This is a genomic window from Kribbella jiaozuonensis (assembly GCF_005233875.1).
GTDB classification, from domain to species: domain Bacteria; phylum Actinomycetota; class Actinomycetes; order Propionibacteriales; family Kribbellaceae; genus Kribbella; species Kribbella jiaozuonensis.
In genome coordinates, this window is the sequence record NZ_SZPZ01000003.1 from 392,678 (window position 1) to 504,454 (window position 111,777).

Annotated in this window: 113 protein-coding genes and 1 pseudogene (2 of these 114 only partly in view); 56 read left to right on the forward strand and 58 right to left on the reverse strand. The window is 68.0% G+C overall.

Translation table 11 applies throughout. The features are described 5' to 3' along the window. Positions 1–689 carry the 5' portion of a DNA topoisomerase (ATP-hydrolyzing) subunit B gene (gyrB, locus tag FDA38_RS21535; protein ID WP_137255898.1) on the reverse strand. The gene continues 1,372 nt to the left of window position 1, outside the view, so only the first 689 of its 2,061 coding nucleotides appear in the window; its start codon is at positions 687–689; the stop codon falls past the left edge of the window. A 365-nt stretch (positions 690–1,054) separates the two neighbouring features. On the opposite strand from gyrB, the gene FDA38_RS21540 reads away from it, so the two are divergent. Genes FDA38_RS21540 through FDA38_RS21550 form a run of 3 tightly spaced genes read left to right on the forward strand, consistent with a single transcriptional unit; the run spans position 1,055 to position 2,846 of the window. After that, the gene (locus FDA38_RS21540) at positions 1,055–1,690 is read left to right on the forward strand and encodes a hypothetical protein (RefSeq protein ID WP_137255899.1); all 636 of its coding nucleotides are present in this window, start codon (positions 1,055–1,057) and stop codon (positions 1,688–1,690) included. Next, on the forward strand, positions 1,687–2,292 hold the full coding sequence (locus FDA38_RS21545) for a hypothetical protein (RefSeq protein WP_137255900.1): 606 nt from the start codon (positions 1,687–1,689) through the stop codon (positions 2,290–2,292). The genes FDA38_RS21540 and FDA38_RS21545 overlap by 4 nt, the downstream gene beginning before the upstream one ends. Next, complete coding sequence (locus FDA38_RS21550; RefSeq protein ID WP_137255901.1) at positions 2,289–2,846, forward strand: hypothetical protein; 558 nt, start codon at positions 2,289–2,291, stop codon at positions 2,844–2,846. Before FDA38_RS21545 ends, FDA38_RS21550 begins: the two co-directional genes overlap by 4 nt. Positions 2,847–2,852: 6 nt before the next feature. Here the strand turns inward: FDA38_RS21550 and FDA38_RS21555 are convergent, their stop codons facing one another. From FDA38_RS21555 to dnaA, 6 genes are all read right to left on the reverse strand, one after another. Continuing rightward, positions 2,853–4,193, reverse strand: coding sequence for a hypothetical protein (locus FDA38_RS21555; RefSeq protein ID WP_137255902.1), 1,341 nt, complete (start codon positions 4,191–4,193; stop codon positions 2,853–2,855). A gap of 48 nt (positions 4,194–4,241) precedes the next feature. After that, the gene (locus FDA38_RS42315; protein WP_170989826.1) at positions 4,242–4,805 is read right to left on the reverse strand and encodes a DUF721 domain-containing protein; all 564 of its coding nucleotides are present in this window, start codon (positions 4,803–4,805) and stop codon (positions 4,242–4,244) included. Continuing rightward, positions 4,798–5,937: a DNA replication/repair protein RecF gene (gene recF / locus FDA38_RS21565; protein WP_137255903.1), complete on the reverse strand. Its 1,140-nt coding sequence runs from the start codon at positions 5,935–5,937 to the stop codon at positions 4,798–4,800. The genes FDA38_RS42315 and recF overlap by 8 nt, the downstream gene beginning before the upstream one ends. Position 5,938: 1 nt before the next feature. Next, a complete protein-coding gene (gene gnd, locus FDA38_RS21570) occupies positions 5,939–6,862 on the reverse strand; it encodes a phosphogluconate dehydrogenase (NAD(+)-dependent, decarboxylating) (protein ID WP_137255904.1) in 924 nt (307 codons plus the stop codon). 27 nt (positions 6,863–6,889) lie between these two features. After that, a complete protein-coding gene (dnaN, locus tag FDA38_RS21575) occupies positions 6,890–8,035 on the reverse strand; it encodes a DNA polymerase III subunit beta (protein ID WP_137255905.1) in 1,146 nt (381 codons plus the stop codon). 456 nt (positions 8,036–8,491) lie between these two features. After that, on the reverse strand, positions 8,492–10,138 hold the full coding sequence (dnaA, locus tag FDA38_RS21580) for a chromosomal replication initiator protein DnaA (RefSeq protein ID WP_380090969.1): 1,647 nt from the start codon (positions 10,136–10,138) through the stop codon (positions 8,492–8,494). Between the two features lie 1,401 nt (positions 10,139–11,539). Between dnaA and rpmH the strand changes: the two genes are divergently transcribed. The 8 genes and pseudogenes from rpmH to FDA38_RS21620 all read left to right on the forward strand — a co-directional run bounded on the left by rpmH (position 11,540) and on the right by FDA38_RS21620 (position 17,394). After that, on the forward strand, positions 11,540–11,677 hold the full coding sequence (gene rpmH, locus FDA38_RS21585) for a 50S ribosomal protein L34 (protein WP_130386492.1): 138 nt from the start codon (positions 11,540–11,542) through the stop codon (positions 11,675–11,677). A 26-nt stretch (positions 11,678–11,703) separates the two neighbouring features. Then, positions 11,704–12,045 (forward strand): ribonuclease P protein component, encoded by a 342-nt coding sequence (gene rnpA, locus FDA38_RS21590; protein WP_137255906.1) that lies wholly within the window; start codon positions 11,704–11,706, stop codon positions 12,043–12,045. Next, entirely contained in the window at positions 12,045–12,374 is a 330-nt protein-coding gene (gene yidD, locus FDA38_RS21595) for a membrane protein insertion efficiency factor YidD (protein WP_137256702.1), read from the forward strand. Before rnpA ends, yidD begins: the two co-directional genes overlap by 1 nt. A 66-nt stretch (positions 12,375–12,440) precedes the next feature. After that, a pseudogene (yidC, locus tag FDA38_RS21600) lies at positions 12,441–13,361 on the forward strand (membrane protein insertase YidC); the annotation flags it as partial. Positions 13,362–13,687: 326 nt separating this feature from the next. Continuing rightward, a complete protein-coding gene (locus FDA38_RS21605) occupies positions 13,688–14,212 on the forward strand; it encodes a Jag family protein (protein ID WP_456073108.1) in 525 nt (174 codons plus the stop codon). A gap of 10 nt (positions 14,213–14,222) precedes the next feature. Continuing rightward, positions 14,223–14,897, forward strand: coding sequence for a 16S rRNA (guanine(527)-N(7))-methyltransferase RsmG (gene rsmG / locus FDA38_RS21610; protein WP_170989827.1), 675 nt, complete (start codon positions 14,223–14,225; stop codon positions 14,895–14,897). Between the two features lie 521 nt (positions 14,898–15,418). Further along, positions 15,419–16,354: a ParA family protein gene (locus tag FDA38_RS21615; protein WP_170989828.1), complete on the forward strand. Its 936-nt coding sequence runs from the start codon at positions 15,419–15,421 to the stop codon at positions 16,352–16,354. Positions 16,355–16,431: 77 nt separating this feature from the next. Further along, positions 16,432–17,394: a ParB/RepB/Spo0J family partition protein gene (locus tag FDA38_RS21620; protein ID WP_137255908.1), complete on the forward strand. Its 963-nt coding sequence runs from the start codon at positions 16,432–16,434 to the stop codon at positions 17,392–17,394. Between the two features lie 13 nt (positions 17,395–17,407). Here FDA38_RS21620 and FDA38_RS21625 read toward each other — a convergent pair whose 3' ends face one another. The 5 genes from FDA38_RS21625 to FDA38_RS21645 form a co-directional block, all read right to left on the reverse strand. Then, positions 17,408–18,205, reverse strand: coding sequence for a class I SAM-dependent methyltransferase (locus FDA38_RS21625; protein ID WP_170989829.1), 798 nt, complete (start codon positions 18,203–18,205; stop codon positions 17,408–17,410). Positions 18,206–18,246: 41 nt separating this feature from the next. Then, positions 18,247–18,600, reverse strand: coding sequence for a DUF3817 domain-containing protein (locus FDA38_RS21630; protein WP_233714838.1), 354 nt, complete (start codon positions 18,598–18,600; stop codon positions 18,247–18,249). Then, entirely contained in the window at positions 18,597–19,406 is an 810-nt protein-coding gene (locus FDA38_RS21635; protein WP_137255910.1) for an SURF1 family protein, read from the reverse strand. The genes FDA38_RS21630 and FDA38_RS21635 overlap by 4 nt, the downstream gene beginning before the upstream one ends. Before the next feature lie 8 nt (positions 19,407–19,414). After that, complete coding sequence (locus FDA38_RS21640) at positions 19,415–20,362, reverse strand: D-alanine--D-alanine ligase family protein (RefSeq protein WP_137255911.1); 948 nt, start codon at positions 20,360–20,362, stop codon at positions 19,415–19,417. Positions 20,363–20,505: 143 nt separating this feature from the next. Further along, positions 20,506–21,816, reverse strand: coding sequence for an aminotransferase-like domain-containing protein (locus FDA38_RS21645; protein ID WP_137255912.1), 1,311 nt, complete (start codon positions 21,814–21,816; stop codon positions 20,506–20,508). Positions 21,817–22,012: 196 nt separating this feature from the next. Between FDA38_RS21645 and FDA38_RS21650 the strand changes: the two genes are divergently transcribed. The 4 genes from FDA38_RS21650 to FDA38_RS42695 all read left to right on the forward strand — a co-directional run bounded on the left by FDA38_RS21650 (position 22,013) and on the right by FDA38_RS42695 (position 23,985). Continuing rightward, positions 22,013–22,213, forward strand: coding sequence for a hypothetical protein (locus FDA38_RS21650; RefSeq protein ID WP_137255913.1), 201 nt, complete (start codon positions 22,013–22,015; stop codon positions 22,211–22,213). 61 nt (positions 22,214–22,274) lie between these two features. Continuing rightward, positions 22,275–22,928 (forward strand): GNAT family N-acetyltransferase, encoded by a 654-nt coding sequence (locus tag FDA38_RS21655; RefSeq protein ID WP_137255914.1) that lies wholly within the window; start codon positions 22,275–22,277, stop codon positions 22,926–22,928. Further along, entirely contained in the window at positions 22,925–23,317 is a 393-nt protein-coding gene (locus FDA38_RS21660) for a DUF2784 domain-containing protein (RefSeq protein WP_137255915.1), read from the forward strand. The genes FDA38_RS21655 and FDA38_RS21660 overlap by 4 nt, the downstream gene beginning before the upstream one ends. 29 nt (positions 23,318–23,346) lie before the next feature. Then, the gene (locus FDA38_RS42695; protein ID WP_202877781.1) at positions 23,347–23,985 is read left to right on the forward strand and encodes a permease prefix domain 1-containing protein; all 639 of its coding nucleotides are present in this window, start codon (positions 23,347–23,349) and stop codon (positions 23,983–23,985) included. On the opposite strand, the gene FDA38_RS21670 is transcribed toward FDA38_RS42695, so the two are convergent. After that, positions 23,965–24,291, reverse strand: coding sequence for a PadR family transcriptional regulator (locus tag FDA38_RS21670; RefSeq protein ID WP_137255916.1), 327 nt, complete (start codon positions 24,289–24,291; stop codon positions 23,965–23,967). The genes FDA38_RS42695 and FDA38_RS21670 overlap by 21 nt on opposite strands. Before the next feature lie 84 nt (positions 24,292–24,375). Between FDA38_RS21670 and FDA38_RS21675 the strand changes: the two genes are divergently transcribed. Next, positions 24,376–26,511 (forward strand): MMPL family transporter, encoded by a 2,136-nt coding sequence (locus tag FDA38_RS21675; protein WP_137255917.1) that lies wholly within the window; start codon positions 24,376–24,378, stop codon positions 26,509–26,511. Between the two features lie 2 nt (positions 26,512–26,513). Here the strand turns inward: FDA38_RS21675 and FDA38_RS21680 are convergent, their stop codons facing one another. The 9 genes from FDA38_RS21680 to FDA38_RS21720 form a co-directional block, all read right to left on the reverse strand. After that, a complete protein-coding gene (locus FDA38_RS21680) occupies positions 26,514–26,864 on the reverse strand; it encodes a VOC family protein (RefSeq protein ID WP_137255918.1) in 351 nt (116 codons plus the stop codon). A 62-nt stretch (positions 26,865–26,926) separates the two neighbouring features. Beyond that, a complete protein-coding gene (locus FDA38_RS21685; RefSeq protein ID WP_137255919.1) occupies positions 26,927–28,063 on the reverse strand; it encodes an N-acetylmuramoyl-L-alanine amidase in 1,137 nt (378 codons plus the stop codon). Between the two features lie 42 nt (positions 28,064–28,105). Then, a complete protein-coding gene (gene trxA, locus FDA38_RS21690; protein ID WP_137255920.1) occupies positions 28,106–28,435 on the reverse strand; it encodes a thioredoxin in 330 nt (109 codons plus the stop codon). Between the two features lie 33 nt (positions 28,436–28,468). Beyond that, positions 28,469–29,449: a thioredoxin-disulfide reductase gene (gene trxB, locus FDA38_RS21695; RefSeq protein WP_137255921.1), complete on the reverse strand. Its 981-nt coding sequence runs from the start codon at positions 29,447–29,449 to the stop codon at positions 28,469–28,471. A 96-nt stretch (positions 29,450–29,545) separates the two neighbouring features. After that, positions 29,546–30,307 carry a hypothetical protein gene (locus tag FDA38_RS21700; protein WP_137255922.1) on the reverse strand — a complete coding sequence of 254 codons (762 nt, stop codon included), beginning with the start codon at positions 30,305–30,307 and terminating at the stop codon, positions 29,546–29,548. A 117-nt stretch (positions 30,308–30,424) separates the two neighbouring features. Next, positions 30,425–31,141 (reverse strand): RNA polymerase sigma factor SigM, encoded by a 717-nt coding sequence (sigM, locus tag FDA38_RS21705; RefSeq protein WP_233714839.1) that lies wholly within the window; start codon positions 31,139–31,141, stop codon positions 30,425–30,427. Then, positions 31,138–32,805, reverse strand: a complete 1,668-nt coding sequence (locus tag FDA38_RS21710) for a protein kinase family protein (RefSeq protein ID WP_137255923.1) — start codon at positions 32,803–32,805, stop codon at positions 31,138–31,140. Before FDA38_RS21710 ends, sigM begins: the two co-directional genes overlap by 4 nt. A gap of 102 nt (positions 32,806–32,907) precedes the next feature. Next, on the reverse strand, positions 32,908–34,554 hold the full coding sequence (gene murJ, locus FDA38_RS21715) for a murein biosynthesis integral membrane protein MurJ (RefSeq protein WP_137255924.1): 1,647 nt from the start codon (positions 34,552–34,554) through the stop codon (positions 32,908–32,910). Continuing rightward, positions 34,547–36,844, reverse strand: coding sequence for a hypothetical protein (locus FDA38_RS21720; RefSeq protein ID WP_137255925.1), 2,298 nt, complete (start codon positions 36,842–36,844; stop codon positions 34,547–34,549). Before FDA38_RS21720 ends, murJ begins: the two co-directional genes overlap by 8 nt. Positions 36,845–36,907: 63 nt before the next feature. On the opposite strand from FDA38_RS21720, the gene FDA38_RS21725 reads away from it, so the two are divergent. Both FDA38_RS21725 and FDA38_RS21730 read left to right on the forward strand, forming a co-directional pair. Beyond that, entirely contained in the window at positions 36,908–38,329 is a 1,422-nt protein-coding gene (locus FDA38_RS21725) for a CCA tRNA nucleotidyltransferase (RefSeq protein ID WP_137256707.1), read from the forward strand. A 40-nt stretch (positions 38,330–38,369) separates the two neighbouring features. Further along, the gene (locus FDA38_RS21730) at positions 38,370–39,002 is read left to right on the forward strand and encodes a hypothetical protein (protein ID WP_137255926.1); all 633 of its coding nucleotides are present in this window, start codon (positions 38,370–38,372) and stop codon (positions 39,000–39,002) included. On the opposite strand, the gene FDA38_RS21735 is transcribed toward FDA38_RS21730, so the two are convergent. After that, entirely contained in the window at positions 38,999–39,754 is a 756-nt protein-coding gene (locus FDA38_RS21735; protein ID WP_137255927.1) for an aminotransferase class IV, read from the reverse strand. The genes FDA38_RS21730 and FDA38_RS21735 overlap by 4 nt on opposite strands. Positions 39,755–39,938: 184 nt before the next feature. Here FDA38_RS21735 and FDA38_RS21740 point away from each other — a divergent pair, with 184 nt between their 5' ends. Next, on the forward strand, positions 39,939–40,550 hold the full coding sequence (locus FDA38_RS21740; protein WP_137255928.1) for a YgjV family protein: 612 nt from the start codon (positions 39,939–39,941) through the stop codon (positions 40,548–40,550). Here FDA38_RS21740 and FDA38_RS21745 read toward each other — a convergent pair. Next, a complete protein-coding gene (locus FDA38_RS21745) occupies positions 40,547–40,996 on the reverse strand; it encodes a GNAT family N-acetyltransferase (RefSeq protein ID WP_137255929.1) in 450 nt (149 codons plus the stop codon). The two genes, FDA38_RS21740 and FDA38_RS21745, sit on opposite strands and share 4 nt — an antisense overlap. Positions 40,997–41,063: 67 nt before the next feature. On the opposite strand from FDA38_RS21745, the gene FDA38_RS21750 reads away from it, so the two are divergent. Then, positions 41,064–42,305, forward strand: coding sequence for an amidase (locus FDA38_RS21750; protein WP_233714840.1), 1,242 nt, complete (start codon positions 41,064–41,066; stop codon positions 42,303–42,305). Here FDA38_RS21750 and FDA38_RS21755 read toward each other — a convergent pair. Next, positions 42,265–44,160 (reverse strand): discoidin domain-containing protein, encoded by a 1,896-nt coding sequence (locus tag FDA38_RS21755; RefSeq protein ID WP_137255930.1) that lies wholly within the window; start codon positions 44,158–44,160, stop codon positions 42,265–42,267. The genes FDA38_RS21750 and FDA38_RS21755 overlap by 41 nt on opposite strands. 134 nt (positions 44,161–44,294) lie before the next feature. Between FDA38_RS21755 and FDA38_RS21760 the strand changes: the two genes are divergently transcribed. Next, positions 44,295–45,287 (forward strand): LacI family DNA-binding transcriptional regulator, encoded by a 993-nt coding sequence (locus tag FDA38_RS21760; protein WP_233714841.1) that lies wholly within the window; start codon positions 44,295–44,297, stop codon positions 45,285–45,287. Here FDA38_RS21760 and FDA38_RS21765 read toward each other — a convergent pair. From FDA38_RS21765 to FDA38_RS21775, 3 genes are read right to left on the reverse strand one after another with little or no spacing between them, the layout of a single operon-like run. Then, on the reverse strand, positions 45,284–46,474 hold the full coding sequence (locus FDA38_RS21765) for an RNA polymerase sigma factor (protein WP_137255932.1): 1,191 nt from the start codon (positions 46,472–46,474) through the stop codon (positions 45,284–45,286). The genes FDA38_RS21760 and FDA38_RS21765 overlap by 4 nt on opposite strands. A gap of 2 nt (positions 46,475–46,476) precedes the next feature. Continuing rightward, positions 46,477–46,854: a YciI family protein gene (locus FDA38_RS21770; protein ID WP_137255933.1), complete on the reverse strand. Its 378-nt coding sequence runs from the start codon at positions 46,852–46,854 to the stop codon at positions 46,477–46,479. Next, positions 46,851–47,288, reverse strand: a complete 438-nt coding sequence (locus FDA38_RS21775) for a hypothetical protein (protein ID WP_202877782.1) — start codon at positions 47,286–47,288, stop codon at positions 46,851–46,853. The genes FDA38_RS21770 and FDA38_RS21775 overlap by 4 nt, the downstream gene beginning before the upstream one ends. Before the next feature lie 103 nt (positions 47,289–47,391). Between FDA38_RS21775 and FDA38_RS21780 the strand changes: the two genes are divergently transcribed. Continuing rightward, entirely contained in the window at positions 47,392–48,852 is a 1,461-nt protein-coding gene (locus tag FDA38_RS21780) for a M81 family metallopeptidase (RefSeq protein ID WP_170989830.1), read from the forward strand. A gap of 604 nt (positions 48,853–49,456) precedes the next feature. Here FDA38_RS21780 and FDA38_RS21785 read toward each other — a convergent pair. Next, entirely contained in the window at positions 49,457–50,044 is a 588-nt protein-coding gene (locus FDA38_RS21785) for a TetR/AcrR family transcriptional regulator (RefSeq protein WP_233714842.1), read from the reverse strand. 56 nt (positions 50,045–50,100) lie between these two features. Here FDA38_RS21785 and FDA38_RS21790 point away from each other — a divergent pair, with 56 nt between their 5' ends. From FDA38_RS21790 to FDA38_RS21810, 5 genes are read left to right on the forward strand one after another with little or no spacing between them, the layout of a single operon-like run. Next, the gene (locus tag FDA38_RS21790) at positions 50,101–51,342 is read left to right on the forward strand and encodes an acyl-CoA dehydrogenase family protein (RefSeq protein ID WP_137255936.1); all 1,242 of its coding nucleotides are present in this window, start codon (positions 50,101–50,103) and stop codon (positions 51,340–51,342) included. Further along, a complete protein-coding gene (locus tag FDA38_RS21795) occupies positions 51,339–52,118 on the forward strand; it encodes an SDR family NAD(P)-dependent oxidoreductase (RefSeq protein ID WP_137255937.1) in 780 nt (259 codons plus the stop codon). Before FDA38_RS21790 ends, FDA38_RS21795 begins: the two co-directional genes overlap by 4 nt. Continuing rightward, entirely contained in the window at positions 52,111–53,160 is a 1,050-nt protein-coding gene (locus FDA38_RS21800; RefSeq protein ID WP_137255938.1) for a phosphotransferase family protein, read from the forward strand. Before FDA38_RS21795 ends, FDA38_RS21800 begins: the two co-directional genes overlap by 8 nt. Then, the gene (locus FDA38_RS21805) at positions 53,161–53,814 is read left to right on the forward strand and encodes a histidine phosphatase family protein (protein WP_137255939.1); all 654 of its coding nucleotides are present in this window, start codon (positions 53,161–53,163) and stop codon (positions 53,812–53,814) included. A gap of 8 nt (positions 53,815–53,822) precedes the next feature. Next, on the forward strand, positions 53,823–54,599 hold the full coding sequence (locus tag FDA38_RS21810; protein WP_137255940.1) for an SDR family oxidoreductase: 777 nt from the start codon (positions 53,823–53,825) through the stop codon (positions 54,597–54,599). Here FDA38_RS21810 and FDA38_RS21815 read toward each other — a convergent pair. Continuing rightward, positions 54,572–55,222 carry a hemerythrin domain-containing protein gene (locus FDA38_RS21815; RefSeq protein ID WP_137255941.1) on the reverse strand — a complete coding sequence of 217 codons (651 nt, stop codon included), beginning with the start codon at positions 55,220–55,222 and terminating at the stop codon, positions 54,572–54,574. The two genes, FDA38_RS21810 and FDA38_RS21815, sit on opposite strands and share 28 nt — an antisense overlap. Before the next feature lie 137 nt (positions 55,223–55,359). Here FDA38_RS21815 and FDA38_RS21820 point away from each other — a divergent pair, with 137 nt between their 5' ends. Continuing rightward, positions 55,360–56,325, forward strand: coding sequence for an LLM class F420-dependent oxidoreductase (locus FDA38_RS21820; RefSeq protein ID WP_137255942.1), 966 nt, complete (start codon positions 55,360–55,362; stop codon positions 56,323–56,325). A 104-nt stretch (positions 56,326–56,429) separates the two neighbouring features. On the opposite strand, the gene FDA38_RS42320 is transcribed toward FDA38_RS21820, so the two are convergent. Genes FDA38_RS42320 through FDA38_RS21845 form a run of 5 tightly spaced genes read right to left on the reverse strand, consistent with a single transcriptional unit; the run spans position 56,430 to position 60,699 of the window. After that, on the reverse strand, positions 56,430–57,062 hold the full coding sequence (locus FDA38_RS42320; RefSeq protein WP_170989831.1) for a hypothetical protein: 633 nt from the start codon (positions 57,060–57,062) through the stop codon (positions 56,430–56,432). A 21-nt stretch (positions 57,063–57,083) separates the two neighbouring features. Then, entirely contained in the window at positions 57,084–57,485 is a 402-nt protein-coding gene (locus FDA38_RS21830) for an MmcQ/YjbR family DNA-binding protein (RefSeq protein WP_233714843.1), read from the reverse strand. Between the two features lie 31 nt (positions 57,486–57,516). After that, positions 57,517–58,140 (reverse strand): hypothetical protein, encoded by a 624-nt coding sequence (locus FDA38_RS21835; RefSeq protein WP_137255944.1) that lies wholly within the window; start codon positions 58,138–58,140, stop codon positions 57,517–57,519. Next, on the reverse strand, positions 58,137–60,014 hold the full coding sequence (locus FDA38_RS21840; protein ID WP_137255945.1) for a sensor histidine kinase: 1,878 nt from the start codon (positions 60,012–60,014) through the stop codon (positions 58,137–58,139). The genes FDA38_RS21835 and FDA38_RS21840 overlap by 4 nt, the downstream gene beginning before the upstream one ends. Continuing rightward, positions 60,004–60,699 (reverse strand): response regulator transcription factor, encoded by a 696-nt coding sequence (locus FDA38_RS21845; protein ID WP_137255946.1) that lies wholly within the window; start codon positions 60,697–60,699, stop codon positions 60,004–60,006. Before FDA38_RS21845 ends, FDA38_RS21840 begins: the two co-directional genes overlap by 11 nt. Before the next feature lie 113 nt (positions 60,700–60,812). Here FDA38_RS21845 and FDA38_RS21850 point away from each other — a divergent pair, with 113 nt between their 5' ends. The 4 genes from FDA38_RS21850 to FDA38_RS21865 all read left to right on the forward strand — a co-directional run bounded on the left by FDA38_RS21850 (position 60,813) and on the right by FDA38_RS21865 (position 65,246). Continuing rightward, positions 60,813–61,877, forward strand: coding sequence for a hypothetical protein (locus FDA38_RS21850; RefSeq protein WP_137255947.1), 1,065 nt, complete (start codon positions 60,813–60,815; stop codon positions 61,875–61,877). Then, positions 61,874–63,166, forward strand: coding sequence for a peptidoglycan-binding protein (locus tag FDA38_RS21855; protein WP_137255948.1), 1,293 nt, complete (start codon positions 61,874–61,876; stop codon positions 63,164–63,166). The genes FDA38_RS21850 and FDA38_RS21855 overlap by 4 nt, the downstream gene beginning before the upstream one ends. Next, on the forward strand, positions 63,163–63,855 hold the full coding sequence (locus tag FDA38_RS21860; protein ID WP_137255949.1) for an ABC transporter ATP-binding protein: 693 nt from the start codon (positions 63,163–63,165) through the stop codon (positions 63,853–63,855). Before FDA38_RS21855 ends, FDA38_RS21860 begins: the two co-directional genes overlap by 4 nt. Positions 63,856–64,058: 203 nt before the next feature. Next, entirely contained in the window at positions 64,059–65,246 is a 1,188-nt protein-coding gene (locus FDA38_RS21865) for an ABC transporter permease (RefSeq protein WP_233714844.1), read from the forward strand. On the opposite strand, the gene FDA38_RS21870 is transcribed toward FDA38_RS21865, so the two are convergent. Beyond that, positions 65,148–66,485: an MFS transporter gene (locus tag FDA38_RS21870; RefSeq protein WP_137255950.1), complete on the reverse strand. Its 1,338-nt coding sequence runs from the start codon at positions 66,483–66,485 to the stop codon at positions 65,148–65,150. The genes FDA38_RS21865 and FDA38_RS21870 overlap by 99 nt on opposite strands. Positions 66,486–66,521: 36 nt before the next feature. Beyond that, positions 66,522–67,001, reverse strand: coding sequence for a DUF4188 domain-containing protein (locus tag FDA38_RS21875; RefSeq protein WP_137255951.1), 480 nt, complete (start codon positions 66,999–67,001; stop codon positions 66,522–66,524). Positions 67,002–67,187: 186 nt separating this feature from the next. Between FDA38_RS21875 and FDA38_RS21880 the strand changes: the two genes are divergently transcribed. From FDA38_RS21880 to FDA38_RS21890, 3 genes are read left to right on the forward strand one after another with little or no spacing between them, the layout of a single operon-like run. Then, positions 67,188–68,033: an SAM-dependent methyltransferase gene (locus FDA38_RS21880; protein WP_233714845.1), complete on the forward strand. Its 846-nt coding sequence runs from the start codon at positions 67,188–67,190 to the stop codon at positions 68,031–68,033. Between the two features lie 15 nt (positions 68,034–68,048). Further along, positions 68,049–68,465 (forward strand): acyl-CoA thioesterase, encoded by a 417-nt coding sequence (locus FDA38_RS21885; protein WP_137255952.1) that lies wholly within the window; start codon positions 68,049–68,051, stop codon positions 68,463–68,465. Next, on the forward strand, positions 68,462–69,562 hold the full coding sequence (locus FDA38_RS21890) for a zinc-dependent alcohol dehydrogenase family protein (RefSeq protein ID WP_137255953.1): 1,101 nt from the start codon (positions 68,462–68,464) through the stop codon (positions 69,560–69,562). The genes FDA38_RS21885 and FDA38_RS21890 overlap by 4 nt, the downstream gene beginning before the upstream one ends. Here the strand turns inward: FDA38_RS21890 and FDA38_RS21895 are convergent. Next, positions 69,544–69,990: a YciI family protein gene (locus FDA38_RS21895; protein WP_137255954.1), complete on the reverse strand. Its 447-nt coding sequence runs from the start codon at positions 69,988–69,990 to the stop codon at positions 69,544–69,546. The genes FDA38_RS21890 and FDA38_RS21895 overlap by 19 nt on opposite strands. A 138-nt stretch (positions 69,991–70,128) precedes the next feature. On the opposite strand from FDA38_RS21895, the gene FDA38_RS21900 reads away from it, so the two are divergent. Together FDA38_RS21900 and FDA38_RS21905 are read left to right on the forward strand one after the other, a co-directional pair. After that, positions 70,129–71,574, forward strand: coding sequence for a M12 family metallo-peptidase (locus tag FDA38_RS21900; protein WP_137255955.1), 1,446 nt, complete (start codon positions 70,129–70,131; stop codon positions 71,572–71,574). Positions 71,575–71,676: 102 nt separating this feature from the next. Then, positions 71,677–73,107, forward strand: a complete 1,431-nt coding sequence (locus FDA38_RS21905; RefSeq protein WP_137255956.1) for a pre-peptidase C-terminal domain-containing protein — start codon at positions 71,677–71,679, stop codon at positions 73,105–73,107. A gap of 50 nt (positions 73,108–73,157) precedes the next feature. Here FDA38_RS21905 and FDA38_RS21910 read toward each other — a convergent pair whose 3' ends face one another. From FDA38_RS21910 to FDA38_RS21950, 9 genes are all read right to left on the reverse strand, one after another. Beyond that, positions 73,158–74,345, reverse strand: coding sequence for a M20 metallopeptidase family protein (locus FDA38_RS21910; RefSeq protein ID WP_137255957.1), 1,188 nt, complete (start codon positions 74,343–74,345; stop codon positions 73,158–73,160). Positions 74,346–74,700: 355 nt separating this feature from the next. Next, the gene (locus FDA38_RS21915; protein WP_137255958.1) at positions 74,701–75,699 is read right to left on the reverse strand and encodes a hypothetical protein; all 999 of its coding nucleotides are present in this window, start codon (positions 75,697–75,699) and stop codon (positions 74,701–74,703) included. Between the two features lie 15 nt (positions 75,700–75,714). Next, positions 75,715–76,164 carry a hypothetical protein gene (locus tag FDA38_RS21920; RefSeq protein WP_137255959.1) on the reverse strand — a complete coding sequence of 150 codons (450 nt, stop codon included), beginning with the start codon at positions 76,162–76,164 and terminating at the stop codon, positions 75,715–75,717. Between the two features lie 61 nt (positions 76,165–76,225). Then, on the reverse strand, positions 76,226–77,479 hold the full coding sequence (locus tag FDA38_RS21925; RefSeq protein ID WP_137255960.1) for a hypothetical protein: 1,254 nt from the start codon (positions 77,477–77,479) through the stop codon (positions 76,226–76,228). Next, positions 77,476–77,661: a hypothetical protein gene (locus FDA38_RS21930; RefSeq protein ID WP_137255961.1), complete on the reverse strand. Its 186-nt coding sequence runs from the start codon at positions 77,659–77,661 to the stop codon at positions 77,476–77,478. Before FDA38_RS21930 ends, FDA38_RS21925 begins: the two co-directional genes overlap by 4 nt. 86 nt (positions 77,662–77,747) lie before the next feature. Further along, a complete protein-coding gene (locus tag FDA38_RS21935; protein ID WP_137255962.1) occupies positions 77,748–78,578 on the reverse strand; it encodes a DUF72 domain-containing protein in 831 nt (276 codons plus the stop codon). Then, the gene (locus FDA38_RS21940) at positions 78,575–79,117 is read right to left on the reverse strand and encodes a GNAT family N-acetyltransferase (protein ID WP_137255963.1); all 543 of its coding nucleotides are present in this window, start codon (positions 79,115–79,117) and stop codon (positions 78,575–78,577) included. The genes FDA38_RS21935 and FDA38_RS21940 overlap by 4 nt, the downstream gene beginning before the upstream one ends. A gap of 70 nt (positions 79,118–79,187) precedes the next feature. Beyond that, positions 79,188–80,267 carry an inositol-3-phosphate synthase gene (locus FDA38_RS21945; RefSeq protein ID WP_137255964.1) on the reverse strand — a complete coding sequence of 360 codons (1,080 nt, stop codon included), beginning with the start codon at positions 80,265–80,267 and terminating at the stop codon, positions 79,188–79,190. Beyond that, entirely contained in the window at positions 80,264–80,848 is a 585-nt protein-coding gene (locus tag FDA38_RS21950) for a PadR family transcriptional regulator (protein WP_134106506.1), read from the reverse strand. The genes FDA38_RS21945 and FDA38_RS21950 overlap by 4 nt, the downstream gene beginning before the upstream one ends. Before the next feature lie 202 nt (positions 80,849–81,050). On the opposite strand from FDA38_RS21950, the gene FDA38_RS21955 reads away from it, so the two are divergent. The 6 genes from FDA38_RS21955 (at position 81,051) to FDA38_RS21980 (ending at position 88,141) form a co-directional block, all read left to right on the forward strand. After that, positions 81,051–82,538: a short-chain fatty acid transporter gene (locus FDA38_RS21955; protein ID WP_137255965.1), complete on the forward strand. Its 1,488-nt coding sequence runs from the start codon at positions 81,051–81,053 to the stop codon at positions 82,536–82,538. Positions 82,539–82,728: 190 nt separating this feature from the next. Then, positions 82,729–84,975, forward strand: a complete 2,247-nt coding sequence (locus FDA38_RS21960) for a transglycosylase domain-containing protein (protein WP_137255966.1) — start codon at positions 82,729–82,731, stop codon at positions 84,973–84,975. Between the two features lie 113 nt (positions 84,976–85,088). Beyond that, positions 85,089–86,282: a mannosyltransferase family protein gene (locus tag FDA38_RS21965; RefSeq protein WP_233714846.1), complete on the forward strand. Its 1,194-nt coding sequence runs from the start codon at positions 85,089–85,091 to the stop codon at positions 86,280–86,282. 47 nt (positions 86,283–86,329) lie between these two features. Next, positions 86,330–86,644 (forward strand): hypothetical protein, encoded by a 315-nt coding sequence (locus FDA38_RS21970; RefSeq protein WP_137255967.1) that lies wholly within the window; start codon positions 86,330–86,332, stop codon positions 86,642–86,644. Positions 86,645–86,885: 241 nt separating this feature from the next. Beyond that, positions 86,886–87,401 carry a SigE family RNA polymerase sigma factor gene (locus FDA38_RS21975; protein WP_137255968.1) on the forward strand — a complete coding sequence of 172 codons (516 nt, stop codon included), beginning with the start codon at positions 86,886–86,888 and terminating at the stop codon, positions 87,399–87,401. Beyond that, positions 87,398–88,141 (forward strand): hypothetical protein, encoded by a 744-nt coding sequence (locus FDA38_RS21980; RefSeq protein ID WP_137255969.1) that lies wholly within the window; start codon positions 87,398–87,400, stop codon positions 88,139–88,141. Before FDA38_RS21975 ends, FDA38_RS21980 begins: the two co-directional genes overlap by 4 nt. A 19-nt stretch (positions 88,142–88,160) precedes the next feature. On the opposite strand, the gene FDA38_RS21985 is transcribed toward FDA38_RS21980, so the two are convergent. After that, the gene (locus FDA38_RS21985) at positions 88,161–92,108 is read right to left on the reverse strand and encodes a GH92 family glycosyl hydrolase (protein WP_233714847.1); all 3,948 of its coding nucleotides are present in this window, start codon (positions 92,106–92,108) and stop codon (positions 88,161–88,163) included. Between the two features lie 259 nt (positions 92,109–92,367). Between FDA38_RS21985 and FDA38_RS21990 the strand changes: the two genes are divergently transcribed. Then, on the forward strand, positions 92,368–93,267 hold the full coding sequence (locus tag FDA38_RS21990; protein ID WP_137255971.1) for an NAD-dependent epimerase/dehydratase family protein: 900 nt from the start codon (positions 92,368–92,370) through the stop codon (positions 93,265–93,267). Further along, positions 93,264–95,462 (forward strand): glycosyltransferase, encoded by a 2,199-nt coding sequence (locus FDA38_RS21995; protein ID WP_233714848.1) that lies wholly within the window; start codon positions 93,264–93,266, stop codon positions 95,460–95,462. The genes FDA38_RS21990 and FDA38_RS21995 overlap by 4 nt, the downstream gene beginning before the upstream one ends. On the opposite strand, the gene FDA38_RS22000 is transcribed toward FDA38_RS21995, so the two are convergent. Continuing rightward, on the reverse strand, positions 95,368–95,835 hold the full coding sequence (locus tag FDA38_RS22000; protein WP_137255972.1) for a GtrA family protein: 468 nt from the start codon (positions 95,833–95,835) through the stop codon (positions 95,368–95,370). The two genes, FDA38_RS21995 and FDA38_RS22000, sit on opposite strands and share 95 nt — an antisense overlap. Positions 95,836–95,991: 156 nt before the next feature. Between FDA38_RS22000 and FDA38_RS22005 the strand changes: the two genes are divergently transcribed. After that, entirely contained in the window at positions 95,992–97,146 is a 1,155-nt protein-coding gene (locus FDA38_RS22005) for an NAD-dependent epimerase/dehydratase family protein (RefSeq protein ID WP_137255973.1), read from the forward strand. On the opposite strand, the gene FDA38_RS22010 is transcribed toward FDA38_RS22005, so the two are convergent. The 4 genes from FDA38_RS22010 to FDA38_RS22025 are packed head-to-tail and all read right to left on the reverse strand — an operon-like array spanning position 97,136 to position 101,012. Next, positions 97,136–97,858 (reverse strand): methyltransferase domain-containing protein, encoded by a 723-nt coding sequence (locus FDA38_RS22010; RefSeq protein WP_137255974.1) that lies wholly within the window; start codon positions 97,856–97,858, stop codon positions 97,136–97,138. The two genes, FDA38_RS22005 and FDA38_RS22010, sit on opposite strands and share 11 nt — an antisense overlap. A gap of 42 nt (positions 97,859–97,900) precedes the next feature. Beyond that, a complete protein-coding gene (locus tag FDA38_RS22015) occupies positions 97,901–98,902 on the reverse strand; it encodes an alanine racemase (RefSeq protein WP_137255975.1) in 1,002 nt (333 codons plus the stop codon). A 4-nt stretch (positions 98,903–98,906) separates the two neighbouring features. Continuing rightward, positions 98,907–100,037: a lipid II:glycine glycyltransferase FemX gene (locus tag FDA38_RS22020; RefSeq protein ID WP_137255976.1), complete on the reverse strand. Its 1,131-nt coding sequence runs from the start codon at positions 100,035–100,037 to the stop codon at positions 98,907–98,909. Positions 100,038–100,091: 54 nt separating this feature from the next. After that, complete coding sequence (locus tag FDA38_RS22025; protein ID WP_137255977.1) at positions 100,092–101,012, reverse strand: SDR family NAD(P)-dependent oxidoreductase; 921 nt, start codon at positions 101,010–101,012, stop codon at positions 100,092–100,094. A 118-nt stretch (positions 101,013–101,130) separates the two neighbouring features. Here FDA38_RS22025 and FDA38_RS22030 point away from each other — a divergent pair, with 118 nt between their 5' ends. From FDA38_RS22030 to FDA38_RS22040, 3 genes are read left to right on the forward strand one after another with little or no spacing between them, the layout of a single operon-like run. After that, positions 101,131–101,697 (forward strand): TetR/AcrR family transcriptional regulator, encoded by a 567-nt coding sequence (locus tag FDA38_RS22030; RefSeq protein ID WP_137255978.1) that lies wholly within the window; start codon positions 101,131–101,133, stop codon positions 101,695–101,697. Further along, on the forward strand, positions 101,694–102,413 hold the full coding sequence (locus FDA38_RS22035) for an SDR family NAD(P)-dependent oxidoreductase (RefSeq protein ID WP_137255979.1): 720 nt from the start codon (positions 101,694–101,696) through the stop codon (positions 102,411–102,413). Before FDA38_RS22030 ends, FDA38_RS22035 begins: the two co-directional genes overlap by 4 nt. A 31-nt stretch (positions 102,414–102,444) precedes the next feature. Beyond that, complete coding sequence (locus FDA38_RS22040) at positions 102,445–103,653, forward strand: MFS transporter (RefSeq protein ID WP_137255980.1); 1,209 nt, start codon at positions 102,445–102,447, stop codon at positions 103,651–103,653. On the opposite strand, the gene FDA38_RS22045 is transcribed toward FDA38_RS22040, so the two are convergent. Beyond that, positions 103,622–104,155 carry an NUDIX domain-containing protein gene (locus FDA38_RS22045; protein WP_137255981.1) on the reverse strand — a complete coding sequence of 178 codons (534 nt, stop codon included), beginning with the start codon at positions 104,153–104,155 and terminating at the stop codon, positions 103,622–103,624. The genes FDA38_RS22040 and FDA38_RS22045 overlap by 32 nt on opposite strands. 28 nt (positions 104,156–104,183) lie before the next feature. Between FDA38_RS22045 and FDA38_RS22050 the strand changes: the two genes are divergently transcribed. After that, a complete protein-coding gene (locus FDA38_RS22050; RefSeq protein ID WP_137255982.1) occupies positions 104,184–104,678 on the forward strand; it encodes a hypothetical protein in 495 nt (164 codons plus the stop codon). Here FDA38_RS22050 and FDA38_RS22055 read toward each other — a convergent pair. Both FDA38_RS22055 and FDA38_RS22060 read right to left on the reverse strand, forming a co-directional pair. Beyond that, positions 104,671–105,474 (reverse strand): deoxyribonuclease IV, encoded by an 804-nt coding sequence (locus tag FDA38_RS22055; RefSeq protein ID WP_137255983.1) that lies wholly within the window; start codon positions 105,472–105,474, stop codon positions 104,671–104,673. The two genes, FDA38_RS22050 and FDA38_RS22055, sit on opposite strands and share 8 nt — an antisense overlap. Positions 105,475–105,504: 30 nt before the next feature. Continuing rightward, a complete protein-coding gene (locus FDA38_RS22060; RefSeq protein ID WP_137255984.1) occupies positions 105,505–106,005 on the reverse strand; it encodes an Lrp/AsnC family transcriptional regulator in 501 nt (166 codons plus the stop codon). A gap of 94 nt (positions 106,006–106,099) precedes the next feature. Between FDA38_RS22060 and FDA38_RS22065 the strand changes: the two genes are divergently transcribed. The 5 genes from FDA38_RS22065 to rplI all read left to right on the forward strand — a co-directional run bounded on the left by FDA38_RS22065 (position 106,100) and on the right by rplI (position 109,169). Further along, positions 106,100–107,218, forward strand: coding sequence for an MFS transporter (locus FDA38_RS22065; RefSeq protein WP_137255985.1), 1,119 nt, complete (start codon positions 106,100–106,102; stop codon positions 107,216–107,218). A gap of 196 nt (positions 107,219–107,414) precedes the next feature. Further along, positions 107,415–107,705, forward strand: coding sequence for a 30S ribosomal protein S6 (rpsF, locus tag FDA38_RS22070; RefSeq protein WP_130386399.1), 291 nt, complete (start codon positions 107,415–107,417; stop codon positions 107,703–107,705). A gap of 103 nt (positions 107,706–107,808) precedes the next feature. Then, positions 107,809–108,402 (forward strand): single-stranded DNA-binding protein, encoded by a 594-nt coding sequence (locus FDA38_RS22075; protein WP_137255986.1) that lies wholly within the window; start codon positions 107,809–107,811, stop codon positions 108,400–108,402. Positions 108,403–108,474: 72 nt separating this feature from the next. After that, positions 108,475–108,708, forward strand: a complete 234-nt coding sequence (gene rpsR, locus FDA38_RS22080) for a 30S ribosomal protein S18 (RefSeq protein WP_012924539.1) — start codon at positions 108,475–108,477, stop codon at positions 108,706–108,708. Positions 108,709–108,722: 14 nt separating this feature from the next. Beyond that, the gene (gene rplI, locus FDA38_RS22085; protein ID WP_137255987.1) at positions 108,723–109,169 is read left to right on the forward strand and encodes a 50S ribosomal protein L9; all 447 of its coding nucleotides are present in this window, start codon (positions 108,723–108,725) and stop codon (positions 109,167–109,169) included. A 72-nt stretch (positions 109,170–109,241) separates the two neighbouring features. Here rplI and FDA38_RS22090 read toward each other — a convergent pair whose 3' ends face one another. Next, the gene (locus tag FDA38_RS22090; RefSeq protein WP_137255988.1) at positions 109,242–109,505 is read right to left on the reverse strand and encodes a hypothetical protein; all 264 of its coding nucleotides are present in this window, start codon (positions 109,503–109,505) and stop codon (positions 109,242–109,244) included. Further along, positions 109,502–110,929, reverse strand: coding sequence for a PQQ-binding-like beta-propeller repeat protein (locus FDA38_RS22095; RefSeq protein ID WP_137255989.1), 1,428 nt, complete (start codon positions 110,927–110,929; stop codon positions 109,502–109,504). Before FDA38_RS22095 ends, FDA38_RS22090 begins: the two co-directional genes overlap by 4 nt. Positions 110,930–111,177: 248 nt before the next feature. Here FDA38_RS22095 and FDA38_RS22100 point away from each other — a divergent pair, with 248 nt between their 5' ends. Then, on the forward strand, positions 111,178–111,777 hold the 5' portion of the coding sequence (locus FDA38_RS22100; protein WP_137255990.1) for a DUF6668 family protein. 18 nt of this gene lie beyond the right edge of the window; only the first 600 of its 618 coding nucleotides appear in the window; its start codon is at positions 111,178–111,180; its stop codon lies beyond the right edge, outside the window.

Below are 111,777 nucleotides of genomic sequence, written 5' to 3' on the forward strand. Positions count from 1 at the left end.
GCGTACTCGCGGAAGCGGGTGGCCAGCGTCTCGTAGGAGTACGTCGTGGTCTCGAAGACGTCCTCGCTGGCCCAGAACGTGATCGTCGTACCGTTCGAGGTCGACGTACCGATCTCGGCCAGGTCGGCGTCCGGGACGCCGTTGGTGAAGGTCTGGGTGTACAGCTTGCCCTTGAGCTTCACATCGACCTGGAGCTTGGTGGACAGCGCGTTGACCACGGAGACGCCGACGCCGTGCAGACCGCCGGACACCTTGTAACCGCCGCCGCCGAACTTGCCGCCGGCGTGCAGGACGGTCAGTACTACGGTGACGGCCGGTTTGCCCTCGGACTCGACGATGTCGACGGGGATACCGCGGCCGTTGTCCTCGACGCGGACACCGCCGTCGGCCAGCAGCGTCACGACGATGCGGTCGCCGAACCCGGCCATCGCCTCGTCGACCGCGTTGTCGACCACCTCGGTGACGAGGTGGTGCAGGCCACGCTCACCGGTGGACCCGATGTACATACCCGGGCGCTTGCGGACCGCGTCCAGTCCCTCCAGGACCTGGATCGCACTCGCGTCGTACTCACGCTCGACGACGTTCGACGGGATCTGGTCGAGCATCTCCGGGAGCGCCTCGCTGGGTGCGGGGTTGCCGATGGGGTCGGCGGACTGGTTGGCGTCGATCTCGATCGGCTCGTCGGTCACCGGTGGTTGTCCTCCTCGGACCCCGCGTTCGCGAGGCATCGCGGCACAGTAGAGCCGCCCTCTACGGTGGTAGTAGAGGCGCGGCTCGCCCTACGTCGTCCATTCTACCTGTCGACCGAAGCAGAACCTGCCATCAGCCGCCCGAAACTCGCATCAGGGCGTCTTTTCTCCCTCATCTCCATGTCCCCTCTCGCGGGTGGGGGTCAGAAAAGCGCTCACGGCCGCTCAGTGGCCTCCGGGTGTTTCGCGACTGACCGATCCGGCACCGACCGGTCCAGACCGCTTGACCCGCCCCAGACAGAGGCCTCGCGTCCCGTGGACAAGCGGTGCCCGGCGCGCACCCACCGCCCCTTAGGATCGCTGCCGTGGAAAGTCTCGACGAGGTCATCGATGCGATGATCGCCGACCGGGTGATTCACCGGCACCGGCGAATCTGGCTGCTGGTGATCGCCCTCGTCGTAGTGGCCGTCCTGATCATCCTCGCGACCGGCGGCTGGAAAGAGAAGAAGGGCCGCACCGTCCCCACCCTGACCGCCCCGACCACGGTGACGGCCGGCCGGTTCGAGTTCAGCTTCACGAAGGCCGAGATCGTCCGGACGCCGAAGACGGAGTACGACGAGGCCGCGTCGAAGGTCAAGATCTACTTCGACGCCAAGAACATCGACAGCGAGGAACACCAGAGCGTGACTCCTGGCGGCAGCCTGCTCGTGCTGGTTCCCGGCGGCGGCGCCGACACCATCGACAGCGACGGCATCTCGTGCCGCGGCGAGATCAGCTGGGTGCTCGTCTACGGACTTCCACCGGAGAGCTGCTTCACGACCTTCAAGGTGGACCCCGACTTCGCCGCGAAGACCATCGAGATCGGTGTGCTCGGCGAGTCGTACGAAGCCGTCAGCGGCGTGTTCGGCGCCAACGACAACGAGTTCTGGCAGAACGAGGCCCCGGTCGGGGTCGTCCGGCTGGACCCGGCAGTGGTCGTCGACAACGGGGGCAACAAGTGAAGCTCTACCGCCCCGCGACGATCCTCGTCGGCGTTGTCTTCGTGCTGCTCGGCGGCGTGACCCGGCTGGCGGCGCCCGACCAGGTGTACGACGAGCAGAACATCAAGGTCATCCACGGCACGATCGGGCAGGCACTCGACTACACCGGTAGCGGATCGACGATGAAGGTCACCCGGATCAAGTTCGCCCGCTCGGTCATCGACAGCTCCGAGAGTGACGACAAGAAGGCGCTGGAGACCAACGGCATCTACCTCGCGATCGAGTGGGACGCGGTCCGCGGCGCGAAGAAGCCGGACAACATCAACGCCACTCTGCTGGCCGACGGCGGCAGCGTGTACGAGCCGGTCGAAGGACTGTCCAACAGCGGGATCGACTTCCCCGACGCCGGCTTCGCGAAGACCGGCACCGTCGTGTTCGAGCTCAACCCGGCAGACATCACCAACCTCACCCTGAGGCTGAAGCCGACCATGATCTTCAATTACTACAACTCCGACATCGAGGTCGATCTCGGGGTCCCGACCGATGCCATCGCCCAGCAGATGGTCGACACCGCGGCACCGCAGTACATCGTCGGCACCGCGGTCACCCGGGTGGCGTCATGAAGCTCGCGAGCCGGATGTCCCGGCTGACAGTACAGATCGCTCTGCTGGTGGCCCTGCTGGCTGCCGCGACGATCATCCTGCTGCGGCCCTATCTGACCGACACGGAACGGATCTACGAAGAAGGCCGGATCGACCAGGTCATCAACCAGGGGCCGGTGACGATCGCGCATGTCGAATGGAAGCTCGACTCGCTGAAGGCCTACACCTCGATTCTCGACAAGGACGGCGAAGCGATCGACCTCGCCGGGCCGGCCGGATCCACGATCGTCGTTGCCACGCTGACAGTGACTCCGCGCGAGGGGGTGTTCCTCAAGGACAAGGGCTTCACCTGCGACGCGACCCTGCGGGACACTCACGGCAACACATGGGACACCGAGCAGCCGTTCGACTACCCACTGGCGACGTACTGCGGCGACGACGACCACCCCTTCACCATGGACAAGCCGCAACAGATCGCGAAGGTCTACGTGGTGCCGAAGTCCGCCGTACCGAACCTCACCGGTGTGACCGTCGAGGACTTCACCGACCACCGTCGGGTCCTGATCACACCCTGACGGCGGTCAGACCGTGACGGGCGCCGGCTCTTTGGCTTCCGACTCCTTGGGCTGCGCAGCCGCGGCGGCCTCGTTGCGACGCTGGATGCCGACCGAGATGCACAGGTCGAACGCCGCCGCCAGCAGCGCGATCCGCAGCGGCTCGAAGATGAGCCGCTCGATCATGCTCGAGATCTCCTGGTTCATCAGGCCCCAATAGCCGCCGTGGATGCCGATCGTCCGCTGGATCAGGACGAAGGCCCAGTCGTCGGCGAGCACCCAGAGCGTGTAGACCATGCAGACCACGCCGAGGAACACCGGGCCGACCCGGACCAGCAAACGGAACGCGTTGATCGTCGGGTAGAACTTCTCGCGCAGACCCCCGAGCACCAGATCCGGCGCCTTGTAGGTCAGTTCGACCAGTCGGCCGCGCTGCGGTCCTTCCTGCTCTGCCCGACCGCCGAGCCGGCGCTCCAGCCGGGTGCCACGGAAGACTCCGCCGCTGGAGAGAACCCGGTGACCGAAGACGACCGTCGTGATCGCCAGCCAGGTCAGCGGCTCACCGACGCCGAGCTTGAACAGCGGCCAGAGGCTCTCCCAGAAGAAGCCCCACAGGAACTCGATACCTGCCGGCAACGGGATGTGGATGCCTGCGAAGAAGTCCTTCACGCCGTCCCACCAGTCCACCGACCAGTACCAGAAGGTTCGCCGCTGGAACCACAGCTTGCCCTCGGCGATCGCGAACGGCGTGATCACGAACGTGAGCAGCACGAAGAAGGCCTCGGCCCAGACCTGGGCGAACTTCACCGGACGGCTGGGCCAGCGGTCGTCGACCGCCTGAAGCAGCCGACGCAGCACCAGCAGAATCACCAGTGCCGGCAGGTACCCGTGCCAGGTGTGGATGCCGAGCTTGAAGAACCCCGAGCCGGGCTGCGTCCCGTTCTGCACCAGGTACGTCGCGCTGAGCGAGTTGACCTGTTCGTCGAAGAAGCCCCAGGCCGACCACACCGCGACCAGGGGCAGCAGCGTGATGGCCAGCAGTTCCAGCAGACCGCGTTGGGTCGGGTCCGAGGTCTCCTCGGTGTCGCTGCTCGCCGCGTCGCGCCAGCGGTACAGCGACATCGCGCAGGTGCGGATCATGCCGACGGCCGCGGTGATCTGGAGCAGCACGCCGACGGCGAACAGACCGGTCCCGAGACTCGAGTGCGCATGCTTGGCCAGCCAGATCGCGCCTTGTACACAGACCGTGAAGCCGACGAAGCCGGCCACCCACCAGGTGGTCATGGGCAGCAAGTTCTTCCACCAGAGCCGGAAGGTGTCTCCGATCAGGTGGACCATCTCGCGAAAGCCGTCAACGAGCGTGCGCATCGCGCCCGATCCTAGGGGCTGGCCGGGTCGCGGGTACAACCAGACTCGTCAGCCGTAGGTGTCGCGGGGGCCTCGGCCGCCGCGGATGGTTCGGGGGCCCTTGCGCCAGGAGGGAGTGTGCGGGCCTTGGACGTTGACGCGGGTGACGGTGCCTTCGCCCAGTTCGGTGTTGAGGCGGCGGACCAGGTCGGGGGCGAGGAGTTTGAGCTGGGTTGCCCAGGCGGTGGACGACGTACGGACGGTGAGGACCGTGTCCTCGTACGACTCGGGCTTGCAGTGTTCAGCCATTTCGGGGCCGACGATGGACGGCCAGCGGGCCATCACGCCGTGGACGGCGACGTCGACCTCCCAGCCCTGGTCGCGCATCAGGCGGCCGAGGGTGTTGGTCAGCTTCTGCGGGTCGCGGTCGTCCGGGCGGGCGCTGCTGATCTGAGCGCCGTCGATGCGCGGTCGCCGGCGGCGCTTGACCGGCATGATGCCGCCCTTGGCCGCCTGCTGCTTGAGCCGTCCCGCCAGCGACTTCGCCAGCTCGAGGCCCTGCTTGTCGTGCTCCTCCTCGCTCTCGGGACCGCTCTCAGGGCCGCTCTCAGAGGAATCCGGGGGTTCAGACACGCTGAACGACCCCTCCACCAACCTCGAACCGCGCACCACTGAGCTCAACGGGCACGTCAGCGCCGACAGCAGCGGTCACCAGTACCTGCTCGGCGGGCGCGACCAGCTCGGCCAGCCGGTCCCGGCGCTGGGTGTCCAGCTCGGCGAACACATCGTCGAGGATCAGCACCGGTTCACCCCCGTCCGCGCGAAGCAGTTCGTACGACGCCAGTCGCAGCGCGAGCGCGAACGACCACGACTCACCGTGACTCGCGTACCCCTTCGCAGGCAAGTCCCCGAGCCCGAGTACGACGTCGTCCCGATGCGGACCCACCAACGAGACCCCACGCTCGAGCTCGTCCCGCCGCTTCTCCTGCACGGCCGCCAGCAGTACGTCGGCCAACTGCTCGCGCGACGTCACCCCCGGCTCCAGCAGCACCGACGACTTGTACTCCAGCCGCGCATCACCCTTGCCTCGGGCAACAGCGTCGTACGCGCTGGACACCAACGGGCGCAGGGATTCCAGCAGCTCCAACCGCGTCGCGAGCAGCTCGGACCCGACGCGGGCCAGGTTCGAATCCCACACCTCGAGCGTGCGCAGCTGCCCTTCGGCGGCACTGGTCCGGTTCTGCCGGCGGGCCTGCGAGGCGCTCCGCAGCAGTGAGTTCCGCTGCTTCAGCACCCGGTCGTAGTCCTGCCGTACGCCGGCCATCCGCGGCGAGCGCAGCGTGAGCAACTCATCCAGGAATCGGCGCCGCTCCGACGGATCGCCTTTCACGAGCGCGAGATCCTCCGGCGCGAAGAGCACCGTCCGCAGCAGTCCGAGCACTTCCCGCGGTCGTGGGACCGGCGATCGGTTGATCCGGGCCCGATTTGCCTTCCCAGGATTGATTTCCAGCTCGACCACGACGTCCCGGTCGTACTGGCTGCGGATCTCGGTCCGCACGATCGCACGGGTGGCGCCGGCCCGCACCAGCGGTGCATCGTTCGCCACCCGGTGCGAGCCGAGGGTCGCGGTGTAGTGGATCGCCTCGACCAGGTTGGTCTTGCCGTGGCCGTTCGGACCGACGAAGGCCGTCACGCCCGGGGTGAGCTCGACCTCCGCCTGCTGGTAGGACCGGAAATCGAGCAGACCCAGGGCGGTGACGTACACCTCAGTGCTTGATCGGGGGTGTCGCGTACGACGGGTCGGCGGACTCGGCGCCCTTCACCGCGTGACCGCCGAACTGGTTCCGCATCGCGGCGATCGCCTTCATCGCCGGCGAGTCGTCCTGCCGCGAGGAGAACCGGGCGAACAGCGCGGCCGCGATGGCCGGCACCGGTACGGCGAGGTCGATCGCGGCCTCGACGGTCCAGCGGCCCTCGCCGGAGTCATCGGCGTACCCGCGGATCTTCTCCAGGTGGTTGTCGTCCTCCAGCGCGTTCACCAGCAGGTCGAGCAGCCAGGAGCGGATCACGGTGCCCTCGCGCCAGGACTGGAACGCCTCCGGCACGTTCTCCACGATGTCCGACGCCTCGAGCAGCTCGTACCCCTCGGCGTACGCCTGCATGATGCCGTACTCGATGCCGTTGTGGACCATCTTCGAGAAGTGGCCCGCGCCGACCTTGCCGGCGTGCACGAAACCGAACTCGCCCTCGGGCTTCAGCGCCTCGAAGATCGGCATCACGACGTCGACGGTGTCCTTGTCGCCGCCGCACATCAGCGCGTAGCCGTTCTCCAGGCCCCAGACTCCGCCGGAGACACCGCAGTCGACAAAGCGGATGTTCTTCTCGGCGAGCTGCGCGGCACGGCGGGTGTCATCGGTCCAGCGGCTGTTGCCGCCGTCGATGACGATGTCGCCGGGGGAGAGCAGTTCGGCCAGCTCGGTGACGACCGGATCGATGGCCTGGACCGGCACCATCACCCAGACGACCTTCGGCTGGCCGCTGTCGGTGAGCTTGCCGACCATGTCGGCCAGGTCCTTGGCATCGGAGATGTTCTGGTTGTGGTCGAACCCGACCACGGTGTGGCCCGCGTTGCGGATCCGCTGGCGCATGTTGCCGCCCATCTTGCCGAGACCGACAAGGCCGAGCTCCATCTGAATCCCCTTGTTCTATTGGCTTTCTCAGCTGTTCAGGCGGACCGGCATCAGCACGTACCGGAACTCGCTGATCGGTTCGCCGTCGAAGTCCCGCACACCGGTCAGTTCGGCCGGCTTCGTCGCCTGCGTGAAGGCCAGGTGCGCGACCGGGGTACCGATCGCGCCGAGGCCGTCGAGCAGGTACGTCGGATTGAAGCCTACGGTCACCGGCTCGCCGACGACCCGGGCCTCGAGCGACTCCGACGCCTGCGCCTCGTCGCCACTGCCGGCGTCGAGCGTCACGGTGTCTTCCTCGAACGTCAGCCGGACCGGGGCGTTCCGCTCGGCGACCAGCGCGACCCGCTTGACCGCCTCGACCAGGGTCGCGGTGTCGATCCGCACCCGGGTCGCGATCGCGGCGTCGGTCGGGATGATGCCGCGGACCTTCGGGAACTCGCCGTCGAGCAGCCGGGTGGTGGCGCGCCGGTTGCCACCGGACACCTCACCCTCGAAGCCGACGATGCCGTCGCCGCTGCCCGGGGCGGCCAGCGACACGATCACGTCGGAGCCGGTCATCGCCTTCGCGGTCTCGGACAGCACCCGGGCCGGCACCAGCGCGGCCGCGGACGCGTCGGGGGACTGCGGATTCCACTCGAGCTCACGGATCGCGAGCCGGTAGCGGTCGGTGGCGAGCAGCGAGATCGTGGAGCCCTCGATCTCGACCCGGACACCGGTCAGCACCGGCAGCGTGTCCTCACGCCCGGCCGCGGTCACCACCTGGGAGACGGCCTGGGCGAAGACGTCGGCCTTGACCGTCCCGCTGGCGGCCGGAAGCTCCGGCAGGGCCGGATATTCCTCTGTGGGAAGCGTCTGGAGCGTGAACCGCGAACTGCCACAGGTGACCTGGGCCTTCGCTCCGTCCACGGCGAAGTCCACGGGCTGGTTCGGAAGACTCTTGGAGATGTCGGCAACGAGCCGGCCGGAGATCAGGCACTTGCCGGAGTCCGCCACCTGCGCGGGCACGGTGACACGGACCGAGGTCTCGTAGTCGAAGCCGGACAGGGTGATCTGCCCGTCCTCGGCCTCGACCAGAAGGCCGGCAAGGATCGGAACGCTGGGACGACTGGGCAAACTGCGCGCGGCCCAGGCCACCGACTCGGCCAGTACGTCGCGCTCGACGCGAAACTTCACCGCTGGGTGCCTCCTGATTCGGCTGTGTGCCAGGCAGATCCTGCCACGGACAAAGGTGCTGTGCGCCCATCGGGCCTGACGTGGCGCTTCGGGCGGGTCGCGTCGGCGTCGTACTGAGGTTGCTGCAGGTGCTTACGGAGACAGCCTGACAGGTCGGTCCAATCGGCGCGAGATCGGGGTTTTCCCCAGATCGGGCCGCCCGTTCGTTTTGTGGACTGGGACCTCTCTACAGATTCCATAGTGTTCTTCGCACCGGTGGATACTGTGGAAAAGCGACGACTTCGCAGGTCAGACCGCATTTCTGGGTGGGGACGGCGTGTGGACGACTCTCGGTCGTGCTGGGGACGGCTGCGGATGACGGATTCTGTCCCCACAGGGCGTCCACACGACAGAGCGGTGTATCCACGGCAATACCCACAGTTTTCCACAGCTGTGTCCCCAGCCTGTGCGGTTCTTCTACTGCTGCTTCGCCTGGTGTTTGATCCGGTTCGTCAGCTCGGTGACCTGGTTGAAAACACTGCGCCGTTCGGACATCAGCTGCCGGATCTTGCGTTCCGCGTGCATGACCGTGGTGTGGTCGCGGCCGCCGAACTGCTGGCCGATCTTCGGTAGCGACAGATCGGTCAGCTCGCGACACAGATACATGGCGATCTGTCGTGCGGTCACGAGGACGCGGCTCCGGCTGGACCCGCACAGGTCGTCGATCGACAGACCGAAGTACGACGCCGTCTGGCCCATGATCATGCTGGCGGTGACTTCGGGCTTGCTGCCTTCAGGAATCAGGTCCTTCAGCACGATCTCGGCCAGGCTCAGATCGACCGGCTGCCGGTTCAGGCTGGCGAACGCGGTGACACGGATCAGTGCGCCCTCGAGCTCACGGATGTTCGTCTGCACCTTCGATGCGATGAACTCCAGCACCTCCGGCGGCGCGGTCAGCCGCTCGGTCGCGGCCTTCTTCCGCAGGATCGCGATCCGGGTCTCGAGGTCCGGCGGCTGGATGTCGGTGATCAGGCCCCACTCGAACCGGTTCCGGAGCCGATCCTCCAACGCCTCCAGGCGTTTCGGCGCGCGGTCGGAGCTGATCACGATCTGCTTGTTCGCGTTGTGCAGCGTGTTGAAGGTGTGGAAGAACTCTTCCTGGGTCTGGATCTTGCCTTCCAGGAACTGGATGTCGTCGATCAGCAGTACGTCGACATCGCGGTACCGGCGCTGGAACTGGGACGCCTTGTCGTCGCGGATCGCGTTGATGAAGTCGTTGGTGAACTCTTCGCTGGACACGTACCGGACGCGGGCCCCGGTGTAGAGGCTGCGGACGTAGTGCCCGATCGCGTGCAGCAGGTGGGTCTTGCCCAGACCGGAGTCGCCGTAGATCAGCTGCGGGTTGTACGCCTTGCCCGGCGCCTCGGCGACGGCGACCGCGGCCGCGTGGGCGAACCGGTTCGAGCTGCCGATGACGAAGGTCTCGAAGGTGTACTTCGGGTTGAGCCGGGCCTCGCCCTGCGCCTCGGTGGCGGACTGGGTCGGCGAACCGTTCGGCGGCGGGGCGACCGAGCCCATCGGCTGACCGAACTGCTGCTGCGGCGCCGGCTGCTGGAAGTGCTGCGGCGCGGCATCCGGACGCGGCTGGTTGTACTGCGGGCCGTTGTCGGGATCGGTCAGCGCGGACTGGATGGTCGGCTGGTACGCGCCGTCGGTGTGCAGTGGCTCGCGCACGGCGGGCGGCTGCGGGTGCTGTTGCGGGTGCTGTTGAGGCGGCTGCTGTGCGTACTGCGGGGGCTGTTGCGCGGCGGCCTGTTGCGCGGCCTGCTGCTCGCGGAGCTCGGGGTCGAGCGACGGGTCGACGGTGACGGCGATCCGGATGTCCCGGCCGAAGCTCTCGGTCAGGATCCGCTCGAGGTCGGGACGGAGCCGGGTCTCGAGCTGACCACGGGTGAAGTCGTCGGGTACTGCGACGATCGCGGTGCTCTCGTGCAGCGTCACCGGACGTGAGTTGGTCAGCCAGGCGCGCTGGTTCGGCGGGAGGCCGGCGAGGACGCGGGTCCAGGCATCACCAAGATCCGTCACCGGTGCTGCCACCTCCTGCTGGGGCGCAGGCTGGTGCACCGGCTGAGGTGCGGGCTGAGGTGCGTGCTGCAGGGGTGCGTGCTGCTGGGGTGCGTGCTGCTGAGGGATCTGCTGCTGCGGCGCCGGCTGCTGCGGAGCGTGCTGCTGCTCCGGGGTCTGGGGTTCCGCCGGCCGCCCGGCGGTCGGGTCGGTGTTCTGTTGAGGTGACCATTGGTTGGTGGTTGCGTTGTCCGCACGTCCATCACCCTCGTTCGCTGCCGAGCTCGCGCTGTCTGCGCTGCCTGTACCCCATTCGGGAGCGCTGCCCCAGGTGGTGTTCTCACCCGGGTAGCGAACATTGCCGATGGTCGGAGCCGCACCGAAGTACGCAGTACCTACCGGTGGCTGGAGCGCCGGCGGCTGGAGCGGGCCGGCCGGGAGATCGGTCGCCGCGCGCTCGAGCTCGGAGCGGTAACCGTACGGACCCGGTGGCGGCGCGGGCCGGTAACCGGGCATCGGCTGCTCCGGCATCGGGATCGGAAGGGACGGGCTCAGGTAGTCGCCCGGATCCATCCGCGGCGTCGGGGCGGGCTGCGGCGTCTCGGTCGGAGGCGTCTGGTCGGCCTCGACCCGGGGGGCCGGCGTCTCGGCCCGGGGCAGCGGCTCGGGTGCGGGCGGGACCTCGGTACGGAAGTTCGCCTCTGGTTCGGGGCGGAGGCCTGCGTCTGGTTCGGGGCGTAAGTCCTGGCGGCCGTCGCCGGAGTACTCCGCCCGGTACCCGGCTGCTGTGTATTCCACCGGTGTGACTTCCGCACTGGCGGAATGGTCCTCGACCACGCGTTGCTCCCCGATTCATCGCTGCGGTGGCCGGCGCGTTCCGGGCGGACCCGGGGTGCGCGACCATTCGACCCGACACCGTGCGGCCGGCGAGTCCTCGTGCTCGGCTCAGCGCGGTAGCTGTCTCCGCACTTCGGCGGCCGCACTGTCCACACGGTTGTCCACAGTTGTGAACGACCGCAGGAGCAGGTTGGTTACCAATCGCGGGGTGTGGGACTTCTGGTGTGAGGGAGTGACGCTAACAAGTCGGAGTAGGCAGCTTCAAGCCGTCATCCACAGGCTATGAACAGGAAATTGGGGGCAACCTGCGGCGTGTCGGGTGGACGCCGGAGCGTAGTCATGGTTGGTCATCGCTCTCAGTGGCGGCCCGGACCGGAGGGTGACGAGGTCTCGGTACTGGCGTTGCCCACTATCCTGTCCACAAGCCTGTGGAAAAGTCTGGGGATACCTGGTTTGACCTGTCCACAGGCGGCCACGTACCGTGGATCAGTCGGTGTTGAGCCGGCCGTTTCGTGCTGCGCTCCCTGCGGATACCTCCGGCGGTGTGCAGGACAGCCACCTTGGACAGATTCAATCAGTGGATTTGTCGACATTCTGTGATCTCGAGTAACCGGAGTCATTCCAGTGAGCAAGCGGACGTTTCAGCCGAACAACCGTCGCCGGCACAAGAAGCACGGCTTCCGTCTTCGGATGCGTACCCGTGCGGGTCGCGCGATCATCGCCGCCCGCCGTGGCAAGGGTCGCCAGCGCCTCGCGGCCTGAGCGACCTGCTCGACGGTGACCACCTCGTGCTGCCAGCGTCGAACCGGCTCCGCCGGTCCGACGACTTCCGTCGCGCCGTCCGGTCCGGGCGGCGCGCGTCGCGGCGCGCGGTGGTTCTCCACCTGCTGGCGGAGGACGGCTGTGCCGAGCCTCCACGTGTCGGATTCGTTGTGAACAAGGCGGTGGGCAACGCGGTTCTGCGGAACCGGGTCCACCGCCGTCTGCGTGCTGTGCTGGCAACGCGGCTTCCCGACCTTCCGGCCGGCAGCCTGGCCGTCGTCCGCGCGCTCCCGTCGTCCGCCTCGGCGTCGTACGACGAACTGGCCGCGGACGTCGACAGCGCCCTGACCAGGTTGCTGAAGCCATGATGCGGATCAATCCCGTGCGGAGCGGGATCATCGGATTCCTGAAGCTGTACCGCCTGGTCATCAGCCCGATGTACGGGCAGGTGTGCAGGTTCTACCCGAGTTGTTCGGCGTACGCCTTGGAGGCGGTCGAGCGCCACGGTGCGGTGCGCGGTAGCTGGCTGGCGATGAGGCGACTCATCCGCTGCCACCCGTGGAACCCCGGAGGCTACGACCCCGTTCCACCCACAGATGTCGACCAGCGCGGAGACCGTGAGGACCCCTGTGTTCACGGATCCGCCAACCAGCCCGGACCGTCAGCCGACGCCGGGCCTGTGCAGCGAGGTGCATGAGTGACTCTTCTGGCCATCCCCGGGCTCGCCGTTTGGGACGGGATCGTAGATCTGTTCAACACGGTCATGACGCCGCTGTACTGGGCCGTCTCGGCTCTGCTCGTCGGCTGGCACTGGCTGCTGAGCCAGGTGCTGGACCCTGACGGCGGCTGGGCCTGGGCGCTGTCGATCGCCGGCCTGACCATCGTCATCCGGACCTTGCTGATCCCGCTGTTCGTCCGGCAGATCCGCTCCAGCCGGAACATGCAGCTGCTGCAGCCGAAGATGAAGGAGCTGCAGAAGAAGTACGGCCACGACCGGGAGAAGCTCGGTCAGGAAATGATGAAGCTGTACAAGGAGACGGGCACCAACCCGTTCTCCTCGTGCCTTCCGCTGCTGCTGCAGTCGCCGATCTTCCTGGCCCTGTTCCGGGTGCTCGACTACGCCGCCAAGGGCCAGTGGCACAGCGAGATCATGAAGCCGTACGTCAGCTCGCTGCAGCACGCGAAGATCTTCGGTGCGGAGATCTCGCAGACCTTCCTGAAGGCGAACGGCCCGGGTGCGGCCAACGTCAAGGTCGTCGCGATCGTGCTGATCATCCTGATGACGGCGACGATGTTCACCACGCAGCTGCAGCTGATGCGCAAGAACATGCCGAAGGAGGCCCTCACCGGCCAGGCCGCGCAGATGCAGAAGGTCATGCTGTACGTCTTCCCGGTCTTCTTCCTGATCGGTGGCTTCAACTTCCCGATCGGTGTGCTGATCTACTGGTTCGTCTCGAACCTGTGGACGATGGGCCAGCAGTTCTACGTGATCCGCCGCAACCCCGCTCCGGGCACCCCGGCGTACGACGCGATGCAGGCCCGCAAGCGTGAGCACAACGTGCGCCACGGCCGGCCGGCCGACGACGGCGTTCCCGGTGCGGCGGGCGCCGCGACCGAGACCGAGACGGACCGGCGACCGGCCCAGCGGCAGCAGCCGAAGCGGCAGTCGCGCAGCGACCGTAAGGGCGGTCCGGTTGCGGGTGGTGCGAACGCATCCGACTCGACGGCGTCGAGCAACGGGCAGACCTCGGCCGCACCCCAGGACGAGCCGCGGCCCCAGGACGCGCCGAAGAAGCCTCAGGGTGGTGCTGCCAAGAAGCAGCCGGCCGGGTCGGGCAAGCGTCAGCCCGCCGCCAAGTCGGCCGCCCAGAAGCGGGCCGCACAGAAGAGGGCAGCGCAGAAGCGCTCCGGCGGTTCGCGCTGACCCGCCCGCTCTTCTGGTTTGCACATCCTGCCTTGTGAACGACGGGATCCCCGTGGGGCGGATCTCGATATTGCGAAGGAGTGGCCGTGAGTGACGGCATGCAGAACACCGAGGCGGCGGAGCAGTCCGCCGGTACGAACGACTCGGCCGAGGATCGCCTGAAGGCGCTCGAGGCCGAGAGCGATATTGCGGCGGACTACCTCGAGGAGTTGCTCGACATCGCCGATCTCGACGGCGATATCGACATGGACATCGACGGCGACCGTGCCGCGGTGTCGATCGTCGGCGCGGAGCTGAACAACCTCGTCGGCGAGAACGGCAAGGTGCTCGAGGCGCTCCAGGAGCTGACCCGGCTGGCGGTGTACCGGGAGACCGGTGAGCGGTCGCGGCTGATGCTGGACGTGTCGAACTACCGGGCGAACCGGAAGGCCGAGCTGGAAGAGGTCGGCCGGAAGGCCGTCGAAGAGGCGAAGGCGACCGGTACGCCGGTCCGGCTCGACCCGATGACTCCGTTCGAGCGCAAGGTCGTCCACGACGTGGTTGCCGCCGCCGGCCTGACGTCCGAGTCGGAGGGCGAGGAGCCCCGCCGCCGCGTGGTGGTCCAGCCATGAACGCACGCCCGTGACCGAACACGTTTCACGTGAAACGCCGCCGCCGCTCGTGGAGAAGCTGTTTCCACGGGCGGCGGTCCGGCTTTCGGAGTACGCCGAACTGCTCGCGACCGAGGGCACGCTGCGGGGACTGATCGGACCGCGGGAGGTTCCGCGGCTCTGGGACCGGCATCTGCTGAACTGTGCCGTCGTCGAGCGGCTGATCCCGGAGGAAGCGCTGGTCGCCGACATCGGCACCGGAGCGGGGCTGCCGGGGATCGTGCTCGCGATCGTCCGGCCCGATCTCCAGGTGGAGCTCGTCGAGCCGTTGCTCCGACGCACCACCTTCCTGCAGGAAGCCGTCGACGCACTCGAGCTCGACAACGCGACGGTCGCCCGGTCCCGGGCGGAGGATCTGCCACGGGCGTCGTACGACGTGGTGACCTCTCGGGCCGTTGCTCCATTGGGCAAACTCGCGCGCTGGTGCCTGCCGCTCTGCGTCGAGGGCGGACTGATGCTGGCGATGAAGGGGTCGTCCGCAGAGGAGGAACTGGACGCCTCCGAACCCGAATTGGCGAAGCTCGGGGCAGAGCTTTGGCACATTCATCAACTCGGCGGCGATGAACTGGCCCTCCCCACGACTGTGGTGAGTATTGTGGCCGGACGTGCTGCAGGGGGATCCCGGCACGGAAGACGCGGGAGGTGAGCGGGTTGGTGAGTCGTGCCCTCGGATGGCCCGAGAAGAGCACAGGTGAGCCGAGGTCATCGCAGGGCATCGGCTGGCCGACCGATCCGGATTCCACCGTTCGGGTGGTCATCCAGGAGCCGGCTCCCGACCTCACCCCCGCGCCAGCACCTCCTGTCCAGACCTCTCCTTCCGACGAGTCCCCGGACCCGATCGTGGCGACTCCGCCGATCGACAGTTCGGGACTCCGGGCGGTCGCCGCGGCCGGTCTCGACGTACCTGTTGAGACAGACGGCGGTTCCGTTTCACGTGAAACGCCGGACATGCGCGATGATGGTTCCGAGCCCGAATCGGCGTCACTGGTGGACGCCGAGCCGGGCTTCTCGGACTCTCCACCGCCTGTGGATGACCACCGCATGAAACTGCCTCTGCACACGGGAATTCGTCCACAGCAGCCTGTGGACGGAGCTGGGGGCAGACCCGCCCCGACCCCTACCGACATCCTCTTCGGGCCAAGTCCCGCACCTATTGGAATGGGCGCTATGACTGCCGCACAGATCGCCGCGCGGGCCACGTCGGACGAGCTTCAGCGACGACTTCTCGAGACTCCGATCGCCGCCGCGACCGAACGGACCCTGCTGGTGAATGAAGGACGCACGATGGGCCGCGAGTTCCCGCTGCCCGACCAGACCCGAGTCTTCGTGGTCGCCAACCAGAAGGGTGGCGTCGGCAAGACCACGACGACCGTGAACGTCGCCGCCGGCCTCGCGCTGTACGGCGCGAAGATCCTGGTCATCGACCTCGACCCCCAGGGCAACGCGTCGACGGCCCTGGGCATCGACCATGCCGAAGGCACACCTGGTGTCTACGAGGCGGTCATCGAGGGCGAGGCACTCGACAATCTGATCCAGCCGTGCGCGGAGCACCCGGGCATCCAGGTGATCCCTGCGACCATCGACCTGGCCGGCGCCGAGATCGAGCTCGTCAGTGTCGTCGCCCGCGAGAGCCGGCTGAAGAACGTGCTCGACGCGTACCTGGCCAAGACCGAGGCCGCGGGGGAGAAGTACGACTACGTCTTCATCGACTGCCCGCCGTCGCTCGGCCTGCTGACCGTCAACGCGCTGACCGCCGCGCGCGAGGTCCTGGTGCCGATCCAGAGCGAGTACTACGCACTCGAGGGTCTCTCGCAGCTCCTCCGCCACATCGACATGGTGAAGTCGCACCTTAACCCTGGCCTCGACGTGTCGACGATCCTGCTGACGATGTACGACGCCCGGACGAAGCTGGCCGGCGAGGTCGCGGCCGAGGTCCGTGGCCACTTCAAGGACGCCGTACTGCGGACTGCCGTGCCGCGCTCGGTGCGTATCTCGGAGGCGCCGAGCCACGGGCAGACCGTGCTCGCGTACGACCCGGCGTCGGCCGGCGCGCTGTCGTACTTGGAGGCCTCCCGAGAGATCGCCATGCGGAACAACGCCTGATCATTGGATCGGTGTGGCACCGTTTCACGTGAAACGGGAACGTCAGCAGTAGCAGGATTCGATCTCGAGGGAGCGCGATGAACACCCGACTCGGACGCGGACTTGGCGCGCTGATCCCCAGCTCGCCGGCCTCCGGCACCACGACTCTCGGCAGCAAGTCGAACTCGATCCCCGGAGCGCCGCCGGTCGCCAAGCCGGCGGAGCCGCAGGGCCCGGAGTTGGCCGCGGTGCCGGGTGCCTCGTTCGCCGAGATCGAGGTCGAGAAGATCACGCCGAACCCGAAGCAGCCGCGCAGCGTCTTCGACGAGGAGGCGATGGAGGAGCTCGTCCACTCGGTCAAGGAGATCGGGCTGCTGCAGCCGATCGTCGTCCGCCGGCTCGAGGGCGACAAGTACGAGCTCGTCATGGGCGAGCGGCGGTGGCGGGCGACGCAGCAGGCCGGCCTGGCGACGATTCCCGCGATCGTCCGGGACACGTCCGACGACGCCATGCTCCGTGACGCGCTCCTGGAGAACCTGCACCGCAGCCAGCTGAACCCGCTGGAAGAGGCGGCCGCCTACCAGCAGATGCTCGACGACTTCGGCTGCACCCAGGAAGTCCTCGCGAATCGGATCGGGCGATCGCGTCCGCAGATCTCCAACACGCTCCGGCTGCTGAAGCTGCCGGCCGGTGTACAGCGGCGGGTTGCTGCCGGCGTACTTTCCGCGGGCCACGCTCGCGCCCTGCTGGGTCTTCCCAGCGGCGATGCGATCGAGCGCCTCGCTCAGCGGATCGTTGCCGAAGGCCTGTCCGTCCGCACGGTCGAGGAGATCGTTGCCCTGGGCGACATGAACGCCGAGGACCCGACCCCGGCCCGCCGCCGGAACAAGCCGGTAGCCCCGCGCCTGGTCGACCTGGCCGACCGGCTGTCGGATCGCTTCGAAACCCGGGTGAAGGTTGACCTGGGCAAGACCAAGGGCAAGATCACCGTCGAGTTCGCTTCGCTGGACGACCTCGAGCGCATCGTCACGCTGATGGACCCGAACAAGCAGACCGACTGATTTGTCGACAAAGTTACTCGGCGACTTGCTGCAATGTTTCATGTGAAACATTGCGGGTGGCTTTGATCAGGTAGACGGCCGGGAGGTGGGTCGCCATCGGGCCCAGAGCGGGGTACATCTCCGCGACGGGGGACTCCTGGAAGGCGCTGAGGGTCAGGCCTGCCGCCAGCAGCGCGGTGATGATGTCGCTCGGCGGCCAGACGAAGGCAGTGAACGTGGGGGCGTCGGGATTGTCACGGGCGCCGGTCGGAAGCTTGGTGTTCTCGATGGTGGCGCGTGGGGTGGAGCGGCCGAAGTAGTCGGCGGCGACCGTCAACTGCCCCGGGCCCTGGACGGCCAGGACTTCCCAGACCGGGTGATGGTCGGCCAGCAGGATCGATCCACCGGGTGCCAGACGCGATGCGATCAGAGTGGCGAAGACGGTCAGGTCCGGGACCCAGCAGATGGCGCCCCAGCTGAGGTAGATGAGGTCGAAGCCGGTGAGGTCGGCCGGGAGGGCGAGCATGTCGGCCCGGCGGAAGTCGGCCGGGATGCCGGCGGCAGCGGACTTCGATCGAGCCATCTCCAGAGCGACTTCGGAGATGTCGACGCCGGTGACCACGGCGCCCAGTTGGGCCCAGGAGAGGACCTCGTCGCCGCAGGAGCAAGCCAGCTGGAGGACGCGACGATCGCGCACGGAGCCGGCGGCCGCGAGCTCGTCAGCCGACAGCGTCGAGCCGCCGCCTGCGAAGTACGACGCGGGTTGACCGGGGCGCGCGCTGTGGATCTGGTTCCAGCCGGCGCGGTTCGACTCCGTGATGTCAGTCAGCACGGAGTCGACGCTAGGGGCGGGAACCCAGCAGGACAACGGGATTAGCGGCCCTGCAGCTCGTGCGACGTCTTGCGCTCGGCGTAGAACGACAGGAACGGGATCGTGCCGGCCAGCGCCATCATCACCAGTCGCGGGAACGACCAACGGACCCGGCGGAACAGGTCGAAGGTCAGCAGCAGGTAGACCATGTAGAGGAACCCGTGCGTCGGGCCGATCACGTCCATCGCGCCGGGGCTGTCCGCGAAGTACTTGAGCGGCATCGCGAGGAACACCAGCAGCAGGAGCATCACGCCGACGACGTACGCGATCACGCGGTAGCGCATCAGCGCGCCGCGGACGGCCGGGGTCAGCGGCTGGGTGCCGGCGGAGGTGGCGGGGTCGGCTGGAGAAGTCACGCTGAAACGGTACCGCTCGGCTCCACACGTTCCTCGGGCCGGTCCTCGTCCGGGTCCGGCTCGTCGACGGCGCGGTTCGCGTCCAGCACCATCTTGGCCCACATCCACAGCGTGAAGGCCGCGAAAATCCACCACTGGAAGGCATACGCGATGTTCCGCAGGCCGGCATGATCGGTCGGCGGCGGAGGCGGTTGTACGGCGGCCGGCGCGGGAGACGGCACGACGCCGGACAACGACTGCTGTACGACGAACGCGTCGTACACCCGGTAGTCGACAAGGTGGACGATCGTCGGGATCCGCAGCGACGACAGCACCCGTCCCTTGGCAGCATCGTCCGACGAGTCCTCCGCCTCGGACGCGATCACCGTCCCGGTCAGCTGCACCGGCCCGCTGGGAGCGCGAGCGGCCGCGTCGGTCACGGAAGGCACCCAACCCCGCACGACCATGACGGCGTCCGTCGTGGACAGCTTCACCGGCGACACAACCCAGAAGCCGACCCGCGAGTCCTGTGAACGGTCTGCGATGAACACCTGGTCCGCAGCCGGTCCCCAGGTCCCATCGACCGTCACTCGCCGACTGACGGCCTTGGACGGCAAACCCTCGTCGATCGAGAACAGCGACTGCAAGGCCACCGGCGCAGCTTCAGCACGCTGGGCCGTGGCGTCGGCCGTCTTCGACCGGTACACGCCCAGCTGCCACACGCCCATCACCGACATCACTGCAGCAATGGCCAGCGCCAGCACCAGCAGGCCGATCCATCGCGGCGTCAGAACGGTCCGCCACAGCGGCCGGTGAACTTCGGGCATCACAACCTTCAGCGAGCAGCAGCTGCCGCGAGCAGGTCGCGGCAGAGCACACCGAGCTCGATCCCGGCAGCCTCGGCGGCCAACGGGACCAGCGACGTCTCCGTCATCCCCGGCGCGACATTCACCTCGAGGAACCACGGCACCCCGGCCGCGTCCACCACGAGGTCCGACCGCGACAGGTCCCGCAGCCCCAGCGCCTGGTGCGCCTGCACCGCGGCCGCAGCGCACGCACCCGCGACCTCAGGCTCCAACCGAGCGGGTACGACGAACTGCGTCGCGCCCGCCGTGTACCGCGCCTCGTAGTCGTAGAAGCCCGAGTCCGGCCGGATCTCCACCGCCGGCAACGCCCGCGGCCCGTCGCCGGTGTCGACGACGGTGACGGCGACCTCGGTGCCGTCGACGTACTGCTCGATCAGCGCGACCGGACCGTATGCGTAGCAGTTCACCATCGCGGACGGCAGTTCCTCGGCCGACCGCACGATCGAGGCGCCCAGCGCAGAACCGCCGCGGGCAGGCTTCACGACCAGCGGCAGGCCGATCTGGTGGATCACCGACTCCATCAGCGATGCGGCGCCCAGCTCGCGGAACGTGTCATGCCCAAGCACCACCGACGCCGGCGTGTGCAGCCCCGCGGACCCGACCATCGTCGACGCGACCGGCTTGTCGAAGGCCGTGCGGCAGGCCGCCGCGTCGGCGCCGACGTACGGAACGCCGTACAGGTCGAGGACCTGGCGGAGTGCGCCGTCCTCGCCGGTGACGCCGTGCAGGACGGGGAAGACCGCGTCCGGCGGATCGTTACGCAGCCGCTCGACCAGGGAGGCGTCGACGTCACGCTGCTCGACCTCTACGCCGACGCTGCGCAGGGCGTCCGCCACCCGCCGGCCGGACCGGAGCGAGACGTCCCGCTCGTGCGACAGTCCACCGGCCAGAACAAGCACTCGACCCAGATCACTCATCACAAATATCCCGATCACTCGTGGGCGACTCCGGCACGGGCGCCGGTCCCGAAGCCCACTCGAACGGTACCGCTAGCGTGTCAGCGACCCACGACCGCCCGTAGATCCATTGCGCAACCTTTGCGCTCGTCAAACCCCGTGGTCTAGCTCAGCTCCGGGCCCGGAGCGTCGTAGTCGCGCCCCGCACCAGGGGGCAGCGGGCCGAACGTCTCGCGGAGTTCGAGCTCCTCGTTGATCACCGCGGCGAGCCGGCCGACACCTTCGGTGATCCGCTCCGGCGTCGGATGACAGTACGACAGCCGCATGCACTGGGAGCCGAAACCGTCGGCGAAGAAGGCAGTTCCGGGGACGTACGCCACGCGCGCGGTGACCGCCCGCGGCAGCATCGACTTCGCGTCCAGACCCTCCGGCAAGGTCAGCCAGACGTAGAATCCGCCCCGCGGCCGCGTCCAGGTCGTTGCTGCAGGCATCTTTTCGGTGAGCGCCGCGAGCATCGCGTCCCGGCGTTCGCGGTACATCTCGCGGAACTGCTTCACCTGGCCCATCCAGTCGTGCCGGACCAGGTACGACGAGATGGCGAGCTGGCTGAACGTCGGCGGGCAGAGCGTCGCGGATTCCTGTGCCAGCACGAGTTTCTCCCGCACCGCATGCGGCGCGACCGCCCAACCCACCCGGAAACCGGGCGCGAACGTCTTGGAGAACGACCCGAGGTAGATCACGCCTTCGCGATCGTCGGCCCGCAGGGCGCGCTGCGGCTCACCCTCGAAGCCGAGCAGCCCGTACGGGTTGTCCTCCAGCACCAGCAGATTGGCGCGCTGACAGATCTCGAGCACCCGCGACCGGCGCTCGTCCGACAGCGAAACCCCAGCAGGGTTGTGGAAATTCGGGATCGTGTAGAAGAACTTGATCCGCTTGCCGGCCGCGCGCACAGACGCGATCGCCTGCTCCAGCGCCTCCGGTACGACACCGTCGTCGTCCATCGCGATATGGACCACTTCACACTGGTACGCACGGAACACCCCGAGCGCACCGACGTACGACGGCGCCTCGCAGATCACTACGTCGCCCGGATCGCAGAACACCCGCGTGACCAGGTCGACCGCCTGCTGGCTGCCGACCGTCACGACGACGTCGTCGGGGTGGGCCTCGATGCCTTCCAGCCGCATGATGTCGCAGATCTGGTCGCGCAGCGCCGGATCGCCCTGGCCGGAGCCGTACTGCATCGCGGTCGCGCCGTTGTCGATCACCAGATCGCGGACCGCGCCGCCGACCACGTCCAGCGGCAGGCCGCCGATGTTCGGCATGCCGCCGGCGAGTGAGACCACCTCGGGGCGGCTGGCAACGGAGAACAGTGCGCGGATCTCTGATGCGGTCATGCCCTTGGTCCGTGCTGCGTACGCCTCGACGTAGTTGTCGAGGCGGGTCTGCCGGACATCGGGCACGTCAGCACTCACGAGGGCCACTCCAACGGTGATCGAGGGGGAAGTCACCAGGTTACGTCGAGAGACCCGAGTCCGGGCTGTGGATCGGCGCGACCTCTCACTACCATGCCTTATAGGGGCAGGTTCGACCATGCCGTGATCTGGCTGCTGAGACAGCCGGCCGGTGCGGTGCGGCCTGGGAGGTGGACTGCGGAAGGCAGGATTCGGGATGAGCGTGGGCAAGACAGCCGGCTGGACACTCGGCGGACTGGTACTGGGCGTGCTGGCCGGATTCGCGGCCGAGCTGTTCCGGCGGCAACCCGCCGCCAAGGTGCAACAGCGGTACGTCGCCCCCGAGGCGACTCGCACGACGGACGCGCGGACCCCGGCCCCGGTGCCGGAACCGGCGACCGAACCCGCTACGCGATGACACGCATCGTGACGAAGCTAACAAGCGTCCGTCGATGCGGCACCGCTGACCGGACGCGCTGATGGCCCGACGGCTCGAACCGCTGACACTCGCCAATCTCGGCGAGCTACCGGTTCCGTGCCGTGACTGCGTGTTCTGGGAGCTGGACCCGGTCGCCGCGCGCCAGGCCGACCGAAATGGCGACACCGCGCTGGAGAAGGAAGCCTGGCTGTCCCAGCTGCTGCTCGACTGGGGTCAGGCAGGAGTCGTGCTGTACGTCGACGACGAGCCGGCCGGGTTCGCGCTCTACGGGCCCGCGACGTACCTGCCCCGGATCCAGGCGTTCCCGACGGCTCCGGTCAGCCCGGACGCCGTCGTACTCGCGACCGGGCGGATCCAACCGCGGTACCTGGGTCTCGGGCTGGGCAAGATCCTCGTCCAGGCGGTCGCCAAGGACGTGCTGAAGCGTGGGTTCCGGGCCGTCGAGGCGTTCGGGGACTCGCGGTGGAACGGGCCGGGCTGCGTCTGGCCGACCGAGTTCCTCCGCGCGGTCGGCTTCGGCGTCGTCCGCGAGCATCCGCGTAATCCACGGCTGCGGCTCGACCTGCGCTCGGCGATCACCTGGCGTAGCGAGATGGAGGCCGCCGTCGAGCGGCTGATGGGTGCGATCCGCCCGGAGCCGTCGCCGTCCGGCCCGGTGACGGTCCGGGACGCGTTGAGGTCAGGTCCCGAGTGATCTGGCGCGCGCTGGCCGACGTGGTGATGGTCGTGCACGGCGCCTTACTGCTGTTCTTCGTGGTGGGCAGCTTCCTCGCCTGGCGATGGCCCAAGCTGATCTGGTACCACCTCGCCATCGTGGTGTGGAACGTCGTCATCGTGCTGGTCGACTTCGGCTGCCCGGTGACCGCGACCGAGAAGTTCTTCCGTCGGCAGGGCGGCGAGAGCGTCTACGCCGGCGGGTACATCCACCACTACCTCGAGGGGCACCTCTGGCCCGAAGGGCAGACGCCCTGGGCGGAGCGGATCGGGTTCGCGCTGGTGCTGATCGGGTACGCCGGGTTCTTCGTCGTACAGCACCGGCGGAAGGCCAAGGTCAGGGGCGAGTCAGTGGGACCCCGGACGTGAGCCGGGTGAGCGGTCCCCATACTGGGAGGGTGCCTATCGACGAGTACCTGGCCGCATTGAGCAAGCAGCTCAGTGGGCCGCGGCGCCGGAAGGCTGACTTGCTGGCCGAGGCCGGCGATCACCTGACCGACGCGACCGAGGCCTTCGAGGCCGACGGTTTCGACCGGTACGACGCGGAGAAGCACGCGGTCGCCGACTTCGGGGCGATCGAGGACGTCGCGCCGGGATACCAGGCCGAGCTCGCGATCAGCCAGAGCCGCCGTACGGCGCTGTTGTTGTTCGCGGCGCTGATCATCCAGCCGATCGTGTGGCAGAGCGGCGCGTGGATCTGGACCAGCGTTCCGGATCAGGCCACGCCGCTCAACGATCTGCTGCAGACGGTGGTCCGAGCTGTCGGCATGGTCGTCATCGCCGGTGCCGTACTGGCTGTCCTGGCCACCGGCATCGGGGTCCGCTATCCCATGGTGCGCGAGCACCTGAGCCGGGCGACCGCGCTCTTCACGCTGGGCGGTTCGGCGCTGATCGCGGGGATCGGCGTCACGATGACCGCGACCAGTTCACACCCTCCCGGCATCCCGGCGTACGGCATCGTCGGGACGTTCGTCGTCCTGCCGCTCGCGCTGGTGAGCGTCCAGGCCGCTCGCTGCCTACGCCTGGCCCGGGCGTAGCACCCCTTCCACCACAGCCCGGAAGGTGATCCACTCCTGCTTGCCTGAGGCAAGCATCTTCGTACCGGCGCTGGTCAGCTGGTAGGTCCGGCGCTTCCGGCCGCCGACCGTGCTCCACTCGCTGGCCAAGTAGCCGGCCCGCTCCAGCCGCCGCAACGCCGGGTAGAGCGTGCCGGTCGGCAGGTCGAGCTCGCCGCCGCTGCGCTCGAGCAGCGCCTCCATGATCGCGTAACCGTGCAGCGGCTCGTGCTCGACGACCGCCAGGATCATCGGGTCGAGGTGCCCACGCAGCGCATCCGCCTTCATGTAGCCAGTCTACTCATATGTCTGTTACTGTCGAGAGGCAACATGTAGCCAATCTACTTATAGGACAGTGAGGAGGGCCCGGCGATGACCGTGGAGACCCCTGTACGACGATCGCCCGGCGCGAAACCACCGGGTCCGCTCCACCGCGTCTCCGGCTGGGCCATGCGGCACGCCGGTCTCGCAGTTCTGCTGTGGGTGGTCGTGCTGGCCGCCGTCACCGCCACAGCGACCGTCGTGGGCGCGAACTACAAGAACGACAACTCGCTCCCGGGCACCGACTCCCAGCGGGTGACCGACATCTTCCAGGCGCACCAGCCGAAGGGCGACACGGCTTCGGTGCAGATCGTCGTCCAGGCCGACGGCGGTCTCGACGCGGACAAGAGCCGGATGGCGTCGATGCTGGCAGTCGTCCGGACCCTTCCGCATGTCGCATCGGTCGCGGACCCGTTCACCGCCCCGGGCAGTATGTCGACAGATCGACGTACTGCTTACTCGACCGTCAGCCTGGACGTCGCGGCGACGGATATGCCGGTGGAGGACGTGCGAACGATCATCCATCGGGCGCAGGACTTCGCACGGCCGGGGTTCCAGGTCGACGTCGGTGGGGATCTGGCCCGGAACGCGGCGGACAGTTCGGGCGGTGCGTCCGAGGGCGCGGGGATCCTGGCCGCGCTGGTGATTCTCGTGTTCGTGTTCGGGTCGTTGCTTGCGGCAACGTTGCCGCTGTTGACCGCGGTGTTCGCGGTGGGCAGCACGGTCGCGTTGCTGATGCTCGCGTCGCATCTGTTCACGGTGCCGGAGTACACGACGCCGGTGATGATGCTCGTGGGGCTGGGCGTCGGCATCGACTATGCGTTGCTGATCTTCTCGCGCTATCGGCATGAGCTGCTGAAGGGCACGGCCGATCCGAAGATGGTTGCCTTGGACACCGCTGGGCGATCGGTGCTGTTCGCCGGCTGCACTGTCGTGATCGCGCTGCTCGGGCTGTTGGCGCTCGGACTCGGTTCGTTGCAGGGCGTTGCGCTCGGGGTCACGTTGACCGTGCTGATGACGATGCTCGCCGCAGTGACGTTGCTGCCCGCTCTGTTGACGTTGTTCGGGAAGCGGATCGAGCGGAGTGTTCGCAAGCACGCCGCGAAACAGCGTCGTACGCCTGGTGACGGTTGGCGGAAGCTGGCCGGACTGGTGCAGCGTGGGCCGTGGGTGCCGTTGTTGCTCGGGACCGTCGCTCTGGTGGCGTTGTCGTTGCCGGCGTTGAACATGCGGCTCGGGTTCGCAGACGCGGGTACGGACGATCCGGCGAAGACGAGCCGGAAGGCGTACGACCTGCTGGCCGACGGGTTCGGGCCCGGGTTCAACGGTCCGCTCGTCGTGGTGTCCGAGGGCGACAAGACTGCGGCGCAGGTACTTGGTCAGACGTTGGCCGCGGATCCCGGTATTGCAGCGGTGACGCCGCCGCAGCTGACTCCGGACGGCAAGGTCGCCACCGTGCTGGCGTTCCCGAAGTCGGCGCCGCAGGACGCCGCGACGAGCGACCTCGTGCAGCGGCTGCGCGACGACACGTTGCCGAAGCTCGAGTCGCAGACCAGGGGGACGTACCTGGTCGGGGGAGCGACGGCGGCCGCGGACGACTTCGCGTCGGCGGTCAGCAAGCGGCTGCCGATCTTCGTGCTCGTGGTGGTCGGTCTGTCGGCGCTGCTGCTGATGGCGGTGTTCCGGTCGGTGCTGATCCCGTTGAAGGCCGCCGTACTCAATCTGCTCAGCATCGGCGCCTCGCTCGGCGTGATCACGCTGGTGTTCCAGCAGGGCTGGTTCGGCGCGCAGGCGGGGCCGATCGAGGCGTTCGTACCGGTGATGATCTTCGCGATCGTGTTCGGGTTGTCGATGGACTACGAGGTGTTCCTGGTGTCGCGGATCCACGAGGAGTGGCGGCGTACCCAGGACGCCCGGGCCGCCGTCCGGGAAGGACTGGCGACCACGGGCAGTGTGATCACGGCGGCGGCCGCGATCATGATCGTGGTGTTCGCCGCGTTCCTGCTGAGCCCGGACCGGATGCTGAAGCAGTTCGGTCTCGGCCTGGCGACCGCCGTCCTTCTCGACGCCCTCCTGATCCGCTGCATCATCGTCCCGGCCGTACTGCGCCTCATGGGCAACCGTGCTTGGTGGCTACCCCGCTGGCTCGACCGGGCGCTGCCGAAGATCGCGCTCGAGAAGGACTGAGGTCAGCCGTTGGCGGCCACGCCGATCTTGTGACCTTGTGCGTCGGCAAAGACGCCGAAGCTCGTGCCGGGGACCTGCTGGGCGGGCTGGACGATCTGTCCGCCCAGCTCCTCGGCGCGGGCGAGCGTGGCCGCGACGTCCTCGACCGCGACGAAGAACAGCACCTCGTCCTCGGCGCTCTGCCGCGGGCTGATCGCGACGTACGTCCCCTCCGGCGTACCGGTGTCGATGAACGTGTAACCGGGGAACGCGCCCTCGGACGCGATCTTCCACCCGAACAGGTCAGCGAAGAACTGCCGGGTCTTGTCTGGGTCCGCCGATCGGATCTCGGCATGGACGACTGGATGTGCCATGAGCCCCTCCTAGGTCAACTGATGCGTCAACCAGTTGACGAACGGCCCAGCCGGAAATCGACTCAGACGGTCAGCTGCCCGAAGCGGAGCATGCCGGTGGCGGCGTCCTGCTCCGGCGGCAGGTACACCCGCTGGATCGCGACCACGATCGCCTCCGCGATCACATCGCGGAAGGCCGGGTCGGCCAGGCGGGCGGAGTCGTGCGGGTTCGTGACGTACCCGATCTCGAGCCGGACCGCGGGCATCTTGGTCCGCCGCAGCAGGTCCCAGGTCTTCTCATGGGTACGGCAGTCCAGCAGGTCGGTCCGCGCGACGATCTCGCGCTGCACGAGGCCGGCGAACTGCTCGCCGACGCTCGACGAGGCGCCGTGCAGGTCGTTGCCGTAGTAATACGTCGCGACGCCCTGCGCCTCGGGGTTCATCGAACCGTCGGCGTGCAGCGAGACGCACAGGTTGGCGTCGGTCTCGTTCGCGAAGGCGGCCCGGGCCAGCTCGTCCGGCCCCTGATCGCGGCCCCGCGACAGATACGCCCGTACGCCGGTGGCGCCGAGGCGGCCCTCGATCCGGGCGGCCAGGTCGTAGGCGATGTCGGACTCGCGCAGGCCGTAGCCCTCCCAGCCGTAGTCGAATCCGCCGTGGCCAGGGTCGATCACCACGGTCTTGCCGGACAGCCGCGGTCCGGCGGCGCGGACGGCCTCCCGCGCACGGAGCGCGTCGGGCCGGCCGCCGGTGGCCATCGGGCGGATCCGCTGCAGTGCCTTGAACGTCGACGGACCACAGGTCCCGTCGCCGGGAAGCCCCATGTTGCGCTGGAAGTCGGTCACCGCGCGCTGGGTGTCGGCGCCGAAGATCCCGTCGATCCGGGCGACGGCGAACCCGAGCTCCTGAAGCTTCGCCTGCAGAGCGAGTACGTCGTCACCGGACAGCGGATGCGACGGAACGTACGTCAGCAGCCGGTCGCCCAGCCGCCACCGTGCGTCGTCGATGGCCCGATAGGTCTGCGGGCCGACGATCCCGTCGATCATCAGCCCGCGTTGCTGCTGGAACCCCCGGACAGCGTGCGCGGTCGCCTCGTCGTAGACGTCATGACCGCCGGCCAGCAGCCCCAGCCGCTGGAGCTTGCCGACGATCTCGGCGACCGCCTCACCGCTGTCGCCGATCCGGTACACGCCGTGCGGGCCAGACGGTGACACTGCCATGCAACTGCTCCTTGCCGTGGCGGACGGGGGGTCCTGGGTAGATCAGGCAGTGAAGTCTGCCAGCTCCTTCAGCAGGGCAGCCTTCGGCTTCGCGCCGACGATGGACTTGGCCAGTTCACCGTTCACGTACACGTTGATCGTAGGGATACCGGTGACCTTGTAGTTGCTCGGGGTGACCGGGTTCTCGTCCACGTTCATCTTCAGGAACGTGAGCTTGTCGCTGTGGTCCTGCGCCAGCTCCTCCAGGATCGGCGAAACCTGGCGGCACGGGCCACACCACTCGGCCCAGAAGTCCACCAGCACCGGCTTGTCGCTCTTCAGCACGGTCTGGTCGAACTCGGCGTCGGTGACGGCGTTCATGTTCTCGCCCATGGGCGTATCTCCTTCAGTGGTTATGAGTCAGGTTCAGACAGAGACAGGCTCGGTGGTGGCGGCCGCGTGCTCCGCGTCCTCCAGCGTGGCCAGGTAGCGCTCGGCGTCCAGGGCGGCCGCACAGCCGGTGCCGGCCGCGGTGATCGCCTGCCGGTAGGTGTGGTCCACCAGGTCGCCGGCGGCGAACACACCCGGCAGGTTGGTCTGGGTGCTGTCCGGCTTGACCAGCACGTACCCCTCGTCGTCCAGGTCGACCTGGCCCTTGACCAGCTCCGAGCGCGGGTCGTGCCCGATCGCGATGAACAGTCCGGTGGCCGGCAGCTCACGGGTCTCGCCGGTCTGGGTGTCCTTCAGCGTCAGGTGGCTGAGCTTGTCCTCACCGTGGATCTTGTCGACCGCCGAGTTCCAGTGGAACTGGATCTTGTCGTTGGCGTGCGCCCGGTCGGCCATGATCTTCGAGGCGCGCAGCTCGCCGCGGCGGTGCACCAGGTGCACCTTCTTGGCGAACTTGGTCAGGAAGGTGGCCTCCTCGACGGCGGAGTCGCCACCGCCGACGACCGCGATCTCGTGGTCACGGAAGAAGAACCCGTCACAGGTCGCACACCAGGACACACCGTGCCCGGACATCCGGTCCTCGTCGGCCAGGCCGAGCTTGCGGTAGCCCGAACCCATGGCCAGGATCACGGTCTTCGCGCGGTGCTCGACACCGGCGGAGTCGGTGACGACCTTGATGTCGCCGGTCAGGTCGACCTTGGTGATGTCGTCCGGCACCAGCTCGGCGCCGAAGCGCTCGGCCTGGGTGCGCATCTCGTCCATCAGGGCCGGGCCCATGATGCCCTGCGAGAAGCCCGGGAAGTTCTCCACCTCGGTGGTGTTCATCAGCGCGCCACCGGCGGTCACGGAGCCTTCGAAAACCAACGGTTCCAGTGCCGCGCGAGCGGCGTACACGGCGGCCGTGTAACCGGCCGGGCCGGAGCCGACGATGATGACGTTGCGAACTGTGGAGTCGCTCATTCAGGCGTTCCTCGGGGAGTCGAGATTGGTACGTCGTACTCAACGGATCCTAGAGGCCGTCCATTCCCACGGTACCCACCCCGTCAGGGTGGGTCGTCATCGATTGCGCAGTGTCACCGTCGTGTCGTAGAACGGGCTCGCAACGCCGCCCGGCTCGCTACATCCGGTGACCGCGAAGACCTGGATGTCGCGCGGTGAGCCGCCTTGCAGACCGATGATCGTGGCCCGCTTGCCGTCGATCTTGGCGGGCTGGACCAGCCGGACGTTCGGGTTCGGCCGGGCGGACGCGAACGTCCGCGCGCAGGCCTGCTCGGCCGCGGAACCGTGCATGATCGCGCCCGGGTTGTGCTCGAGCCACTGCTGGATCTGCGGGCCGAGGTCGTTGGTGGTGGTCGTCACCGCATCCGCGGGCGGGGAGTTCTGGTCGGTGCTCGCCGCGCCGTCACCGGCATTGTCCTTGGTCGCGAACACCACGCCGACGCCGATCGCGGCGATCAGTACGACGCCGGCCGCCGCGCCGAGCAGCTTCGGCAGGTGGCGGCGGGGCTCCTCACGGATCTGGGCCAGCGAGTGCACACCGACCGTCGAGGCACGTAGCACCGACTCCGACACGATGACGGCGTCCAGGTGCTCGGCGACGTCGGTCGGCATCGGGATGTCGGCGCGGCCCTCCTCGGCCAGATCCTCGGACAGCTTCACGAGGGCGTCGTACGTCTGCTGGCACTCCGGGCAGGCCTTCACATGCTCACGAGCGCGGTGCGCCTCGGGGGCAGGCAGCAGGTTCTCGATCAGATCGGCGATCGTGTCCGTATCCAGGTGCTCGAGGTGCTCACTGGTCGGCAGACCGGATTCGGTCATCGGGGCTCGCCTCCTCACAGGAGGTATGCGGCGGCGTGATCATATGAAGCTCCGGGTCGAAGGCAGGTGCAGTCGGGTCGCCAGAGGCAGGCGACCTCGCTTCGACGGTGTACCCGTTCATTCGGTTCCCACCGCTTCCGCGGCGGATTTCTCCGGTACGTCGGACTCCCGGGTCGTCTGCCAATGCCGCAGTAACGGGAGCAGCTTGGCGCGGCCGCGCGCGCAGCGGGACTTGACCGTGCCCGGGGCGCAGTCGAGGATCGCTGCCGCCTCCTCGATCGAGTAGCCCTCCATGTCGACCAGGACCAGCGCGGCGCGCTGGTCCTCGTTGATCTGCTTGAGCGCGTTGAGCACGTCCAGGCGGCGCTCCCGGACCTCGGCCGGGTCCTCCTCGGACGGTCCGGCCAGCTCGGCCGCGCGGTCCTCGTCCTCGGGGAGCGGGTCGGCGGCCCGCACCTGACGGCGGCGGATCCGGTCCAGACACGCGTTCACCACGATCCGGTGCAGCCAGGTGGTCACCTTCGCGTCGCCGCGGAACGAGTCGGCCCGCCGGAACGCCGAGATGAACGCCTCCTGCAGCGCGTCGGCCGCCTCCTCGGGCTCACCCAGCGTCCGGATCGCGACCGCCCACATCCGGTCCCGGTGCCGCTTGACCAGGAACCCGAACGAGTCCGGGTTGCCGGCCACGTGCATCCGCAGCAGTTCGTGGTCGTCGAGCTGGTCGTAGCTCGTCGGCGCACCGGAATGAGCAGCCGGATTCACCGGCTCGCCGGCGCCGATGCGCGGGACGTCCGGGCGGGGCGGCTGGTCGCCCGAGTCCAGGTGGGCCGTCATTTCTGGATTGAGACCTCCGAGATGATGCCCCGGAATCCGCCGTCGGCCTTCGGCAGCTTGGTCAGGTACACCAGGACGTACCGCGAGGTGGTCGGCGACTGGGGAGTCAAGGTGACCGTACCCTCCGGCTGGTCCGCCTTGGTGTCCACCGCCTTCCAGCCGCTCACCGAGGTCGGCGACTTGGTGGTGTCGCCCTTCGGGACCATCAGCTGGATGCTCGTGTCGTCACCCTGCAGCGCGACCGCCACGCTCGCGATCGACGTGTTCGTGCCGAGGTCGTAGACGATGCCCACGCCGGGCTTCGTGCCGCCCAGGTTCGGCTTGTTGTGGTACGTCTGCGTCTGCCAGGTCGTGCTGGCCTTGCCGTCGTACGTGTTCGGGACGTCCTCGTGGTGCTCTTCGCCGTTCCCGCCGTCGGCCTCCGGGTCGAAGTCCTTGGCGGCGACGATCTTGGCCGGGCCGCTGGTCGCCGACGGCGTCGTGCTGGTCTGCGGCGGGGCACTGCTCTTCGCGCCGCCGCTGTTGCTGTCCTGGTCGTTGTTCATCGCGCCCTTGAGCAGGAACTGCGCCATCGCGATCACCGACAGCAGCGCGAGGATCGCGAGCAGGATCAGGATCCGGCCGCCCCAGGAGCCCTTCGGCTTCGGCTCGTCGTGCCGGCGCCGGCCGTTCCCGTTCGACGGCGGGGGAGTCTGGCGGCGGACCGGTCGCGTCTCGGCGGCGGTGTTGTACGCCGGCTGCGGCGGGCGGTACCCGTTCTGCTCGGCGTCGTACGTCGGCTGCGGGTTCGGGTCGAGCGCCGGCGGGCCGGCCGGCGGCATGGCCTGGGTGGCGTCGTCGATGCTGCCGTTCTGCCGGGCGACCTGGACCGTCTCGTCCATCTGGTTCGGCGGCTCGTGCGAGCTGCCGACGACTCCGGACAGCGCGGCGGACAGGCCGGCCGCGCTGGTGATCGGCGGGGCGTGGTGCCGGGGCGGATCGCCCAGCAGGCGGTCGCTGATGTCGTCGAGCGAGCGCGGTACGCCGGCTCGCACCTGGCGTGGGCTCAGCAGGCGGCCGTGCTCGACCGGCGCGGGCTGGAGACCCCAGGCCGGCGCCGGACCGGGCCAGCGGCCGGTCAGGGACGCGAACAGCAGCTCGCCGAGCGAGTGCACGTCTTCCTCGGGTGAACCCGCTCCGGACGACCGCAGCGCCGCCTCGGTGGCGACACCGACGACCTTGATCGCTCCGGCGTCGGTGATGATCACGGTCGCCGGGCTGATCGCTCCGTGCGCGTAGCCGGTGCGGTGCAGGTTCTCCAGCGCTTCGGACACCTCGCGGGCCAGCCAGCCCGCCTGCTGGCCGGTCAGCGGGCCGGTGCCGAGCATGCGCTCCAGGGAGCGTCCGCCGGCCCATTCGCGGACGCAGTACGTCACGCCGTCGTGCATGTCGCAGTCGAGCACCCGCAGGAAACGCGGATCGTTCGCGGCGGCGGCCCGGCGCGCGGCGTCGAACAGCAGGTTCGTCCGCGGATCACCGACCGGCAGTACGTCGACGACGACCGCGCGGCTGAGGACCTCGTCCACGGCCCGCCACACCCGCGCCCCGTCGATCTCTGCCAGCAACTCGGCGATCCGGTACCGCCCGGCCAGCAGGGCACCAGGACTCACGGTCTGGTTCGACACGGTGTCTCTCGCCCTCCTTGATGCCCCAGCGGCCCTTTCGCAGCCCCATGTTAGTGCCCCGTCGCCGGGACACGTGGTGCACGAATGCACAAGCGTTCCGGTTCAGCGGCGTACAGGCAACTTCGATGTGACCATGGACACCACGTCGTTCACTTCGTGGATACGGAGTACCCGGGACACTGCGGCGTACACCGGGAGCATGACGGCCGCCGCGATCACCAGTTCGAGGATGGCGCCGAGCGGTCCGGACCAGTCGATTGCCAGGCTCAGCGCCCAGATCACCAGACGCGCCGTACCGACGCCGGCCACCGCCGCGATCACCATCGCCAGCAGCGGGAGCCCGATCCCCGCACCGGGCACCCGCGGCACCCGCCGCCGCAGGACCGGCCGGGAGATCAGTACGGCGACCAGATAGGCGAGCGCGTACGCCGCCCCGAGCACCACGCCGCTGAACCGCAGGTGCTCGGCGTCGAGCAGCACCCGGACCCCGATCACGGCCGCGGCGATGTTGGTTGCCGCGATCACGCATTGCAGGAAGAACGGGGTCTTGGTGTCCTCGAAGGCGTAGAACGTGCGGAGCTGGAAGTACTGCACGGTGAACGGCACGATGCCGAGCGCCAGCGTCATCAGCGTGTACGACATCAGCGTCAGGTTGTTCTTACCCGAGCCGTACCCGGCGATCAGCGTGACGATCGGATACGCGAACGCGATCATCGCGGCCGCAGCCGGTACGACGATCGCCAGCGTCTGGCGGATCGAACGCGCCGACAGTTGGGCCACCGCGGCGGTGTCGCCCTCGGCCGCCAGCGCCGACATCTGCGGCAGTGCGGCGGTCGCCAGCGAGACCGTGACGATGCCGTGCGGCACCAGGATGATCAGCATCGCCGTGCTGTACGCGAACAGACCGGCCTTCGCACCCGGGTCGTCCGACGCGCTACCCGCGATGGCGAGCTGCGTGACCACGACGAGCGTCACCTGGTTCACGGCGACGAAGAGAACCGTCCAGAGGCCCAATCGGGCAGTGTGCCCCAGACCGGTACCGCGGAGGCCGAACTTCGGCCGATAGGTGTGCCCGCTCGCTTTCAGGTACGGCAGCAGCACCAGCAGCTGGACGGCGATGCCGATGGTGTGCCCGAGCCCGAGCAGCAGCTCCTCGCCGCGGCTGTACGTCGGAGGCGTGTCGCCGACCCGGTAGACGAACAGGAAGATGACGATCGAGGCGCACGCGACGATGTTGTTCGCGATCGGCGCCCACATCATCGGACCGAACCGGCGCCGCGCGTTCAGCACCTGACCGACCAGCACGAACGCGCCGTAGAAGAAGATCTGCGGCAGGCAGAGCCGGACGAACATCACCATGTTCGCCTTCTCGGTCATCCGGGACGGATCGTGCAGCTCCTTCGGCAGGTACAGCTCGGCGATCGCCGGCGCCAGCAGCACGCACCCGACGGTGACGACGGCGAGTACGACGAAGCCGAACGTCAGCACCCGGTTGGTGAAGTCCTGACCGCCGTCGTCGTGGTTCTTGATCGCGCGGACCAGCTGCGGGACCAGGACGGTGTTGAACACCCCGCCGGCGAGCAGGATGTACAGGCTGTTCGGAATCGTGTTCGCGGCGGTGAAGATGTCGCCGCGCAGCGCGGTGCCGATGGCGGCGGCGAGCAGCGCGATCCGGATGAATCCGAGCAGGCGGGAAAGCACCGTTCCGGCTGCCATCACCGCCGCGGATCGCAGGGTGCGGTCAGCCATCCTTCGAACCGACTCCTTCTTTCAAGGACGCATCCGGAGCCGCAGCTTCGGGTACGCCGTTCGCCGCGGGGCGATCGTGGGCGGGATCAGCGGTGTCAGTGGACTCGGCGACCTCACTGGCCTCAGTGGCCTCGGCGGCGGGAGTCGGGTTGCGGCGCTCGGTCCGGATCCGGCGGTAGATGCGGACGAACGACGTACCGAACAGGAGGGCGCAGGCGGCGCCGACCAGGACCCAGCCGACGCTTCCGTACTGGCTGGCCTGGATCAGCAGCTCCTGGGACTTGCCGACCGACTGGCCGCCCGCGGTGACCACCTGGGCGTTGGCCCGGATCAGACCGTTCTGCTCGGCGCTCGCGGTGATCCGCGGGGTCCACTTCTGCCGCGGGCCGAGGATGGCGCTCTGCGGCGGCGTGATCTTCAGGTCGGACCGGTTGGCCGCGGTCACCTGGATGCCGACCCGGACCGACCACTCGGTGTCGTTGGTGATGGTCAGCGGGAACGTGCCCTTGCTGCCGGCCAGGTTGACCTTGATCTCCTTGCGCAGCCCGCGGTCGACGCTGGCGTTGACCAGGTGCACCTTGCCGAGCTGCTGGTTCGCCGATCCGAGCTCGATGGCGGTGAAGTGCCGGGCCTCTTCCGGATAGCCGTTCCAGCCGGAGGACGTGGACCGCAGCAGTGCGTGCGTCATGACTTCCGGCAGCGCGTTCTCGTCGACGAGCAGGGCCTGCATGGTGCTGGTCGCGGCGTCGAGGTCGCGGATGCTGCTCAGGTGCGACTCCGTCAGTACGCCGTTGTTCTGGCCCGCCTTCGGAGCTCTGACTGCCTGTGGCCGGGGATTGCTCGCCACGACCGTGCTGACGTCGGTGGCCTTGATCCAGGGCAGCGACAGACTGGCGGCCAGTTGCGCGGTGGCAGCGCCGTCGGTGTCCCAGCCGCGGGGTGGCAGGACGACGACCGACGAGGTGCCCTTGCCGCTCGCGGCGATCAGCGCGGTCTCGGCCGCGAACCGCTGACGGACCTGCAGCGGGCTGGAGGCCGTCTCCGGGTCGGGGCCGCCGTCGGTGAGGGCGGAGTTCGCGATGACGGTACGGACGGAGGTGTCCGGACCCGGCGTCGTCACGTCGTACACCGGGGTCGTGGTGAGCACGGGCCGGGTCGCGGCGGACCACGAGGAGCTGCTGACCAGGTTCAGGTCGCTGGAGCTGGCGCCGGCGAAGCCACCCGAGGCAGCGCCGAGGTAGCGGCCGGCAGCGGCGCCGCCCTCGAGCCACAGGCCGTTGGTGAACGACGGCGGCACGTTCACCGAGGTGGCGGGCAACGCGTAGCCCTGAGTCGCCTTGCGGGCATCGGCGACGAGCTTCTTCAGCGGCTCGCCCGAATCGAGCAGGCCGGCCACATCGGGGTCGCCGTACGGCAGGAGGACGACCTGGTTGCCCGCGGCCCGGGTGGCGTCGAACTCCTTGAGCCACGTCGTCGCGACGGTCACTCCGGCGCCCTGGGTGGTCTGACCGTTCTGACCGACGATGACGTAGCCCTTGGTCATCTGCCGGATCTCGTCGAGCATCGCGGGGTCGAGCAGCCAGGTGACCTTGTGCGCCTTGCCCAGCGCGAGCAGGCGGCCGAGCGAGCCGGTCGGCGCGAGCGACTGGGCCAGGGAGTCGTTGGCGAAGTTCTTGCCGCCGAGCTGGGTCGGGCGGTGCCGCAGCGGGATGACGAGCGCGGTGTCGACGGTGCGGGTCAGCGGCGTCGTACCGGCCACCGGCATCAGCGTGCGGGCGCGGCCGGCCATGATCCGGGCGCTGTTCGGCGGTTCGCCGCGGAACGTGACGCCGACGACGTACACGCCGGTCTGGTCGTTGATCCGCCATTCCTTCCACGGCACCGTCAGCGTGAACTCGACGGTCTGCTTCGGCGCCAGCGGCTGGTCGAACGGCTTGAACGTCTGCGGGTCGTTGGTCAGGTTGCTGCAGCTGTCCCGGTCGTTCATCGGGGTGTTCTGCTCGGTCGGGATCGCGTCGACGGCGGCCGTGCTCGCGAGCCGGGTGCGGTCGATACAGGCCAGCGCCTGCGGATCGTTGAACGTCACCGAGCTGGTGTTCGTCACCCGGCCCTTGATCACCACCGGCTGGCCGGGTCTGGGAGCGACCGGGCCGAACGAGTCGATCGTGACCTGGACGGTCGGATCGTCGGCCGGAGCGGCGTCGGCCGGAGCGCCGAGAGTCGCTGCCGAAGCAGCAACCAGCAGGCAGGCTCCCGCCACCGCAGAGAGCCTCAGTCGCCGTCTGAACACGCCGTCACCGTAACCTAGTTCCCCGTGTCACCATTTGCCGACCAGTCAGGCTCTGCCGGATCGTTGCCCGCAGTGCAGCGACGAGCCGTCCAGGCCTTGCTGCAACTCGCTCCGGTGGTCGACGAACTGGGCTCCCGGTTCGATGCCGCCGGCCATGAGATCGCCCTGGTCGGCGGTCCTGTCCGGGACATTCTCCTCGGCCGGGGGAGCAAGGATCTGGACTTCACCACGTCAGCACACCCCGATGTGATCGAGCGGTTGCTGTCCGGGTGGGCGGACCATGTGTGGGACATCGGCAAGGCGTTTGGCACCATCGGTTGTCGTAAGGGCGAGTGGGTCCTGGAGATCACGACCTACAGGTCGGAAACCTACGATCCCACCTCGCGCAAGCCCGAGGTCGCGTACGGCGACAGCCTGGAGGGCGATCTGGCCCGCCGGGACTTCGCGATGAACGCGATGGCGGTCCGGCTGCCGTCGCGGCAGTTCGTCGACCCGTACGGCGGGATCACCGACGTCGCGAACAAGGTCATCCGTACGCCGGGCACGCCCGAGGACTCGTTCTCCGACGACCCGCTGCGGATGATGCGCGCGGCCCGGTTCGCCGCGCAGCTCGGGTTCACGCCCGATCCGGCGGTGGTGGCCGCAATGACCGCGATGGCCGACCGGATCACGATCGTGTCCGCGGAACGGGTCCGCGACGAGCTGGAGAAGCTCATCTGCGCCGACCAGCCGCGGATCGGGCTCGATCTGCTGGTGTCGACCGGGCTGGCGAAGTACGTGCTGCCGGAGCTGCCGGCGCTCAAGCTGGAGCGGGACGAGCACCACCGGCACAAGGATGTGTACCAGCACTCGCTCACCGTCCTCGATCAAGCCATCGACCTGGAATCCCGCCTGTCTGTTCCGACGCCCGATTTCGTCGTTCGGTTCGCCGCGCTCATCCACGACATCGGGAAACCGAAGACGCGGAAGTTCGAGGACGGCGGAAAGGTGACGTTCCACCACCACGACGTGGTCGGGGCGAAGCTGGCCCGGAAGCGGATGAAGGCGCTGCGGTTCAGCAACGAGCAGATCGAGCAGGTCAGCAAGCTGATCGAGCTGCACCTGCGCTTCCACGGGTACGGCGACGGCGAGTGGACCGATTCCGCCGTACGGCGTTATGTCCGCGACGCCGGCGACCAGCTCGAGCGGCTGCATGTGCTGACCCGGGCCGACTCCACGACCCGGAACAAGCGCAAGGTCGAGATGCTCCGGGCCGCGTACGACGACCTCGAGGCGCGGATCGCCCGGCTGCAGGAGCAGGAGGAGCTCGATGCCCTGCGCCCCGATCTCGACGGCAACCAGATCATGGAGATCCTGGGCATCCCGCCGGGCCGCGAGGTCGGCGAGGCGTACAAGTTCCTGATGGAGCTCCGCCTGGACGAGGGCCCCCTCGGCGAGGACCGCGCCCGCGAGGAGCTGCTGCGCTGGTGGTCCGCGCGCTCCTGAGCCCTCGTGGCGCGGCGGTCCCGGGCAGTACGGTCGGGAAATGGTGTGGCTATATCTCACCGTGGGCGCGGGGGTTCTGATCGTCGTCGGCGGTTACCTCCGGGCTCGGGGTGCGCCGGCGCGAGCGGCAGCGGGTGCGATGAAGCGAATGCGCGACCTCGTGACCGAGGACGTAGAGCAGCTCGGCGCAGAACTCGACACTCTGGACGGCGTCACGGCCGATCCGCATTACGTGCAGGCACAACGGGCCTACAAGTCAGCTCGGGCCGCGCTTGCGCAGTCGCAGGAGATCGAGACTGTGGCCGAGGCGGTCACGGAGGGGAACTACGAGGTCGCCTGCGTGCGGGCCCGTCGTGACGGCCGGGAGTTGCCGGAAGAGCGGGTGCCTTGCTTCTTCGATCCGCGGCACGGTCCGTCGACCGCCGACGTGCTGTGGACAGAGCCGGGCGGTGGGCGGCGGAGGCTGCCGGCCTGCACGGGCGACGCGGAGCGGATCAGCGCCGGGGCGGAGCCGTTCGTCCGCACCATCGACTACGACGGTGTGCAGGTCCCGTACTGGGAGGCGGACACGGGTGCTTACGGGCGGGCCTACTTCGCCACTGACGAGCACGCGCTTGCGGTGTTCGCGGCCGAGCAGGATCCGAGCGAAGGCGGAAGCCACACCGCGGGCTAGATCGTCTGTGGGAGTTGGGTTGCGTATGCCCGGGCGATCAGGTCGGCTGATTCTGGGTGCGGTTCGTAGGTCGTGTCGTTGATCGAGGCGACGGGCAGCGCGGGGTCGATCGAGTTGGTCAGGTACGCCGCGTCGTACAGCTCGGGGGCTGTCACCGGTGCTGTCGTGTAGGTGGGCAGGCCGCGTTGGAGGATCTGCTGGCGGATGCCTTGGAGGATCGGGGCGGACGGGAAGACGATCTCGGTGCCTCGTGCGAAGCAGATGTTCCAGATGGAGGCTTCGGAGATCTCGCCGGTCCGGGTGCGGAAGAGGGCGTCGTCGTACCCCTCCTTCTTTGCTTTGTGGGCGTAGTAGGTGAGGTCGAACGTGCCGGTGTGTTTGAGGTGCGGGACCGCTCGTTCGTGCTCGTAGGTGACGAGGCGGACGGGGTCTGTGGTCGGTGCAACGGGTGGGCCGACGCGCACGAGTAGGTGGAGGCGCGTGGTGGCGAAGACGTTGACGCGGATCGAGAGGTCGCCGGAGCCGGCCTCGTCGACGGCGGCGCGGAGGTCGGTGCGGACGCGGTCGGCGGGCATCGGTTCGTCGAAGACCTCGCGGGTGCTGCGGTCCAGCCGGTCGAAATGCAGGTCGAGGCCGTCGACGCGGCCGTCGCGGACCTGTAGCGAGGTGAAGTGGCCGAAGGTGGTTGCGCGCAGCAACACCGGATCGACCGCGCGCAACAAGGCGCCGTCCAGCAGCAAGAAATCGGTCACGCACTCTTAGGTCCTCTCGGGTGGTCCATCGCCTACTGCGGGGCACTCGGCACGGCACCTCGCCGCACGGGTGCAAAGGCCACGATGCTCCGCATCGAGACCTTCACCCCCGCGCGGCGATGCGCCGCACCGAGCACCTCCTCGCTACGGCGCTGAACCACCCGAGAGGACCTAGTCTCGCGGTGTGGACGTATGGAGCATCATCGGGTGGGGCGGATCCGCGCTCGTCGTGTGGTCGTTGCTGCAGACACGGATCCTGAGGCTGCGGATCCTGAACCTGGTCGGCTGTGTGATCCTGGTCGGCTTCAACGCCGCGGTCGGCGTCTGGCCGATGGTCGGGATGAACGCGGTGCTGGCGGTCATCAACGTCGTACATCTGTGGCGGCTGCTCCGGCACCGGCACGACGAGGCGGCGTACCAGGTGCTCGAGGTCGACAAGACCGACGCGTACCTCGGTTACGTCCTGGATCGGCACGCGAAGGACATCACCCGGTTCAACCCGGGGTTCACGCCCGGGGTGAGCGAGTACGCGTTCCTTGTCCAGCACGACGACCGCACCGTCGGCGTGGTCCTGGCCCACGACGCCGGCACCGGCCGCGCGCAGATCGACCTCGACTACGTGGTCCCGAAGTACCGCGACTTCACCCCCGGCGAGTTCGTCTACCGCCGCAGCGACGTCTTCACCGACCACGGCTTCCAGCAGGTCCTCGCCCCGCCGCGGATGCTCGACTCCACGCCGTACCTGAAGAACCTCGGCTTCCGCCGCGAGGGCGAGCACGTGGTGCTGAACCTCTAGAGATCCTTCGCGAAGCAGAGCGAGACCGGCTCGTGCTCGAAGGGCGGGTACGGCGGGGTCGGCCGGTAGCCGTGGTTCGTGTAGAGGGCTATCGCCTCGGCTTGTTTGGTGCCGGTCTCCAGACGCAGGCGGGTCAGGCCGGTGGAGCGGGCCTGGGATTCGACGGCGGTCAGGAGGATGCGGGACAGGCCCCAGCCGCGGGCGGTGGGGACGACGTACATGCGCTTGATCTCGCCGAGGTTGGGGGCGACGGGTTGCAGGCCGACGCAGCCGACCGGAGTTCCGTCGAGGGTCAGGAGCGTGAAGGCGATGTCGGGGTGGAGGGCGACGAGCGGCTGGTCCTCGCCGTACATGGCGGCGAGCTCGGCCTGTTGAGCGGTGACCAACGCCCGGACGGCGTGGTCCGTCGCGGGTGCTGCCTGCAGTTCCACTCCCTCGATCAGCATGAATCGGACGGTAGCAAGATGGCGTGACGCTGCTGTTTCCATTTCCTCTCTGTGATCTGATGACCGGGTGAGGTCACTGGTCGAGATCGCCACGGGGGTACGTGACGGGTCGCTGGACCCGGTGGAGCTGGTTGAGGACGCGCTGGCGCGGGCTGCCGATGCGGCCGAGCTGAACGCTGTTGTGCATCTGGATGTGGAGGGTGCGCGCAAGGCGGCGGCTGCGCACGACCGGACCGGTGCGCTGGCAGGTGTTCCTGTGCTGGTGAAGGAGATCGTCGAGGTCGAGGGGCTTCCGTACCGCTGTGGTTCCGCGTCGATGGACGAGCTGGCTCGCAAGGACGCCGAGGTCGTACTGCGGTTGCGCGCGGCCGGGGCGATCATCGTCGGGCTGTCGCACACGCACGAGTTCGCGTACGGCTGCACAGGTACGTCGAACCGCGTCGGCCCGTGCCGGAACCCGCATGATCCGTTGCGGATGACCGGCGGCTCCAGTTCCGGGTCAGCTGCTGCGGTGGCGGCCGGCGTGGTGCCGCTCGCGATCGGGACCGACACTGCGGGCTCGGTGCGCATCCCCGCTGCGTTGTGCGGGGTTGTCGGCTTCAAGCCGTCCTACGACACCATTCCGGCTGACGGAGTGTTCCCGCTGTCGCAGTCGCTCGACCATGTAGGCGTATTGACCCGCACTGCCGCCGACGCTGCCTACGCCCTGTCCGCCCTCGCCGACGTGCGCAGTGTGGACCTGGCCGCGCCTCGCCTCGGTGTGGCCGCCAACCCCGAGTACGGCGCTCTCGGCCCGTGGTCTGACGCATTCGAGTTGGTCGACGTACAGCTGCCGGACTGGTCCCACAGCTTCACTACAGCTGCGAACCTCCAAGGCCCTGAAGCGGTGGCGAATCATGCAGCCCGTTCCCAGGACCGGTATCAGCCAGATGTCCAGCAGCGGCTGCGTGAGGCTTCGGCCGTGCAGCCGGCGGACTATGCGCGGGCGCAGGAAGACGCGGTGGCGATCAGGCGAGAGTTGGACGCCGTGCTGCAGCAGGTGGACGCGGTGCTGACTCCGACCGTGCTGACGACTGCACCGCTCATCTCCGAAGCGGCGACGCCCGACGGCGGGCTCGAAGTACGCAAGCAGTTGCTGAACAACACCCGCCTGGCCAACCTCACCCGGCACGCCGCGGTCAGCATCCCGGTACCGACCGACGGCCTCCCCGTCGGCTTGCAGATTATTGCTGCAAGCAACGAGAAGGCCGCCGCGGTCGCGTGCTGGCTCAGCGATAGATTCGAAGGTCAGCCAGGCTCCACCAGTTAGCCGCCGAGCCCGTCGAGGTCACGCGCACATAGCGCGCACGCGTCGGCCGTAGCTCGACCGTCGTGAGCTGGCCGGTGGACGCACCGGACGCAACGGTCTGCCAGCTCACACCATCCTTGCTGACAGCAACCTCGTACCCGCGCGCGTAGTCGCCGGCGTTCCCGCCACTGTCGAGCGCAACCTGACGGAACGTCTGCGTCTTGCCCAGATCCACCTGCACCCACTGACCGAGCGCCTGCGCCTCCTTGCTCTGCCAGACCGTCGAGCCGTCCTGATCGGTCAACAGGCCAGCATCCGCGCCGTTCACACTCGCCGTCGCACCTGCAACAGCCAACTGCTGCGGTACGTCGGTCGCCACCCGACCCCACGTGTACGTCGCGATCGCGCCGCCAGGCAGCTCGTAGTCGAACGTCTTGTCGCCCACCGCGACCGTGAAGCTCCGCGGGTCGTCGTTCTCGTTGTGTACGAGGAGCGCCGTCGTACCGTCCGAGTTGCGGAACGCGGCGGACATCAGCTGCCCGTTCCATCCGGTCGTCCCGTACGACGTACTCCCGATCCGCACCGCGCCCGGCTTCACGAACTTCGACAGGTGGCCGATCGTGTAGTACTCCGCATCGGTCGTGACCGTCCCGTCCGGCTGCAGCGTGACCAGGCCGGTGCAGGTGTCACAGCCGCCGAGGTGCGGGCCGCCGGTCGAGTCGAGCGCGATGTTCCAGTTGACGACCGACTTGGCCCAGTTGCGCGTCGTACCGAGCATCAGCGTGCGGGCGTGCCACGTCAGCGTGCCGCGGAAGATCTGCGGCGGGGTGTCGGTCGGCCCGTGCGAGCCGGAGCATTCGGTGAACCAGATGCCCTTCGACGGGAACGCGTTGTGCAGATCGGTTTGCTTGGACGGATCGCCCGAGTAGCAGTGGTACGCCGTACCCGCGATCCATTTGGCGGCCGAGGTCTGGAGCAGCTTGTACGGGTAGTCGGTCTCCGGGTCCTCACCAGGCGGGGTGGAGGCGATGTCACCGGGGTGCGTGGTCCAGTTGTGGTCGTAGCCGAGGATCTTGGTCCGCGGGCTGGCCTTCTTGAGCAGCGGTCCCAGGGCGGTGATGACCGCTGCTTCCTGCCGCACCGGCATGTCGGTGCCCGGGTACGCGCTCGGCTTGCGGTTCTGCGGCTCGTTCTGAATCGAGAGGAAGTCGACCGGTACGCCGGCCTTCGCGTACGCCTGGACGAACTTCACCAGGTAGCGCGCATAGGCGTCGTACACCTTGGGATCGTCCTTGAGCCGAGTGCCGACGAGCGTGTCGCCGGTCTTCATCCACGCGGGCGGACTCCACGGCGTCGCCATCACCTTGAGTTGCGGGTTGAGTTGCTTGGCCCGTCGCAGCAACGGCAGCACCTGCTGCTGGTCGTGCGCGATCGTGAAGTGCTTCAGGCCGAAGTCGGTCTGGCCGGCCGGCACGTCGTCGTACGTGTAGTGCTCGGCCGCGGCGGTGAAGTCGGACGAGCCGACCGGCTGGCGCAGGAAGCTGACGCCGATCCCTTGGCGCGGGTCGAAGAGCTTGCGCATCGTCTGCTCGCGATCGGCCGGGCTGAGCTTGTACAGCACGCTCGCGGACGAGTCGGTGATCGAGGCGCCGAAGCCGTCCATGGTCTGGTACGACGTCCGCGGGTCGACCGTGATCGTGGTCCGGTCGCTCGCTCCGTCGTGGAAGGTGACGGGCGCGCGCTGGTGCAGCAGCTCCGCGCGGTCCGGCGTGGTGACCCAGACATTGACCTGGGTCGTCGGGGGGTGGGCCTGGGCAGGCCCGGTGAGTGACGCCACCGTGAGAGCAAGGGCGACGCCGAAGGCGGGTGTTCTCATCGCGCTCCTCAGGGATGAAACAAACGGCCTCAGGACACGCCCGCTGTAGACCACTGTCAAGGTCTGGGAGCGTAGGTCTAGAGTGCTGAGCGTGAAACAAAGCGATGTAACAAATGCCGCGCGCTAGAGCGACCATGCGCGACGTCGCGGCCGCGGCCGGGGTGTCGCTCGCAACCGTGTCCCGTGTGGTCAACCAGGTCGGCGGCATCGCGCCGGAGACTCGCCGGCTGGTCGAGCAGGCGATCGAGGAACTCGGGCTGCCCGCGCCCGTGCCCCGGGGTGGTACGCCGAAGCCGGTCGAGGGCGCCGTCTACGTGCGCTGCCCGTACTTGCTGACCGACTACTTCGGCCTGATCGTCTCGTCGATCGCGGAGACGCTGGACCGGCACGGCCGGCAGGTGATCCTCAACGCAGGCGAGGCCGCGCAGCACGATCCCGTCCTGCCGCACCTGGCGTCTCGCCGGGGCGTCGGCGGCGCCGTACTCATCCTTCCGCCCGAGCCGAGCGAGGACCTGGTCCGGCTCAGTTCACGTCGTTTCCCGTTCGTGGTGGTCGATCCGCGGACCGCATTGCCGCGGGACATCCCGTCGGTCTCCGCGGCTCACCACTCGGGCGCCCGCCAACTCACGGCCCACCTGACCGCGCTCGGCCATACCCGCATCGGCGTCATCGCAGGCCCACGCGAATGGCTGGCCGCCGATGCGCGCCTCAGCGGTCATGCCGCCGCGCTCGCCGACGCCGGGATCCTCCCCGATGCATCGCTCGTCCGCCACGACCAACCGACCACAGTGCACGGCTACCGCGCTGCGCTCTCCTTGCTCGAGCTCGACCCGCGACCGACCGCGCTGGTCGCCTTCAACGACAAGGCTGCGATCGGCGCTCTTCAAGCCGCGACCGAGAGCGGCCTGTCCGTCCCGGGCGATCTCTCCGTCGCCGGCTTCGACGACCTCGATCTCAGTCGCGCGACGACGCCTCAACTCACGACGGTCCGCCAGCCGTTGCAGGAGATGGGCCGGATGGCCGTCAGCCTCCTGACCCGCCTGCTGGACCGCCACGAGGTCGAAGCGCTGCACGTCGAGCTCGCGACCGAGCTGATCGTCCGCGGCAGCACGGGCTCACCCCGCTAGCGCTCGCGGAGACGTGCCGCGCGGTTGCGGAGGTAGCGCTGCTCGGGGGTGTTCGTGGTGAGTTTTGCCGCTGACAGGTAGGTATCGGCCGCTTCCCGGTGATCGCCCCGCAGCTCGAGGAGATGCGCCCGGACGGCATGGAAGCGGTGGCCGCGGAGCGCGCGCTCGTCGGTCGCCAGCGTGTCGAGGAGCCGGATCCCGGCCTCGGGGCCGTGCACCATCGCGGTCGCGACGGCCCGGTTCAGCCGGACGACCGGACCGTCCAGCAACGGTTCGAGCAAGTTGTACAGGGCAAGGATCTGCCGCCAGTCGGTGTCCCGGGCCGTCTTCGCCTCACTGTGGAGGGCGGCGATCGCGGCCTGCAACTGGTACGGCCCGAGTGCCGTCGTACGCATCGCCCGGGTGATCAGCTCGGTGCCCTCGCGGATCGCCGCGTGATCCCAGCGCGAGCGGTCCTGCTCGTCGAGCGCGACGAGCGCACCGTCGGCCGCCGTACGCGCGGATCGGCGAGCGTCGGTCAGCAGCATCAGGGCCAGTAGTCCGGCCGCCTCACCGTCATCGGGCAGCAGACCGTGCAGCATCCGGCCGAGCCGGATCGCCTCCCGGGACAGGTCGGCCCGCGCGAGCTCGTCGCCGGCTGTACTCGTGTAGCCCTCGTTGAAGATCAGATAGAGAACCTGCAGTACGGCGGCCAGCCGCTCCTCGTAGTCGTCGGGCCGCCGGAACGGTTGTCCCCGCAGCTTCTGCTTCGCGCGGCTGATCCGCTGCCCGATCGTCGCCTCGGGAGTGAGCAGAGCGGCGGCGATCTCGCTCGTGGTCAGGCCGCCGACCGCTCGAAGCGTCAAGGGGATCTGAGACGCGGCCGGCAGCGCCGGGTGGCAGCAGAGGAAGAGAACGGTCAGCGAGTCGTCGGTCGTGCTGACCGGTTCCGGAGCGACATCCGGCGTACGAACGGCGTCCTCGCGGTGGCGGCGGGATTCCTCGTTGCGCAACAGGTCGATCAGTCGCCGGGAGGCGACCCGGATCAGCCAGGTCCGTGGCTCATCCGGGACGCCCTGCTCGGGCCACCGTTGCGCGGCGACCAGGAGCGCCTCCTGGACCGCGTCCTCACACGTCTCGAAATGGCCGTACCGGCGGACCAGTGCGCCGAGCACCTGCGGGGCGAGGCCGCGCCACAGCTCCTCCATCGTCAGCTGTCCGGGCGGACGTCTTCCGGTCCGGCCATGATCGGCCGTACTTCGACCGTCTCGCCGACAGCGTCGACGATCCGGGCCGCGATCGCCATCACCCGGTCGTGGCTGTCACAGTCCACGATCGCGAAGCTCGCCAGGACCTCCTTGGACTCCGCGAACGGTCCGTCACTGGCAACCGGTCCGGCCGCGGTACGTCGTACCGTGCGGCTGAGCGCCGGATGGGCCAGGCCTTCGGTGCCGAGCAGCTCGCCGGTCGCGGTCAGCTCCGCCGCGAGGTCCTCGTAGAACTTGCAGGCCGCGAGGAACTCCGGGCTGTTCACGTCGACCGCGTCCCAGTCGGTCTGGTCGCCGTACGCGAGAAGCAGGTACTTCATCGGTCACTCCTTGAGGCAGCGGTCCGGACCATGGTGGCGTGGTAGCCGCCGCCCGGGTACACCCAGTCTCCGGTGAGGCGGTTGCCGTCGTCGGTGAAGACGCCCTTGAAGTGGCCGGGCGAGCCCTTGAAGCCGCCCCAGATCGTGAGCTCGTCGCCGGCCAGCTCGTAGACGTAGTCCAGTGTGTTGCCGTCGGCGTCGTACACGCGCGACTTCACCTCCGTCCCGCGCTCCCCGCCGAACGGGTGCTCGTAGCCGATGATCTCGGTCATCCGTACTTCGTGGCCGTCGTGATCGAGGCGGCCGCGCTGCACCAGGAAGTGGCCGCCGTCCAGCCATTCGAAGGTCGTCGTACCGGTCGCGCCGCCGCTGACGTCCCAGGTGCCGACGAGGCGGCCGAGGCGCTGCAGTTCGTTGCTCATGTTGTTGGTCATGCTGCTACCTCGAAGCCGGGCAGCGGCTTTCGACAGGTTCGGGATGTTCAAATCCGGCCAACAGGCAGTGCGCGAAACGGCTCGGTTGTGGCAGGTTTTAGACATGAACCTTCGGATCGGCATTGCCGGGATCGCCATCGAGTCCAGTACGTTCTCGCCGCATCGGGCCGGGCTGGCCGATTTCGACGTACGGCGTGGGGACCACCTGATGGAGCGGTACGAGTTCCTCGGGAAGGAGTGGGCGCAGGGGATCGAGTGGGTCCCGCTGCTGCACGCGCGCTCGCTGCCGGGCGGCGCCGTACTGCCGGAGGTGTACGACGACCTGTCGGCCGAGATCGTCACCCGGACCGAGGCGGCCGGTGAGCTGGACGGGTTCTTCTTCGACATCCACGGCGCGATGAGCGTGGTCGGGCGGCAGGACGCGGAGGCCGATCTGGCGACGCGGATCCGCGCGGTGATCGGTCCCGACGTACTGATGTCGGCGTCGATGGACCTGCACGGGAACGTGTCGCGCGAGCTGGGTACGGCGGTGGATCTGATCACCTGCTACCGGATGGCGCCACACGAGGACGCGATGGAGAGCCGCGAACGGGCGTTGCGCAATCTCGTGGAGCGGCTGCGCTCCGGGCTGGGGAAGCCGGGGAAGGCGTGGATCCAGGTGCCGGTGCTGCTGCCCGGCGAGAAGACGTCGACGCGCCTCGAGCCGGCCAAGTCGATCTACCACCGCGTCGGCGAGATCGCGGACGAGCCCGGGGTACTGGATGCGGCGGTGTGGGTCGGGTACGCATGGGCGGACGAACCGCGGTGCCGAGCTGCTGTTGTTGTGACTGGTGATGATTCTGCTCTGATCACTGCGCGCGCTGCTGAGCTGGCTGCTGCGTACTGGGATGCGCGCGACGGGTTCGAATTCGTGGCGCCGACGGGGACCTTGCAGGAGTGCGTATCCGCAGGTCTTGCCAGCACCGCCCGCCCGTTCCTGATCAGCGACTCCGGCGACAACCCGACCGCCGGCGGCGCGGGTGACACCTCGTGGACGCTCGGCCAACTGCTCGCGATCGAGGAGTTGACCTCAGGCAAGGCGACGGCGATCCACGCCAGCATCACCGACCCCGCAGCCGTCGCCGCGTGCGTCGCGGCCGGCGTCGGCAATTCCGTTGAGGTAACCGCAGGTGGCAAGGTCGACAACATCCCGGCAGGCCCGGTCCCTATGTCCGGCACAGTCTTCTCGATCTCCGAGGACCCGGTCGGCGGAACAGTCGCGGTGGTGAAGGTCGGCGGCCTCCACTCGATTCTCACCACCCGCCGCAAGCCCTACCACCACATCGCCGACTTCACGTCGTTGGGCCTCGACCCCTCGGCGACGGACCTGGTCATCGTGAAGATCGGGTACCTCGAGCCCGAGCTCTACAACCTCGCGGCCGACTGGCTCCTGGCCCTCACCCCCGGCGGCGTAGACCAGGACCTCCTCCGCCTCGGCCACCACGGTGTACTCCGCCCTCTGTTCCCCTTCGACCCAGACATGTCCACCCCAGACCTCACCCCCGAACTCCTCCCCAACAGCTGACAGCCCCCGCGGGCTACGCAGGCGCTCCGCTCGTCACTACGTTCCTCACCCGCGCCTACTCCGCCCGCACCCACCCACCCCCGGCTCAGCGCCGTGCATCCTCTTCCGGCTATCGCCGGTGCTTCCGGCTGCCGCCGGACTGTGCGCGCTGCCGCGCGGTGAGTGCCATGTGCTGCCGCCGACTTGTGTCGACGAGACAACCGGCGGTCGTGGCGGCGCGGCCCGGATCGTGAGCCGGGTGGGCTGTGGATACCGGAGCGGGCTGTGGATAAAGGTGTGTCAGCTCCACGGAGCGCATCTGCGAGCTCTCCCGCTGAAGGCGGCTCGCCTGGCGGATGCAGGTGGCCCGGCGGCGGATTCGGACGAGCCGTTCGCTCCGGCGAGCGTGGTCGCGCGTGGCGATAAGCCCGTAGTCGACCGCGGGCGGTAGCCCGCAAACGGCCGGCGGTAGCCGGCAAGGTCCGGCGGGAGCCGGATGCCCCGGCGATAGCCGGAAGGGATGCACGGCGCTGAGCCGGGGGTGGGCGGGTGCGCGCGTAGTGGGCGCGCTGAGGAGCGGAGCGACGAAGGAAGCGTCCGCGTAGCCCGCGGGGGACTCCTGCGGCTACAGCTTGCGCAAGGTGTGGAGCGCGTCGATGGCGTGGTTGATCAAGTAGTTCGCGTCGTACGGGCGGTCGGCTTCAGGCAGCCCGGACCACTCGATCGCGAGGTCTTCGGCGTACGAGAGCCAGGCATGAATCCGCAGGTAATCCAGCGACGTCGGCTCGTCGGCGACCTCGGGGGTGCCGATGTACGTCAACACCCGCTTCGTAAGCCCAGCACGAGTCTCGTCGTACACCTCGACCGCGAAGTCATCCCCACCAGCAGCACCCCGCACGAACGAGATGTACGCCGTACGACGCCGCTCGATGAACGCGACGAACTGCGTCAGCATCTCCCGGAGCTGTTCCTCCGGTGGAAGGGACTCGTCAGGCTTGGTGACCCGGAGGAGCCGCCGCCCGGCCGCGGAGATGACGGCGACGTAGTAGTCGCGTTTGCTCGGAAAGTAATGGAACAACAGACCGCGCGAGATCCCGGCCTGGCCGGCGATGGCATCGATCGACAGCTCGTGGATCGGTTGGGTCCGCAGCATCATCAGGCCGATCTTGACCAGTTGCTTCTTGCGGTCGTCCGCCGACAGCCGGTGATCCATGCTATTGAGCATTGCTTAGAAGCTGAGCTACGGTCAAGGCGAGGAGAGGAGTCTTGATGGGGTTCGAACCTTCGGCCCGGGCTCAGGATCTGGTCGCGCGGGTGGACGCCTTCCTGCGGACCGAGATCGAGCCGGTCGAGGCGGAGCTGCACACCGCGATCCGTACCGCCGGTGACCCGTGGCAGCCGCAACCGATGATCAAGGACCTGCAGGCGAAGGCGCGCGACGCCGGTCTGTGGAACCTGTTCCTGCCACCCGCCGAGCCGGGCAACGAGCAGTACGGCGAAGGCCTCAGCAACCTCGACTACGCCCCGATCGCCGAGCTCACCGGCCGGTCGTTCATTGCGCCGTACATCTTCAACTGCAACGCGCCGGACACCGGCAACATGGAGGTCCTGCTCCGCTACGGCACCGACGAGCAGAAGAAGCAGTGGCTGGAGCCGTTGCTCGACGGCACGATCCGGTCCGCGTTCTGCATGACCGAGCCGGACGTCGCGTCCTCCGACGCCACCAACATGGAGGCGACCGCTGTCGTCGACGGCGACGAGGTCGTGATCAACGGCCGCAAGTGGTGGAGCACGGGCGTCGGCCACCCGGACTGCCAGCTCCTCATCTTCATGGGCCTGACCGATCCCGACGCCCACCGGTACGCGCGCCACACGATGGTCCTCGTCCCGCGCGACACTCCGGGCGTCAAGGTCGAGCGTCTCCTACCCGCCATGCACAGGTACGACGAACCGCACGGCCACGGCGAGGTCTCGTTCACCGAGGTCCGCGTCCCGGCGTCGAACATCCTCATGGGACCGGGCCGCGCGTTCGAGATTGCCCAGGGCCGTCTCGGTCCGGGCCGCGTCCATCACTGCATGCGGCTGATCGGCCTTGCGGAGAAGGCCCTCGAGCTCGCCCTGCAACGAGGAACCAGCCGTACGGCGTTCGGCAAGCCGCTCGTGAACCTCGGCGGCAACCGCGAGCGGATCGCCGACGCGCGGATCGCGATCAACCAGGCACGCTTGCTCGTGCTGCAAACGGCGTACCTGCTCGACACGGAAGGGCTCGCGGGTGCGTTGAGCGAGGTGAGTCAGATCAAGGTCGCCGTACCGCGAATGGCGCAGGACGTCATCGACATGGCGATCCAGTTGCACGGCGGCGGCGGGCTGTCCGACGACTTCCCGCTCGCGGCCGCGTGGACGAGTGCGCGCGCGTTGCGACTGGCCGACGGGCCCGACGAGGTGCATCGTGGGGTGATCGCGAGGATCGAGCTCGCGTCGTACCTGTCTGCTGTTCAGGAGGGCAAGTGAGCCGAGTCCTCGTCACCGGCGGCGCGAGTGGTCTGGGCGCCGCACTGGTTTCCCAGTTTGTTGCTGAGGGCCACCAAGTCCTGACCACCGACGTCGGCGAGGACGGCGAGGGTACGGCGTACCTCAAGCTCGACGTCCGCCGGCCGGAGGACTGGGATGCCGCCGTCGCCTGGTGCGAGCAGAACTGGGGCGGCCTCGACATCCTGGTGAACAACGCCGGGATCGCGACCGGCGGCAGGATCGACGTCGAGACGCTGGACGAGTGGGACCGGGTCGTCGACATCAACCTGATGGGTGTGGTGCGCGGCTGCCGTGCGTTCGCGCCGCTGTTCAAGCGGCAGCGCTCGGGTCACATCGTGAACACCGCGTCCGCGGCCGGGCTGGTCCACCCGCCGATGATGAGCTCGTACAACACGGTCAAGGCCGGCGTGGTCGCGCTGTCGGAGACGTTGTCGCACGAGCTCTATCCGTACGGCGTGACCGTGTCCGTGGTCTGTCCGTCGTTCTTCCGGACCAATCTCGCCGACTCGATCCGCGGCGCGGACAGTGCGATGGGCGCGACCGCGCGGCAGTTGATCGAGAAGGCGCCGCGGTCCGCGGACGACATCGCAACCGCCGTACTCGCGGGGATCAAGAAGAAGCAGTTCCTGATCATCCCCGATCGGCCGGCCGCGATGGCCTGGCGTACGAAGCGGTTCGCGCGGCCGCTGTACAACCGGCAGATGCGCAAGATCGCGGAGCGTGCCCGGCAGCGGGCCGAGACGTCGAATGGGTGATGCCGCGCGGGCGGTCCGGGACGAGGACGCGTTCGACGTACCCGCCGTCGACGCGTGGTTGCGGCAGCGGACGAAGCTGCCGGACGCCCTGCCCGAGGTGAAGCAGTTCACCAGTGGCGCGTCCAACCTGACCTACCTGTTGGGCTATCCAGGCCGCGACCTGATCCTGCGTCGGCCGCCGGCGGGGACGAAGGCGAAGAGCGCGCACGACATGGGCCGCGAGTACCGGATCCAGGCTGGCCTCAAGCCGGTGTTCCGGTACGTCCCGGAGATGGTTGCCCATTGCAACGACGATGCGGTGATCGGTTCCGAGTTCTACGTGATGGAGCGGGTCGCGGGCACGATCCCCGGGCACCACAAGCTCGGCGTCGATCTGACTCCGGAGCAGACCAGGCAGCTCGGCTTCACATTGATCGACACGCTCGCCGAGCTGCACGCCGTCGACCCTGCCGCGGCCGGGCTGTCCGATCTCGGTCGCGGTGCGGGGTACGTCGAACGCCAGGTCACCGGCTGGTCCGACCGGTACCGCAAGGCGAAGACCTGGAACGTGCCCAGCTACGAGCGCGTGATGGAGTGGCTCGCGGCGAACCAGCCGGCCGACGTACGGACGTGCGTTATCCACAACGACTTCCGCCTCGACAACGTTGTACTCGCGCTCGACGATCCGCTGCAGGTGGTCGGCGTGCTCGATTGGGAGCTGGCGACGCTCGGCGATCCGCTGATGGATCTCGGCAGCGCGCTCGCGTATTGGGTGCAGGCCGACGACGACTGGGCTTTCCGCCGGTTCCGGCTGCAGCCCTCCGACGTACTCGGGATGCTGACCCGCGACGAGATCGTGGAGTACTACGCGAAGCGGTCGGGGATCGTGGCGGACAACTGGGCGTTCTACGAGGTGTTCGGGCTGTTCCGGCTGGCGGTGATCGCGCAGCAGATCTACTACCGCTACCACCACAAGCAGACCCGGAACCCGCGGTTCAAGAACTTCTGGCTCCCGGTAAACCTGCTCGAGCGGCGGTGCCGCCGCATCATCCGGCAGGCGTAGATGGCGGTGATCTATCTGATCCGGCATGCGCAGGCGTCGTTCGGCGCCCGCGACTACGACAAGCTGTCATCGCTGGGTGAGCAGCAGGCTGCACGGCTAGGCGAGACGCTCTCGGACGTGAAGCCGGATCTTGTGGTTGCCGGTTCGATGCGCAGGCATGAGCAGACGGCGACGCTCGCTGGATTCACGGCTGAGGTCGACAACGGGTACGACGAGTTCGACCACGAGCAGGTGATCATCGCGCACAAACCGGCGTACCGCGTGCGGCCGGTGATGCTCGCGGATCTGGCGCGGACCGGGAACCCACAGCGGGCGTTCCAGGACATGTTCACCGCGGCGACGCAGCGGTGGATCGATGGTGGCGACGGGTACAGCGAGAGCTTTGCGGGGTTCTGCGAGCGGTCCGAGTCGGCGGTACGGCGTACTGCCGAGCGACTCGGGAAGGGTGGAACGGCGTTGGTGTTCACGTCGGGCGGGCCGATCGCGGCCGTGGTGAGCCGGCTGCTGTCCGGCGGGGACGGGCTGTGGGCGAAGCTGAACCCGGTGACGATCAACACGGCGATCACCAAGGTCGTGTCCGGGCGGGGTGGGCTGACCGTGGTGAGCTACAACGAGCATGTCCACGTCGGCGCTGAGATGCTCTCCTATCGATAAGGATCGCGATGCGACGGAACATCCTGATCACGGGTGCCAGTTCGGGGCTCGGTGCGGAGATGGCGCGGCAGTTCGCCGCGAAGGGGCACAATCTGGCGCTGACTGCACGCCGTACGGAGCGGTTGGAGGCGTTGCAGGGTGAGGTGGCCTCGCGTTATCCACAGGTCCAGGTAGTTATCCACAGCTTGGATGTGAACGATCACGACCAGGTGTTCGAGGTGTTCCGCAAGATCGACGCCGAGCTGCCGCTGGACCGGATCATCGTCAACGCCGGCCTCGGCAAGGGCGCGTCGCTCGGCACCGGCCGCTTCGACGCGAACCGTCAGACGGCGCTGACCAACTTCGTCGGTGCCCTCGCTCAGGCGGAGGCGGCCATGGAGCTCTTCCGTTCCCGGAACGCCGGGCACCTGGTCTTCATCTCGTCGATCTCGGGGCTGCGCGGGCTGCCGAAGACGGTGACGACGTACGCCGCGACCAAGGCCGGGATCGCCTCACTCGCCGAGGGGCTGCGGATGGAGTTGCTCGGGAAGCCGATCAAGGTCAGCACGATCTATCCCGGCTACATCCGCTCCGAGATGAACGAGCATGTGGCGAACACCCCGCTGATCGTGGACACCGAGCCCGGCGTACGGGCGATCGTCGCCGCGATCGAGTCCGAGAAGTCGAAGGCGTACGTGCCGGCGTGGCCGTGGGCGCCGCTGGCTCAAGGTGATGCGGTTCGCCCCACTCGCCGTACTGAAGAGGATGCTGTGAAGCGTCACCGGGCTCTGACCTTCGAGATGTAGCGGCGATACCTGGGCTCGATCACCGGCTTGACCAGCAGGCGCAGGGGCAGCGGCAGGCCGGCGAGCATCAGGGTGCGCTCGTCGGCGTCGCAGTCCTCGAGAACCGCGCCGAACATCAACGGGAGCTGGTTCGGCCGCATCGCGCGCCGGGCGTGTTCGCCGAGCCGGGCCCACTCCGCGGGGGTGATGTGCTCCGCGACCAGTGGGAGGATCTCGGCCTCTTCCTCCGCGAGGTGCGTGAGTACGGCGGCGTTGATGGCGTCGAGGACCTGTGCCAACTCTTCGGCTGTGGACGTGTCCCAGGTCGGGAGGAGCCGTTCTGCCTCGGCGACCAACGTCGCGAGCTCGCTGTGCTGGGCCTCCATCCGCTTCGTCAGCTCAGCGCTGGACTCGACCCGGGTCGCGAGCAGCGGCCACAACTCCGCGTCCTCACCCTCGTGGTGGAAATGCAGCCCGTCGAGGACCAGTCGGGCATGGTCGGCGACGATCTTCCGCCGCTCGTGGTCGCCTTCCGGTACGCCGCGCACGTAGTCCGGCAGTACGGCGAACTCGCGGCGGAAAACGCGATGGACGACGAGCATCTCGCGAATGTCGGCCTGCTCGGTCGTGTTGATGCTGGTCATGCGACTCCCCACCCGGTCGGTCCTCCCCTTGACGTGAGAAGCGTAGGTGCGCGTCGTCTGCCGGCAATTGAACTCGCGAGGAACATCTCGCGCCTCGCTCCCCGCGTCCGGCGCTGCCGGAGAGGATGATGGACCGCATGCCTGCTGATGCTCAGAAGCGTTGGGGTCTGACTGTTCCGCTGACCGGGGTGCCGCTGCGGGATCATCGCGCGCTGATCTCGTCGTTGTTCGAGCTCGGGTATACGGATCTGTGGTCGGCGGAGGTGGCTGGGGCGGATGCGTTCACGCCGCTCGTGCTGGCGTCGGAGTGGGATCAGCGGTTGCGGCTCGGGACGGCCGTCGTACCGGTGCATACGCGGGGGCCGGCTGCGCTGGCGATGAGCGCGGCGGCGTTGGCGGATCTGGCGCCGGGGCGGTTCGTGCTCGGGATCGGGGCGTCGTCGGAGACGATCGTGACCGGGTGGAACGGGATCGCGTACGACCCGCCGTTCGCGCGGACCCGCGACGTACTGCGGTTTCTGCGGCAGGCGTTCGCCGGGGAGAAGGTGGACGGGTCGTTCGACAGCTTCACGATCAATCGCTTCCGGCTGGAGAAGGCGCCGGAGGTGCCGCCGGCTCTGATGCTCGCCGCGCTCCGGCCGCAGATGTTGCGGTTGGCGGCGCGGGAGGCCGATGGGGCGATCACGAACTGGTTGTCGGCGGACGATGTGCGCCAGGTGCGGGCTGAGCTGGGGGCTGACAAGGAGCTGGCTGCGCGGATCTTCGTATGCGTTACGGAGGATGCGGAGATGGCACGGAACATCGGGCGGTTCCTGATCGCGACGTACTTGACGGTGCCTGGGTACGCCGCTTTCCACGACTGGCTCGGGCGCGGTACGGCGATGAAACCCATGCGCGACGCGTGGGCCGCGGGCGACCGCAACGCCGCGATGGCCGCCGTACCCGTCGAGATCCTCGACGACCTGATCGTCCACGGCACCCCCGAACAATGCCGCACCCACATCAACCGCTACGTCGAGAACGGCCTGGACACCCCCATAATCGCCGCCCTCCCCACCGGCACCAACTTGGTAGACACAGCCCGAGCCCTCGCCCCCCACTAACCGACACCGCTCCGCGGCGGCTGTTTTGTTGGCCTCCTCCGGCGGCGGGCGCGGCGTCTTCGGGGAGCTGGTGATGTGCGCGAACGGAGCGGGTGGGTCCGTGGTCAGTTGGTGGTGGTTGATTTGGTGGTGATGGTGAAGGCTCGGATGCAGATCGGGTCCGGGGAGATTTGGCTGACTACCAGGAATCCGGTGACTGTTGCGCCTTTGGAGGTGCCGGACAGGGGGATGGTGAAGATGGGGGCGTGACCGGTGGGGGTGCCGGGGGTGAGTTTGGTGGGTGGGCCTACGAGGGTTTGCATCAGGAGTGGGATCACCTGTTGCGATTCCTTGCACGCGTACGCTGCGGCGCCCTTGGAGTTGTTGGCGTTCAGTTGGGCTACGAAGCGGCGGCCTAGGTCGGCGACGGAGGTTGCCGGGGGTGTCGACGTCGGCTTGGTCGCGGGAGTGCTCGGCTTTGTGGGCTTGGAGGCCGTGGGGTGAGTCGGCTTCGTCGCGGGCGGGGGTGCGACCGACTTACTCGGTGCGGGGTTCGACTTGGAGTCCTGGTGGTTGGCGACGAGGCGGTAGGCGAGTATGCCGACGGCGCCGATGGCAACGAAGATGAGGAGAACGATCAGCGCGATGATCAGGCCGGCTCGGCTTTTGCGAGGGGGTTGGCCGTACGGTGGGGCTGACTTGAAGTTGCTGGGTTGGGGTTGCCAGCTGTAGTTCGGGCCGGGCGGCGTTGAGCTCACGGGAATAGTGTGGCAGCGGGGTCAGCTCAAGCGGTGTTCTTTGAGCCACATCGTTGCGCGGCGGTTGGAGGCTCTCGAGAGCCAGGCGTCCTGGACGATCTCGGTGAGTTCCTGCTTCGAGATCTCGGGCAGTTGGCTGCCGCGGACGAGGACGGACGGGTGGCCGTCGAAGTGCGGTGTGGTGAAGAACGGGGTCGACTCGTCCGAGACCAGGGCAAGCTTCTCGTCCTCGGATTCGACCCAGATCATGATCACGTCGTCGTACTTCTCGCCGGTGTCCGGATCGACTGCGTCCGGTCGCGGCGTACGGAAGAAGACGAACGACTTCCCGCCGACCTGGTAGACGGGGCGATCGGTGCCGTCGTCGCGTTCCCACTTGGTGACGTGCGGCATCCCCGATGCGATCTCATGTACGTCGGCCACGCGGGCCTTCTTCGACGCCATTCGCAACCAGTCAGTGCGCGAGCGAGGTCAGGCGAACGCAGAGCGGACGGGTCGGCTGGTCCATGATGTCGACGGTACCCGCCAGCGGGACGCCGCCTTTCGTGGTGCCGGAGAACGGGACCGAGATCCGCGGGTAGTAGCTGCTCACCGAGGCGGCGGGTCCGCTGACCGCCAGCTTGGTCGGCGGGTCGATCATGACGATGAGTTGGCCGGCCAGCAGGTTCTTGCTGTCCGCACACGCGAGCGTGGTCGCGTGCTTCTGGTCGTTCGCGTTGAGGTACGCGAGGAACCTGGTGGCGAGCGTCGTGGCCTCGGTGAGGCGCGGGCCGCCGGGGGTCTCCGACGGTTGAGCAGACGGCTGCGCTGGGGCCGTCGGCCGGGCAGCCGCGGGGGACGGCGCGGTCGGACCGCCCGGGTCGTCACCACCCATGAGGCCGGGCAGGAGCAGCGCCACGACGCCGAGGAACACGATGATGCCGGCAGCCGCGATCACGACGTACAGCGTGGTCCGCGGACTCTTGCGACGCGGCGCGAAGCCGGGTGCGTATCCCCGCCCGTCCCAGGCCGGTCCGCCCGGGGGCTGTTGCTGCGAGCCACTGTTCTGCGGACCGGACGAGTACGGAGGCTGTGTCACCCGGACAGTGTGGCAGCCGCAGGGAGCCAGATCGTGAAGGTGGAGCCGGAGCCCAGCCGGCTGGTGACTGTGATCTTGCCGCCGTGCGCCTCGGCCAGGTGTTTGGTGATCGCCAACCCGAGCCCGCTTCCGCCGGTACTGCGACTTCGGGAGTGCTCGGCCCGGTAGAAGCGGTCGAACACATACGGCAGGTGCTCCTCGGCGATACCGGTGCCGTTGTCGGTGACGCTCAGGTTGTAGCCGTCGCCGACCCGCCGTACGCCGACCTGCACCTGGCCGCCCGGTGGTGTGTACCGGATCGCGTTGGAGACGAGGTTGCCAAGCGCCTGCCGAATGCGTGCGCTGTCGATGACTGCCGGCGTAGACGCAGAAGCTGTGGACGAAAGGGTGACAGAGGCCTCTTCCGCGGTGGGGCGGTGGGCGGCGACGACTTGCTGGGCGAGTTCGGTGAGATCGCGGGGAGCGGGGTGGAGGCGGAGCATGCCGGCATCGGCGAGCGCCAGGTCCTGAAGGTCGGCGACCAGATGCTCGAGTAGCTCAGTCTCTTCCAGCAACGACGTGACGAGCTCGCTGTCGAGCGGAACCACGCCGTCCTCGGACGCGACCAGATACCCCTTGATGTTGGCCAGCGGCGTACGCAGTTCGTGCGCGACGTCGCTCACCATCGCCTTCCGCTGGAAGTCGTGTCGCTGAATCGACTCGGCCATGTCGTTGAACGCGTGCCCGAGCCGCGCGACCTCGTCCTTCCCGCTCACCGGTACGCGCGCCGCATGATCCCCGTTCCGCATCCGCTGCGCCGCACCGGTCAACGCCACGATCGGCCGGACCAGCCGACGACCGGCGAAGATCATCACCAGCGCGGCGATCAGGAGTACGCCGAGCGCGGTCGCCGCCGTACGCAGCAAGCCCTCGCCGGAGAACACGTTGAACGTGCTCTTCGCGCCGAGATACAGCTTCGCCGGCGGAGCGACGTACGGCGTCAACGCCTGCACCCGCGCCTGCGTGGTGCAGTCGAGGAACTTGTCGGTGACGTCACCCTTGGCCTTCGGCTCGACCGACTTCAGGCCCTCGAAGTCGTTGACCAGGTACTTGATGCCCGCGGCATCGAGGCAGGCTGTCGCCCGGCGGATCTCGTCGTCGTTCACCACCTTCGCCTTGGCGCTCGGCGCATACAGCCCAGGCGGCGTGCACGCGTCGTCGTTCGCCGCGAGGCCCGGCTTCTCCATCACGCGGATCCCGGCGACCGACTGGGTGGACTCGATCATCACCTGTGGAACGCTGCCGGCCTTCGCGACGGTCGCGGACCTGCCTTTCGTCGCCCAGCACGCGACCGCCTTCTGGGCCAGCTGTTCGCGTTGCCGTTGCTCCTCGTCGGTCATGCCCCAATCGGGGGCGGCGACGAACGGCGGACTTGCCGTCGTCGCCACGAAGCCGCCCGTCGTCCCGGCGGCGAAAGTCTTACGGGCGGTGTAGACCGTCGCGTCCGACAGCGCGGCCAGCTTCGAGACGCCGCCGCCGCGTGCGTCGATGGTTGCTGCCGGCACCGATGGAAGTGCGGGTGCGGCGCCGAGCATCCGGGCCGAGTCGGCGATCACCGAGCCGTCGGCGGCGGTGACCGCGACCCGGCGGCCGAGCTTGTCGCCCAGCTCGTGCACGAGTTTGTCCACACCCGACCAGGTCGGGTGGTCCGCGGCGTACTTCGACAGCTGCCCGTAGATCTCGCCGTCGACCTGGAGCTGCCCGGTGTTCGCGTCGATCTCGCCCTGCAGTTTCTCGGAGGTGCTGTACGTCGCGATCAACGCGGTCGCGATCACGGCGCCCAGCGCGACCGCCAGCGACAGTCCGAGAAAGCGGACGAGCACGCTACGACGCATGGCTGGCCACCTTGTCGGCCAGCTTGTAGCCCACGCCGTACACCGTCTTCAGGTACGTCGGAACCGTGGACGGCTCGATCTTCTTGCGCAGGTTCATCACGTGGACGTCGACGGTGCGATCGAACACGTAGTGGTCGAAGCCGAACGCGTGCTCGAGCAACTGCTGCCGCGAGAACGCACGCCCCGGCGATGCGGCGAGACAGGCAAGGATCTTGAACTCTGCCGGCGTCAGCTCGATCGGCTCCCCGGCCAGCCGAACCTCGTGCCGGCTCGGGTCGATCTCCAGTTCGCCGACGCGGTACACCTCGCCCTCGGCGCGCACGCGGGTCCGCCGCAGTACGGTCCGCACCCGGGCGACGAGCTCGCGTGGGTTGTATGGCTTGGTCAGATAGTCGTCCGCGCCCAGGTCGAGCCCGAGCAGCAGGTCGTCTTCCGTCGAGCGGGCGGTCAGCATGATGATCGGTACCTCCCCGTCGGCACGCAGTACCCGGCAGACGTCCAGGCCGTCGACCTTCGGCATCATCACGTCGAGCACCAGCAGGTCCGGGCTGCGCCGGCGGGCCTCGTCGATCGCGGCCCGGCCGTCGTGGACGACGACGGTCAGGTGCCCCTCCCGCTCGAGATACCGCCGGATCAGCTCCGCCTGCTTCAGGTCGTCTTCCGCGACCAGGATCCGCGCTGGCATAGCCCTCAATGTCCCCGAAGTTGATGAGAATCCGATGAAGATCGGCTGAGAGCATCGGGTGCAAACCGGTCCTTCACAGGTTCTTCACTGCCGCGGCGGCACGCTCGACCGCCATGAAGACCTCACGAACTGCATCCGCGTTAGCGATCCTGGCCGTCCTCGCGGTGGCCGGCTGCGGGAACGACAAGGCACCGGTCGCGTCCGGCGACCAGAACGGCGACAAGAGCCCGCTGGCGGAGTACATGGGTGAAGGGTTCGTCAGTTCGTCCGGCGGTGGCGGGTTCAAGGTCGCGCTGCGGGCCGGTGGCGGGCAGCAGCCGAGCGAGGAGGAGCTGGCCAAGCAGCGTAAGGTCGAGGACGCGACCGCGGCCTGCATGAAGACGGCCGGCTTCGAGTACGTCGCCGTACCGCCGGAGCAGAACGCGAAGAGCAAGTTCACCGACGCGTTCAACCTGCCGCCGGACAAGTTCGCCCAGCAGTACGGGTACGGCATCAGCACGATCGACTGGTCCAAGGCCGGCGACGACGACACGAACCCGAACACCAAGATCCGCAACGCGCTCTCGCCGGCCGCGCAGAAGGCGTACGACAAGGCGCTGAACGGACCGAACGCGAACGGCAGCGGCGCGGTCGTGATCCAGGGCGGTGGCGACAGCCGGACCAACAGCGGCAAGCAGGATCTCGGCTGCCGGGGCAAGTCGGTCGAGCAGGTCTACGGCAAGGGCCAGGACCGGGCCGCGGACTTCAAGAAGTTCGACAGCCTGTTCAAGGACATCCAGGCGTTGCAGAAGCGGATCGACTCCGACCAGCGGGTCGTCGACGCGACCAGCGCGTGGTCCGACTGCATGGCCGACGCGGGGCATGCCGGATTCAAGAAGGTCGACGACCCGCGCACCAAGGTCCAGCAGAAGCTGGACGCGCTGACCGGGAGCACGCCGCCGGCCAAGGGCGGCCCGGGCAAGACCATCACCGGACCGCCGTCGTTCGACAAGGTCGACTCGGCCAAGCTGTCCGAGCTGCGCAAGTTCGAGATCGACCTCGCGGTGGCCGACCAGAAGTGCAAGGCCAAGGGGTACGACGACGCATACAAGAAGGTGCAGTACGACGCCGAGAAGGAGTTCGTCGACCAGCACAAGGCCGAGCTCGAGTCGTACCGTGACGAGATGGCGAACCGGTGACCGCTTCGCCCAAGTCCCGTCGCCGGGTCCTCGTCAGCGTGGCCGGGATAGCCGTGGCCTCGCTCGGTGTCGGCGTGGTCGCGGGCAGCCGGATCAGCTCGCCGGAGGACGCGGCCGCGAAGACCGCGCCGCCGAAGGCCTCCCAGATCACCGTGCCGGTGGCGAAGAGGGCGCTGTCGAGCAAGGTGGTCGGCCGCGGTGACGCCTCGTTCGACGGCGCGGTGAACATCCGGGTCGAGACGAGCGGGCTCAGTACGCCGGCGATCGTGACCGGGAAGGTGCCGGCCGTCGGGTCGACGATCACGGAGGGCAAGGCGCTGCTCGAGATCACCGGGCGGCCGGTGATCGGGCTGGCCGGCGTACTGCCGATGTATCGGACGCTCTCGCCCGGGAGCAAGGGACCGGACGTGCTGCAACTGGAGCAGACCCTCGACCGGCTCGGGCTCGACCCGGGGACCGTCGACGACGAGTACGACCTCGACACGTCCGCCGCCGTGGAGCGGCTGTACGAGGAGGCCGGGTACGACGCACCCGAGCCGGACAAGCAGCTGACCCAGGAAGTGGACGCCGCGAAGAAGCAGGTCGACGCCGCGAAGAAGCAGCTGCGGCAGGCGCAGGCTCAGCTCAAGGCCGCCAAGGACGCGAAGGCGAAGGACACGTCGGTGCAGCAGGGCGCCGTCGACGACGCCGAGGCGAACCTCGCCGACGCCCAGGACGCGCGGAGCGAGGCCGAGTTCAAGGCCGGTACGCCGCTGCCGGTCGCCGAGGTGGTCTACGTGAAGACGCTGCCGCGCCGGGTCGACGACGTGAAGGTCGAGCGCGGCGGGACGGTGAACGGCGTGGTGATGTCGGCCAGCGGATCGTCCCTGGTCGTGACGTTGAAGGTCGACGCGGAGACGGCGCAGCGGTTGAAGGCCGGCATGGTCGCGTCGCTCGACCTCGACGGTACGGCGATCGCGGCGAAGGTCCGCCGGGTCGCGAAGAACGGCACGACGTACGACGTCGTGGTCGCGCCGAACACGCTGACCGCGAGCCAGCTGGCGCTGCTGCGGGACGCGAACGTGCGGGTGACGATCCCGGTGAAGAGCACGAGCGGCAAGGTTCTCGCCGTACCGCTGGCCGCGTTGTCGTCCGGGTCGGACGGCAGCTCGCGGGTCGAAGTACTGCGGAACGGGCAGGTGGAGCTGGTACCTGTCACGGTCGGGCTGTCCGCGGACGGGTTCGCGCAGGTCACGCCGAAGGGCGACGCGAAGTTGTCCGACGGCGACCAGGTGGTGGTCGGGAAATGAGCGCGACCGCGGTGGCTCTGCCCGCGCCGGTCGTCGAGATGATCGGCGTACGGCGGTTCTTCGAGGGGCCGCCCGAGGTGCGGGCGATCAACGGGGTCGATCTGACCATCGGGCAGGGGGAGTACCTGTCGATCGTCGGGCCGTCCGGGTCGGGGAAGTCGACGCTGCTGCATCTGCTCGGACTGCTCGACAACCCGACGGGCGGGGTCTATCGGCTCGACGGTGTGGACACGATGAGCCTGCGCGAGCGGCGTCGCGCCGTACTGCGGGGGGAGCGGATCGGGTTCGTGTTCCAGTCGTTCCATCTGCTCGATCACCGGACCGTGCTGGAGAACGTGGCGCTGTCGATGGTGTACGTCGGGGTGCCGCGCCGGGAGCGATTGGCCCGCGCGCGCGTCGCGTTGGAGCGGGTGGGATTGGCGCATCGGATGGAGTTCGCGCCGACGACGCTCTCCGGTGGTGAGCGGCAGCGGGTCGCGATCGCTCGGGCCCTGGTCGCTGAACCAAGCCTGCTGCTGGCGGACGAACCGACCGGCAATTTAGACAGCGCCAACGCGGAGGCGATCCTGCAAGTGTTCGACGAACTGCATTCCGAAGGCATGACGCTGGCCGTCATCACCCACGACGCCGAGGTCAGCCGCCGGGCCCAACGCCAGGTCCGCATCGTCGACGGAACCCTCCAGTGGTAACCCAAGCAGGCCCCCCGGATCCCGCCGGCGGGCCGTCCACCCCACCCGGCGCCGGGCCCTCCATCCGCCCCGGCGCCGGGGCGCCGCCGGGCCGGCGGCGCGCACGTCCGCGCGTCGCACTCGCGCGGCTCATCGGGCGCACCTCTCACACCCACCACGCCCCGCCCCACCCGCCACGGCCCCGGCGAAGATCCCGTCCCGCCGTGCGGGACCTGCTGGACGAAGCGTTGGCGGGTGTCGCCGCTCGTCCTACCCGGCTGATCCTCACGACGCTGGGGACAGTGCTCGGCGTCGCCGCGTTGGTTGGAACTGTGGGCCTAGGGCAAACAGCCGCCGGGCAGATCACGCAGCGGTTCGACCTGGCTGCGGCAACCCGCGTCGTCGTACAACCGGACGACAAAGGCGGCCAGGAAGGCGAGGCAGCAACCCAACTCCCATGGGACGCACCCGACCGCATCAAACGGCTCAACGGAGTAGAAGCAGTCGGCACCGTCAGCAACCTGGAGATCGGCGACGACCTCGTCCAGAACGTCACCGGCCTCGACAATGGCGCCGGCAAAGCCCTGCAGGTGATGGCCGGTTCAGCCGGCCTCTGGGACGCCGTACGCGCGACTCTCCAAACAGGCAGGTTCTTCGACGCCGGCCACGACCAGCGCGCCGACAAAGTGGTTGTCCTCGGCAAACATGCGGCCGAGCGGTTGGGAATCAACCGCGTCGACTCCCAACCCGCGGTCTTCATCGGCGACGAGCCGTACACGGTGATAGGCATCCTCGACTCCGTCAGCGGCCGCGCCGAGCTCAACGACGCGGTGATCATGCCGAACGGCGCCGCCCGCAACGCCTACAACCTGGAATCCCCGGACGCAGTCGAGATCCGTACGGCGGTGGGCGCCGCGCAACTGATCGCGGAACAAGCACCGATAGCGATCGAACCCAACAACCCGAGCACGCTGCGCGTCGACGCGCCGCCCAAACAAGGCGCCGTACGCAAAGGCGTCGAGTCCGACCTCAACGCGCTCTTCCTGCTGCTAGGCGCCGTCGCACTCCTCGTCGGCGGTCTGGGCATCGCCAACGTCACCCTGCTGTCAGTCCTGGAACGCATCTCGGAGATCGGCCTGCGAAGAGCCTTGGGAGCGGCACGAAGACATATCGCGGTTCAGTTCCTGGTCGAGAGCGTGATCGTCGGGTTCCTCGGCGGATTGCTCGGTACGGCGGTCGGCGTGATCCTCACCGTGAGCGTGTCGTGGATCCGGGACTGGACACCGATCCTCGACAACCGGCTGGCGTTCGGTTCACCCCTGCTGGGTGCGTTCATCGGTCTGGTCGCCGGCACGTATCCCGCCTGGAAGGCCTCCGCCATCCAGCCCATCACTGCGCTTCGAGGCACGTGAGTAGAGCAGCGCGGTGACCGCGAACCCGACCACGATCAGAGCGAGCACAGCGTAGGACTTCCCGCTGTCGGGCAGGATCGCCGCGCCGAGTGCGGCCGCGGAGACCTGCCCGACGTTGAAGATCATGTCGTAGAGCGAGAACACCCGACCGCGGTACACGTCGTCGATGCCTGTCTGTACGAGGGTGTCGACGCTGATCTTGACGCCCTGCGCGCAGAACCCGGTGAGGAATCCGCCGAGCACCAGCGCGGGCTTGGTGTAGAACCCGATCGGTACGGCGCTCACGACTGCCGCGGCCACGAACAACCAGGTGATCCACTGCCGCAGCGACATCACGCGCGTACCCCAGGGCGTGACGAGCGCGGCGACGAACAGCCCGGCTCCGACCGCGCCGGTCGCGATCGCCAGTGCACCGAACGCTTGATCCAGCTGACCGGGGCCGTAGAAGTAGTTGCGGTACAGCAGGATCATCGAGACCGTCATCAGCCCGAAGAAGAACCGGAGCGAACCGATCGCGGCGAGTCCGAGCGCTGGTTGCGGGCGTGACTTCAGGTGCCGGGCGCCGTCGATCAGGCCGGCCGCGATGGTGCGGAGCGCTTCGCCGATGCTGGGCTCGTCGCCGTTCAGGTCCGGGCCGAGTTGGTCGCGCCGCAGCCGGAGGGCGAGAAATGCGGCGGCGGTGTAGATGACGACGGTCAGCGCGAGGACGGTCAGGTCGGAGTCGACGAGCAGCTTCACCCCGGCGCCGACACCGCCACCGATGAGGAAGAACGCCGTACCGCTGGTCGGGGTGACTGCGTTGGCCATCACCAGCTCGTCGCGCTCGACGACGTGCGGGAGGCCGGCGGACAGTCCGGACAGGAGGAAGCGGTTGACGCCGAGCGTGAGCAGCACGGCGACGTAGAACAGCACGCCGGCGTTGTCGGCCGCGACTATCGCGCCGACGCCGATGACGAGGACGGCGCGGGTCAGGTTCGCGGCGAACAGGATCTGCCGGCGTGACCATCGATCCAGGAGTACGCCGGTGAACGGGCCGAGGATCGAGTACGGCAGCAGCGCGACCGCGAACAGCCCGGCGATCGCTGCCGCGTCAGGCGCCCGCTCCGGCGAGAACAACACGTACGACGCCAGCGCCACCTGGAACACGCCGTCGCCGAACTGCGACGTGAGCCGCACCGCAAACAGCCGCCGGAAATCGCGACGCTGCAGCAACGTCCACAAATCCCGGAGAAACCGCACGCCTGCACTGTAACCGCACTACATGTCGCGCCCGGACTAGTCGGTTTGATGCAAGCGTTGGGCTGCGGTGTCGGTGCGTTGGCTGACCGGCTGGACGCCCTTGACGCGGCCCAGACCGAACAGGGGCATGTTTCCGTAGATGGTTTCGGTGTTGCCGGCCGGTACGACGTACGTCTCGTGCCAGATGCCGACCGCGCCGCCCTTGAACGACTTGCGGAAGTACTCGACCCAGGCCGGCCGGTGCGTGCGGTTCGTGTCGCCGGCGAATGCCTGGAGTTTCTCGACCGATTCCCAGTACTGGATCAGCGTGATTCCGCGCCACGTCGGCAGCGTCCGGAACCCGAGCAGGCCGCTTTCCTTGTCCTTCATCAACTCGGTCAGCATCGGCCCCATCGCCTTCGCCACCGGCAGCCACTCGCGGACCTTGAACACCGAGTTGACCCGCATCCCGATCAGGAAGACGACCACCTCCCCGTCGTACGCCGCGGTCTGCCGCCCCTCGATCACGTCACCCATGCCGCCACCCCTCACCCTTTGGAAGACAGTCTCAATTCAATCCTCTGTAAAGGCCATCGGCGGACGCGCCGGAGCTGGTGGCAAGAGCACTCCGGAGCGATAGTGTCGTTCTGCCGGGTGTCACGGTCCGTCGTGCACCGGTTACGATGGCTCTTCAGTTCTGAGCGCTGCGCGGATGGGAATTTCATGGCTGAATCGCAGGATGCCGACGTCGACCCGCGGATGTACGAGCAGCTGAAGCTCGACCGGCCGCACGGCGCTCGGGTGTACGACTACTTCCTGGGCGGGAAGGACAACTTCGCGATCGACCGGCAGGCCGCCGAGCACTTGCTCCAGGCGTTCCCCGGCTTCCGCACCGCCGCCCTCTCGAACCGGATGTGGATGCACCGCGCGGCCAAGTTCGCCGCCGAGCAGGGCATCACCCAGTTCCTCGACGTCGGTACCGGTATCCCGACCAGCCCGAACCTGCACGAGGTCGTCCAGGAGATCACTCCCGCGGCGCACGTGGTGTACGCCGACAACGACCCGATCGTGCTCGCGCACTCCCGCGCGCTGCTGGTCAGCAAGCCGGAGGGCAAGACGGCGTACCTCGAGGCCGACGTCACCGACCCGCAGGCGATCCTGGCGTCCGACGAGGTCAAGGAGCTGATCGACTTCGACAAGCCGGTCGCGCTCAGCATCGTCGGTGTCTTCCACTACCTGCCCGACGCGCTGAAGCCGTACGACCTGGTCCGCCAGCTCGTCGAGCCGCTGGCGCCCGGATCGCTGCTGATCTTCTCGCACTGCACGCCGGACTTCGCGCCGGAGCTGTGGGAGCGGGCGATGGTGGTCTACAAGGCCGACGGCGGTGACGCGCAGGTCCGCTCGAAGGAAGAGGTCACCCGCTTCTTCGAGGGCACCGAGCTGATCGAGCCCGGCGTCGTGTCGCCGTTCCGGTGGTACCCGGACGACGAGACCCAGCGCCTGGTCGACAAGGGCGAGTTCACCGACATCATGTGCAGCCTGTGGGTCGGAGTCGGCCGCAAGCCGTAGTCCTAGGCTGTCCGCATGGACCGCAGCGCGTATCCGCACCACCTCGCGATCACGCTGCGGTGGAAGGACAACGACGTCTACGGGCACGTCAACAACGTCGAGTACTACAGCTTCTTCGACACCGTGATCAACGACTTCCTGATCCGGTTCGGCGGTCTCGACATTCACGGCGGTGACGTGATCGGGCTGTGCGTGGACTCGCAGTGCACGTTCAAGCAATCGCTCGAGTTCCCGGGCGTCGTGGATGCGGCGTTGCGGTGCGGTCAGCTCGGGAACTCCAGCGTGCGGTACGAGATCGCCCTGTTCCGCGAGGGATCGGACGAGCCGGCCGCGACCGGCCGGTTCGTGCACGTCTTCGTCACGCGCGCGGATCGCCGCCCGGTGCCGGTCCCGGACCACATCCGCGAGGCTCTCGAAGGGATCACGGGATGATCGTGCGCGGCGCCGTACTGCGGGAGATGGGCCTGCCGGCGCCGTACGCCGCGTCGCGCCCGCTGCGGATCGAAGAGGTGGAGCTGGCACCGCCCGGTCCGGGGGAGTTGCTGGTCCGGATCCGCGCGGCCGGCCTGTGCCACTCGGACCTCTCGGTGATCGACGGCTCCCGCCCCCGCGTCATGCCGATGCTCCTCGGCCACGAGGCAACTGGTGTCGTGCTCGAGTCGGCGGCTGCCGGTTTCGCGCCTGGCGACGTCGTGGCGTGCGCCTTCGTCCCCGCGTGCGGCGCTTGCGGACCGTGCGCGGAGGGCCGAGCCGCGCTGTGCGAACCCGGGGCTGCCGCAAACACCGCAGGCACCCTGCTGAGCGGCGCCCGCCGCCTGACCGACGTACACCACCATCTGGGTGTCTCCGGCTTTGCGGATCATGCGGTGATCTCGGCGCATTCGGCCGTCAAGATCGATCCGGCCCTCCCGCCCGAGATCGCCGCGCTCTTCGGCTGCGCAGTCATGACCGGCGTGGGCGCGGTAGTAAACACAGCGCAGGTCCGCGCCGGCCGCAGCGCAGTCGTCTTCGGCCTCGGCGGCGTCGGCCTGTCCGCCTTGCTCGGCGCCGTCCTGGTCGGAGCGCATCCGATCGTCGCGGTAGACGTCGTACCGGCGAAGCTGGAGTTGGCGCTACAACTGGGCGCGACAGTTGCCGTCGACGCCCGTGATGCGGTCGACCAGGTCCGCGAGGCCACCGCGGGCGGAGCCGACTACGCCTTCGAGACAGTCGGCAGCGCGAAGGTGCTCGAGCAGGCGTACGCCGCCACCCGCCGCGGCGGGACCACCGTCACCGTTGGGCTACCGCATCCGTCGCAGTCGTTCAGCGTGCCCGCGGTCAGCCTGGTCGCGGAGGAGCGCACGGTGAAGGGCTCGTACCTCGGCTCGTCGGTGCCGTCACGCGACATCCCGCGGTACGTCGCCCTGTACCAAGCCGGCCGCCTCCCGGTCGACCGGCTGCTGACCGCGACCGTCGGGCTCGACGACCTGAACCAGGCCTTCGACGACCTGGCCGCAGGTACGTCGATCCGTCAGGTGTTGCTGTTCTGAAGGTTCTCGGCGGCCTTCTGGAACGTCTCTTCGTTGCGGTCGCGCGCTTCGCTGGTGTAGTTGTCACCGAAGAATTCGGCGGTCGGGACAGGGCGGATCTCCAGCTCGCCGTCGGTGCGGCCGTCCGCCGCCACACATCGCCAGCCCCACTCGATCGCTTCCTGGCGGGACGCCACCTCGATCAGGCAGAACCCGGCGATCAGCTCCTTGGTCTCGGCGAACGGGCCGTCGATCACCCGGCGCTGCTTCTCGTCGTCGAACCCGAGCCGGAAACCCATCGAACTCGGCAGCAGTCCGTCACCAGCAAGCAGGACGCCCTTCTCGGCCATCTCCGCCATCACCAGACCCATCGCGGTCAGGCTCTCCTCGCTCGGCAGCCCACCCGCCTCGGACTCCTCGCTCGCCTTGAAGATCATCATGTAGCGCATCTGAGGCCCCTCCCAAGTCGGCGTTAAATACCGAGACGAATCTAGACCGGGAAGGGGACCTTCGGGCAGGCTACGCACAGTGCGTGCCCACGCACGAGATGTGAGGCCGCCCCGGAGTCCCTGAGGAGGACCCCAAGCATGCACACCCGCCCCCGCCGGATCGGCGCCCTCGCCGTAGCCGGTGCAGTTGTCTTCGGAGCCGTCGCAGTCGTCGTCAGCAACCAGGCCGACGCCCAGCAGCCCGCTCCGCTCCCCATCGACCAGTTGCTCGGCCAGGAACTCCAGGGCAAGGCCGCGCTCGGCCGGGTCCAGTCCCGGCTTCCCGAGGTCGCCTCCCGCAACGGCGTCCCCGCCACCCAGCTCGAGCGGATTCTCGCCACTGACAAGACCGCCTGGCTCGACCATGGCGGCAAGCTGTTCTACCGCGAGCCCGTCGCGACCGCGACCGAGCGGAAGTCCGCCGCGGCTCCGTCCCCGCGCTGGGCTCGGGCAGCGGTCGCCGCCGCGACCGGTCCGGCCTTCGAGCTGCACAGCAAGCCGGGCTCGAACCGGGTGATCTATCTGGACTTCGACGGCCAGACGATCAGCGGTACGGCGTGGAACACCGGCGGCAAGCCGGCCACGGTCAACGTCACGCCGTACGACACCGACGGCAATCCGAACAACTGGAGCACCGCGGAGCAGGACGTCGTACGCGATGTCTGGGCCCGGGTCGCCGAGGACTACGCGCCATTCGACGTGGACGTGACCACGCAGCAGCCGACCGCCGCGGCGATCGACCGGACCGGCTCGTCCGACCAGCAGTACGGCACGCGTGTGCTGATCGACCCGACCACCTGGTACCAGTCCGGCTGCGGGTGCGGCGGGGTCGCGTACGTCGGTGTGTACGACAACACCAGCCAGCACTCGTACTACCAACCCGCGCTCGTGTTCACGAAGGGCGTCGGCACCGGTGCGAAGAACATCGCCGAGGCCGCGGCACACGAGGCCGGCCATAACGTCGGGCTCTCGCACGACGGCACGGCGTCGGTCGGGTACTACGCGGGGCACGGCGCCTGGGCGCCGATCATGGGCGTTGGCTACTCCAAGGCGATCAGCCAGTGGAGCAAGGGTGAGTACACCGGTGCGAACAACAAGGAAGACGACTTCGCGGTGATCGGCCAGAACGGGCTGGCACTGCGGGCCGACGACCACGGCAACGGCACCTCCGACGCCACTGCTCTGACGCTCGGGACCAGTGTGAAGGGCATCTACGCGAACGACTCCGACGTCGACACATTCCGGATCGACCTCGCGGCCGGCACGTTCACCTGCGCCGCTGCTGCTGCCGCCTCGGGTGCGGACCTCGACATCAAGCTTCAGCTGCTCAACTCGTCCGGTGCTGTCGTCGCAACCGCTGACCCGGCGGCCGGGCAGTCCAGCGCGGCCACGCCGACCGGTCTGGGCGCGAGTATCAGCCGCCAGGTCACCGCGGGTCGCTACTACCTGCGGATCGAGAACACCGGGTACGGCAGCCCGCTGAACACCGGCTACTCGACGTACGGCAGTCGCGGCGCCTACTCGGTCCGCGTCACCGCGGGCTGACACCCGAACCACCCGGGGCCGTCGATCCCACCGAGATCGACGGCCCCGGGTTCTGGGGGGAACCGCCCAAAACCGGGGGGAATCCTGTGAGGAGGATTCCGAGTGAGTAGATTCCGCCGTACCGGCGCGCTCGCGTGCGCTGGTGCCGTCGTACTTGGAGGTCTGGCCGTCGCCGCCGGCACCCAGGCCGATGCGCAGCAGACACCCGTCGATCAGCTGCTGTCGCAAACCTTGGCGGGTGGCGCCGCGCTCGGCAAGGTCCAGTCGAGACTCGCCGATGTTGCCGACCACAACCGGATGCCTGTGGACAAGCTCCGGCAGATCCTTGCCACCGACAAGACCGCGTGGCTCGATGCCGACAGCAAACTGTTCTTCCGCGAGCCTGGCCTGACCAGTGCGCAGAAGGCTCCCGAGGCGTCGCCCCGCTGGGCAAGCGCCGCCGTCGCCGGCGCGACCGGTCCTGCGTTCGAGCTGCACAGCAAGCCTGGCTCGAACCGCGTGCTCTACCTGGACTTCGACGGCCACACCATCACCGGTACGGCGTGGAACGCGTCGAAGGGCATCGACCCGGTGAACGTATCGGCGTACGACACCGATGGTGACCCGGCGAACTACAGCACCGCCGAGCAGGACGTGGTCCACGAGGTGTGGGCCCGGGTCGCCGAGGACTACTCGACCTTCGACGTCGACGTGACGACTCAGGAGCCGCCGCAGTCCGCGATCGACCGGTCGGGTGCGTCGGACGAGCAGTACGGCACGCGTGTGCTGATCGACCCGGACACCTGGTACCAGTCCGGCTGCGGTTGTGGCGGCGTCGCGTACGTCGGGGTCTACGACAGCACGAGCCAGCACGACTACTACCAGCCGGCGCTGGTGTTCACGAAGGGCGTCGGTACCGGCGCGAAGAACCTCGCCGAGGCGGCGTCGCACGAGGCCGGTCACAACGTCGGGCTTTCACATGACGGCACGTCGACGGTCGGCTACTACCAGGGTCATGGCGCGTGGGCGCCGATCATGGGCGTTGGCTACTACCGCGGCATCAGTCAGTGGAGCAAGGGCGAGTACGCCGACGCGAACAACAAGGAAGACGACTACGCGGTCGTCGGCACGCACGGTCTGGCTCTCCGCGCCGACGAGGCCGGTGGCACGACTGGCGACGCCGCTGCGCTGACGGTCGGTACGCCGGTGTCCGGGATCATCGCGGCCGAGGACGACACCGACGTGTACCGCGTCGACGTGAGTGCCGCGGGCAACTACACGGCGTCGGCGAGCCCGGCGCCGACCGGGGGCAACCTCGACATCAAGCTGGACCTGCTCGACGGGTCGGGCGCGGTCGTCGCGTCGAACGACCCGGCCTCGGGACAGAGCGACGCCGGTACGCCGACAGGCCTCGGCGCGAGTGTTAGCGGCGCCCTCCAGCCGGGTACGTATTACCTGCGGATCGACAATGTCGGCTACGGCGACCCGCTCAACACCGGCTACTCGACGTACGGCAGCCGCGGTGCCTACACCCTGAACGTTTCGCCCTCCTGAACCCTGGGGCTGGTCGGCCTCTGGCGGACTGACCAGCCCCAGGCCAGGGCTTACGCCGGCACCAGATGATGTACGGCGAGCTGAGCCAGCGCCGCCGCCTGATCCGCGAGAACGGCGTCGTCGAACCGAACGATGCTCGAATGGTTCGACGGCGCCTCCTCTGCGGAGATGTCGTCCGGCCGCGCGCCGACCATCACGAACGTGCCGGGCACCTCCTTCAGCACCATCGAGAAGTCCTCGGCTCCCATCAACGGGTTCGCCAAGTCCTGGACTCGGTCGGCGCCGAAGAGGTCGGTGAGGACCTGGGACGTCTCCTTGGTGCGAGCGGCATCGTTCAGCGTGACCGGGTACTGCGGGTTGAGTCGCGCGTCGACCGTGCAGCCGTGCGCGGCCGCGATCCGCTCGGCCAGCGCGGGTAGTTCACGGGTCAGCTGGGCGAGTGTTGCGTCGGACAACGTCCGTACGGTCGCGCCGAGGCGGGCCGTGTTCGGGATGACGTTGATCGCGACGCCGGCCTCGAGCTGCGTCACGGTGATGACCACGGGATCGAACACGTTCACCCGGCGCGTTGCGTATGTCTGCAACGCGAGCACCAACTCCGCCACCACCGGCACCGGGTCGACGGTCCGGTCGGGCATCGATCCGTGGCCGCCCTTGCCGCGGACGGTGATGTGCAGCTGGTTCGAACTGGCCATCATCGTGCCCGTCCGCATCTGGAAGACGCCCTTCCCAGCCTGCGCCCAGACGTGCAGCGCGTACGCCGCGATCGGCTTGTCACCCGTCGCCTGCAGCAGTCCTTCGCGCAGCATGTAGCCCGCTCCACCGAGGCCTTCCTCGCCCGGCTGGAACATGAAGATCACGTTGCCCCGCAGCTCCTCGCGATGAGCGCTGAGCAACTGGGCGGCTCCGACCAGGCCCGCTGTGTGCAGGTCGTGGCCGCAGGCATGCATGTTCCCGTTCTCCGCCGCGTACTCGAGCCCGGTCTCCTCGACCACCGGCAACGCGTCCATGTCCCCGCGCAACAACACCGTCGGCCCCGGCGCACCACCCCGCAGTACCGCCACCACGGAGGTCAGCTCCTTGCCGGCCGTCACCTCCAACGGCAACCCACCGATGGCATCCAGCACCAACGCCTGAGTCCCCGGCAACTGCAACCCCACCTCAGGCACCCGATGCAAACCCCGCCGCAACTCCACCAACCCAGCCGCAATCCCCGCACCCTCACCAACAAACTCCACCAACGCCTCCACTCACCACCCAACAAACCCGACCCCCGACACCGTACCCACCACCACCCCACCCACCCGCCACCCAGCCGCCAGCCGCCGCCAGCCGCCGCCAGCCAGGGGCCGCGCAGCCGGTGCCCACCCCCACCGCCCAGCCGTCGGTCACCTGCCGCCGTCCGCCGCCGCCCGCGTGCTGAGGTCGTTCGGCAAGCAGCCGCCGGCGACGGCACCAGGCAACGCAGGAGATTGTCAGCGGTCACCTACCGGCCCACCCGCAAGTCAGCCGCCGTCGGTCGCCCGCCGGCCACATGCAGCTGTTCACCTGCAGCTGTTCACCTGCCGGTGGCCAGCTGACGGGCACGTGGCGTCAGTCGCCTGGCGATCTGGATGGGCCGGGCGTTGGGCGGCGGTCGGCGGGTTTGGCGTTCCAGCTTGGGCGGTGAGGTGAGTCTCCGCCGTTGGTGTGCGGACCTTCTGCGGCGTGGTCGTCGCGGCGTGGCTTGTGGAGTGGGGTTGTGGCGCCGAGGCCGGCGTCGAGTGTTCGGCGCAGGTCCTGGTTTCCGGACCACTCGGCGGCGATCTTCTCGACTTCCGCGCTCGCCTGCCGGAAAGCGCTCCGTCCCGCCAGAGCGGATATGGCAACGTCGGAGGGGTCTTTCGAGTTGTAGTCGTGGACAGTGGCGAGCGGCGCATGCATCGCCTCGGCGATCCGCCTGATGGCGTCCGCCTTCGCGGTCTCCGGAACCAGCTCGCTCAAATGCTTCGAGTACAGGAGCTCCGCGGCGACCGGGAACTTCTGCGCCGAGTTCACCACCGCCATCCGGCGGATGACCTCGTCGGCGTCCAACCCGACATCCGCGCCGACAGCCGCACTGAACGAGTCGACCGCAGGAACGTAAGCCCCGTAGGCCCCCGCCTGTGCCCCACTGATACGGGGAGCGACCTGCTCGAGACCGAGCCTGGTGATGAAGTTGTTGAGTTCGTTCTGCGTCGCGCGCTCGGTGACAGCTTCCTCGAACGTTCTGTGAGCTTTGCCCTCATACGCATCGAGCGGGAAAGCCAGCGACGTACCCGGGCCGGCCAGCAGGTGGATGTTCTCGTGGAAGACTGTGCGCAGAGCTTCGCGGTACCTGTCCAGAGTCTCGCTGTCGTGCTGCTGACCTGCGCGATCGAACATCTCCCGCAGCGGCTCGATGACATCGAGTGGGTGGTACTTGATCGAGCCGTCCCACGACACGCCGGACACTTCCTGGGTGTCGTGCGGGAGCACTACGTACTGGTTGTTCCAGGACGAGTGGTGCGCCTGCAGGACCGCCACGGTGACGGCGGCCTGCACCTGCATCAGTTCATCGAAGCTGGAGACCATCTGCGCAGTCCTTGTTTAGTCAGCGCTTCCTGGAGTACCTCCGTGGTGGTTGGGGTCGCTGGTGTTGCGGATGGCTTCGAGGTCCATCGCGAGTGGTTCGCTGAGGTGGCGGATGCGGCTTGCTTCGGCTCCTGACACCGTCGCGGCGATCCGGCCGATCTCGGCGATCGCCGTCTCGAGGAGTTCGACGCGTTCTGTCGACGTGGCGTTGCTGAGGAGAGCCCGCGACTGGACCTGGATCGCGGCTGCCAGCTCGTCCGACATCGGCGGGACCTTGTAGTTGAGCGCGGACTGCAGCGAGGCGAAGCTACGTTCGGCACGCTCCCGGTCCGCCGCGGGCTCGACCGTCGGGACGAGGCTGTGCAGCCGCTCGAGCTCGGTTCGCATGCTCTCCTGGTCGATCTCCTTGGCCATCACCGCATCGACAAGCCGCTGCTCCAGTTCGTCGTACGCTGCGTAATCCATGGGCTCAGTATCCCGGTCTGTCGGGCGAACCGCGGCGGTCGAGCCCGTCTTAGGCGACCTCTCAGGCGGTGCGGGTCAGGACTCCTCTCGAGCCGGCTGGCTGGTTGGTACGAGCGGTGGACGAACGGTTCTCGGTCGGCGAGGTGATCGTTGCCGCAGGCATGAGCCCGGACAGCGCGGCGTGGTGGGCCGAAGGCCCGGTGCGGGACGGCGGGACGTGGGCCGAGGCCACGTCGGGGGCGGGGACGTGGGGTACGGCGCCGTGGGGCGCGGCGGCGTGGGGTGACGGGGCGTGGGGTGACGGGGCGTGGGGAGTGGGGACTGGCGCCGGGAGGGTGCAGGCGTTGGCGTGCGGCGGAGCCGCGGCGTGAGGTGAGGCGATGGCATCGGGTGGGGCGATGGCGTGGGCTGGGCCGATGGCGTGCGGTGAGGCCGGGGCGTGAGGTGAGGGCACGGGGTGAGGTGAGGCTGTGGCGTGGGTTGGGGTGATGTCGGGCTGGATGGGGCTGAAGGTGTAGGCGGATTCGGCGGATTGGACTTCTTGGTGGAGGCGGTCGAGGAGTTCGTTGGCGGTGGAGAGGGACTTGGCGGCGGCGAAGCCGGGCGCGGTTAGTTCGTAGGCGTCCAGGTGGTTGAGGCCTGTGCGGAGGATCGACTCGAGGCGGGAGCGGGTGTCGGCGCCAGTTGGCTCCAAGTCGGGGAGACGGGTGGAGTTGTAGACGAGTGTGACCAGCAGGGGGAGTTGGTCGGCCGCGGTGTGGCGGTTGAGGAGGTCGAGGACCTCGCCATCACGGAGGTTGTTGCGGGACTCCAGGTCGCTGGTGAGCTTGCGGACGGCGGGCACGAACGCGGCGTAGTACCCGCCGGCCTCGACAGACTCGATGCCGGGGGCAACTTTGTCGACGTCTAGTCGGTGGATGTAGTCGTCCAGGTGATCCTGCGCCCAGGCTTCGGTGACACCCTCTTCGAGTTCGCGGCTGCCGGGTTTGGTGAAGGCCTCGCGCGCGGCTTCCTGGGTCGATCCGGACGGGCCGAGGAAATGGGCTTGCTCGTGGAGCAGCGTCGCCAGGGATTCGCGGTACTGGATGAGGGTGGCTGGTGGTTGCTTCTCGCCGGCATGTTCATACATCTGGCGCAGCGGATCGAGAATCGTCTCGTCGTCGAGGTAGAGAGTGCCGTCCCAATGGGCCAGGCCGAGGATGGCGCCGGTGGACTCGACGACGCGCCCGTTCCACGCGGACTGGTCGGCGTCGGCGAGAACGCGCGCAGTCTCCCCACTCGCGGCCAGCAGTTCGTCGAGTGAGCAAATGGTCATGAGCGGAACGCGATCGCGAGGCGGACGAGGGAGTCGGCTGTCCGGCGGAAGCGGGCTTGGTCGCGCGGATCCTCGGCCTGCGCCGCGAGCCGCCCGAACTCGGTGATGAGCCAGTCGGCCCGCGCTTGTCGCTCTGCAACGGTGGCGGTCGGGCCGAGCGTCGTACCGGATGGGTGCTCCATGAGATGTCCTCCCGAGGTGTGAAGTCGGCGGAGAACATACGGAGATCGGCCGCGAAATCAGCGGCGAGTTTCGGAGCTGTGGATAACTAGAAGAGCGTCGGGGGTTCAGTCGCGACCGGCTCCGGGAGCGGCGCGAGCGCGGGGACGGCAGCGGCGATGGTCGCGTAGAAGCGGCGGGCGAGGTTCAGTGCCTCGGCGTTGTCGGGAGTGTGCAGGAAGATCGTCGGCGAGCGGCCCTCGGAGAGCCAGTGCACGACCAGGTCGACGAGATATCCCCACCCGTCGACGGTCTCGGCCACGGAGTCGCGACCGATGTAGCGGACGATCGGGAACGCGGTGAGGGCGCGAGTACGACGAGCCACGCGCGGCTTCTTCATCCAGGCGTCCCGCTCGGCGAAGCTCGTCGGCCGGCGGGAGAAGAGTGTCCCGGTGTCGAACGGGATCCACTCGGCGTCAACGCGCGCGAGTACCCGCTCGAGGTTGCCGGCGGCATCCGGTTCGTCGAAGAACGAGCGGTGGCGGACCTCCACGGCGTACCGGTAGTCGCGGGGCGCCTGGTGCAGGAACGCGGCGAGAGCACCGAGGTCGGTGGGGGAGAACGCGGCCGGCAGCTGGATCCAGACAGCGTGGTTGCGCGGGCCGAGCGGCTCGATCGCTGCGAGGAACGCACGTAACTCGGCGTCGACATTCGTGAGCCGGCGCTCGTGCGTGATCACCTGCGGAAGCTTCACGACGAAACGGAAGTCCGACGGGGTCTGCGCGGCCCACGATGCGACTGTCGACGAAGACGGTGTCGCGTAGAACGTCGTATTGCTCTCGACCGCATTGACCCAGGAGGCATACGACCGCAGCTTCTCGCGAGAAGGTTGCGGCCAGTCAGGATGCGTCCACTGCGCACAACCGACATGCAGCCTCATAGCGACCGCACATACTGCCGACACACGTGGACGCGAGCGAAACGCGAGCGCATAGAAGCCTCGAGCTCGATCGGCGCATGCATGAACGCGCTGACCGGCTTGCCCAAACCCTCCGGCGTCTCGAAGCCGTCGGCAGCGTCCTGCCACGACTTGTAGACATGGAGATACCGGAAGTTCTCCGTGAACCCGGACCGCTGGTACCACGAGTTCGCCGACGCATCCCCACGCGTCCACGCATCCAGTACGCCGCCTCGCAGCCGAGGAAGCACCGCGTCGAGCAGTTGCGTGGCCAACCCGCGTCGTTGGTGATCGGGATGTATGGCGAGGACGTCGATCGTGGCGCGGTCCGCGAAGATCTCGACGTCCATCAGTCCGACCACAGCATCGTTCTCGACGGCGACGACGCGGTGCGCCGGGTTCGAGAACACCGGGCGGTCGACCACAACGTCGTCGTAGTACTCCGTGCCGAAGAAGCTGAGCAGGCGGCACCGGAGCCAACTGGCGGCGTCGGTGTCACGGTAGTCGCGGATCTCGGTCATCCGGCGCCATGATGGCACGCCGCCCGGCACCCTTCCAGAGGGTTGCCGGGCGGCGGTCAGAGCAACGAGGTCAGCGGTCGACCTCGCCGCGGATGAACTTCTCGACCAGGTCGCGGCAGACGTCGTCGGCGTACTGCTCCGGCGGCGACTTCATGAAGTACGACGAAGCGGACAGGATCGGGCCGCCGATGCCGCGGTCCTTGGCGATCTTCACCGCGCGGATCGCGTCGATAATGATGCCGGCCGAGTTCGGCGAGTCCCAGACCTCGAGCTTGTACTCCAGCGACAGCGGCACGTCGCCGAAGTTGCGGCCCTCGAGCCGGATGAAGGCCCACTTGCGGTCGTCCAGCCAGGCCACGTAGTCGGACGGGCCGATGTGCACGTTGCGCGGGTCGATCTCGTCGCGCAGCTGCGAGGTGACGGACTGGGTCTTGCTGATCTTCTTGGACTCCAGCCGCTCGCGCTCGAGCATGTTCTTGAAGTCCATGTTGCCGCCGACGTTCAGCTGGTACGTCCGGTCCACGGTGACACCGCGGTCCTCGAACAGCTTGGTCAGCACGCGGTGCGTGATGGTCGCGCCGATCTGCGACTTGATGTCGTCGCCGACGATCGGCACACCGGCCGCGGTGAACTTGTCCGCCCACTCCTTGGTGCCGGCGATGAACACGGGCAGCGCGTTGACGAACGCGACCTTCGCGTCGATCGCGCACTGCGCGTAGAACTTCGCAGCCTGCTCCGAACCGACCGGCAGGTAGCAGACGAGTACGTCGACCTTGGCCTCGCGCAGCGCCGCGACCACGTCGACCGGGTCGGCGTCGGACTCGGTGATGGTCTCGCGGTAGTACTTGCCGAGGCCGTCGAGGGTGTGACCGCGCTGGACGGTGACGCCCGTCGGCGGTACGTCGCAGATCTTGATCGTGTTGTTCTCGCTGGCGCCGATCGCGTCGGCGAGGTCCAGGCCGACCTTCTTGCCGTCGACGTCGAAGGCGGCGACGAACTCCACGTCGCGGACGTGGTAGTCGCCGAACTGGACGTGCATCAGACCGGGGACGCGCTCCTCGGGCTTCGCGTCACGGTAGTAGTGCACGCCCTGGACGAGCGAGCTGGCGCAGTTGCCGACACCGACGATCGCTACGCGGATCGAGGTCATCTGGAATCTCCTTGGGTAGGCGGTTGGTGCTGTTCTGGGGGCCGCTGTTGCCGCCGCTCGCCGTCGATCAGCTCGTTCAGCCAGCGGACCTCGCGCTCGGCCGACTCCAGGCCGTGCCGTTGCAGCTCGAGGGTGTAGGTATCGACCCGCTCCGCCGTCCGGCTCATCGCCGCCCGGAAGTTGGCCAGCCGCTCCTCCATCCGGGCCCTGCGGCCCTCGAGGATGCGCAACCGGGTGGCCGGATCGGTCCGGCCGAAGAACGAGAAGCGGACGCCGAACGTGTCGTCCTCCCAGGCCGACGGACCGGCCTCGTGCATCGCGTGCGCGAAGTAGTCCTTGCCGTCGGCGGTGATCGTGTAGACGATCTTCGGCCTGCGGCCCGACTCCGGTGTCCCGGGGTCGGCCGTGATCAGGCCGTTGCGGAGCATCGCCTTCAGACACGGGTACAACGAACCGAACGACAGCACGCGTCCCCAGCCGAACTGGGCGTTGACGCGCTTGCGGAGCTCGTAACCGTGCATCGGCGCTTCGTGCAGCAGACCGAGTACGGCGAGCTCCAGGACCCCACTGCGGTTTCCCATGAGCCACCTCCCTCGGTCTAGTTTGTCATGACCTGATGTATCGGTTCGATACATCGCTCCGCCACTGTAAGCAGACCTGCACCCTGTGGACAACTCTTGACAAACGCGGCCTTTGTCACCTCTCGCGGGAAACCTGTTACGTCAGAGGCCGATCCGCGTTAATCGAATGACACGCAGAGTCGCCGTCTCAGAGCGGAGGGTCATGGCCGACAGCCATGGGAAGCACGCCAGGTCCGAGGTCGAAGCTGAAGCCGACGGTGCGCTCGCGCGGCTGGCGCTGCGGTTCACGGCGTTCACCGAGAAGTGGCTGCCGGACGCGTTCGGTTTCGTCCTGGTCGGAACGTTCGTGGTGCTGCTGTTCGGGCTCGTCACCGGCGAGCCGCTGCTGAAGCGCCCGGACGACCCGGCCGCGACCAAGGGCTACGGACTGGTCGATGCCTGGGGCATCGGGTTCTGGTCGCTGATCACCTTCACCCTGCAGATGGTGATGATCATCATCGGTGGGTACGCCGTCGCGACCAGCGGACCGGTCGCGCGATTGATCACCCGGCTCGCGCGGATCCCGAAGAACCCGCGGACCGCGGTCGCGTTCGTCGCCGCGGTCGCGATGCCGGCGTCGTACCTGAACTGGGCGTTCAGTCTGATCTTCGCGGCGATCCTGGCGCGCGAGGTGGCGCGGAACGTGCCGAAGGCGGACTACCGCGCGCTCGGGGCGATGGCGTTCCTCGGTCTCGGCACCGTGTGGGCGCAGGGGCTGTCCGGCTCGGCCGCGCTACAGGTGGCGAGCGCGAGCAGCAGTCCGCCGCCGGTGCAGGAAGTCATCAAGGCCAGTGGGCACGCGAGCGGGCTGATCCCGCTCAGCGACACGATCTTCACCTGGCAGGCGATCGTCGCGACGCTGATCGTGTACGTCGTCGGCGTCGGGATGGCGTGGTTCATCGCGCCGGGCGAAGGCAACTCGCGGACCGCGGAGCATCTCGGCATCGAACTCAAACCGCTCGTCGGCCGCGGATCGCCGTACAACGGTCAGCGTCTGGAGACACGTCGGCCTGGTGACTGGCTGGAGCATTCGCCGCTGTTCAGCCTGCTGATCGTGTTGCTCGGTGTGGTTTACCTGGTCCGCTACTTCAGCGGGAAGAGCTTCTTCAACGCGCTCGACCTGAACACGATCAACCTGATCCTGTTCCTGCTCGCGCTGCTGCTGCAGTGGCGGCCGTGGCGGATGGCTCGCGCCGTCCGCGATGGTGCACCGGCGGCGGCCGGCGTACTGCTCCAGTTCCCCTTGTACGGCGGGATTTTCGGCATGATCGCGTACACGGGGATCTCCGGGCGGCTGGCTGGGTGGTTGGTGCATGCGAGCAACCAGTTCCTGTTCCCGCCGTTGGTTGCTATCTACTCCTGCGTCCTCGGCATCTTCGTACCGAGCGGTGGCAGCAAGTGGGTGATCGAGGCGCCGTACGTATTGCAGGCCGCGAACGAGCTGAAGGTCGACGCCGGCTGGATGGTCGTCGTGTACGACCTCGGCGAGGCGAGCGCCAACCTGCTGCAGCCGTTCTGGATGTTGCCGACGCTCGCCATCCTCGGCCTGAAGGCGCGCGACATCATGGGCTACACGTTCACGATGTTCCTGGCCTGCTTCCCGGCCGCACTGATCGCCGTGACGCTGCTGGCACCCCACGTCACCTCATGAGAGTCGCATCACAGCGCCTCCCTGGATGCCAACCTTGCAACGTTGTAAGGCGTCAGCGGAAGAGTCCCGGTGGACCGTTTTCACTTGGACGCCCCGTGGTTGCTAGCATCCGGAGCGGATTCGGGCGCGTTACCACACCCACCGTAGTCTGTGGGGCAATGACTCCAGCCAGATCGTCGAGGATTGCAGCGTGAGTGAAGCTCGTAGGAAGGCCGCCCCGGCCCGCCGTCGGCAGAAGAGGCACTGGGCGGTCCGCGTTCTCGGCTGGCTGGCCGCGCTGATCTTCCTCGGAATCATCGGCTCGGTCGCGACCTTCTTCATCGTGTACCAGACGACGAAGATCCCGGACCCGAACAAGGAGTTCGCCACCAACACGACCACGGTGACGTACGCCGACCAGCGGAATCCCCTAGGCACGTTCTACGAGCAGAACCGGCATTCGGTGCCGATGTCGCAGATCCCGAAACGCGTCCAGGACTCGGTGATCGCGGCCGAGGACCGGACCTTCTGGACCAACCCCGGCATCTCGCCGTCCGGCATGGTCCGGGCCGCGGTGAACATCGCCCGCGGTGAGCAACTGCAGGGTGGTTCGACCATCACGCAGCAGTACGTCAAGGTCATGTACCTGACCCAGGAGCGGACGGTCGGACGCAAGCTCAAGGAACTGTTCATCGCGACCAAGCTGGGCCGGCAGCAGGACAAGAGCAAGACGCTCGAGGGCTACCTGAACACGGTCTACTTCGGCGAGGGCGCGTACGGCATCTCCGCCGCGGGCGACGCCTACTTCAGGAAGCCCGACCCGAACACACTGACTGTCCCGGAGTCAGCGCTTCTTGCCACCGTTCTGAACAACCCGACGCTGTTCGACGTCACCGATCCCGACCCGCGGACCAAGAAGCGGATCATCGACCGGTATCACTACGTCCTCGACGGCATGCAGCAGATGGGCACGATCAGCACGGCCCAGGAGAGGCAGTACGCCAACGCGCTGCCGAAGCTCGACATGAGGCCGAAGAGCAGCCGCTACGGCGGCCCGAACGGCTTCCTCCTGGACATGGCCCGCAAGGAGCTGGGGAAGCTCGGTTTCGACGAGGACGCGATCACCGGCGGCGGCTTGAAGGTCACGACCACCTTCAACTACACGCAGCAGAACAAGATCCTGCTCGCCGCGAAGGAAGAGAAGCCGAAGAAGAGCAACGGCCTGCACATCGGGATGGCCTCGGTTCAGCCCGGCACCGGTCAACTGCTGGCGATGTACGCCGGGCCCGACTACCTCAAGAGTCAGCTGAACTGGGCGACGACCAAGGCCCGGCCGGGTTCGTCGTTCAAGCCGTTCGCGCTGGCCGCGGCGCTCCAGGACGGGAAGTCGATCTACGACATCTTCCAGGGCGACAGCCCGATCACGATCCAGGGCCAGAAGTTCGGCAACGAACTCAGCACCGACTACGGCGACGTCACGTTGCTGAAGGCGACCGAGGAGTCGGTCAACACCGCCTTCTACGACCTGGTCGACAACAAGATGGACAACGGGCCGGAGAAGGTCACAGCCGCGGCCGAGGCGGCCGGCATCCCGGCCTCGAAGACCCTCGAGGACGACAAGGGCAACCCGTCCACGGTGCTCGGCCCGGACGCGTACGCCTCGCCGGTCGACATGGCGAACGCGTACGCGACGTTCGCTGCCGAAGGCAAGTACACGCCGCTGCACGTGATCAAGGAAGTTCGTGGTCCTGACGGCAAGGTGCTGTGGTCGGACGCGAGCGTGCTGAAGCAGCAGAAGCAGGCGTTCCCGCCGGAGGTCGCCAACATGGTGAACTACGTTCTGCAGCAGGTCGTCAAGGACGGTACCGGAACGGGCGCCAAGGACCTGGACCGTCCGGTTGCCGGCAAGACCGGCACCGCGGGTGGTGTCGCGGTGGAGGACCGGGCCGAGAACAAGAAGTGCGGCGGCTGTAAGGACGGCTCGGCGACGCTGACCTCGTGGTGGAGCGCCTACACGCCGCAGCTGTCGACCTCGGTGCTGTACCGGGCCGGCAAGGACGGCGAGTCCGACCTCGACCCCTACAGCGACGACCCGGCGTTCTTCGGTGGCAACTGGCCGCTGAAGACCTGGCTCGCGTTCATGAAGGCAGCCCTGGACGGCGTGCCGTCGGCCGACTTCGTCGCGCCGGACGCGGACCAGGTCAAGGACACCACCACGCCGACGTACACGCCGCCGCCGAGTACGCCGACGAACACACCCACGAACACGCCACCGCCCAGTACTCCGCCGCCGAACACGCCGCCTCCGTCGACGCCGCCGCCGAACACCCCGACGAACACGCCGACGAAGACGAAGCCGACCAAGCCGACGAACACACCGGGCTGGCCGTCGTTGCCGACCGGCGGGACGACGAGCGAACCGACGAAGACCCCGCAGAAACCCGGCGGCGGTCAATAGCTCAAGACGACGGCACCCCACCCGGGGTGCCGTCGTCGTTTGGTTGCCAGGTCCGGAGATAAGGCACGATGGTGGCGTGACTCGGGCGGACTTTGGCATGCGGTGGTGCGGGCGTGTTTGAGCGCACGGCCGATGGTGACCCCAAGCCGGGGCGGGCCCGGCGGGCCCGGGTGGACGGCGTCGGCTGGCAGCGGTGGATGCCGACGGCCCAGGGCCGTGAGGTGCTCGGGTGGTGGCTGGTCAGCCGGGTGGCGCTGTTCGTACTGTCGGTCTCGGCGCCGCTGCTGTTCAACCGGGGCAACGACTACCCGAACGTCTGGCACGCCTGGCTGCAGTGGGACGTCTGGCACCTGAAGGCGGTCGCCGAGTTCGGCTACAACCACGGCGAGCCGTCCGGAGCGCCACTGGCGGCGTTCTTCCCCGGTTTCCCGTTGCTGGTCCGGCTGGTCAGCTACACCGGCATCGGGTACGTCGCCGCGGGCATCGTCGTGTCCGCGGTGGCCAGCGCGTTCGCGGGCATCTACCTGGCGCGGCTGGCGCAGTACGAGTTCCCGGAGCTGAAGGGCATCGGCCCGAACGCGGCAATGATCTGGTACGGCGCTCCGGTCGGCGTCTTCCTCGCCGCCGGGTACACCGAGGCGCTGTTCTGCGCGTTCGCCTTCCCCGCCTGGCTGGCCGCGCGACAAGGGCGCTGGGCGCGGGCCGCCGTGTTCGTCGCGCTGGCGTCGACAGTGCGGGTGTCCGGGATCTTCCTGATCTTCGCGTTGCTCGTCGAGTTCATCACCTCGAAGAAGCGGGACTGGCTGTCGCTGCCGTGGCTGGCGTTGCCTGCCGTGCCCGTGCTGGGTTTCATGGCGTACCTGAAGCAGATCCATGGCTCGTGGTTCGCCTGGCAGCAGGCGCAGGAGAAGGGCTGGGCGCGTGAGTTCACCTGGCCGTGGATCTCGCTCGAGCACACGTTCCAGGCCGCCAGCAAGGGCCACTTCTCGCCCGACCGCAGCGACTGGACCTGGATGTTCCGCGCCGAGCTGGTCGCCCTGTTCGTTCTTCTGCTGCTCCTGGTCTGGCTGTTCTGGCGCCGGTCCTGGGGGGAGGCCGCCTGGGTCGCCGCAACAGTCGGCGCATTCTGTACGTCGTTCTGGATCTACTCGCTCACCCGCGCCACCCTGCTCATGTGGCCGCTGTGGATCGGCCTGGCCGTCCTCGCCCGACGGAGACCGTGGATCGGTCGGCTCTACCTGGCCGTGGCCATACCGCTGGCAGCTATCTGGGCGGCCGGCTTCTTCACCGGCCGCTGGTCCGGCTGAGTAGTTCTGCTCAGGCACTCCGCCCGCTGCGTCCTTAGCGTGAACCTATGGATGGCCGGACGATCGGCAGGGTCACGGTGCAGGCGGCCTTCGTCGGTGTGGTGGCAGGTGTCGCGTACGCGACGATGCGGCAGTTCGGTGCCCCGCTCTGCCCGCCGACCGCGGTGAGCTGCGCGGCGGAGACCGGGGGCGCGCTGTTCGCAGTACAGCTCGGGGGTGTGGCGACTGCGCTGGCGCTGCCGGTGCTGGCGCTGCGGGCCGGGCTCGGATGGGGATTCGCGGTCGTCGCCACGGCCGGGATCGTGGCCGTGAACGCGGTCTGGTTCCTGACGATGTCCGACATGTGGACTGTTTTGCGGTGAGGCAACCCTCGGGAGAGTTCGAGCGTCGTTAGGGATGAAGGGGTGGCAGTCCGGGCGGGGACCGCCACCCCTCATCACACTTCGTCACAACCGAATCTCCGGCGGAACCTTTCAGGGGCAGGCTCCGCCGGGTAGTCACACCGAGGGCGATGGCAACTGCCGTCGCCCTCGCGTCATGATGCAACCTCCGCGCGGGCTCACCCAGTAGTTCCAGGGTGAGATCACCGACAAGGGAGGGCCGATCGTGAGCGATCGCGACGCGGAGTACCTCGAGTACATGACCGCGCACCGGGGCCGGATGCTGCGTACTGCCCGGCTGCTCACCGCGGGGGACACGCACTGGGCCGAGGACCTCGTCCAGGTCGCGCTCACCAGGCTCTACGTGCACTGGTCGAAGGTCCGCAAGGAGGACGGAGCAGCGCGGTACGCCGACCGGATCCTGGTGAACGCCTTCCTCGACGAACGCCGGCGGATGTGGCGGCGCCGGGAGTCGGCCACCGAGCAGCTGTACGACGCCGCGACGCCGACCGGCCAGGACCAGGCCGAGCGGCTGACTGTGCTCGGTGCCCTGGCGAAGCTCCCGCGCCGCCAGCACGCCGTCGTCGTACTGCGGTACTTCCGCGACTTCGATGTCCACACCACCGCCGAACTGATGGGCTGCTCGGAAGGCACCGTGAAGTCCCAGACCTCGCGGGCGCTCTCGACGATGCGCGATCTCCTGCACGATTCCCTCGAAACCATGGAGAGCCTGCGATGACCGACCTGAAGGAACTGCTCGACGAGGCCGCAGGCCCCGAGCCCACCGTCACCGACACCGACCTGTCCGCCGACCTGACCCGCGGCCAGCGCGCCCTGCGCCGCCGCCGCATCACCGGCATCACCACCGGCGCGGTCGCGACAGCCCTCGTGATCGGCGTCGGCTGGTCCGTCCTCCCGTCCGGCACGACGAACGGCGCACCGGACCCGGCCGCCGACACCACCAAGACGCCAAAGGTGGAGACGACCCCGAAGGACTACCGGCACCTGGACCCGGACAAGCGCAAACCGCCGGTCATTCCGGCGAAGCCGGTACCGCTGGCGGCCAACAGCACGCCGTTCGCAGGCGTCGTCTTCACCTGCGACCTGATCCCGCGCGGCTGGGCTGTCAGGAGCTTCGCCAAGCAGATCGTGTTGTACGACCCTAAGCTGGCCAACTCGAGTCAGTACCACGACGCGACCTACGTGCTGAACGTCTGGTCGGAAGACATGGTGGACGACGGCGACGGGCTCACGCCGGCGAAGTACGGCGAGGCCTGGACGAAGCTGCCCAAGGTACGCGCGGGCAACCAGCAGGTGGTCACGACTGGTGTGCCGGGCAGTCCGTACGGCCGCCAGCAGGTTTTCCTCCGCCAGGGGAACACGAAGCACCTGGTCACGGTCACGAACCAGGCGTGGAACCTCGCCTGGGACATGAACACGCTGCTGAGGTTCGCCGGCTCCTGTCACTACAAGAAGTGACGGGAGCCGGCGACCGGGATCAGCCCCAGTTGCGGTCGATGGACTGGGACGGGGTCGGGCTCGGCTTCGTCTCGGCGACGCGTTTGTCGGTCGGGTGGGTGCCGGTCTCGACGCCCTTCAGCGTCCCGAGGAGCTCGACCTCGGCGAGCGTGACGCCGTCCGCGCCCGCTGCCGGGGTCAGCACCAAGCGGTACTGCGTATACGCCTTCGGGGACGCGATGCTGAAGGATCTCGTGTACGACGCCCACGCGAACGTCTCGCCACTGCGACGATCCACCGTGGACCACGTCGTACCGTCGTTCGAACCCTCCAGCGTCCACGCGGACGGCGCCGTACCGGTGGCGCCGCTGGTCAGCGTGTACATGCCGACCGGGCGGCCCTGCGGCAGGGCGACCGTGACGGTGGGCTGAGCGCCGGTCAGCGTGACCTGCGTCTTCGAGTCGTTGTCGATCAACGCGGAGACGTCAGCGCCGCCGGCACCGATCACCGCTCCGGTGTCGGACGTCGAGTCGCGCCAGGTCGTCGGGTCCTCGCCGGGCTTGGTGATCGACGGCGGAGCGTCGTTCCGGCCGGTGCCCCACTTGGTCGGCTGGTCGGTCATCTCGAACTCGATCTTGCCGCCGTTCGCGATCAGGTCGTGCGGCAGCGCGGTCGACGTCCACGCCTTCCCGTTCACGCGAAGGCTCTTGACGTAGATGTTCTTCGACGAGTTCTTCGGCGCGCTGATCACCAGTTTCTTCCCGCTGGCCAGCCGGACCGTCGCCTTGGTGAACAGCGGCGAGCCGATCGCGTACGTCGGCGAGCCGACCTGCAACGGGTAGAACCCGAGCGAGCTGAACAGGTACCACGACGACATCTCGCCGTTGTCCTCGTCACCCGGGTACCCCTGCCCGATCTCCGAGCCGGTGTACAACCGGGACAGCACCTCGCGCACCTTCTCCTGCGTCTTCCACGGCTGTCCCGCCACGTCGTACATGTAGGTGATGTGGTGCGACGGCTGGTTGCTGTGCCCGTACTGACCCATCCGTACGTCGCGGGCCTCGAGCATCTCGTGGATCGTGCCGCCGTACCCGCCGGTGTGCAGCGCGTCCTCGGGTGTGCTGAAGAACTCGTCCAGCTTCTTCGCCAGCCCGTCGCGGCCGCCGTAGATCGCGGCCAGGCCGGCTCCGTCCTGCGGCGTCGAGAACGCCATGTTCCACGCGTTCGTCTCGGTGTAGTCGTGGCCCCAGTCCTGCGGGTCGAACGTGCTGGGCGAGTTGCCCCAGACACCGTCCGGTCCCTTGCCCTGGAAGAAGCCGACGGTCGGGTCGAACAGCGTGACGTAGTTGCGGGCCCGGTTCAGGAAGTATTTGTAGTTGTCCAGGTACTCCTGCTTGCGCGGGTCGTTCTTCTTCGCCTTGTCGTACAGGGCCTTCGAGAGGTTCGCGATGCCGAAGTCGTTGATGTAGCCGTCCATCGACCAGCTGAAGCCTTCACCGGTGGTGTTGGCCGTGTAGCCGTTGAACGTGGACAGGTCCATGCCCTTACGGCCGACGTTCTGCGACGGCGGGACGACGGTCGCGTTCTTGACGGCAGCGTCGTACGCCGCCTGGACGTCGATCCCCTTGACGCCCTTGAGGTACGCGTCCGCGAAGGCGACGTCGGACGACGTACCGACCATCAGGTTCGCGTAGCCCGGTGACGACCAGCGGGAGATCCAGCCGCCGTCCTTGTACTGCTGGACGAATCCGTTGACGAGATCGGCGGCCTCGGGCGCGAACAGCGAGTACGCCGGCCACACCGTCCGGTAGGTGTCCCAGAAGCCGTTGTTCACATAGGTCTGCCCGGCGACGATCTTCGAGCCGGTCGTGGTCGGGGTGTCGGTGCCGACCTTCGGCGACGTCGGCGACGCGTAGGTGATGACCGGCTTCGACGCAGTGCCGGTGTTCTCGGAGCCGTTGTTCGGGTAGAGGAACAGCCGGTAGAGGTTGGAGTACAGCGAGGTCAGCTGGTCTGCCGTGGCACCCTCGACCTCGATCGTGCTCAACTTGGCATCCCAGGCAGCCTGCGCGGCGTCCTTGACCTTGTTGAACTTCGATGCGGCCGGCAGCTCGAGCTCGAGGTTCTTCCGGGCCTGCGCGGTGCCGATCAGCGAGGTCGCGATCCGCAACTGCACCTGGGTGGTCTTGGCATCGAACATGAAGTACCCGCCGACGTCCGCTCCGCCGCCGTTCGCAAGCTTGCCGGAGGCAAGGACCTTCTGGTCGACGACGCCGTACACGAACAGCCGGCCGGCCCCGGTGGACAGGCCGCTCTTGATGTCGGTGTAGCCGGTGACCACGCCGGTCGCCGGGTCGAGGGTCAGCCCGCCGCTGTTGTTGACGTTGTCGAAGATCAGTGACGCCTTGCCGGCCGGGAAGCTGAACCGCAGCATCGCCGCGTGGTCGGTCGGCGCGATCTCGGCCGCGTTGCCGTTGTCGAACGTGACGCCGTAGTAGTACGGCCGCGCGACCTCGTTGTCGTGGCTGAACGCCCAGGCCCGCGCCTTGCGGTCCGCGGTCGGGGTGTCGGCGGTCGACGGCATCACCTGGAAGGTCTGCCGGTCACCCATCCACGGGCTGGGCTCGTGGCTGATCGACAACGCCTGCATGGTCGGCCTGTTGTCCTCGTTGTTGCCCTTGGCATAGTCGTACAGCCAGGACGTCGAGCCGGCGTTCGTCACCGGCGTCCAGAAGTTGAAGCCGTGCGGTACGGCGGTTGCCGGGAAGTTGTTGCCCCGCGAGAAACCGCCGGTCGCGTTCGTGCCGCGGGTGGTCAGCGCGAGATCCGACGGGTGCTTGGCCGCGGTCTTCTGCGCCGCGCGGTCCGGGTTGATCGCGGCCGCGATCCGGATGTCGTCCAGCCAGCCACGGAAGTCGGCCGGGCCGGACGGCTTGTCGTACCCGACCAGGATCCGCTTGATCGTCTTACCCGCGGCCACCTTGCCGAGGTCAGCCTCGACGTTGTTCCACTGGTTCGTGTAGAGCGCCTTGGAGTCGCCCTGACCGCGCGGGCTGAGCGTGAATCCGTGGTGGTCCTTGGCCTTCAGGTCGCTCAGGTACGTGCCGTCGTCGAACGCGAGGTCAAGCGAGGCGTACGTGCTCGGGTAGCTGAGATCGCCCTCGACGTGCTCGGGGAAGATCTTGTACGACAGGCGGGTGTCCTTGCCGACCTTCAGGTCGACGTCGGAGATCTTGTTCCACGTGTAACCGCGGCCGGTGCTCTCCTGGTGCCCGGCGTACCGGAAGGACTTGACTCCGGTGAAGCCGACGCGGGCGCGGGCGTTGTAGGCACTGGTCGGGCCGGAGTCCAGCTGCGACTCGGCCACTGGTCCGGGTGGCGGCAGCGGTGCGCCGTTGGAGAGGTACCAGTCGGCGAGCTGGACGATGTCCTCGCCATGGTTGAGCGTGACGTCCAGCTTGAAGAACTTGTACGCCGTCTCGTTCGAGAAGCTGTACTCCTTCGTCTGGAACCTGTTCTCGAAGCTCTGACCGGTCTGCGTGTCCAGCGTGGTCCAGGTGGTGCCGTCGTTCGAACCGGAGACGGTCCAGTTCTGCGGGTCGCGGCCGTCGGCGTCGTTCGCCGAGGTCAGCGCGTACTTGCGGATCACCACCGGGGCCGAGGTCTCGTAGACCAGCCAGCCGGTCGGCTCGAACACCAGCCACTTGGTGAACTTGTCACCGTCGGCCGCGTTCGTGGCGATCTCACCGCCACCGGTGTTCTCGCCGTTCGCGGTCACCGTGGTGACCTTGTCCATCTCACTGCCGCCGATTCCCGTCGGCGTCGGGCCGCGCACTCCGTCGGTACGGGGCTTCCCGTCCGGTCCGGTCTCGACAGCGTCGGTGTACCCCGGCTGCGGCTGGCCCGGCTCGAAGGAGGTGAAGAACGAGGACCCGCTCACCACAGGCTGATCAGCCACGGCGGTCGGAGGGACGGCAGCTGACGTCATGGAAGTAGACATTGTCACAACGAGCCCTAGAGACGCGACGAGCCCCAGTGGGCGGCGGAGATCCATACACGCTCCTTGCACAGCCGGCCGGCACGACGGGACGCCCCCGCCCACCGGTATGAGTACGCGGCCCCGATGACAAGGTTGTCAGCCCGCGCCCGGGGTGATCCTGCCCATCATGATCACCCGCGGTCAAGGGTTCGTCGCACACCGTTCGCCCGTGTCCTGCAGTTGGTCTGTGAGCGGTAGGTTGAGGCCCATGGACGAACGTGTGCTGGTCACCGGGGCGGCCGGGTTCATCGGGCGGGCTGTGGTCGCCGCCCTGCGGGAGCGTGGGGTCGCGGTGACCGCTGTGGACCGTGAGCCGCCGGATGCGTCCTGGGACGCGGGCGTGCAGGTGGTAACGGGTGATCTGGCCGAGCAGGAGACCTGTATCGCGGCCTTCGAGACCAGACCGACCGCTGTGGTCCACCTGGCCGCGCTGACCTCGGTGCTGCGCTCGGTCGACGCTCCGATGCAGACCTTCGCGCAGAACGTCACCATCACTCAGGTCCTGCTCGAGCTGGCCCGGGGCAGTGGTGTGGATCGGTTCGTACTCGCGTCGACGAACGCTGTGGTCGGTGACGTGGGTACGTCGACCATCACCGCGGACCTCCCGCTACGGCCGCTCACGCCGTACGGCGCGACCAAGGCGGCGGGGGAGATGCTGCTCTCGGCGTACTCGGGGAGCTATGGGATGTCGACCGCCGCGCTGCGGTTCACGAACGTCTACGGGCCGGGCATGTCGCACAAGGACAGCTTCGTGCCGCGGATGATGCGCGCTGCCCTCAGCGGGACCGGCGTCAAGGTGTACGGCGACGGGCAGCAGCGGCGGGACCTGGTGTTCATCGACGACGTGGTGAGCGGCGTACTGCTCGCGCTGGAGAGCAGGTACGACGGTCGCGCGATCATCGGCTCCGGACGGTCGGTGTCGGTGCTGGAGATGATCGAGACCGTCCGCGAGGTCACCGGCCGCCCGGTGCCCGCGGAACACATCGACGCGCCGGCGGGCGAGATGCCCGCGGTGGTTGTAGACATCGCCAACGACCTTGGCTACAAGCCGACGGTCACGCTGGAAGAGGGCCTGGCGCGGACGTGGGAATACTTCAAGCTGCAGTGAGGAAGCACTGGCTGCTGGCCATCTTCCTGTTCTTCGGTGTCGTACTGCGGGTGCTCGCGGTCATCGCCTATCGGCCGGCGATCGTCTACACCGACTCCGTGCAGTACCTGACGAACATGGGGAAGCTGAGCCCTGACCAGCTCAACCCCATCGGCTACGACCTCGTGCTCGGTCCGCTGGTCTGGATCGGCGGGCTGACCTTCGTAGTGATCGTGCAGCACCTCGTCGGACTGCTTCTGGGCGTAGCGATCTACGCACTGGCCCGCAGGCTCACCGTGTACCGCTGGCTGGCCGCGGTGGCTGCGGCGCCGATCCTGCTCGACGCCTACCAGGTGCAGATCGAGCAGAACATCATGGCCGAGACCACGTTCGACGTGATCCTGGTAGCGATCCTGTGGCTGCTCCTCGGCCGCGTGCCCGGCTGGAATCGCGCAGCCGTCGTCGGCGTACTGATCGGCACTGCCTTCACAGTCCGCGCTATCGGCATGGTCCTGCTGATCGCAGTGGTGCTCTACCTGGTCGTGGTCGGCAACGCCTGGCGCAAGCGCCGCATGGACGTCGTACGCCGTACTGCGGCAGCCATAGCCGGATTCGCCATCGTCTTCGCCGCGTACGTCGGCTACTACCGCGCCGACACCGGCCGCTGGGGTTTCACCGGCGCCGAGAACCAGATCCTGTACGGGCGGACCGCCACGGTCGCCAACTGCGCCAAGCTCCCGCTCAACGAGGGCACGCGACTGTTCTGCCCGAAGGAGCCGCTGGGGGAGCGCCTCGGCGTGGACAAGTACGCCCACAACCACTACGGCGACCCGAACTGGCCCGGCCCCCTCCCACCCGGTACGACGAAGCGCCAGTTGGCCACCGAGTTCGCGCACCTCGTCATCAGGCATCAGCCGCTCGACGTGACGTGGGCCGCGCTGAAGGACTTCGGGAAGGGTTTCGCGCCGACACGGACCAGCTCGCCCAACGACGTACCGCTGAACCGCTGGCAGTTCCAGCTGACCTATCCGAACCTCAGTGACCCCAACACCGCGAAGGCAGCGGTGAAATGGGGCGGGTCGGAGCCACACGTCAGCCACGTACCTGCGGTCATTCTGCGCGCGTACCAACTGCACGGCGGCTACACGTCCGGCACGCTCCTAGCCCTCTATGCGCTGATCGCACTGGCCGCAGTAGCCGGCCTGGGACGAGCGAAGACGTCAGGTCTCCGCTCAGCCGCACTGCTGCCGGTAGCAGCAGGTGTGATCCTCTTGCTCGGGTCAGCGGCGTTTGAGTTCTCCTGGCGCTACCAACTGCCCGGACTGATCTTCTTCCCGCTCGCAGGCGCCATCGGGCTACGCGCGATTCTCGGCAAGGACCAGGCTCGCCCGGCGATGGCGGACTACCCGGACACCGTCGATTCCCTTGCAGTAAAGGACTTCGGCAAGCAGGAGTTCGCACCGGTCGTCGTAGTCATCGCGGCGTACAACGAGGCCGGCGGGATCGGCCAGGTGCTCACCAACATGCCGCGTACGTGCGCCGGCCTGCCCGTCGACGTACTCGTCGTGGTGGACGGCTCGACCGACAACACCGCCGAGATCGCCCGCGAACACGGGGCTTTCGTGTGTGTTGCCCCGAGCAACCGTGGTCAGGGCGCCGCGCTCCGGCTCGGGTACAACCTCGCAGCCGAAGGCGGAGCGGAGTACGTCGTCACGACCGACGCGGACGGGCAGTACGACAACAGCGAGCTCGAAGTACTGCTGGAGCCGATCTTGACCGACCGGGCCGACTTCGTCACCGGTTCGCGCCGGCTCGGAGCGGAGGATGCCGACAGCCGGCTGCGCTGGGTCGGCGTACGGGTCTTCGCCGTACTCGCGTCGATTCTGACCCGGCGCAAGCTGACCGACACGTCGTTCGGGTTCCGCGCGATGCGGGCCGAGCTGGCGACGGCGGTGACGCTGCGCGAACCGCAGTACCAGTCCTCTGAGTTGCTGCTCGGTGCGCTGGCCATCGGTGCCCGCGTGGTCGAGCTGCCGATGACGATGCGCCGGCGCGGTGACGGGAGCAGCAAGAAGGGCCCGGGCCTCGTGTACGGCGCCAACTACGGGCGGGTGATGACGACTACGTGGTTACGGGAGTACGTGCTTCGACGTTCTCGGCGGCGGGCGCAGGCTTGGCGAACACCAGCCGGTCGAACAGCACGAACTTCACGATGAACAGGATCGCGTACGTCGCGAGGTAGGAGCCGGAGACCAGCATCGTCTTCCAGGCGTGTGATTCGATCGGCTGGACCAGGTGGTCCGTCACCGAGGTGACCACCGCGGCGGTGACCGCGGAGCCGATCACGATGATTGTGTACGGCAACTTCTGACCGCTGCGGCCCCAGGTGTAGCGGCGGTTCAGGACGTAGTTCGGGACGGCGCCGGCGAACCAGGCGACGACGGTCGCGACGATCGCCGCAGTACCGAACCAGTAACACAGAGCGAACGCCAACTGGCTGACCACGGTTGCGACCACGGAGGATGCCGAGTACCTCGCCCACAGCAACAATCGGCCGCGGGAGAGTCCGGTCTTGGTGATAGCGCGCATCGGGGCCTATTCTGCACCCGCGCAGCGCCCGAGAGCACTCCGGCGGGAATTCTCAGCCGATTGCCAGCGAATAGATGACCCCCGTCACGTTACTGGAGCGGGTACTCGGGATAGGAAGGACTGTGACGACGTTCCCCGACGGAAGGCGGCCGAGCCGTGCGCGTACTCGTCCTGGGCGGTGACGGCTACCTGGGGTGGCCGACGGCACTGCACCTCTCCGACCGCGGCCACGACACGGCCGTTCTCGACAACATGGCCCGCCGCGGGTACGACCGCGAGCTGGGCGTCCAGAGCCTGGTCCCGATCGAGGACCTCGAAACCCGGGCGGCAGCCTGGGAAGAGGTCTCCGGCAAGCGGATGCCGACGTACGTCGGTGATCTGCTCGACGCCGAGTTCGTCTACCGGGTGCTGACCGAGTTCGAGCCGGACGCGATCGTGCACTTCGCCGAGCAGCGGGCCGCGCCGTACTCGATGATCGACCGCGAACACGCTGTGTACACGCAGCACAACAACGTGGTCGGCACGCTGAACCTGATGTACGCGATCGCCGAGACCAACCCGGACATCCACCTGGTCAAGCTCGGCACGATGGGCGAGTACGGCACGCCGAACATCGACATCGAGGAAGGCTGGCTGGAGGTCGAGCACAACGGGCGTAAGGACCGGATGCTCTACCCGAAGAAGCCCGGCTCGTTCTACCACCTGTCCAAGGTGCACGACTCGCACAACCTCGAGTTCGGCTGCCGGATCTGGGGGATGCGCGTCACCGACCTCAACCAGGGCGTGGTGTACGGGCAGCAGACCGACCAGACCGTGCAGGACGCGCGGCTGGCGACCCGGTTCGACTACGACGCCGTGTTCGGCACCGTGCTCAACCGGTTCTGCATTCAGGCCGTGCTCGGTGAGCCGCTGACCGTCTACGGGTCAGGCGGGCAGACGCGAGGCTTCCTCGACATCCGGGACACCGTCGAGTGCATCCGGCTCGCAGTGGAGAACCCGGCCGACGCCGGCGAGTTCCGGGTCTTCAACCAGATGACCGAGAGCTACTCGGTCTCCCAGCTCGCCGATCTGGTCGCGGAGTGCTTCCCCGGCCCGGTCCAGGTCGAGCACCTGGAGAACCCGCGCGTCGAGCAGGCCGAGCACTACTACAACGTGAAGCACACCGGCCTGGTCGGCCTGGGCCTCCAGCCCCACCTGCTCTCCGAAACCCTGATCGAGTCCATGTTCGACATCGTCTCCGCCAACAAGGACCGCGTCGACCCAGCCGCCCTGCTCCCAACAGTCCGCTGGCAGGGCCACCTCAAGCAGTAGCTGCTACGAGGATCGTCGGGATCGCGGCCAAGAAGCGGTCTCGGCGGGAGCGGGTGGATTGTTCGGTGAGCCAGGTGTCGGCGTCTTCCTTGGTGATCAGGGCCTGGTCGACGGCGGCGGTGGCGGCTGCTTTCAGTTGTGGGGCCAGCTGTTTGTGGTCGGTGATGACGTCGGTGTGTACGACGACCTCGACGTCGTGGAACTTGGCGTCGAGGAGGGCGTCGCGGAGGTCTCGTACTGCGCGTGGCGACACCGTGTGCGACTCGAGGCCGAGGCGGATGACGTCGGTGAGGTCCTGGTCCGAGCTGGTGATCATCACGAAGCCGTAGTCCTGCCCGCCGACCACGATCCGGCCGCCGGGACGCAGGACCCGATGGGCCTCGGCAATGGTCGGGGCCGGGTCCTCGAGCAGGTGGAACAGCCGCATCGCGCGGTACCCGTCCATCGACCCGGTCTCCAGCGGCAGGTCGTCCGAATGTGCCACGTGAAACATTGCCCCGGGCACCCGGTCCCGCGCGGCCTCGACCGCGTCCGGATCGGCGTCGATCCCGGTCACCTTCAGGCCCTTCCGGGCCAGCTCCGCCACCGCGTGCCCCGCACCGCAGGCGACATCGACACAGGTCGCGCCGCGTTTCAGCCCCAGCAGCCGGTACGACGCCGCGCGCAGCTCGGCCGCACCGGGCCGTTCCTCGATCCGCTCCAGAAAGCTCATGACTTTACGCTGCAACTTCAGGTCCACCTGAAGTCAACAGCGTCAGTCCATCGACACCTTGTCGAACGTGGTGGTCGTGTAGCGGACGTCGAGGTTGACCTCGTCGCCGACCGCCGGCGGTGCCACCGACGACGGCAGGAACAGCATGCTGGCCTGCATGTGCGGCGGCTCGGCGAACCAGCGCTGCTTGCCCTCGATGCTGAACGGCGACAACGCCATCCCGGCCGCGTCCAGGCTGCCCTTCGCCATCGCGATCGCGCGCTGCCGGACACTCGCGGCCGCGGTCGGCGCCTCCAGCCCGACGCCGTGCGCCGTACCGCCGGAGACGATCAGGATGTGACCGTCGCCGCTGACCCGGCGCTGCCGGTACCCGACCCGCTCACCGCGGCGGACCGAATGTACGTCGAGAACGGTCGCCCGGACCGTCAGCGCACCCCGGTCACCGAGCCACAGCCCGGTGCCCATCCGCAGCTTCACGTCCGGACCGATGTCGGCCAGCTTCTGCGCCGGCACGTGCGACACCCACAGCGTGCCCTTGCGTACGTCGAGCGCCGCCTTCGCCAACTGCTGCGCCTCCCGCAGGTTGGCCGACGTACCGCCGGCGCCCATCGGGAAATGCAGCGACCAGCCCTCGAAGCGGATCCGGTCGAGCGCGTTCAGCAGCATCGTGTGCCGCAGCTCGCGGGCCCCGATGCCGTGGCGGCGCATCGAGGTCATCACCTCGATCAGCACCCGGCTGCCGGCCGGGATCGAGACCAGGTCGGCCAGCCGGCTGACGGTGTGGATCACGTTCCTGCTCTGCGGCACCTCGAGGAACGGCCGCCACGGCGACAGTACGACGACGTCCTCGCGCGGGTCCGACGGGACCTCGAAGTACGTCCCGACCGCGACCGTCCGCGCGCCGAGCGCACGGGCCTCGGCCAGCAGCCGGTGGTTCCCGAACCCGTACCCGTTGCCCTTGGCGACCGGAACGATGTCGGGGTTCCACGTGGAACGCAGGTGATCACGCCATCGATCGGAATCGACGTGCAGGACTAGGGGCATGGTGTCAACGCCGTCTCATGTAGAGGTCGAATGCGGTGTAGAGCGCCTTGTTCAACGGCAGATCCCACTCACCGACGTACTCGACGGCCTCGCCGCCGGTCCCGGTCTTGAACTGGATCAACCCGACGTGCGGGTCGTTCGGGTCCAAGGTGTCGGTGATGCCCCGTAGGTCGTACACGGACGCGCCCGCCGCGAGCGCGTCCGTCATCATGCGCCACTGGACCGCGTTCGATCCACGCACGTCTCGCTTGGCGGTCGAGCTGGCACCGTAGGAGTACCAGGAATGTCCGCCGACCCGGACCCAGATCGTCGATGCGACCAGGTCGCCCTCGTGATGGGCGTTGTAGATCCGGAAGTCACAGCAGCCGGACGGCTGGTTCGCCATCGCGGCGTACATCTTCTCGAAGTACGGCAGCGGCCGCGGGGTGAAGTGGTCCCGCTGCGCGGTCTCGACGTACAGCCCGTGGAACGCCTTGATGTCCTCGGGTCCGCCCTGCGTCACCTCGACGCCGGCCTTGTCCGCCTTCTTGATGTTGCGCCGCCACAGCTGGTTCATACCCTTCAGCAGGTCGTCCTGGCTGCGGCCGGCCAGCGGCACCTGGAAGACGTACTGCGGTTGCCCGGCCGCGAACCCCTCCGCGACCCGCGGCGCCTTCCAGCCCAGTTTGCGCAGCTGCTCGGTGACAGTCGCGCCGGACGGCTCGATCACGTCCGGGCGGACGTCGCCGAGCTTCGGCTGCTGACCGCCGGCGATGGCGTCCTTGATCGTCTTCGCGGTCCAGCGCCGGGTCGCGATCGGCGGACCCATCCGGATGCCGAACGCACCGCGCTCCTGCAGGTGCGCGGCCAGCGGGCGCAGGTAGCTGCCGAGGTCGATCGCGTCCCAGTCGATCACCGGGCCTTCGGGCAGATAGGCGAGGTACCGCTTCACCTTCGGCATCTGCCGGTAGAGCACCAGCCCGACGCCGACGAGCTCCGCCGGGTTGGCCGGGTCGAACCAACCGAGTGACTCCGCCTTCCACTCACTCTTCACCGCCGCCCACCCCGGGGTCTGCAGGAAGCTCGCCGCCGGCTGCGCCGCGATGTACGCGGCATGCTCGTCGGCCGAGATGGTCCGAATGCTGAAGTCACTCACGGGGGGTCAGAGTACCGGCCCAGCTGCTGCAACCCCAGCTGAGCCGGTTTCTGATCAAACCTGTGTGAGCAGCTTCTCGGAGACGTCCCACAACCGAGTGGCCGACTCCGGATCCAGCGCGTACGGCGCGACCCCGTTCCGCTCGCCCGCGACGTTGGGGAGCGCCTCCTGGTTGTCCTCGAAGTACCTGCCTGTCACGCCCTGGATGAGAGGGGAGGCGGCCAGGAGGACGGACGTCGCCGCACCCTGCTCCACCGTCTTCCAGCGGTACTGCGCCCACCCCGCCTGCATCTCCTCCGGGACGTGCCGCTGGAGCGCGGTCCGGATCCCGCCGGGCATCAGCGCGTTGGTGACGATCCCGTCGGCGGCCCAGCGCTTGGCCGCCTCCACCGCGAACAGGATGTTGGCGGTCTTCGACTGCCCGTACGCCGCCCACGGCTCGTACGGACGGTGCTCGAAGTGCAGGTCTTCCAGGTGCACATCCGATTGCAGGTGTGCGCTCGAGCTGACCGAGACGACGCGGGCATCGCCGGCCGCGGCGAGCGCGTCATGCAGGCCGAGGGAGAGGCCGAAGTGGCCGAGGTGGTTGGTGGCGAACTGGTGCTCCCAGCCTTGCTGCGTGCGGTTCAACGGCTCGGCCATCACGCCGGCGTTGTTGACCAGGATGTGCAGCGGTCCGGTCCAGCTGTCGACGAAGGCGCGCACCGACGCCGGGTCGGCGAGCTCGATCGGAGCGACGAACACATGGTTGTTGCCGGTGCTCTCGATGATCTCCGCGGCGACGCGTTCGCCGGCCGCGGTGTTCCGTACGGCGAGCGTCACCTCGGCGCCCGCTCCGGCGAGGGCACGGACGGTCTCGACGCCGATCCCGGACGCGCCACCGGTGACGACCGCCCGGCGGCCACTGAGGTCGACGCCGGAGATCACCTCGGCCGCGGTCGACTCATATCCGAACGGTGTGGTGAATCTGCTCATCAGTGCCAGTCCTGTTCTGCGAGCTAGGCTTAACCGGAGGAGCCTCCGGTAACCCCAGTTAAGCGGAGGTGCCTCCGGTTATCAAGGTCCGCTAAGTTTGACGCCCGAGGGAGGGGACATGAGTGCTACCGGTGAGCGCCCGCTGCGTGCGGACGCCCTGCGTAATCGCGGCCAGATCCTCGACGCCGCGGCGCGTTCGTTCTCGAAATGCGGGCTGGAGGCGACGCTCGAGGGCATCGCGAAGGACGCCGGCGTCGGCATCGGCACCTTGTACCGGCACTTCCCGACCCGGGAGGCGTTGATCGAGGCGGCGTACCGCAGTGAGCTCGCGGCGGTCTGCGATGCGGCGTCGGAGCTGCTCGCGAAGCTCCCGCCCGCCGAAGCGCTGCGGGCGTGGATGGATCGCTTCATCGACTACATGTCTCGCAAGATGGGGATGGCTGATGCATTGCGAGCGGTGATCGCGTCCGGAGCGGATCCGTACGCGCAGAGCCGCGACCTGCTCGTCGGCGCGATCACCCCGATCCTCGAGGCCGGTGCAGCCGCTGGCGATCTGCGCTCCGATATCACCGCGGACGACGTACTGATCAGCCTCAGTGGCGTCGGACTGGCCGCGGCCGACCGCCGCGAGCAGGCGGATCGGCTCCTCAACCTGCTCATCGACGGCATGCGGTACGGCGCGTGACCCGCAAGGTGGCGCTGGTCACCGGCTCGGCGTCCGGCATCGGAGCGGCCACGGTACGGCGGCTGGCTGCGGACGGGATGACCGTCGCGGTGCACTCGCGATCCAGCTACGAGGCCGGTAAGGCACTGGCCGCCGAACTGGGCGGCTCGTACCACCAGGCCGACCTGTCCGACGATGCAGCTGCGCAAGCGTTGGTGCCGGAAGTCGTGAGTGAGCACGGGCGTCTCGACGTACTCGTGAACAACGCAGGCATCAGCTGGCCCGTCCCGCACCCATCCCTCGACGGCCTCACTGCAGACGACTGGCGACGACTGCTCGACGTCAACCTGATCGCGCCCTGGTTGTTGTGTACGGCGGCCCTCCCGGCGCTGCGCGAATCCGGCGGATCGATCGTCAACGTGACCAGCCACGCCGGCGTCCGTCCGAAGGGCAGCTCGATCGCGTACGCCGCCTCGAAGGCCGCACTGAACCATGTGACCAAGCTGCTGGCCGCTGCGCTCGGACCGGATGTTCGCGTCAATGCAGTCGCGCCCGGTCTCGTCGATACACCGCTCACCGAGTCGTGGACCGATGCACAGGAGCTGTGGAAAACCGCGAGCCCGATGCGTCGCGCTGCACAGCCCGCGGACGTCGCGGACCTGATCTCCGCAGTTATCCACAACAGCTACCTGACCGGTGAAGTCATCCTGCTCGACGGCGGCCTGAACCTGCGCTGATTCTGTCGGCGGCTGCTTCTACGATCGCGGGATGTCTTTGGGTCGGGACTTCCGTCGGTTGTGGGTTGCGTTCACGGTCAGCGCATTCGGATCGGCGGTGGGCCTCGGCGCGCTGCCGTTGGTCGCGGTCATCGTGCTGGACTCGAGCACGCTCCAGGTCTCGATGCTCGCGGCGTTGTCAGCGTTGGCAGGTGCAGCGATCGCCTTACCGATGGGGGACTTCATCGAGCAGCGGCGGAAGCGGCCGGTGATGATCGCGGCGGACCTGGCGCGGTTCGCGGCGCTGGCCTCGGTGCCGGTCGCGGCGGCGTTCGGCGTACTGACGTTTACGCAGCTGTGTGTGGCGGGGGTGTTGCAGGCGGCGGGCACGATTGCGTTCCAGGCTGCCAGCGGTGCGCATCTGAAGGCGTTGGTCCCGGCGGCCGGTCGGGCCGAGGCGAACAGCCGGTTCGAGCAGACGAACTGGCTCTCGTTGAGTGTCGGCCCGGTGATCGGCGGCGGGCTCGTCAGTCTGGTCGGGGCGACCATCACGCTTGCGGTCGACGCGGTGTCGTTCCTCGGTTCCGCGATCGGGATCCGGCGGATCAAGCAGCCCGAGCCGGAGCCGGTCAAGCGCGAGGGCAAGGTGGACATCACCGCCGGCTGGCGATACATCCTGCAGCATCGCGGACTGCGAGCCTTGTTCTGGAACTCGCAGCTCTTCGGCGGACCGGTGATGATGACGGCGCCGTTGCTCGCCGTCTTCATGCTGCGGGACCTCGGGCTGGCGGCATGGAGCTACGGGGTGATGCTGGGCGTCTCCTGCATCGGCGGGGTGATCGGCGCGCGGATGGCCCCGACACTGACCCGGCGGTACGGACTGCACTGGATGCTGCTGGTCTTCGGCGTACTGCGGGCGCCGTGGCTGCTGCTGTTCCCGCTGGCGCCGCACGGGATGGGTGGGTTCGTGGTGCTGACCGTGGCGGAGACGGCCCTGCTCGTCGGTGCGGGCGCGTTCAACCCGTCGTTCGCGACGTACCGGATGGAGCAGACCGAGGACGGGTTCATGTCGCGCGTGGTGGGGTCGTGGTCGATCAGTTCGCGGTGCGTGCAGCCGGCGTTCATCGCGCTCGGCGGCGTGCTCGCGACGGCGATCGGGATGCGGGGCGCGTTGTGGGTCGCAGGGATCAGTTGCACGCTGAGCGCCGTACTGCTGCCTTGGCGGTCGGCTAAACCAGCTGTCGTGCCTGAGCCAGCCTGACGATCGGGCCCATCACCCCGCCGGGCTGGCCGTCGAGGTAGTCGGCCGCCTCGTCCGGGGGCAGCACCAGCACCTCGGTGACCTGCTCGCCGTCCTCGGGGTTGGTCGGCTCCTGCTCGATGACGACGTCGGCGACGAAGTTCGCCCAGTACGAGACCGGATGCGGCAGATGGGGACGGTACGGCGCGGGCCGGCGATGGTCGGCGCGGTGGGCGCCGAGCCAGATCAGCGGGCCGGTCAGTCGCGCGCCGGCTTCCTCGAGCAACTCGCGCTCGACGAGCTGCTCGATCGTCTCGCCGGGCTCGCGGGTGCCGCCGGGCAGGAAGCGCCAGCCGATGTCGTTGCCGCAGACAACGATTCCGCCGGTGGTCCGGCAGACGACATGGACGTTGCTGATCAGTTCGTCCGGCGGTTCGTCGACGGTGAACCGGACATCGAGGTCGCCCCACTCCCAGTAACCGGGTGCGAACAGTTCGGGGAACTCCTCTGCCCAGGCCTGCATAGCCTCATTCTGCGCTACCGTCGCACGCATGGCGCACCCCGACCCCGAGCCCGAGTCCACCCCGGGCCCCGACACCGAGCCGGCCGCGGCAGCCGAGGCCGATGCGGAGGCTGAGGCGAAGGTCGAGGAGAGTCCTGAGGAGAAGCAGCAGCGGACGATCATCCGCTTCCTGTGGTCCTGTTCCTGGCTGACTGTGTTGACCGGAGTGTTCCTGCTCTCCGGGGTGCTCCAGACCTACAAGACCTACAGCGCGCTCTCCTGGCTCGGCGCAGTCGTCGCCGTCCTGTGCCTGGTCGCACTGATCGCGGCGTACGTCGCCTGCGCCCGCGGCAAGCTCACCCTGCGGACCCGACTGCTCGGCCCGTTCGACCTGTTCCAGCTGAGCACCCTGGTCATGGTGGTCGCCGTGATCTGCGGCCTTCTCATACCGTCGAGCAACACCGCCGCGCTGGCGCTGCTCCTCCCGTGGGCCCTGACCTACTGGATGTACGGCCTGGACCGGACGAAGACACCCACTACTTGAGGTGCGCCCGCAGGTAGTCCAGGTCGGCCTTCTGCCCGTTGTTCGCGTTCGGGGTCTCGACGACGACCGGCGCGCCGGCCGCCTGCACGACCGCGACGATGTCGGCCGGGTCGATATGACCCTCCTCGAAGTTGCTGTGCCGGTCCGCGCCCGAGCCGAACTCGTCGCGTGATCCGTTGGCGTGCACCAGGTCGATCCGCCCGGTGATCGCCTTCACCTTCTCGACGATCGTGGGCAGTTCCTCGCCGGCCGCGTGGAAGTGACAGGTGTCCAGGCAGAATCCGACGTTCTCCAGCCGGTCGTTGCCCGAGGCCTGCACCGCCTCCCAGAGCCGCGCGATCCGGTCCAGCTGCCGGGCCATCGCGTTCTCCCCGCCGGCCGTGTTCTCGATCAGCAGCGGCACCGGCAGCTCGGCCCGCTCGATGCACTTGCGCCAGTTGTCGAAACCGGCCTCCGGGTCGTCCTCGTCGCCGACGTGCCCGCCGTGCACGATCACGCCCTTGACGTCGATCTCGGCCGCCTTGTCCAGCGTCTGCTGCAACAGCTTCCGGCTCGGGATCCGGATCCGGTTGTTCGTGTTCGCGACGTTCAACCGGTACGGCGCGTGCACGTAGAGATCCACGCCCGCGGCGGCGGCGCGGGTCTTCAGCGCCTCCTCGCCATCGGCGTACGCGAGCTTCGGCGCCTTGTAGTCCTGCGGGTTCCCCAGGAAGAACTGCACCAGGTCGGCACCCCGATCGGCAGCCTCCGCCAACGGGTCTTCCTGCTCCACATGTGCACCGAGCTTCACAGTCATGACCCCACCCTAGAACTCTCCACGGACAGTTCAGGAACCCCATCCGGCCGACCGGGTCACGGTCCGCCCGGCGTCGCTCGGCGGCTGGACCGGGCGGCCTTCGAACTCGGTGGACAGAACGATGTGGGTGTTCATCTCGCCGTGTTCGCCGAGCCGTTCGAACAGGCCCTCGAGGTGCTGCATAGACGTGACGCGGACCCGCAGCATCGAGCAGGAGTTGCCGCTGAGCTTGTGGATCTCCAGTACTTCGGGGAAGTCCTCGGCGCGGGTGGTCTTCAGCAGGCACCGACCGGTTGTGCAGCGCATCTGGACGAACGCCGACAACGGCTGTCCGGCCCGGCCCGGGTCGACCTCGGCGCGATAGCCCTTGATCACCCCGGCCTCTTCCAGGCGGCGGACCCGGTCGGCGACGGCAGGTGGGGAGAGGTTGACCCGCTTGCCGAGCTGGTTGAAGGACAGGCGGCCGTCGGACTGCAGTGCGGCCAGGATCTGCCAGTCGGTGGAGTCGAGTTCGCGCTCCTGAAAGGTCATCTCCCCAGAACACCTTCGATATCGGTCCTCCACAAGGGCAGACGCCTTCCTTCGAGCATTCTGCACGGCAGGCGGCCTTTCTAGCGTTGTAAGCATGCTGATCCCGGTCGTTGTTGCTGCCGCCCTGATGAACGCCGCGATGGTCGCTGCCAGTGCGGTCAGCGCCATCCTGATCGCCGACGACCTCGGTCCGGCCCTGGCCGGCCTCCCCAACACCGCTGGTGTCCTCGGCACAGCCGCCGGCGCCATGGCAGTCGGCCGCTGGACAGCCAGACTCGGACGAGCCCAGGCCCTCCGCACCGGGTACGGCGTGGGCGTCGCCGGGGGAGCGTCGACTGTCCTCGCGGCTGTCGGCGGACCGGTCGCGCTGCTCTTCGTAGGCATGTTCCTGCTCGGCGTCGGGAACGCAGCGAGTCTCCTGTCCCGCTACGCCGCCGCTGACGCCGCACCACCTGATCGACGCTCCCAGGCCATGAGCACAGTCATCTGGGCAAGCACGATCGGTGCCGCCGGCGGACCGTTCCTGATGGCGCCGTCCCAGTCGTTCGCATCGGGCTTCGGTCTCCCGGCGATCGCAGGTCCGTTCCTCCTTGCCCTCGCTGCAGTCTTCTCCGCACTGGTCGCGTCGACGTACATCCGGCGTACCAGGTCGACCGATGCGCCTGAGGTCCGTCCAGTGGCTGGCGGTCACTCAGTACTACTGGCGGCTGGCGTCATGGTGGTCGGCCAGTTGGTGATGGTGTCGGTGATGACAGCAGTCCCCGTCCACACCCACCTGCACCACGACGGACTCGGGCTGCTGGGGGTCATGCTGTCCATCCACACCCTGGGGATGTTCGCCCTGTCTCCGCTGACGGGCTGGTGCATCGACAGGTTCGGGCCCCGCGTGGTGACGCTGGCCGGACTGGTCGGGTTGCTGGCGGCCGCAGTACTCGTCACTCGGACCGGACTGGTTTTCACACCGGCGTTGTTCCTGCTCGGCTACGCGTGGAACCTCTGCTACCTCGGCGGCAGCGCCCAGTTGGGTTCGGCCGAGCTGGAGAGCCGCGTGGAGTCGTTGATCTGGACCGTTTCCGCGCTCGCCACCGCGGCGTCGCCGTGGCTGTTCACGCTCGGCGGGTTCCCGGTGCTGGCGATGATCTCGGTGATTCTCGCCGTACCGTTGCTCGTGCTGGTGCTCCGTCGCGGTGAGCGCATCGTCGTACCGCGGTGACTCAGAGTCATCACAACAGGCCTGTGGATATGGTCAATAGGCCATCCGGACGCTGGTATTCTTTGGATGTGGCCCGGTCCTCGACCGGGCTCATTGCTTGGCGTCGGCGGCAATTGCCGACGGTGAGCACAATCGCATCGCCCTCCTGCCACGGAGAGACCGTGGCCGCCAAGTCCGAAGGAGGTGGAGTTCGCGCATGCGTCGTTATGAAGTCATGGTGATCCTCGACCCGGAGCTCGATGAGCGCACCGTGGAGCCGTCCATCGACCAGTACCTGAACATCGTCCGCAAGGAAGGTGGCACGGTCGAGAAGCTCGACATCTGGGGTCGTCGCAAGCTTGCCTATGACGTGAAGAAGAAGTCCGAAGGCATCTATGCCGTCGTCGACCTGACCGCCGAGCCGGCGGTGGTGAAGGAGCTCGACCGTCAGCTCACGCTGAACGAGTCGATCCTGCGCACCAAGGTCATCCGGCCGGACCAGCACTGAGCCTAGGGTCGTCAGCAGCCTCGGTACTGTCGGCACCGGCCGGTACCAATAGCTGTAGACATAGCTGTAGACACAGCCACACCCGATAGCAGGAGGAACGGCAATGGCAGGCGAACCACCTATCACCCTGATCGGTAACCTCACGGGTGATCCGGAACTGCGCTTCACGCCCTCGGGCGCTGCGGTAGCGAATTTCACCGTCGCGTGCACTCCGCGGACGCTGGACCGGCAATCGAACGAGTGGAAGGACGGGGAAACCCTCTTCATCTCGTGCGCGGTGTGGCGTCAGGTTGCCGAGAATGTTGCCGAGTCCCTGACCCGGGGTTCCCGGGTCGTCGTCACCGGCCGCCTCAAGGCGCGCAGCTACGACGACCGCGACGGGAACAAGCGCACCGTCTTCGAGTGTGATGTCGAAGAGATCGGCGCGAGCATGCGCTACGCGACGCTGAAGATCTCCAAGACCTCGCGTTCCGACGGCGGTGGCGGCGGTTTCGGTGGTGGCGGTGGTGGCGGCCAGCAGTTCGGTGGCGGCGGCAACCAGGGAGGTGGCAACCAGGGCGGCGGCTACGGCGGCGGTCAGGGCGGCCAGCAGAACGACCCCTGGGCAACCCCGCAAGGCGGTGGCGGTCAGTCCGCCCCGCAGAACGACCCCTGGGCCAGCCAGGGCGGCGGCTCGATGGAGGAGCCCCCGTTCTGATCGGCCCGCAAACCCGTTAGGGACCATTCCGGCACTCGTGCCGGGCTCTGGAAATAGGAAGAGAGCACCACAATGGCCAAGATCATTCGGAAGCCGAAGAAGAAGGTCTGCGGCTTCTGCAAGGACAAGGCGACGTACGTCGATTACAAGGACACCGCGCTCCTGCGCAAGTTCATCTCGGACCGCGGCAAGATCCGCGCCCGCCGGGTGACCGGGAACTGCGTGCAGCACCAGCGCGATGTCGCGACCGCTATCAAGAACGCTCGTGAGGTGGCCCTGCTGCCGTACACGAGCACCGCTCGCTGAGGGAGGCGCGGACCATGAAGCTCATCCTGTCTCAGGAGGTCGAGGGCCTCGGGGCTCCCGGCGACATCGTCGAGGTGAAGGACGGCTACGGCCGTAACTACCTGGTTCCGCGCGGCCTGGCCATCGGCTGGACCCGCGGCGCCGAGAAGCAGATCCAGACGATCAAGCGGGCGCGTGACGCCCGGGCGATCCAGGGCAAGGAGCACGCGAGCGAGGTCAAGAACCAGCTCGAGCAGCTCAACGTGACCCTGGCCGTCAAGGCCGGCGACACCGGCCGCCTGTTCGGTTCGGTCACCCCGGCAGACATCGCCACGGCGATCAAGTCCGCCGGCGGCCCGCTGGTCGAGAAGCGCGCGATTGCGATCGCGTCGCCGATCAAGACCACCGGCAAGCACCAGGTCGCGGTTCAGCTGCACCCGGAGGTGGCCGCCACGGTCCGCCTCGAGGTTGCCGCTAACTGACCACAGCACCAGCACGAAGGCCCGCGTTCCCGGAAGGGAGCGCGGGCCTTCCGTTTCAGTAGACGGCTGTGTTCAGCCGGGAAGGTCCTGGACGGTCGGCCACTCGACCGGGCCGGGCTCCGACGAGCTGTCGCTCGTGTCGTCCGGCTTCGCCACCGCGGGCCACTCGGCCGGCGCGGGCTGCGCCGCCTCGCCGTCGTTGTCGTCGGGCAGCGCCACCGTCGGCCACTCGGTCGGCGCCGGTTCGTTGTCATCGGCAAACACTTGGGCGGACGGCAGCAGCAGTACGCCGACCGCCATCAGCGTCAGCGCCGACCGACGCAGTAAACCACTCATCGTGGGGCCGGGTTCAGTGCGTAGAGGACCGAGTCGAAGACGACGATCGCGTGGTTACCGGCGATGCCCCACGGGCGGGTCGGCGCCGGGTCCAGCGGGTGCTGCGGCCGGCCCGGGGTGACGGCGTACATCTTGCTGCCCATCGTGCCGTAGATCAGCGTGCCGGTGATCGACAGCGGGTGGAAATCCTGCAGCATGACGATCCGCGGCTTGGCCAGGTTGATCAGGCACTCACCCCAGGCCGCCATCTTGCGGTTCGGATCCGGCACCCAGTCCCAGGACTGGACGTCGGATGACGACGAAGGCTGGCAGACCGCGACGACCTTGCCGCTCGCGGTCGAGTGCACGGTCGGGATCACCTTCTCGGGATCCTTGGTCGGCCAGATCGCCAGCGCGTAGTCCGGGCTGGCGGACAGCACCTGCTGAGGCTTGTCGGCGATCGCGCCACCCGGCTTCTGCGGGACGATCGTCTGCAACGGCTTGTCCGGCGCGCTCCAGAAGAACGGCCCCTTGAACTGCGAGATCAGCGCGCGATCGCCCTCGGCGAGCAGGATCGTCGACAGCCGAGGCTGGTTCGGTACGGCTTTGAGCTCGCCGCCCGACATCACCATCGCTCCGCCGGTGCCGCTCAGCGTGATCAGCGGCGACTTGCCGAAGAACTGCACCTTGGCGCCGTCGGGGAGCCCGACCTTCTTCGCCTCGGCACCGCCGCCGGCCCAGTAGAACAAGGTGTCCTGCGTTGCGATCGCGACCACCAGCTTGCCGTCGATCGTCGTGTAGACAGGGCTTTCCGCGTCCTTCGGCACCTGGTCCTGCCACAACACCTTGCCGTTGGCATCGAAGACGGCGATCTTGCCGTCCGTCGTCAGGATCGCGACCTCGGTGCCGTCGGGCTTGATCGCGGGCGACGTGCCCGCGGCGATGTTGACCGTCCAGCCGGCGTGCGTGGTGAAGCCCGGCGGTACGTTGCCCGGCGAGAACTCGTCCGAACGGACCGACGGACCGGGCAGGGACGGCAGCAGCGGTGACGCGGTGACGGTCGGCTTCTTGTGCAGGTTGGGTTTGATCACCGCCACGAACACGATCGTGCCGATGACCAGGACGCAGCCCACCACCATCGCCACGATGATCGGCCAGATCGGTTTCTGTCCGCCGTTGCGGCCGCGGCCGGAGTCGGCCTCGATCGCCTCGACCTGTCCGTCGGGGTGGATGATCAGCGGCCAGGAGGCACCGTCGGACTCCACCGCGGTCGCCTTCACCGCGCGGCCGAGCTGTGCGGCTCGCTCGCTGACGAGCTGGATCGCGGCCTGCCGCGGGTCGTGATGATTGACCGGGTGACTGCGCCCGGCGATCTTCACCTCGGCGTTGTGGTCGTCGTAGAGCCGGATCGTTACTTTCGGCCAGGACGGGATCTTGTCAGCCACGATGACCTCTCATTCCCGCCACAGATCTCCCTCGCTCATCCGACTACGACGTCCTCGTTCTAGCATGTCCCCCGCACGAGGCATGCCAGGGATTCCGGGCAGGCAGAAACCACACGAGCCCGCCGGCTCGACTGACCCCGACAAGGGGGTAGAAACATCCTCGCCTGTGGATGGGTCACGAACGTACACCCGGAAAGCGAGAGAATACTGTGGGCGACAGCCTGTGACGCACCGCGAGAGGAGGGGCCATGACGCAGAACCCGTGGACACGAGAGCAGTCTCCGGGTCCGCAGCAGCCGTCGCCGGCCCAGACTCAGCCGGACATCACCCCTCGGGGGCCGTCCGCCCCGCAACACGGGGTGCCGGCGCCCGCGGAGGATCAGCGCCTGCCCAAGTTCGCGATCCCGGTCGCGGACACGTTGTGGTGGGTCGGCGTGCACGGCGGCGCCGGCGAGTCCACGATGTCTCTGCTGCTGCCGGGCACCCGGGCGGCCAACCACCGTTGGCCGATCCCGCCGCCGCCGGTGCCGACCCCGGTGATCCTGGTCGCGCGGACCCACGGGTCCGGGCTGCGTGCCGCGCAACGAGCCGCGATCGAGTGGGCCTCGGGTGTCGTCCAGGGAGTTGCCGTCCTCGGCCTGGTGCTGATCGCGGACGCTCCGGGCCGACTGCCCCGCGTGCTCGACGACTTCGCCGACATCGTCGGCGGAGGTGTTCCGAGAGTCTGGGACATCCCCTGGATCGAGGAGTGGCGCAGAGGGGAGGCTCCCACGCCTGACAACACCCCGGACGAGGTCTTCGAAGTCCTTGAATCCATCTACGCTCTTCGCGCGTCAAACCCAGCGGAC

Coding starts and splice junctions, on each gene's coding strand:
- FDA38_RS21675 (WP_137255917.1), top strand. CDS start 24,376: ATGACCGTGGAGACCCCTGTACGACGATCGCCCGGCGCGAAACCACCG.
- FDA38_RS22090 (WP_137255988.1), bottom strand. CDS start 109,505: ATGAGTGGTTTACTGCGTCGGTCGGCGCTGACGCTGATGGCGGTCGGC.
- FDA38_RS22030 (WP_137255978.1), top strand. CDS start 101,131: ATGAGTGCTACCGGTGAGCGCCCGCTGCGTGCGGACGCCCTGCGTAAT.
- rpsF (WP_130386399.1), top strand. CDS start 107,415: ATGCGTCGTTATGAAGTCATGGTGATCCTCGACCCGGAGCTCGATGAG.
- FDA38_RS21955 (WP_137255965.1), top strand. CDS start 81,051: ATGGCCGACAGCCATGGGAAGCACGCCAGGTCCGAGGTCGAAGCTGAA.
- FDA38_RS21700 (WP_137255922.1), bottom strand. CDS start 30,307: ATGACCGAATCCGGTCTGCCGACCAGTGAGCACCTCGAGCACCTGGAT.
- FDA38_RS21755 (WP_137255930.1), bottom strand. CDS start 44,160: ATGAGAACACCCGCCTTCGGCGTCGCCCTTGCTCTCACGGTGGCGTCA.
- FDA38_RS21790 (WP_137255936.1), top strand. CDS start 50,101: ATGGGGTTCGAACCTTCGGCCCGGGCTCAGGATCTGGTCGCGCGGGTG.
- FDA38_RS22025 (WP_137255977.1), bottom strand. CDS start 101,012: ATGAGCAGATTCACCACACCGTTCGGATATGAGTCGACCGCGGCCGAG.
- FDA38_RS21640 (WP_137255911.1), bottom strand. CDS start 20,362: ATGAGTGATCTGGGTCGAGTGCTTGTTCTGGCCGGTGGACTGTCGCAC.
- FDA38_RS21885 (WP_137255952.1), top strand. CDS start 68,049: ATGGACCGCAGCGCGTATCCGCACCACCTCGCGATCACGCTGCGGTGG.
- FDA38_RS22065 (WP_137255985.1), top strand. CDS start 106,100: ATGCTGATCCCGGTCGTTGTTGCTGCCGCCCTGATGAACGCCGCGATG.
- FDA38_RS21850 (WP_137255947.1), top strand. CDS start 60,813: ATGAAGACCTCACGAACTGCATCCGCGTTAGCGATCCTGGCCGTCCTC.
- FDA38_RS21860 (WP_137255949.1), top strand. CDS start 63,163: ATGAGCGCGACCGCGGTGGCTCTGCCCGCGCCGGTCGTCGAGATGATC.
- yidD (WP_137256702.1), top strand. CDS start 12,045: ATGCGGATCAATCCCGTGCGGAGCGGGATCATCGGATTCCTGAAGCTG.
- FDA38_RS21840 (WP_137255945.1), bottom strand. CDS start 60,014: ATGCGTCGTAGCGTGCTCGTCCGCTTTCTCGGACTGTCGCTGGCGGTC.
- FDA38_RS21815 (WP_137255941.1), bottom strand. CDS start 55,222: ATGACCAGCATCAACACGACCGAGCAGGCCGACATTCGCGAGATGCTC.
- FDA38_RS21875 (WP_137255951.1), bottom strand. CDS start 67,001: ATGGGTGACGTGATCGAGGGGCGGCAGACCGCGGCGTACGACGGGGAG.
- FDA38_RS21895 (WP_137255954.1), bottom strand. CDS start 69,990: ATGCGCTACATGATGATCTTCAAGGCGAGCGAGGAGTCCGAGGCGGGT.
- FDA38_RS21620 (WP_137255908.1), top strand. CDS start 16,432: ATGAACACCCGACTCGGACGCGGACTTGGCGCGCTGATCCCCAGCTCG.
- FDA38_RS21950 (WP_134106506.1), bottom strand. CDS start 80,848: ATGGGAAACCGCAGTGGGGTCCTGGAGCTCGCCGTACTCGGTCTGCTG.
- rplI (WP_137255987.1), top strand. CDS start 108,723: ATGAAGCTCATCCTGTCTCAGGAGGTCGAGGGCCTCGGGGCTCCCGGC.
- FDA38_RS21800 (WP_137255938.1), top strand. CDS start 52,111: ATGGGTGATGCCGCGCGGGCGGTCCGGGACGAGGACGCGTTCGACGTA.
- FDA38_RS21805 (WP_137255939.1), top strand. CDS start 53,161: ATGGCGGTGATCTATCTGATCCGGCATGCGCAGGCGTCGTTCGGCGCC.
- FDA38_RS21780 (WP_170989830.1), top strand. CDS start 47,392: ATGAACCTTCGGATCGGCATTGCCGGGATCGCCATCGAGTCCAGTACG.
- FDA38_RS21970 (WP_137255967.1), top strand. CDS start 86,330: ATGGATGGCCGGACGATCGGCAGGGTCACGGTGCAGGCGGCCTTCGTC.
- FDA38_RS21670 (WP_137255916.1), bottom strand. CDS start 24,291: ATGAAGGCGGATGCGCTGCGTGGGCACCTCGACCCGATGATCCTGGCG.
- FDA38_RS21635 (WP_137255910.1), bottom strand. CDS start 19,406: ATGCCCGAAGTTCACCGGCCGCTGTGGCGGACCGTTCTGACGCCGCGA.
- FDA38_RS21680 (WP_137255918.1), bottom strand. CDS start 26,864: ATGGCACATCCAGTCGTCCATGCCGAGATCCGATCGGCGGACCCAGAC.
- FDA38_RS22050 (WP_137255982.1), top strand. CDS start 104,184: ATGGCGCACCCCGACCCCGAGCCCGAGTCCACCCCGGGCCCCGACACC.
- FDA38_RS21810 (WP_137255940.1), top strand. CDS start 53,823: ATGCGACGGAACATCCTGATCACGGGTGCCAGTTCGGGGCTCGGTGCG.
- FDA38_RS21655 (WP_137255914.1), top strand. CDS start 22,275: ATGGCCCGACGGCTCGAACCGCTGACACTCGCCAATCTCGGCGAGCTA.
- FDA38_RS21980 (WP_137255969.1), top strand. CDS start 87,398: ATGACCGACCTGAAGGAACTGCTCGACGAGGCCGCAGGCCCCGAGCCC.
- FDA38_RS21935 (WP_137255962.1), bottom strand. CDS start 78,578: ATGAGGCTGCATGTCGGTTGTGCGCAGTGGACGCATCCTGACTGGCCG.
- trxA (WP_137255920.1), bottom strand. CDS start 28,435: ATGGGCGAGAACATGAACGCCGTCACCGACGCCGAGTTCGACCAGACC.
- rpsR (WP_012924539.1), top strand. CDS start 108,475: ATGGCCAAGATCATTCGGAAGCCGAAGAAGAAGGTCTGCGGCTTCTGC.
- FDA38_RS22000 (WP_137255972.1), bottom strand. CDS start 95,835: ATGCGCGCTATCACCAAGACCGGACTCTCCCGCGGCCGATTGTTGCTG.
- FDA38_RS21745 (WP_137255929.1), bottom strand. CDS start 40,996: ATGCTGATCGAGGGAGTGGAACTGCAGGCAGCACCCGCGACGGACCAC.
- FDA38_RS21900 (WP_137255955.1), top strand. CDS start 70,129: ATGCACACCCGCCCCCGCCGGATCGGCGCCCTCGCCGTAGCCGGTGCA.
- FDA38_RS21945 (WP_137255964.1), bottom strand. CDS start 80,267: ATGACCTCGATCCGCGTAGCGATCGTCGGTGTCGGCAACTGCGCCAGC.
- FDA38_RS22060 (WP_137255984.1), bottom strand. CDS start 106,005: ATGACCTTTCAGGAGCGCGAACTCGACTCCACCGACTGGCAGATCCTG.
- FDA38_RS21785 (WP_233714842.1), bottom strand. CDS start 50,044: ATGGATCACCGGCTGTCGGCGGACGACCGCAAGAAGCAACTGGTCAAG.
- FDA38_RS21775 (WP_202877782.1), bottom strand. CDS start 47,288: ATGACCAACAACATGAGCAACGAACTGCAGCGCCTCGGCCGCCTCGTC.
- FDA38_RS21940 (WP_137255963.1), bottom strand. CDS start 79,117: ATGACCGAGATCCGCGACTACCGTGACACCGACGCCGCCAGTTGGCTC.
- FDA38_RS21845 (WP_137255946.1), bottom strand. CDS start 60,699: ATGCCAGCGCGGATCCTGGTCGCGGAAGACGACCTGAAGCAGGCGGAG.
- sigM (WP_233714839.1), bottom strand. CDS start 31,141: ATGACGGCCCACCTGGACTCGGGCGACCAGCCGCCCCGCCCGGACGTC.
- trxB (WP_137255921.1), bottom strand. CDS start 29,449: ATGAGCGACTCCACAGTTCGCAACGTCATCATCGTCGGCTCCGGCCCG.
- FDA38_RS21615 (WP_170989828.1), top strand. CDS start 15,419: ATGACTGCCGCACAGATCGCCGCGCGGGCCACGTCGGACGAGCTTCAG.
- FDA38_RS21880 (WP_233714845.1), top strand. CDS start 67,188: ATGGCTGAATCGCAGGATGCCGACGTCGACCCGCGGATGTACGAGCAG.
- FDA38_RS21985 (WP_233714847.1), bottom strand. CDS start 92,108: ATGACGTCAGCTGCCGTCCCTCCGACCGCCGTGGCTGATCAGCCTGTG.
- FDA38_RS22045 (WP_137255981.1), bottom strand. CDS start 104,155: ATGCAGGCCTGGGCAGAGGAGTTCCCCGAACTGTTCGCACCCGGTTAC.
- FDA38_RS21915 (WP_137255958.1), bottom strand. CDS start 75,699: ATGGTCTCCAGCTTCGATGAACTGATGCAGGTGCAGGCCGCCGTCACC.
- FDA38_RS21550 (WP_137255901.1), top strand. CDS start 2,289: ATGAAGCTCGCGAGCCGGATGTCCCGGCTGACAGTACAGATCGCTCTG.
- gnd (WP_137255904.1), bottom strand. CDS start 6,862: ATGGAGCTCGGCCTTGTCGGTCTCGGCAAGATGGGCGGCAACATGCGC.
- FDA38_RS22055 (WP_137255983.1), bottom strand. CDS start 105,474: ATGACTGTGAAGCTCGGTGCACATGTGGAGCAGGAAGACCCGTTGGCG.
- FDA38_RS21685 (WP_137255919.1), bottom strand. CDS start 28,063: ATGGCAGTGTCACCGTCTGGCCCGCACGGCGTGTACCGGATCGGCGAC.
- FDA38_RS21925 (WP_137255960.1), bottom strand. CDS start 77,479: ATGACCATTTGCTCACTCGACGAACTGCTGGCCGCGAGTGGGGAGACT.
- FDA38_RS21990 (WP_137255971.1), top strand. CDS start 92,368: ATGGACGAACGTGTGCTGGTCACCGGGGCGGCCGGGTTCATCGGGCGG.
- FDA38_RS22010 (WP_137255974.1), bottom strand. CDS start 97,858: ATGAGCTTTCTGGAGCGGATCGAGGAACGGCCCGGTGCGGCCGAGCTG.
- FDA38_RS21890 (WP_137255953.1), top strand. CDS start 68,462: ATGATCGTGCGCGGCGCCGTACTGCGGGAGATGGGCCTGCCGGCGCCG.
- FDA38_RS21765 (WP_137255932.1), bottom strand. CDS start 46,474: ATGGAGGAGCTGTGGCGCGGCCTCGCCCCGCAGGTGCTCGGCGCACTG.
- FDA38_RS21650 (WP_137255913.1), top strand. CDS start 22,013: ATGAGCGTGGGCAAGACAGCCGGCTGGACACTCGGCGGACTGGTACTG.
- murJ (WP_137255924.1), bottom strand. CDS start 34,554: ATGGCTGACCGCACCCTGCGATCCGCGGCGGTGATGGCAGCCGGAACG.
- FDA38_RS21555 (WP_137255902.1), bottom strand. CDS start 4,193: ATGCGCACGCTCGTTGACGGCTTTCGCGAGATGGTCCACCTGATCGGA.
- FDA38_RS21760 (WP_233714841.1), top strand. CDS start 44,295: ATGCGCGACGTCGCGGCCGCGGCCGGGGTGTCGCTCGCAACCGTGTCC.
- FDA38_RS21920 (WP_137255959.1), bottom strand. CDS start 76,164: ATGGATTACGCAGCGTACGACGAACTGGAGCAGCGGCTTGTCGATGCG.
- FDA38_RS22040 (WP_137255980.1), top strand. CDS start 102,445: ATGTCTTTGGGTCGGGACTTCCGTCGGTTGTGGGTTGCGTTCACGGTC.
- FDA38_RS21930 (WP_137255961.1), bottom strand. CDS start 77,661: ATGGAGCACCCATCCGGTACGACGCTCGGCCCGACCGCCACCGTTGCA.
- FDA38_RS21820 (WP_137255942.1), top strand. CDS start 55,360: ATGCCTGCTGATGCTCAGAAGCGTTGGGGTCTGACTGTTCCGCTGACC.
- FDA38_RS21730 (WP_137255926.1), top strand. CDS start 38,370: ATGGTGTGGCTATATCTCACCGTGGGCGCGGGGGTTCTGATCGTCGTC.
- FDA38_RS22075 (WP_137255986.1), top strand. CDS start 107,809: ATGGCAGGCGAACCACCTATCACCCTGATCGGTAACCTCACGGGTGAT.
- FDA38_RS21770 (WP_137255933.1), bottom strand. CDS start 46,854: ATGAAGTACCTGCTTCTCGCGTACGGCGACCAGACCGACTGGGACGCG.
- FDA38_RS22015 (WP_137255975.1), bottom strand. CDS start 98,902: ATGCCCCTAGTCCTGCACGTCGATTCCGATCGATGGCGTGATCACCTG.